This window comes from Bacteroides sp. AM16-13, assembly GCF_003602705.1.
Classification (GTDB): Bacteria; Bacteroidota; Bacteroidia; order Bacteroidales; family Bacteroidaceae; genus Bacteroides; species Bacteroides xylanisolvens.
The window spans coordinates 173,015-288,357 of sequence record NZ_QTLK01000004.1; the positions used below are offsets into that span (position 1 = coordinate 173,015).

General features: G+C 40.4%; 80 protein-coding genes and 2 pseudogenes (1 of these 82 cut by a window edge). 27 read left to right on the forward strand and 55 right to left on the reverse strand.

Annotated elements, in window-relative coordinates; translation table 11 throughout:
• Positions 1–1,284, forward strand: the 3' portion of a protein-coding gene (locus DW173_RS04425) for an O-antigen ligase family protein (RefSeq protein ID WP_008023896.1). Its footprint begins 297 nt before the window's first position; only the last 1,284 of its 1,581 coding nucleotides appear in the window; its start codon lies beyond the left edge, outside the window; the stop codon is at positions 1,282–1,284.
• Positions 1,285–1,422: 138 nt separating this feature from the next.
• Here DW173_RS04425 and DW173_RS04430 read toward each other — a convergent pair whose 3' ends face one another.
• The 5 genes from DW173_RS04430 to DW173_RS04450 all read right to left on the reverse strand — a co-directional run bounded on the left by DW173_RS04430 (position 1,423) and on the right by DW173_RS04450 (position 3,768).
• Positions 1,423–1,746 carry a hypothetical protein gene (locus DW173_RS04430; protein WP_008023898.1) on the reverse strand — a complete coding sequence of 108 codons (324 nt, stop codon included), beginning with the start codon at positions 1,744–1,746 and terminating at the stop codon, positions 1,423–1,425.
• 47 nt (positions 1,747–1,793) lie between these two features.
• Entirely contained in the window at positions 1,794–2,240 is a 447-nt protein-coding gene (locus tag DW173_RS04435) for a hypothetical protein (RefSeq protein ID WP_008023899.1), read from the reverse strand.
• A gap of 163 nt (positions 2,241–2,403) precedes the next feature.
• Complete coding sequence (locus DW173_RS04440) at positions 2,404–2,850, reverse strand: hypothetical protein (protein WP_008023900.1); 447 nt, start codon at positions 2,848–2,850, stop codon at positions 2,404–2,406.
• Positions 2,847–3,305: a hypothetical protein gene (locus tag DW173_RS04445; protein ID WP_008023901.1), complete on the reverse strand. Its 459-nt coding sequence runs from the start codon at positions 3,303–3,305 to the stop codon at positions 2,847–2,849. Before DW173_RS04445 ends, DW173_RS04440 begins: the two co-directional genes overlap by 4 nt.
• Positions 3,306–3,489: 184 nt before the next feature.
• The gene (locus DW173_RS04450) at positions 3,490–3,768 is read right to left on the reverse strand and encodes a hypothetical protein (RefSeq protein ID WP_008023902.1); all 279 of its coding nucleotides are present in this window, start codon (positions 3,766–3,768) and stop codon (positions 3,490–3,492) included.
• A gap of 287 nt (positions 3,769–4,055) precedes the next feature.
• Between DW173_RS04450 and DW173_RS04455 the strand changes: the two genes are divergently transcribed.
• Entirely contained in the window at positions 4,056–4,616 is a 561-nt protein-coding gene (locus DW173_RS04455; RefSeq protein ID WP_032811951.1) for a hypothetical protein, read from the forward strand.
• Positions 4,617–4,698: 82 nt separating this feature from the next.
• Here the strand turns inward: DW173_RS04455 and DW173_RS04460 are convergent, their stop codons facing one another.
• The 5 genes from DW173_RS04460 to DW173_RS04480 are packed head-to-tail and all read right to left on the reverse strand — an operon-like array spanning position 4,699 to position 13,031.
• Positions 4,699–5,214, reverse strand: coding sequence for a DUF1573 domain-containing protein (locus DW173_RS04460; RefSeq protein WP_004324271.1), 516 nt, complete (start codon positions 5,212–5,214; stop codon positions 4,699–4,701).
• Between the two features lie 38 nt (positions 5,215–5,252).
• On the reverse strand, positions 5,253–7,406 hold the full coding sequence (locus tag DW173_RS04465; RefSeq protein ID WP_120143853.1) for a DUF4838 domain-containing protein: 2,154 nt from the start codon (positions 7,404–7,406) through the stop codon (positions 5,253–5,255).
• Complete coding sequence (locus DW173_RS04470) at positions 7,381–10,347, reverse strand: hypothetical protein (protein WP_120143855.1); 2,967 nt, start codon at positions 10,345–10,347, stop codon at positions 7,381–7,383. The genes DW173_RS04465 and DW173_RS04470 overlap by 26 nt, the downstream gene beginning before the upstream one ends.
• Positions 10,348–10,377: 30 nt before the next feature.
• On the reverse strand, positions 10,378–11,853 hold the full coding sequence (locus DW173_RS04475; RefSeq protein WP_004324274.1) for a glycosyltransferase family 2 protein: 1,476 nt from the start codon (positions 11,851–11,853) through the stop codon (positions 10,378–10,380).
• A 5-nt stretch (positions 11,854–11,858) separates the two neighbouring features.
• A complete protein-coding gene (locus tag DW173_RS04480) occupies positions 11,859–13,031 on the reverse strand; it encodes a HEAT repeat domain-containing protein (protein ID WP_004324275.1) in 1,173 nt (390 codons plus the stop codon).
• A gap of 325 nt (positions 13,032–13,356) precedes the next feature.
• Here DW173_RS04480 and DW173_RS04485 point away from each other — a divergent pair, with 325 nt between their 5' ends.
• The 3 genes from DW173_RS04485 (at position 13,357) to DW173_RS04495 (ending at position 18,619) form a co-directional block, all read left to right on the forward strand.
• A complete protein-coding gene (locus DW173_RS04485; RefSeq protein WP_120143856.1) occupies positions 13,357–14,700 on the forward strand; it encodes an LruC domain-containing protein in 1,344 nt (447 codons plus the stop codon).
• A 115-nt stretch (positions 14,701–14,815) separates the two neighbouring features.
• Positions 14,816–15,508 (forward strand): DUF6250 domain-containing protein, encoded by a 693-nt coding sequence (locus DW173_RS04490; RefSeq protein WP_120143858.1) that lies wholly within the window; start codon positions 14,816–14,818, stop codon positions 15,506–15,508.
• 36 nt (positions 15,509–15,544) lie between these two features.
• Positions 15,545–18,619: a chondroitinase family polysaccharide lyase gene (locus tag DW173_RS04495; protein ID WP_120143859.1), complete on the forward strand. Its 3,075-nt coding sequence runs from the start codon at positions 15,545–15,547 to the stop codon at positions 18,617–18,619.
• A gap of 438 nt (positions 18,620–19,057) precedes the next feature.
• Here the strand turns inward: DW173_RS04495 and DW173_RS04500 are convergent, their stop codons facing one another.
• The 8 genes from DW173_RS04500 to DW173_RS24070 form a co-directional block, all read right to left on the reverse strand.
• Entirely contained in the window at positions 19,058–20,317 is a 1,260-nt protein-coding gene (locus tag DW173_RS04500; protein ID WP_120143861.1) for a DcaP family trimeric outer membrane transporter, read from the reverse strand.
• 54 nt (positions 20,318–20,371) lie between these two features.
• A complete protein-coding gene (locus tag DW173_RS04505; RefSeq protein WP_120143863.1) occupies positions 20,372–21,316 on the reverse strand; it encodes a tRNA-dihydrouridine synthase family protein in 945 nt (314 codons plus the stop codon).
• Between the two features lie 227 nt (positions 21,317–21,543).
• A complete protein-coding gene (locus tag DW173_RS04510) occupies positions 21,544–22,656 on the reverse strand; it encodes a DUF5017 domain-containing protein (protein WP_008023918.1) in 1,113 nt (370 codons plus the stop codon).
• A 30-nt stretch (positions 22,657–22,686) separates the two neighbouring features.
• A complete protein-coding gene (locus DW173_RS04515; RefSeq protein WP_120143864.1) occupies positions 22,687–24,459 on the reverse strand; it encodes a RagB/SusD family nutrient uptake outer membrane protein in 1,773 nt (590 codons plus the stop codon).
• Between the two features lie 27 nt (positions 24,460–24,486).
• On the reverse strand, positions 24,487–27,681 hold the full coding sequence (locus tag DW173_RS04520) for a SusC/RagA family TonB-linked outer membrane protein (RefSeq protein ID WP_120143866.1): 3,195 nt from the start codon (positions 27,679–27,681) through the stop codon (positions 24,487–24,489).
• A 123-nt stretch (positions 27,682–27,804) separates the two neighbouring features.
• Positions 27,805–29,340, reverse strand: coding sequence for a sulfatase family protein (locus DW173_RS04525; RefSeq protein ID WP_120143867.1), 1,536 nt, complete (start codon positions 29,338–29,340; stop codon positions 27,805–27,807).
• Between the two features lie 349 nt (positions 29,341–29,689).
• Complete coding sequence (locus DW173_RS04530) at positions 29,690–33,754, reverse strand: two-component regulator propeller domain-containing protein (protein ID WP_120143869.1); 4,065 nt, start codon at positions 33,752–33,754, stop codon at positions 29,690–29,692.
• Between the two features lie 291 nt (positions 33,755–34,045).
• Positions 34,046–34,276 (reverse strand): hypothetical protein, encoded by a 231-nt coding sequence (locus tag DW173_RS24070; protein ID WP_233562093.1) that lies wholly within the window; start codon positions 34,274–34,276, stop codon positions 34,046–34,048.
• Between the two features lie 32 nt (positions 34,277–34,308).
• Here DW173_RS24070 and DW173_RS24075 point away from each other — a divergent pair, with 32 nt between their 5' ends.
• The gene (locus tag DW173_RS24075) at positions 34,309–34,476 is read left to right on the forward strand and encodes a hypothetical protein (protein WP_233562095.1); all 168 of its coding nucleotides are present in this window, start codon (positions 34,309–34,311) and stop codon (positions 34,474–34,476) included.
• Positions 34,477–34,509: 33 nt separating this feature from the next.
• On the opposite strand, the gene DW173_RS04540 is transcribed toward DW173_RS24075, so the two are convergent.
• From DW173_RS04540 to DW173_RS04565, 6 genes are all read right to left on the reverse strand, one after another.
• The gene (locus tag DW173_RS04540; RefSeq protein WP_120143870.1) at positions 34,510–37,629 is read right to left on the reverse strand and encodes a DUF4906 domain-containing protein; all 3,120 of its coding nucleotides are present in this window, start codon (positions 37,627–37,629) and stop codon (positions 34,510–34,512) included.
• A gap of 20 nt (positions 37,630–37,649) precedes the next feature.
• Positions 37,650–38,831: a hypothetical protein gene (locus DW173_RS04545; protein WP_120143872.1), complete on the reverse strand. Its 1,182-nt coding sequence runs from the start codon at positions 38,829–38,831 to the stop codon at positions 37,650–37,652.
• 21 nt (positions 38,832–38,852) lie between these two features.
• Positions 38,853–39,917 carry a FimB/Mfa2 family fimbrial subunit gene (locus tag DW173_RS04550; RefSeq protein WP_120143874.1) on the reverse strand — a complete coding sequence of 355 codons (1,065 nt, stop codon included), beginning with the start codon at positions 39,915–39,917 and terminating at the stop codon, positions 38,853–38,855.
• Between the two features lie 261 nt (positions 39,918–40,178).
• Positions 40,179–41,939, reverse strand: a complete 1,761-nt coding sequence (locus DW173_RS04555) for an Mfa1 family fimbria major subunit (protein ID WP_120143875.1) — start codon at positions 41,937–41,939, stop codon at positions 40,179–40,181.
• 55 nt (positions 41,940–41,994) lie between these two features.
• Positions 41,995–43,422: a DUF3868 domain-containing protein gene (locus DW173_RS04560; RefSeq protein ID WP_120143877.1), complete on the reverse strand. Its 1,428-nt coding sequence runs from the start codon at positions 43,420–43,422 to the stop codon at positions 41,995–41,997.
• A 12-nt stretch (positions 43,423–43,434) separates the two neighbouring features.
• Positions 43,435–44,019: a DUF3575 domain-containing protein gene (locus DW173_RS04565; RefSeq protein ID WP_120143879.1), complete on the reverse strand. Its 585-nt coding sequence runs from the start codon at positions 44,017–44,019 to the stop codon at positions 43,435–43,437.
• 846 nt (positions 44,020–44,865) lie between these two features.
• On the opposite strand from DW173_RS04565, the gene DW173_RS04570 reads away from it, so the two are divergent.
• Positions 44,866–45,711: a helix-turn-helix domain-containing protein gene (locus DW173_RS04570; protein ID WP_120143880.1), complete on the forward strand. Its 846-nt coding sequence runs from the start codon at positions 44,866–44,868 to the stop codon at positions 45,709–45,711.
• Between the two features lie 266 nt (positions 45,712–45,977).
• On the forward strand, positions 45,978–46,619 hold the full coding sequence (locus DW173_RS04575) for a carbohydrate-binding family 9-like protein (protein WP_118407469.1): 642 nt from the start codon (positions 45,978–45,980) through the stop codon (positions 46,617–46,619).
• 165 nt (positions 46,620–46,784) lie between these two features.
• Here the strand turns inward: DW173_RS04575 and lpxA are convergent, their stop codons facing one another.
• The 6 genes from lpxA to DW173_RS04605 all read right to left on the reverse strand — a co-directional run bounded on the left by lpxA (position 46,785) and on the right by DW173_RS04605 (position 57,648).
• Entirely contained in the window at positions 46,785–47,555 is a 771-nt protein-coding gene (gene lpxA / locus DW173_RS04580) for an acyl-ACP--UDP-N-acetylglucosamine O-acyltransferase (protein WP_117811115.1), read from the reverse strand.
• 18 nt (positions 47,556–47,573) lie between these two features.
• Positions 47,574–48,965: a TolC family protein gene (locus DW173_RS04585; RefSeq protein ID WP_120143927.1), complete on the reverse strand. Its 1,392-nt coding sequence runs from the start codon at positions 48,963–48,965 to the stop codon at positions 47,574–47,576.
• An 11-nt stretch (positions 48,966–48,976) separates the two neighbouring features.
• Positions 48,977–52,408, reverse strand: coding sequence for an efflux RND transporter permease subunit (locus DW173_RS04590; protein ID WP_120143882.1), 3,432 nt, complete (start codon positions 52,406–52,408; stop codon positions 48,977–48,979).
• Positions 52,409–52,424: 16 nt separating this feature from the next.
• Positions 52,425–53,600 (reverse strand): efflux RND transporter periplasmic adaptor subunit, encoded by a 1,176-nt coding sequence (locus DW173_RS04595; RefSeq protein WP_004310391.1) that lies wholly within the window; start codon positions 53,598–53,600, stop codon positions 52,425–52,427.
• A gap of 181 nt (positions 53,601–53,781) precedes the next feature.
• Positions 53,782–56,889, reverse strand: a complete 3,108-nt coding sequence (locus DW173_RS04600; RefSeq protein WP_120143883.1) for a glycoside hydrolase family 2 TIM barrel-domain containing protein — start codon at positions 56,887–56,889, stop codon at positions 53,782–53,784.
• Positions 56,890–57,171: 282 nt separating this feature from the next.
• Entirely contained in the window at positions 57,172–57,648 is a 477-nt protein-coding gene (locus tag DW173_RS04605) for an HU family DNA-binding protein (RefSeq protein ID WP_004307476.1), read from the reverse strand.
• A 362-nt stretch (positions 57,649–58,010) separates the two neighbouring features.
• Here DW173_RS04605 and DW173_RS04610 point away from each other — a divergent pair, with 362 nt between their 5' ends.
• Positions 58,011–58,979, forward strand: a complete 969-nt coding sequence (locus DW173_RS04610; RefSeq protein ID WP_049701578.1) for an Rpn family recombination-promoting nuclease/putative transposase — start codon at positions 58,011–58,013, stop codon at positions 58,977–58,979.
• A 125-nt stretch (positions 58,980–59,104) separates the two neighbouring features.
• Here the strand turns inward: DW173_RS04610 and DW173_RS04615 are convergent, their stop codons facing one another.
• Complete coding sequence (locus tag DW173_RS04615) at positions 59,105–59,716, reverse strand: DsbA family protein (RefSeq protein WP_120143885.1); 612 nt, start codon at positions 59,714–59,716, stop codon at positions 59,105–59,107.
• A 338-nt stretch (positions 59,717–60,054) separates the two neighbouring features.
• Between DW173_RS04615 and DW173_RS04620 the strand changes: the two genes are divergently transcribed.
• On the forward strand, positions 60,055–61,971 hold the full coding sequence (locus DW173_RS04620; protein WP_120143887.1) for an Ig-like domain-containing protein: 1,917 nt from the start codon (positions 60,055–60,057) through the stop codon (positions 61,969–61,971).
• Positions 61,916–62,791, forward strand: a complete 876-nt coding sequence (locus DW173_RS04625) for a DUF3108 domain-containing protein (RefSeq protein ID WP_008770449.1) — start codon at positions 61,916–61,918, stop codon at positions 62,789–62,791. The genes DW173_RS04620 and DW173_RS04625 overlap by 56 nt, the downstream gene beginning before the upstream one ends.
• Before the next feature lie 169 nt (positions 62,792–62,960).
• On the opposite strand, the gene DW173_RS04630 is transcribed toward DW173_RS04625, so the two are convergent.
• Positions 62,961–63,371 (reverse strand): PaaI family thioesterase, encoded by a 411-nt coding sequence (locus DW173_RS04630; RefSeq protein WP_120143888.1) that lies wholly within the window; start codon positions 63,369–63,371, stop codon positions 62,961–62,963.
• Between the two features lie 205 nt (positions 63,372–63,576).
• Here DW173_RS04630 and DW173_RS04635 point away from each other — a divergent pair, with 205 nt between their 5' ends.
• The 3 genes from DW173_RS04635 to DW173_RS04645 all read left to right on the forward strand — a co-directional run bounded on the left by DW173_RS04635 (position 63,577) and on the right by DW173_RS04645 (position 69,486).
• Entirely contained in the window at positions 63,577–64,779 is a 1,203-nt protein-coding gene (locus DW173_RS04635; protein WP_120143890.1) for a glycoside hydrolase family 88 protein, read from the forward strand.
• Between the two features lie 164 nt (positions 64,780–64,943).
• The gene (locus DW173_RS04640; protein WP_120143891.1) at positions 64,944–66,494 is read left to right on the forward strand and encodes a sulfatase; all 1,551 of its coding nucleotides are present in this window, start codon (positions 64,944–64,946) and stop codon (positions 66,492–66,494) included.
• A gap of 130 nt (positions 66,495–66,624) precedes the next feature.
• A complete protein-coding gene (locus DW173_RS04645; RefSeq protein ID WP_120143893.1) occupies positions 66,625–69,486 on the forward strand; it encodes a chondroitinase family polysaccharide lyase in 2,862 nt (953 codons plus the stop codon).
• 139 nt (positions 69,487–69,625) lie between these two features.
• On the opposite strand, the gene cysS is transcribed toward DW173_RS04645, so the two are convergent.
• Both cysS and DW173_RS04655 read right to left on the reverse strand, forming a co-directional pair.
• Positions 69,626–71,107 (reverse strand): cysteine--tRNA ligase, encoded by a 1,482-nt coding sequence (gene cysS / locus DW173_RS04650; protein WP_120143895.1) that lies wholly within the window; start codon positions 71,105–71,107, stop codon positions 69,626–69,628.
• 230 nt (positions 71,108–71,337) lie between these two features.
• Positions 71,338–72,150 (reverse strand): Cof-type HAD-IIB family hydrolase, encoded by an 813-nt coding sequence (locus DW173_RS04655; protein ID WP_004315541.1) that lies wholly within the window; start codon positions 72,148–72,150, stop codon positions 71,338–71,340.
• A 166-nt stretch (positions 72,151–72,316) separates the two neighbouring features.
• On the opposite strand from DW173_RS04655, the gene DW173_RS04660 reads away from it, so the two are divergent.
• Positions 72,317–73,486: an ATP-binding protein gene (locus tag DW173_RS04660; protein WP_049701593.1), complete on the forward strand. Its 1,170-nt coding sequence runs from the start codon at positions 72,317–72,319 to the stop codon at positions 73,484–73,486.
• Between the two features lie 74 nt (positions 73,487–73,560).
• Here DW173_RS04660 and DW173_RS04665 read toward each other — a convergent pair whose 3' ends face one another.
• From DW173_RS04665 to DW173_RS04675, 3 genes are all read right to left on the reverse strand, one after another.
• Positions 73,561–75,501 carry a PL29 family lyase N-terminal domain-containing protein gene (locus tag DW173_RS04665; RefSeq protein ID WP_118220059.1) on the reverse strand — a complete coding sequence of 647 codons (1,941 nt, stop codon included), beginning with the start codon at positions 75,499–75,501 and terminating at the stop codon, positions 73,561–73,563.
• A gap of 21 nt (positions 75,502–75,522) precedes the next feature.
• A complete protein-coding gene (locus DW173_RS04670) occupies positions 75,523–78,129 on the reverse strand; it encodes a DUF4955 domain-containing protein (RefSeq protein WP_120143896.1) in 2,607 nt (868 codons plus the stop codon).
• A gap of 145 nt (positions 78,130–78,274) precedes the next feature.
• On the reverse strand, positions 78,275–81,115 hold the full coding sequence (locus DW173_RS04675; RefSeq protein WP_120143898.1) for a DEAD/DEAH box helicase: 2,841 nt from the start codon (positions 81,113–81,115) through the stop codon (positions 78,275–78,277).
• A 53-nt stretch (positions 81,116–81,168) separates the two neighbouring features.
• Here DW173_RS04675 and mnmA point away from each other — a divergent pair, with 53 nt between their 5' ends.
• A complete protein-coding gene (mnmA, locus tag DW173_RS04680; protein WP_120143900.1) occupies positions 81,169–82,308 on the forward strand; it encodes a tRNA 2-thiouridine(34) synthase MnmA in 1,140 nt (379 codons plus the stop codon).
• A 239-nt stretch (positions 82,309–82,547) separates the two neighbouring features.
• Here the strand turns inward: mnmA and DW173_RS04685 are convergent, their stop codons facing one another.
• A complete protein-coding gene (locus DW173_RS04685) occupies positions 82,548–84,074 on the reverse strand; it encodes a GH3 auxin-responsive promoter family protein (RefSeq protein WP_120143902.1) in 1,527 nt (508 codons plus the stop codon).
• A 137-nt stretch (positions 84,075–84,211) separates the two neighbouring features.
• Between DW173_RS04685 and DW173_RS04690 the strand changes: the two genes are divergently transcribed.
• Positions 84,212–85,222, forward strand: coding sequence for an ATP-dependent 6-phosphofructokinase (locus DW173_RS04690; RefSeq protein WP_008024010.1), 1,011 nt, complete (start codon positions 84,212–84,214; stop codon positions 85,220–85,222).
• Here the strand turns inward: DW173_RS04690 and rnc are convergent.
• From rnc to DW173_RS04705, 3 genes are read right to left on the reverse strand one after another with little or no spacing between them, the layout of a single operon-like run.
• On the reverse strand, positions 85,164–86,231 hold the full coding sequence (gene rnc / locus DW173_RS04695) for a ribonuclease III (protein WP_008997624.1): 1,068 nt from the start codon (positions 86,229–86,231) through the stop codon (positions 85,164–85,166). The two genes, DW173_RS04690 and rnc, sit on opposite strands and share 59 nt — an antisense overlap.
• A complete protein-coding gene (gene fabF, locus DW173_RS04700) occupies positions 86,197–87,459 on the reverse strand; it encodes a beta-ketoacyl-ACP synthase II (RefSeq protein WP_008024013.1) in 1,263 nt (420 codons plus the stop codon). Before fabF ends, rnc begins: the two co-directional genes overlap by 35 nt.
• Positions 87,460–87,474: 15 nt before the next feature.
• A complete protein-coding gene (locus DW173_RS04705) occupies positions 87,475–87,711 on the reverse strand; it encodes an acyl carrier protein (RefSeq protein WP_002558672.1) in 237 nt (78 codons plus the stop codon).
• A gap of 98 nt (positions 87,712–87,809) precedes the next feature.
• Between DW173_RS04705 and DW173_RS04710 the strand changes: the two genes are divergently transcribed.
• On the forward strand, positions 87,810–88,436 hold the full coding sequence (locus DW173_RS04710) for a phosphoribosylglycinamide formyltransferase (RefSeq protein WP_120143903.1): 627 nt from the start codon (positions 87,810–87,812) through the stop codon (positions 88,434–88,436).
• Positions 88,437–88,520: 84 nt separating this feature from the next.
• Here the strand turns inward: DW173_RS04710 and pdxB are convergent, their stop codons facing one another.
• Positions 88,521–89,561 (reverse strand): 4-phosphoerythronate dehydrogenase PdxB, encoded by a 1,041-nt coding sequence (gene pdxB, locus DW173_RS04715; RefSeq protein WP_120143905.1) that lies wholly within the window; start codon positions 89,559–89,561, stop codon positions 88,521–88,523.
• A gap of 117 nt (positions 89,562–89,678) precedes the next feature.
• Between pdxB and DW173_RS04720 the strand changes: the two genes are divergently transcribed.
• From DW173_RS04720 to DW173_RS04730, 3 genes are read left to right on the forward strand one after another with little or no spacing between them, the layout of a single operon-like run.
• Positions 89,679–90,284: a DUF4254 domain-containing protein gene (locus tag DW173_RS04720; protein ID WP_004315555.1), complete on the forward strand. Its 606-nt coding sequence runs from the start codon at positions 89,679–89,681 to the stop codon at positions 90,282–90,284.
• A 3-nt stretch (positions 90,285–90,287) separates the two neighbouring features.
• Complete coding sequence (locus DW173_RS04725) at positions 90,288–91,319, forward strand: glycosyltransferase family 9 protein (RefSeq protein WP_120143906.1); 1,032 nt, start codon at positions 90,288–90,290, stop codon at positions 91,317–91,319.
• Between the two features lie 60 nt (positions 91,320–91,379).
• Positions 91,380–92,456 (forward strand): glycosyltransferase family 4 protein, encoded by a 1,077-nt coding sequence (locus DW173_RS04730; RefSeq protein WP_061448425.1) that lies wholly within the window; start codon positions 91,380–91,382, stop codon positions 92,454–92,456.
• Here the strand turns inward: DW173_RS04730 and DW173_RS04735 are convergent.
• The gene (locus tag DW173_RS04735) at positions 92,439–93,497 is read right to left on the reverse strand and encodes a glycosyltransferase family 9 protein (protein ID WP_120143908.1); all 1,059 of its coding nucleotides are present in this window, start codon (positions 93,495–93,497) and stop codon (positions 92,439–92,441) included. The genes DW173_RS04730 and DW173_RS04735 overlap by 18 nt on opposite strands.
• A gap of 231 nt (positions 93,498–93,728) precedes the next feature.
• On the opposite strand from DW173_RS04735, the gene DW173_RS04740 reads away from it, so the two are divergent.
• The gene (locus DW173_RS04740) at positions 93,729–94,640 is read left to right on the forward strand and encodes a lipopolysaccharide kinase InaA family protein (protein WP_009039121.1); all 912 of its coding nucleotides are present in this window, start codon (positions 93,729–93,731) and stop codon (positions 94,638–94,640) included.
• Here DW173_RS04740 and DW173_RS04745 read toward each other — a convergent pair whose 3' ends face one another.
• From DW173_RS04745 to DW173_RS04770, 6 genes are read right to left on the reverse strand one after another with little or no spacing between them, the layout of a single operon-like run.
• Entirely contained in the window at positions 94,641–95,453 is an 813-nt protein-coding gene (locus tag DW173_RS04745; protein WP_009039122.1) for an FkbM family methyltransferase, read from the reverse strand.
• Positions 95,450–96,583, reverse strand: coding sequence for a glycosyltransferase family 4 protein (locus DW173_RS04750; protein ID WP_120143910.1), 1,134 nt, complete (start codon positions 96,581–96,583; stop codon positions 95,450–95,452). The genes DW173_RS04745 and DW173_RS04750 overlap by 4 nt, the downstream gene beginning before the upstream one ends.
• A gap of 29 nt (positions 96,584–96,612) precedes the next feature.
• Positions 96,613–97,425, reverse strand: coding sequence for a phosphorylcholine transferase LicD (locus tag DW173_RS04755; RefSeq protein ID WP_004315562.1), 813 nt, complete (start codon positions 97,423–97,425; stop codon positions 96,613–96,615).
• 16 nt (positions 97,426–97,441) lie between these two features.
• Positions 97,442–98,173 (reverse strand): NTP transferase domain-containing protein, encoded by a 732-nt coding sequence (locus DW173_RS04760; RefSeq protein WP_120143911.1) that lies wholly within the window; start codon positions 98,171–98,173, stop codon positions 97,442–97,444.
• The gene (locus DW173_RS04765) at positions 98,170–99,219 is read right to left on the reverse strand and encodes a pyridoxal phosphate-dependent aminotransferase (RefSeq protein ID WP_120143913.1); all 1,050 of its coding nucleotides are present in this window, start codon (positions 99,217–99,219) and stop codon (positions 98,170–98,172) included. The genes DW173_RS04760 and DW173_RS04765 overlap by 4 nt, the downstream gene beginning before the upstream one ends.
• A 1-nt stretch (position 99,220) precedes the next feature.
• Complete coding sequence (locus tag DW173_RS04770; protein WP_032811956.1) at positions 99,221–100,030, reverse strand: glycosyltransferase family 2 protein; 810 nt, start codon at positions 100,028–100,030, stop codon at positions 99,221–99,223.
• Positions 100,031–100,226: 196 nt separating this feature from the next.
• Here DW173_RS04770 and DW173_RS04775 point away from each other — a divergent pair, with 196 nt between their 5' ends.
• A complete protein-coding gene (locus DW173_RS04775; RefSeq protein ID WP_008024037.1) occupies positions 100,227–101,210 on the forward strand; it encodes a glycosyltransferase family 2 protein in 984 nt (327 codons plus the stop codon).
• 70 nt (positions 101,211–101,280) lie between these two features.
• Here DW173_RS04775 and DW173_RS04780 read toward each other — a convergent pair whose 3' ends face one another.
• The 5 genes and pseudogenes from DW173_RS04780 to DW173_RS24375 form a co-directional block, all read right to left on the reverse strand.
• Positions 101,281–102,321 (reverse strand): hypothetical protein, encoded by a 1,041-nt coding sequence (locus tag DW173_RS04780; protein WP_008024039.1) that lies wholly within the window; start codon positions 102,319–102,321, stop codon positions 101,281–101,283.
• Positions 102,322–102,327: 6 nt separating this feature from the next.
• Positions 102,328–103,756 (reverse strand): annotated as a pseudogene (locus DW173_RS04785) (MBOAT family O-acyltransferase).
• Between the two features lie 84 nt (positions 103,757–103,840).
• Positions 103,841–105,001 (reverse strand): glycosyltransferase family 4 protein, encoded by a 1,161-nt coding sequence (locus DW173_RS04790; RefSeq protein ID WP_120143914.1) that lies wholly within the window; start codon positions 104,999–105,001, stop codon positions 103,841–103,843.
• Between the two features lie 74 nt (positions 105,002–105,075).
• Entirely contained in the window at positions 105,076–107,457 is a 2,382-nt protein-coding gene (locus DW173_RS04795) for a glycosyltransferase (RefSeq protein ID WP_120143916.1), read from the reverse strand.
• 496 nt (positions 107,458–107,953) lie between these two features.
• Positions 107,954–108,362 (reverse strand): annotated as a pseudogene (locus tag DW173_RS24375) (transposase); the annotation flags it as partial.
• Positions 108,363–108,481: 119 nt separating this feature from the next.
• On the opposite strand from DW173_RS24375, the gene DW173_RS04805 reads away from it, so the two are divergent.
• Both DW173_RS04805 and DW173_RS04810 read left to right on the forward strand, forming a co-directional pair.
• Positions 108,482–109,465: a glycosyltransferase family 2 protein gene (locus tag DW173_RS04805; protein WP_015532118.1), complete on the forward strand. Its 984-nt coding sequence runs from the start codon at positions 108,482–108,484 to the stop codon at positions 109,463–109,465.
• Between the two features lie 213 nt (positions 109,466–109,678).
• The gene (locus DW173_RS04810; RefSeq protein ID WP_015532119.1) at positions 109,679–110,662 is read left to right on the forward strand and encodes a glycosyltransferase family 2 protein; all 984 of its coding nucleotides are present in this window, start codon (positions 109,679–109,681) and stop codon (positions 110,660–110,662) included.
• 9 nt (positions 110,663–110,671) lie between these two features.
• Here the strand turns inward: DW173_RS04810 and DW173_RS04815 are convergent, their stop codons facing one another.
• The gene (locus tag DW173_RS04815; protein WP_015532120.1) at positions 110,672–111,538 is read right to left on the reverse strand and encodes a glycosyltransferase family 2 protein; all 867 of its coding nucleotides are present in this window, start codon (positions 111,536–111,538) and stop codon (positions 110,672–110,674) included.
• Between the two features lie 138 nt (positions 111,539–111,676).
• Between DW173_RS04815 and DW173_RS04820 the strand changes: the two genes are divergently transcribed.
• Together DW173_RS04820 and DW173_RS04825 are read left to right on the forward strand one after the other, a co-directional pair.
• A complete protein-coding gene (locus DW173_RS04820; protein ID WP_015532121.1) occupies positions 111,677–112,579 on the forward strand; it encodes an alpha-1,2-fucosyltransferase in 903 nt (300 codons plus the stop codon).
• Positions 112,580–113,292: 713 nt separating this feature from the next.
• A complete protein-coding gene (locus DW173_RS04825) occupies positions 113,293–114,669 on the forward strand; it encodes an MAC/perforin domain-containing protein (protein ID WP_015532122.1) in 1,377 nt (458 codons plus the stop codon).
• The last annotated feature ends 674 nt before the right edge of the window (positions 114,670–115,343 follow it).

Consider the following 115,343-nt stretch of genomic DNA (forward strand, 5'->3'; position numbering starts at 1 on the left):
CCATTAGGTGGTTTTATGGGCGCAACAATAACCATAATACTAGGACTTTATTTAACTAAGAAATGTTTTATTCCTAAATGGGCTTTATTTACCATATTTATCTTATTCTGTTTCATTCTATTGTTAGCAGATTCCCGGGCGGGATTTCTATCTACACTGTTTGGTATGGCGACTCTTTGTTGTTTGTTCAAAAAAATGAAGGTAGAATCATTTGTATTAATAAAAAGTGTCAGTCTTTTTCTATTTATGATCTTATTCATAATTTCTATATATTATTATAAGAAGGACTCTGCTGATGGACGTTTATTGATATGGCGTGTTTCAATCGATATGATAGCAGATGCACCATTGGTTGGACATGGTATTGGTACTTTTGAAAATAAATACATGTATTATCAAGCTCAATATTTTGAATCACACCCTTATTCAAAATATGAAAAGTTGGCTGACAATATAGTTTATCCCTATAATGAGTTTTTACGAATAGGGGTAGAACAAGGTATTATAGGGATTATTTTTATTTTATGTATCATAGCATCAATTTTTAAATACACATCTAAAGAAAAATATAATAAAGTTTATTTAGGAGGATTTGTCTCATTACTCACTTTTTCTATGTTTTCTTATCCATTCAATGTGTTACTATTATGGCTATTAGGATCATTATTGTTAGGTGGAATACAATATCAAAAGAATATATATGCATTAACTAAATATAAGTTCCAATCGAGTTGGATAATCATAGTATGTTTAGTACTAAGCATAAAGGGGGGGCATGATTATTATAATTTAAAACTAAATGTTAGAAAACTTTATTCAGAATCTCTGCAAAAACGTAAGGTTGCTGAAGCATATATTGAGAGATGCCAAGTCTGTTTGCAATCTACCCCACATTTATTAGACGTATATGCTCAATATAGTTTTCTGCAATTACCTGCCACAAAGAGTCTATTAATATTAAAACAAGCTAGTACAATTATTCCAAGTTCCGAATTGTATTGTGATTTAGGAGATGTCTATAAAGAACAAAAACAAATAGATAAAGCTATGGAATGCTATATTTTAGCAAAAAATATGTTACCTAACCGCTTATTACCTAAGTATAAATTGTTTTGTCTTTATCGCGAGCAAAGAGACTCTATTAAAATGTATAAAATAGGTCAGGAAGCATTACTAACTGAAATAAAGATAACAAGTACTAAAGCACTACGAATTAAAAAAGAGATAAAAAGAAGTTTGAGTCAAAGGTGTGATAAAATTTGGCAATGTGCCCTCGAAAAGTAGTGAAGAGACTTTTCTCTTAATTTATCAATTCCATAAAAAGACTTTAGTTATGTCATTTTTATTGATATAATGGATTCTTTCTGTTGGATTACGGGCTTCTACATGTAATCTTACTTCCACCAAATATGCGGAATCTACTCATGCACTTAAATCCAATATGTAACTTTGTTTTTGCAAAGCTCCTATAACAAAATCGCCTTTTCGTGATAAATCTTGATGATATACATATACTTCTCTATTTTTTAGAATCGTACCACTGTTATCTTTTAATGTAATGGTATAATATGTTCCTTTTTCACTCTCATCATCAGATTTGGGATTTAATAGGATAGGAACGTTGTATTTGTTTTCCAATATGAGTTGAATGGCTTTTGTTTCTTTGTTGAATGTAAAATTTGCATCAACTTGGGGAAAAACTATTAATGGTAAACCCAAAAATAAAATAACTAATATTGTTCTCATGATTTATTGTTTGAGTAAGCTGTTTTATTGCATTAATATTTGTCGGTTTATTCTAGTGAATAAATCCGCTTGATTTTATTTAGATAAGATTTTCTTGTTGTATAATTGATTGCTTCTATTTGAATTTCAACTTCTACTGAACAAATCTCTCCACTATACCATTTGGCAAACTCATATTTATATTCGTTATTTTCATGAGGTAATAGATATTGCCCTAGTCTATACTTGGTTAATGGTAATTCATCATATATAAAACGACTCCTTTTATATATTACTTTATCATTTTTATCACGATATAAAAAGGTATAAATACAACCAGTTCCAGGCTCGTATTGATCTATTGATTTGGGTGATAGCCTATATATATCATTACTTGTATTTAGTAATAATAGCATGGCTTCTTTCGCTTCTTTATCAAAAGAAAGTTGAATGCCAATTTGTGCAGCTCCAATTAAAGGTAAAGATGCCAGAATTAATACTAATATTATTTTCATAATATATTGTTTTTAGAATATTCATAAGTTGCTCGTATTTCCATTGCATAAAGTCTATAACTCTGTTTTTGTCTATGCTAATTATCTTTTTCTGTTTTAAATTGATAATAAATTTCATAATTGGCACTAATCTTTATAGAACTGTATCGTATAATAAAACTTCTTAGTTTAGATATAAATTCTTCTCATATCTTTTAGAAGTTAGTTTTCCAGTTTTTTCATCATTAGAATATGTTGAAAGAAACAAATGTGCCCTTGTTAAATTATTGGCTGGGATAGAATCCAAAGGATAGAAGAGTTCCATTCTTCCTTTTGGAGATAATCCCTTGTGTAATATCCATTTTCCGCTTTCAAGAGTAAATAGGCAAATTGTTAAATCTGAACTTTTTCCATTAGAAAATTCTGTTAAAACAATATAGCTCCCACTAAATTCACTTAACCGCCCCTGATTCATAATTAGAATTTCTTTGTCTGTATTATTAGTAAGTATTAGGGTTAAAGAATTATTCGGTTTATCATAAGAAAATTCAATTTTTACTTCTTGGGCGGTGCAAAAAATGGAAATGCCCAAAAGTACAATACTTATAGATAAATGTTTACTTGTTATCATTTAATTTGTTTTATGGGTAAATCATTTTTGTATTTTTTGCTAACTAATTTTCCTGTCTTCCTATCTCTAAAGTATGTGGAGAGGAATAATCTAGCTCTTGTGACATTATTTGCAGGGATAGCTTTAAATGGATAAAAAAGTTCTAGTCTTTCGTTAGGGTTTATTGTTTTAGAACGTATCCACTGTCCATCTTCATAGTCATATAACGAGATGATTAGATCACTCTGTCCATTATCCTGTTTTTCAGTTAAAATAATGCAGCTTCCAGATGATTCATTTAATAGACTTTGATTCAATATCATTATTTCTTTATCCGTATTATTGTAAAGTTTTAGAGTCAAAGCATTGTCTTGTCTATTATAAGTCAAAGCAATTTCTAACTCCTGTGTTTGTCCCTTGCTAAGAATTGACATACACAATAATATACCTATAAAGAAAGATTTAATTATATTCATAATATTGTTTTGGTAAATTGTTCAATCTATTTCCATAAAAAGACTTTGGTTATGTCATTTTTATTAATGTAGTGGATCTTTTCTGTTGGATTACGAGCTTCTACGTGTAATCTTACTTCTACCAAATATGCGGAATCTGCCCAAGTACTTAAATCCAATGTATAGCTTTGTTTTTGCAAAGCTCCTATAACAAAATCGCCTTTTCGTGATGAATCTTGATGATATACATATACTTCTCTTTTTTTATAATCGATCCATTGTTGTCTTTTAATGTAATAGCATAATATGTTCCTTTTTCACTCTCATCATCAGATTTGGGATTTAAAAGGATAGGAGCATTGTACTTGTTTTCCAATGTAAGTTGAATGGCTTTTGTTTCTTTATCAAAAGAAAGTTTTGTATCAACTTGGGAAAAAACTATTAAAGGTAAACCTAAAAATAAAATAACTAATATTGTTTTCATAGTATTATAATATTAAAGGGTACTCTTTTGCTTGTATGTTATTACAAAGGTGAGGAGAAATAAGTATTTAGGTATGAGTAAATAGTACATTAGTAGGATGAGAACGTACATTATTTGACCGTAAACGAATGGAATCGGATATTTCTTTAAAATCTTTCATCTTGAACGTGATAAAGAAGTTTCTTTTGTGGCTTGATTTGGACCAATTTTAATGTATAAAAGTATTGCAAAACCAAACTTGTTACTATCTTTGCGCCGTCAATTAAACTCTTAATTTATATAGTGTTATGAGAGCTAAAAAGTTTGTATGCTGCTTGCTGGCTATGCTGTTGCTCGCCGGTGTTTCGTTTATCTCCTGCGGTAATAGTTCCAAGGCGAAAGCCGATAGTGAACTGACTACGCAAGACGGTGAAGATTTCAAATCGTTTCTGGATAAATTTACTTCCAGTGCAGCCTTCCAGTATACTCGTATCAAGTTCCCATTAAAGACCCCGATTACTTTATTGGCAGATGACGGCGAAACCGAAAAAACATTCCCTTTCACCAAGGAAAAATGGCCGTTGCTGGATAGCGAAACCATGAAAGAAGAACGTATCACTCAGGAAGAAGGGGGAATCTATGTCTCCAAGTTTACGCTGAATGAACCGAAACACAAAATCTTTGAAGCGGGCTATGAAGAGTCCGAGGTGGATTTGCGTGTTGAGTTCGAATTGCAGGCTGACGGGAAATGGTATGTGGTGGATTGCTATACAGGCTGGTATGGATATGACTTGCCGATTGGGGAGTTAAAACAGACTATCCAGAATGTGAAAGAAGAGAATGCTGCTTTCAAAGAAATACATCCGTAGAGATAAGTATCAATATCAAGTATTAAGTATCAAGTATTAGCCAGTCATTTAATACTTAATACTTGATATTTAATACTTATTATTAGGGTTCTCCTACATAATATCCCAACTCCGATTCTTTTCCGTCCACCATCTCCCTGACAATGCCGTTTTTAGTGTTGAAATCCTGATAGAGTTCTTCATAATCACGTGTATAATCTGCGTCGGGGACTACGTTAACATCAAATTTTAGTTCTGCTTTTCCATTTGGGAGCATATTGCCGAAAATCCGGATGCGGTGAACCACTTCGCCTACATTCTTGATGCTGTTGTAGGTTGCTTTGAATTGCCTGATACCGTCTTCTGGAATGATGATATGCGAACTTTTATCCAGAATGATACAGCCACAGGAAGGTTGCATTTCTGAAATGATTAACGGAGCGTCTCCCGTATTGGTGATGGTAAACATGATATCGAGTTGCTGACCTTGCTTGATAGGGTAATAGTGCCTGACGGAATCTTTTATCGTCATGCTGGTGGGACGTACTTCCTTCCTGCACCCTGTAAAGCAGAGCGGAAGTGCCGTCAGTAGTAAAATATAGAATATAGATTTATTCATTGTTGCCATTTATTTTTGTTATATCACTTTTTCAGCATCTAAGGGATGAATGCAATTTCATCGATACCCATTTGCGTTCCCGGTTTCTTTAAACAACTGATTTTTATGCTTAATTGTTCTGTTCCGTTCAGGTCTGCCGGAACAGTGGCTTTCATCATTTCTCCTTTTTCTGGGGAGTCTTCCGGTTTCAAATCTATTGTTTTATAGGCTACTCCGTCTTTCAACAGTTGAATCTGCTGTGGCGCATAGATGCGGTGGCGGGGAAGATTCAGAGAACTGATATAGAATGTTCCTGATGCATTGAGTCCTTTAACCGGCAGGTCGATGGTACATTCTTCTCCCGGAATGATAACCCAACCGCAATGATAGTCTCCGGGTAAACCGTGAGTGCCGTCGGTCAGTTTCTTTGAATCATTTTTATTCAGTTTAGGGGTTGTGGAAGGATTCATTCCCAGAAACAAACTTTTCTTTATGTCGGAAGCAAGTATATATTGTTCCCATTCCTTTATATAATAGTCAATCTCATAAGCTGACTCATTGTAATATTCCATTCCGGCAAATGCTTGATGTTCTTTGAGCTGGGTGATCCATTTACGAGCTTGGGGAAGCGGTTGAATATCCTTTCCATTTCGCTTGGCATATCCGTAAGCGTCGAAACCGTGGTCACGTGCTAATTCCATGCGCGTGAAAGACAAAGCGGTCTGAAGCTCGTGCAGCTTTTTGCGCTCTTTCCCTTTTGCTTCGGATACAAAATCTCCCATTTCATCATAGAATTTGATAAACTTCTCCGGATAGAGGAATCCTTTTTCCGATTCTCTGATACCGGCGTAAAGTCCGAGCCGCTTTCCGGATTGGGCGTTGTTTTCTAGCTCTGTGTAGTAATCGTACAGCCATTTTTTGGATACCGGGTATTCCTGATTAAAATAGCTTTTAATTAATTCATCAACCGGAAGTTCCGGGTTGATAAGAAGGGCTGATAATACAAAAGTCCTCATTTCATCGAAAGAAGAATAGCTGTAACCGCTTCCGTTGAAGAATATGCCGCTGGCTCCGTGTTGTTTGAAAAGTTGGAGTCTTTGCTGGGCTATCTTTAATATGGGGAAAGGAGTGAGGTAGTCGTCGAAGTTGTTGATATAGTCCCATATATAGATGTTGTTCGTTACTTTCTTCCAGTTGTCGAGTTGTTCCGCAAATTTCTTGTCTTGCTCGTCCTTGCCGTCTGTCCGGCGGAGCGGGTAGTCGATAGCGCTGACAATTACCCCGACGTTAGGCAGAAGTTGCTTGTCTGTGACTTGTTGCGTGGTCAGGTAGGAAGTCGTAAAGAACGTGTGTTTGGGAAAACGCTGCGACAGGCGGAGGATCAGTTCCGTAACGGCGGGAGTTGCGTTCTTCTCTGTATTTCCCAATGCGGTGCAGGTGGCACACGTACAGGCGTACGGAGTATCATCCGGTGCGATTACAAAACGGAAATTCCCCTTTTCACCGAAGTTATCTACGATGTAATTTTCTATCTGGCGATACATGTCCTCGGAAGAGAAACACAGTTGTGAGTCATCTGTTTTCCCGTGAATGGTGGCATATACTTTCTCTGCATCTTTTCCCAGTACTTTTCGCAGGTTGTGTCCCCATATTCCCCAGCTGTCGTCAAAGTTGTTCAGGCCGATAACGCCTGTATGATCGGCGTTCAGGCCGTATGGAGAATAAATACTTTGATAGTCAAATGCAAAAGCTCCGCAAGTATCGTTGAGATTGATAAGGGCGGGAGGAAGATCCGAACCGTCTATACGCGGGTCTTCTTTGCTGATCTTCTTTATCAGTTGGTATTGCAGCCATAACATTTGTTTGTCGTCACTTGCGGTCAGTCTGATATCCGAACCTTTGCAGGCTACTTTGAATCCTCTCTGCAATGTCGGGTCTATCTGTATGATGATACGCCACATATCCATCTCGGAGACACCGAAAGCGACCATTTCATCGTCGTTTGCACGTTTCTTGAGGTGCTCGTACAGGTATTTGGCCCATCGGGTATCTCTGTCCGTCGGATCTTCGCCGATTGTGATGAGGTATCCTTCTTTAGATGGGAACATCTCTGTGCGTGCCTGCATGCGGCAGCCGGATAAAAGGCAGCAAATACATATCATTCCTGCCAATATGGGGCAAAGCGTGTCAGAATGAAATATAGACTTGTGCATAGATGTTATATAAGTTTTTATAGCGTGTCGATATGGATTCTATCGGGTTGAGCGGACTGCTCCCTCGCACGGTGTTGGTCTGGTTATAATAGGTATTCCAAGTACCCATCAGACCTATGGTAATATTAGGACTGACCATGTATTGGCCTCCCAGTCCTACCATTGTATTGGTGTGTGAGAAAGAGCCGGGCAGCGCGTAATCCAATACAGCCGTTTCCGGGGCCGATCCGATACTTGCCATGGCGTTGATATTCGTCTTTCCGTCATTAGCCGGGAAGTATTTGGCACCAATCTGTGCATTGTAGTAGAAGTTGGAATTGAAGAAATGCATATCTATCTTCGTGTTGAGGCGAACGACTTCGATCGTTTTGGCTAATTCTCCGCCTACGGTGAGCAGGTTGGTCTTTGACTCATTCCAGCCGGTAAATAGATAACCGTTATCTCCGGTGCCTCCTGCAAAGAATTCGTCGTTCCATTCATAACGTTTCGTATAGGCAGCTACACGTCTGTATCCCACATGTGCTCCTATTTCCCAGTCATTCTTGAGATAATGCCGTATGGCAACATCGGCGGTAATATCCGGGAAGTATTTGGTAGCAAAAGCGGCATTGACCGTAGTGCTCCACTTCGGTGAGAAGTGATGCGTCCATTCTCCCTGTACCTGGATGCCGACCCCTCCCGGTGTCTGTTCTTCAGCCTCCATGCTGTCGCTTGTCGAGCCGCTTCGTCCTGCATAGTTGAGACGTCCCGTGTAGCTGTTCTTCTGGCCTTTTCGGGTGTATTCGGCGGTGGCAACGGAGGTAATGATGTCTTCTTCTCCGTAGCGTGCACGCAGGTAGGTCAAAGCGATCTCATTCTTGAGCATCATGCTTCTAAGGCCCGATAAGTGCCGTTGGAAAGAGCGGTATTCCATGATGGAAGGCTCGTAATACTTTTGATAATAATAGGCTGAATCCGCTTGTCTGTTGGCTTCATATACCACGCCTTTGGTGTATTTTAAAGACTTGTTCTGGCTGTCGTAAAGCAAAGCTGTATCAAGAACAGCGAGAGCTTTTTCGGGTTCTTTCGCCTTTGTCAGTTGCAGGGCACGATATTCGCTGCTTTGTGAGAATGCGCCTATAATCTCTTTGTTGCTCGGGTATTTATTGAGTATCGGTTTCAGGAATTCCAAAGAAGCTTCGTATCTCTTGTCGCGTTCAAGGACAGTAGCCCTCTTTGCCTGATAGAACGGTTCTTCAGGATAGTAATTGATTCCTTGCGCTGTATATTTCTCGAATTCATCGTATTTTCCGAGTAAACCGGACGAGTTAATGGCATACCGTAATCCAAGATCGCTCGATGGATTCAGGCTGACCAGTTTGATGGCTTCTTCGTATGCTTTCTTCGTAGCTCCGGCTTCCATGCACTTTTTGATGTAGGGCACTGCCAGTTCCTCGTATCCGATGACGTAGAAGATACGCATATCCTCGTCGCTCTGCTCGATTGCAGACAAGTATAGTTGCAAAGCCTCTTCGGTTTTGTCCATTTTATCGAGAATAAAGGCCCTTTTCAACGTACCATTCTCGTAATCCGGGAAGTGAAGGGTGATGGTATCCAATGTGGCAAGTGCTTCATTGTAACGTTTCATATTGATATAGCAACTCAAGGCTTTTTCCCATGCGGCACCGTTCACGTCGTTGTCTACATGTTTTTGAGATACAAACAATACGTGCGGCAATGCTTCCGCATACAGACCGAGTTCCATCAGCTTTTCGGCTTTCTTCATGTGCTGTGCGCTCATGGCAAGCGTAATGTCATAATCATCAGGATACATCTCGTACATCTTTTTCAGCGTTGAATAGGCAAGATCATCCTCATTCATCTGGCGATAAAGCATATATTCTTTATAGAGAATTCCTTTGTCATTGTTGCCATATTGTTTCTTAGCCTCTCTGATATAGAAGAGGGCATCGTCGGTATATCCGCGGGTGACGGAAGTGTTCAATAAATAGTCTAATGCTTCCTTGTTCTTGTTGCCTCCTTCGTAGGCCATGCCATATAATACATAAGGGTCCCGCTGTTTCTCTGCACGGGCAGCTTCCATCAATAAGTCGTTGTACATACGCCGTATGGCAGGACTATTGTTTCTCTTCATTTGCTCGCGTATAAATGCCAGTGCTTCCGGATAACGCGCCAATTCACTGAGGATACTTGCCCTTTTGACGATGAGGGCACCACTTCCCGGTATGGCAGCCAAACCGTTGGATGACCAGCCTAGAGCTGCTTCCCGGTTTCCTTCCTGTAAATGCAGGTTGATGATGTCCAGGTAATATTCTTCGTTTTGAGGAGATACTTTGATTAGCTCCGTCAGTCTCTCGATCGCTTCTTTCCGGTTACCGCCTTTTTTCATTTGTTGGTAGCCTACTTCCATGCTGTAGATGTAATCCTTCCTTAGAATGGTATCGTTCGGGTAAATCTGATTGATTCGTTTCAACAGGCGATCCGCTTCCACATCGTTGTTCTGCTTGCGGTATAGTTCAATCTTCCTTCGCCATAAGCCTCTCCAATACGGATTCACTTCCAGCAACTCATTAACGTAGCAAATGGCACTGGAGTAGTTTTCGGTAATATCTTCCACGTCTACCAGCAGGTGTTTGGCATTGACGTTGTTATAATTGTCGTCTATTGCTTTAACAAGATGATAACGCGACTGGTCATAATTCTTTTCGTGAAACCAGTATTTGCCCATGAGCCATTCAAGGTCAGAAACATTCGGGTATTTCTGAAGGCCCTCCTCCAACAGCTCTTTCCCTGCTTCCCATTCCTCGTTCGCAAAATGCTCCTGCACAATCTGGGCATATTGCTCCGGCGTCTGGAATCCATTATCGGTTCCGGAGGAAGAGGTTATCAGCAAAAACAGACAACCTAATAAGGTGATCTTATGGAGAAATTCTCTGTTCATTCTATCTTGTCTTTAATCTTTCTTTCTTGTTTAAATCGTTGCCGGTTCAGGCTTCATAGCCGCTGTTTCAGCATCATCCGTATTTTCTTCTTTCTGCTTGAATCCTTTACGCTCCATATTCTTCCACTTGAAGTCTCTATTGGTCAGATAGCTAAGGTATCCTCTCAATGAACAGAAAGTGATGATGGGATGATAGAAGATGGGCTCCAATATGGACGCTATGATAATCCACAGATATTCGTATCCTCTTTTATAAAGCATCCCGACGTAATAGTCGTAGGTAATAACGACGATGGAAAGGAACTGGCAGAACGTATAGATCGTCAGGTAAATCATCCACGCCGTATTCCAGTTGACCGCTCCTGTAAAGGCCAGATAGATAAATACGATCAAACCGGTAAGCTCGATGATGGGTGCCAGAAACTCAAATACGAACATATAAGGCAGAGTCAGCAATCCCATCTGTTTATATGTTTTTTTGAAGATCATCTTATGGTGGATACTAAGTGTCTGGAACAATCCTCGTGCCCAACGGGTACGTTGACGGTAAAGCATCGCCAAGTTGGGAGGTCCTTCCGTCCAACAGCAAGTATCAGGAATCTGAATAATCTTATAAGGACGGGAGAAGTCGCACATATATCCTACCATGCGGGTAATGAGGTCCATATCTTCTGCAAAGGAAGTACCGTCATATCCTCCGGCTGCAATGGCTACGGAACGGTCGAAAAGACCGAATCCACCGGAAACATTCGGCATACCATTGATTGCAGACCATCCCATTTTACCAATCAGGTAGGAACGCATGTATTCGAGGTTCTGGAAAAGCGGAATCGGAGTACGCGGAGTTCTCACGTCTACTATCTGCCCGTCTTTCACTACGCATCCGTTTGCCATCAACATCGTTCCGCTGACTGCGATTACCTGTTTATCGGAAGATATAATGGGCGATATACAGCGGTAAAGAGCATATTTCTCTAAGATACAGTCTACGTCCGTACAGATGAAATAAGGATATGAAGAAACATTGATACCTGCATTGGATGCATCCGCTTTGGTTCCTCCATTCTCTTTGTCTACAACGATGAGTCGACTGTATTTCGGACTGGTAGATTTGAAGAGTCTTCTGAACGGTTTGGTTTTGATTCGCTCAATATAGGCATAGGGCACTTCTATCAGTTCGTAATGTTCAATCATCTTCTTCAACGTACTGTCCGTGCTTCCGTCATTTACAATCACCACCTCGAAAAGCGGGTATTCCAATGCAAGCATAGAGTTCACGTTATCAATGATTGTCTTTTCTTCATTGAAAGCAGGGGCAATTACCGAAATACCCGGTGTATAGGGAGATTCCTTAATTGTTTTCCGCATATAGCTTTCCACATAGTAATCTTTTCTCCGTTTCAGAGAAATGAAAGAGAGGAAGGCGAATGTGACGAAGAATATCGCCAGCATACTCGTATAAAAGAATACGAAATAATTGAAGAATGTAAATATTATATCTCTCATATTCTCTAAATTAACTGGTTGATTAACGGATGCTTGGTATGGGCAAACAATATAGCTGTGTGGGAATCTGCTTTTCTCTCCAATTGATCGAATGTTTTTCTTCCCATTGAACTGTATTCATAGAGGGCTTTCAGGATGATACGTTTTGTCCCCCAGTTGTCTGCTTCATCATAAGCATTGTAAAGAAATCCTAATGCCTTATCTGTTTTCAGGTCTGCAACAGCCGAAATGATTTGTCGCTTGACTTCTTCCGGTTGCACATGATACATTTCAATCAGCTTGGGCTCGATCTCTTTATATTTTAGCTTTCCTAAAGTTCTGATCGCTTCGCCCCGGATTTCGGTAGAGCGTGCGTTGATTTGTTTAGCCAGAATGGGAGCACTATCGGTTTCATTATATAACCGGATTTCGTTGATAAAGAATATCTTAACATTCTCTTCGGCCGAAGTATTCACCCATTTTATAAAGCTCGGTGTGTTATATCCCACCTTCTTGCGGTGTTCCAAGATGGCATGCAATTCCATCATATCCCATTGTCTCAACTTCATGCCGATGTCTTCGTCGAAGAAACGGAACGGATCTCCCTGGCTTAGCCACATATAAGTGTAGCGTGCAGAGTTCCTCAATTCTATTTCACGATGATAGAGGAAGCGCACCAATACCGCTTCAGAGGCATATCCGTTGATGGATTGAATAAGTTTCAGCGCTTGTATCTTTGCTCTTTTGGAGCCGAATTGAAGTTCGCGTTCAAGGAAACGCGTGATCTGGAATACGGTTTGAATCGTTTGATAGTTTAGTTCGTTAATCTCATCTTCGTGTACACTCTTGATTTCTGTTAATAGTTGAGTGATAATACGTAATTCATTAGGCTTGGGACGTTTTTTCGTATCATACTGTAATCTGTCTGCGATTTCCTCTTCACTCAATGTGTTGGAATCTAGCGAGATAGATTTCATTTCCTCGTAATATTTGTCGAAAGCTTTGTTGTATCTTCGCTTCTCTTTCCGCCTTTTGAATATACCATATATAATATGGAATAGGAGAAACAAGTACGCAATAATACAAAACATTACAGCAATTGAGCATATTCTTATGATTAAAGGATAGCCAATAAACTTGTAATATATCCAATAGAAATAATATTCTATGTAATCTATACCATACAGTACTTGATCCATTTCCCTTGATATTTAATCTATAAAACTTGTATATTCAAAACAAAAGTTCTATATTTGTTGTATTGAATGTTCTGTCTAATGCAAATATAATAAATAACTTGTATATATTATCCATTGTTCATGAACAGGGCTTTTGAGCGATATTTGAGCTCTTGTGATTATTTTCGATGGAAAGGATTGAAATTACAAATAAAGGCAGGTAAAAAGCCATTAAGCGTTAAATATATTTTTGATAAGTTAACATATAGAGCTCGGATATGGGTGCGATAAGGTAGAGCTTTCATAGGAAACTGAAACAAACAATAAATTTAAAAATTAGATTAAAATGAAGATTAAAAGTTTGATGTACGTCCTCATGGGGACGATGTTGGTTGTTGCTTGTACAGACAGTAACAATGAAGAAGGAATAGTGGATAATGGAGGAGGAGATGATTCCCCGCAGTATGTTATTCCGGCAGGGTTTGATTTTGCAACTAGTCGTACTGTCTCTGCTAAAGTTTATTCAAGTAAGCCTGTAGCGGTTGATTTGTATTGGGATTCAGAAAATCAGGAAAGAAGTTTGTTGGTGAGTGGCCTGCTTGTTGATGGAGAGAAAGACTTGGAATTGAATGTGCCTATTCACTGTGCTAATATTTATTTGAAGTATTCTGATGGAACAGATAAAACAGCATCATTTCCGATAAATAGCGTGACTCGGAGTGGCGAGACTGTAGCAATAACTGTACCTGAAGATGCGGTGGCGGTAACTAGTGAAGAAGATGATGGATGGTTTTTCTATCATAATACAGGCGTTGCTATGTTTGAAGACAATTGGCCGATTGAACCAGGTCAAGACAATGATTTGAACGATGTTGTTTTTGAGTACGATTTGAAAGTAACCGAATGTCAGGCTGAAAAATGGCTTGAAGCTGGTCAGGGATATAAAGAAGGATTGAAGTTGACTTTGGATATTCGTGCCAAAGGCGGTCGATATCCTATTAAATTAGGTGTAGTATTAGGCGGCTTGGATAAAAAGTATATAGAGACTGTTGCGACCCGTATTCTTTTGAAAGAAGGACAAGGAAAAGAAACCGAACTTGCTACTGGGGAAATGAAAGCAGAAATGCCTCAACAGCAACTCTTTGGAAAATCGCAATTTTGTAAAGTTACGGTAGACACGGAACACGGTAGCCCGGTTATCATAATGGATGGTTTGAGTGCTTTGGGTGATAATACTAATTTCTTCCAGACTACAAAAGGTTTTATAAATCCGGGACAAGGCATGTTACGTGCAGAAATTATTTTGGGAGCTAAGGTTCGTACTAGTCTTACTGAAGATTTGGATCAATTGAAAGCTTATCGTGCTCTTATTACTGATACTCATAATCAGAACTTCTTTATTGTGACAAATACGAATAAAGAGATTCACATGAAAGGCTATAGACCTTCTTATCTTTATACTAATTACGAAGCTGATTCGGCCGGTGAAATGATGGAAGGTGTTCCATATTGTAATAAGAATGGTTTTGTTTGGGGAATTAAAGTTCCTGTTGGCGTAAAACATGCTTATGAAAAGGTGCTTTTTGATGACGCTTATCCTGAATTCCGTGCTTGGGTGACTAGCAATGGAGTTGATAACAAGGATTGGTATTTGCATCCGGCTGCTGAAAAAGTGGTAGAGGCTTGGTAATACAAATTCCCGGTCAATACATTATTTGAGATATTTTGTACAATTTGAGCCCCTCTTTTTTCGAAAAGAGGGGTTTCTTTGTATCCGGAAGAATTATCTTTAAACTAATACCGTAATGACGAAGCGATTTTTTATTAGCTACAGTTTGATTACTTTATTTCTCTTGGATAGTGTAGTGCTGTTTGCACAATGCGAAAATGCGTTTGCACAACAATGGAAGATAGAAGATGCATCCCATGCCTTGCAGGTGATAGAACGTACAGATACATTAGAATTGATCGTGCCGGATGGATTGACTATGTGGTATCAGCAGCGATTGACGGGGAATTATGAGGTTAGTTACCGCACTTGTATGGTGATGCAAGGAGGGAAGTACGATCGTTTGAGTGACTTGAATTGTTTTTGGGCTGCCAATGACCCTAAATACCCAGATGATCTTTTCACTCGTAGTCAGTGGCGCGACGGCATCTTTAAAAACTACAACACATTAAACCTTTTCTACGTTGGATACGGGGGAAATGATAACTCGACGACTCGTTTCCGTCGTTACAGAGGAGAATATTATGGAGTAGCAGATGACAAGGTGAAACCCTTATTGAAAGAATATACTGATGCCTCTCACTTGCTTGTTCCCAATCAGTGGTATCAGATTCGGATTAGAGTGGAAAAAGGAATCACGACTTATTCTGTGAATGGTGAAGAACTGTTCCGCTATGTTCTTACAGGCGGCGAAGGTGACGGACACTTCGGTCTTCGTCTCTTGCAGAATCATGTCCTGTTTACAGATTTTAAAGTGACTACTCTCTGACTTATATACTGAAAAACCTAATAAGACGATATATCCATGATGAAACAACTTTTTATTAAATTTGGAGTGACAACTCTATTTTCTCTTTTGTGTTCAACATTCCTTCATGCGCAAGTCGTAACAGATGAGCGGATGTTTTCTTTTGAAGAACCACAAATTCCGGATTGTATATCCAGCACTCATTCTCAACTGTCAGTATCCGATGTGCATTATAAAGACGGAAAACATTCGTTGGAATGGACATTTGAACCAGGTGGTGTATTGGAACTTAAAAAAGACTTGAAGTTTGAAAAGAAAGATCCGACTGGCAAGGATTTATACCTTTCAGCTTTTATTGTGTGGGTTTACAATGAAGAACCCCAAGATGCAACCATCGAATTTGAGTTTTTGAAAGACGGTAAAAAATGTACTTCTTTTCCTTTTGGTATCAATTTCACTGGCTGGCGTGCCGCATGGGTCTGCTATGAGAGGGATATGCAAGGCACACCGGAGGAAGGGATGAATGAACTTAGTATTGTAGCTCCAAATTCAAAAGGTCGTCTTTTCATCGACCATTTAATTACATCCACTAAAGTAGACGCACGTCAACAAACAGCCGATTTGCAGGTGCCTTTTGTGAATAAAGGAACGACCAATCATTGGCTGGTGATTTATAAACATTCTCTTTTAAAACCGGATATTGAACTAACTCCTGTAGGCGACAAGCAACGGGAAGAGATGCAACTGTTAGAGAAGCGTTTTCGTGATATGATCTACACGCAAGGCAAGATCACAGATAAAGAGGTTGAGAATATTCGCAAGAAATATGATTTCTATCAGATCACTTACAAAAATGGTCAGGTTTCGGGAATACCTATCTATATGGTACGTGCCGCCGAAGCTTATGAACGAATCATTCCGGATTGGAACAAGGATATGCTCACTAAGATGGGTGTGGAAATGCGTGCTTACTTCGATCTGATGAAAAAAATAGCTGTTGCATATAATAATAGTACGGCGAAACCGGTGATTCGGGAAGAAATGAAGAAGAAGTTTTTAGCAATGTACGATCACATAACCGATCAGGGCGTTGCTTATGGTAGTTGTTGGGGAAATATCCATCATTACGGGTATAGTGTTCGCGGCCTGTACCTGGCATATTTCTTGATGAAAGATGTGCTTAGGGAAGCAGGCAAACTCCAAGAAGCCGAACGGACATTACGCTGGTATGCGATTACTAACGAGGTGTATCCCAAACCGGAAGTTGACGGAATTGATATGGACTCTTTCAATACACAGACCACAGGGCGTATTGCCAGTATTCTAATGATGGAAGATACACCGGAGAAACTGCAATACTTACGGTCTTTCTCTCGTTGGATTGATTATGGTTGCCGTCCTGCACTGGGGCTGTCCGGTTCATTTAAAGTGGACGGAGGTGCTTTCCATCATCGCAATAACTATCCGGCTTATGCCGTAGGCGGACTGGATGGGGCAACAAACATGATTTATCTTCTTAGCCGGACGGAATTTGCTGTTTCCAAGTTGGCTCATGAAACGGTGAAGAATGTATTGCTGACCATGCGCTTTTATTGCAATAAACTGAATTTCCCTCTTTCTATGTCCGGTCGTCATCCGGATGGAAAAGGTAAACTGGTTCCTATGCATTTTGCCATGATGGCTTTAGCCGGTTCTCCCGATGGAAAGGCGGAATATGATAGTGAAATGGCTTCTTCTTATCTTCGTTTGATTTCAAATTCGGGCGTTGAGAATGATGCTCCCGAATATATGCCCAAAGTTTCAAATGCTGAAGAACGCAAAGCGGCAAAGCTTCTGATAGAGAAAGGTTTCCGTCCGGAACCGGACCCACAGGGGAATATAGCAATGGGCTATGGTTGTATCTCTGTTCAACGTCGCAGTAACTGGTCTGCCGTGGCCCGTGGACATTCCCGTTATTTATGGGCGGCTGAACATTATTTGGGAGCGAATTTATATGGTCGCTATCTGGCACACGGCAGTTTGCAGATATTGACTGCTGCACCTGGGCAGACAGTGACTCCGGCCACTAGTGGTTGGCAGCAGGAAGGTTTTGACTGGAACCGTATCCCGGGAGTCACATCTATTCATTTGCCATTGGAACAATTGCAGGCTAAAGTGCTCAATGTAGACCGTTATTCGGGAATGGAAGAAATGCTTTATTCAGATGAAGCTTTTGCAGGAGGATTGTCTCAACAGAAGGTGAATGGTAACTTCGGAATGAAGCTGCACGAGCACGACAAGTATAACGGATCGCACCGGGCACGTAAATCTTACCATTTCATCGATGGAATGATTGTCTGCCTTGGATCGGATATTGAAAATGCAGATACGGAATTCCCCACTGAAACGACTATCTTCCAATTGGCAGTCACAGATAAGGCGGGACATGACTATTGGAAAAATTATCAGGAAGATAAGAAAGTATGGGTAGATCATTTGGGAACAGGTTATTATGTTCCGACAGCCATTCGGTTTGAGAAAAACTTCCCTCAACATTCGCGAATGCAGAATACGGGAAAGGAAACAAAGGGTGATTGGGTTTCTTTGGTAGTAGATCATGGAAAGGCGCCGAAAAACGGAAGGTATGAATATGCTGTTTTGCCTCAAACGAATGAAACCGCGATGAAGAAGTTTGCGAAAAAGCCAACTTATAAAGTATTGCAGCAAGACCGGAAGGCGCATATTGTAGCGTCCGCTTCCGAGCAGATTGTTTCTTATGTATTGTTTGAAACTCCTGAAACAACGTTGCCGGGTGGTCTGTTGCAGCGTGTGGATACTTCCTGCCTGGTTATGACTCATAAAGAATCTGCTGATAAGATTAAACTGACGGTAGCACAACCTGATTTGGCTTTGTATCGCGGTCCAAGTGACGAAGCGTTTGACAAAGACGGGAAGCGGATTGAACGTAGTATCTACTCTCGTCCGTGGGTTAATAATGGAAGTAGTGAAATACCGTTGACTGTGACCATAAAAGGCCGATGGAATGTGGAAGAAACTCCCTATTGTACGGTAGTCTCCTCCAATGAAAAGCAAACAATCTTGCAATTCAGTTGCAAAGATGGTGCTAGCTTTGAAGTGGAACTAAAGAGATAAGAAGTCAGGCAGTCAGAAAATGTTTTGTTTCCCTTTGTATAAGCGTGGTTTCCAAAGCTTTGAAACTGTTGTTTCTAGCCGCAGAAACTTTAGTTTCTACAAAGGGAAACTTTGGTTTCAAGCGTATGAAACTCTAGTTTCAAGTAAGGAAACCAAAAGTTTCAAATAGCGAAACGATTGGTTTCTCGGTGTGAACTAATCGTTTCCCGTAATGAAACAAAGGTTGTATATAAGTGAAGTAAATATGACTGTTGGGGCTCCCGTAATGAATGTCTCCGATTAATGAAATGTAGTTTGCTGTTTTCGGTGACAGCAATATTGTCATCACAATGCTGTCACCGATTGCTGTCACAATGCTAATCGTTTATAATCAAATCATTAGGTAGTAATCGGTGACAGGTGACAGATATATAATCAAAAGAATTGTGTAGAGAGAGATTAGAACATGAACATGGCAACAGCAACAATGCGGTTGTTGCATACGGCATGAGTATCTCTGATTTTTCCGTTGGAGGCATTGAGTGAACCATACCATGCAGAGCTTAAGGTATATTCCAAACCGAATTTCCAGTGGGGAACATTGTAGGTCAGTTCTGCCCCTGCTGTTACTAACTGATCGAGGTTTGTTCCCGTTCCATACACTTGAGCGTCAGTTCCATCTGGAGCATATAGTGCATCGCTTGTTCCCAAATTCTTAGCATAACCTACAAAAATTCCAGGTTTCCATTTCTTTCCGTAGACAACATTCAACCAAGAGCTGGAGAAACGTATGGGAGTATATTTTTGTTCTCCGGTGTGCTCGTCAACTGACTTAATGCCGAATCCGCCTAATCCGGAGGCTTGTGTAAGATTGGAACCTAATACACTTTTTGCGGCAATGAACCAGGCTTTATGAGTATATTTCGCATGGGCCTCGTAAGAAAGGGTAGTTATGCGTTCGTTTATTTTATATTGATCTCCGTTCGCTCCCCAAGCATGTATGCGTGGCTTTAATGATAATAATTCAATGCCGACACCTGCCAATAAGCCGTCTTTCTTGTAGTCAGCTCCTACATATATCTCCGGGATGCAACCATTCTTTAAGTATTCATGACTTTTTTTACTCTCTTTCGGTTTGTCAGGATTGATACCTTGTGAAGTGTATTGTGATTGCCATACTGCTGCTCCGGTAAGTTGGAAATTCTTGTTTGTATAGCGATAACGAATTTGAGGTGCACGACTAAATGGTTGGAACGGTGCTCCTACGGAGAGATTAAGAATCTGTGGAGACACATCTCCAAATAACGGATGCCAAGTCTGCCCGAGCAATACAGCCGATTTTCCCCAATCCAGATTCAAATAAGCATGGCGAAGTCGAATGACCGAATAAGAGGTACCTGTACCACGGAAGTCAACCTCTACTTTGGCAGATGTCTTGGCCGTCCCCAGCTTCGGACCGGCAATGTCTACTCCGAGACGTGAATACAAGGTATAGAAATTGCTGTTGGGCGTTGAGTTCAAATCATTCCCATCCGGATCACGTACCTTATCTTTCGGATACATATAAAACAATCCGTCTACGGTCTCTTCATTAGCACGACTATTATAATAAAAGTCAGTACGGATTTGTCCGTAGAATTTGAACTTGAAATCCTGCATTTGTGCGAAACTGCCCGATACGATTATCAGGCAAAGAAATAAGAGAATGTACTTTTTCATAATGTGCTTGTTTATAAACGGGCGCAAAATTACACAAAATTACTGGCAATTAATCTATCGTTGGTTAAAAAAGGCATGAACTGCTTGAGTATATTTGTGGAGGTTGGTGCTTTTATGAATAGCTTTCAATAATTTCCTGTCTGCATTTGGTAGTAGGTATTCCCAAAAAGCTTTCATCTTGTTCAAAATCTGCAAGTCTCCTCCTTTTAGCTGTTCTATATATTCCTCGTATACGTATGTGTGCATAGATTGTATTTTTTCTTTCATTTCATCGAATTCAAGTGTGCGGTTTTGCTGATACTCCCATGCTAGCGCCGGGTTAGCGAGCAATCCTCGTCCTATCATCATTCCGGCTAATCTGGGAAATTGTTCCTGAATACGGTGAATATCTTCTATATGGTTAATGTCCCCATTATAAATGAGCGGGTGTTTACATACATGCTGAAAAGCCTCGAATGCTTTAAGATCAACTTCTCCTTTATATTGTTGTTTTCCTAGGCGTGGATGCATAACGACTTGTCGTAAAGGTAACTCGTTGATAATCGGAGCCAGTTTGAGACATTCTTCCGGATCTTCCCAACCAAGTCTCATCTTGATGGAGAAGCTTATTTGCGGATATTTCGTAATCAGGCTAAGTAACGCTTGCACTTCTTCGGGATAGGGAAGAATACCGGAGCCATTGTGGCGTTTGGCTAATATGGGAAAAGGACATCCCATATTAATATCGGCTTCCTTATATCCCTTTTCAATGAATAGGGATAAAATCTTTTCTGCCTTTTCAGCAGTAGGGGCTATCAATTGGGGAATCAGATGCGGAACCTGATTATTCCCGGGTTCGATTCCTCGGACGTCTCTATGGCGGAAGGTGCCTTTCTCAAGTCGTACAAATGGAGTGTAATAAGCGTCTATACCTCCAAAGCAGGCCGCATGAGCATTACGGTAAATCACGTCGGTGTAACCTTGTAATGGGGCAAAATGAATAGGAAGAGTCTTTTGCATTGTTTTTATTTTTGTGCAAACTTATATATAAATGTTGATTTATACGCTAGTTGAGTAAAGAAAAATATTTTTTCGGAGGAGAAGAAAGGGAAGAAGGTGAAAAGATATGGTAAAAGTAAAAGAGAGGAACCTCGCGGACCCTCTCTTTTTAATGTTAAATTGATTAAAGTCTGATTTTTATAAACGTTTTCTATGATTGAAGGTTAGAAAAATTGGGGGATATACTATTATTCTACAACGTTTATAGTCAGTTCACGTACTACTTGACCACCTTGATGGACGTAGTTTGCATTGTTGGCTACGAAGGTAGCGGTGTATGTCCCGGCTTCTTCGTAGGTATGTGAGTATATCTCTAATGTTTGCGAGATATTCTTGATGCTTTGTCCTGCATCCGGATAGCAAGTACCCAGCAAGACGGGAGCCGAGATAAGCCAAGTGTCTGCTTTTGTTGTTCCTTTACTTCCTCCTGCGATTTGTATTCTGGTAGGTGTGGTGGTACTCCAGAAGTCAGGGATTTGTCCGTCAACAAGCAAATATGGATATTTTTTTATGTTCTCTTCACTGTTTAGGTCCTCATCCGGCATTTTCTCATTTCCCAATGCCTTCTTAAGAACTTTTTTGTGACTGTCATTTAGCTTCGTTAAATCATATACGAGATTTAGCGGTGAGAAACCGAAATCTTTTGCATTAACCGTATTCCCTTTGCCGTTTGTGAACATCAAGTCAATATTCATATCCATGATGTTGAGCTGTGGCATTGTATTTGAGTTATCAATGGGGTTATAGTGAACCGCTATTGTTATTTCTTTAGCAAGATAAGAAGATAATTCGAATGTAAAAGTTTTGCTGGATTCTGCTGTCTCGCTAGTGCTGTTCGGTTTGGTTGGAAGTTCTTCCTGTGCAAATACCTCTGTCCATTCACAGTTTTCTACAGTTTGTTTATCTTGATCTACATTACTGCCGTTTATGCCATTAAATTGGTCGGAAACGAGTACATGAGTAGAGCCTTTAATTGTGCTTGCGTTTCCATATCTATACCAAATGCGGAAACTAAGTTCACACTTTTCAATATCCTCTACTTTCATTTCTGTACGGTTCCGATGTTTGTATTCATGACCTATTTCTCCACTGAAGAAAGTGATAAAGTCAGGGTCTCCATTAAAGCTGAACGTTACCGGACTGCCTTTTTTGACAGTTACAGTGTTACCGTTAAAGCTGACATTGTTGTCTGTCACCACACCCACTTCCATTGCTGTTTCTTCTTTTAATTCCTTGTCGCATGAAGCGAGACACAGTCCGGCAAAAGCGATAGTCATCAAACTTTTATATATTGTTTTCATATCCTTTTCTTTTTAAAGTTAATAAGCGATTTACCAACCCGGATTATTCGTTTTGATAGCACCGTTTGATCCTATTTCATTCGCAGGAATCGGGAAATAGTTGTAAGACTTCGGAATATTGAAGTAAGTATATACATTGATTCCGAACTTCCAGGATTCATCAGTTTGAGCTTTACTTACTTGTTCCTGCATCAGTTTGTAATAGTCTCCCCAGCGGATCAGATCGAAGCGTCGTGTATATTCGAAACAAAGTTCCATAGCCCGTTCATCTTTGATAGCCTCACGGAAATTGGTTTCATCCAGATTCTCTTGAAGTTTACTGATCCCGGCGCGCTCTCTTACTGCATTGATACATTCATAAGCCAGATCATTAGGACCATGGTTGACTTCATTTTCTGCCTCTGCAATCATTAGCAGAATGTCCGAGTAGCGGAGAAGAGGGAAGTTGATAGAAGTATCGTTCTTGCTTTTCTTATCTGCTTCATATTCTCTACGATATTTGGCAGCAGCCCTGTTGCGGTTCTTATTGGCATCATTCTTCGATTCGCGATCACCGTAAGTAGAACCCGGATTTGTTTTACCATAGCTGAAGGATTTGTCCCAATATTGTTGTTCCACTTCGTCTCTTTTTCCTTTCACAAATTCACGACCATCTACCGGAGTCCCTTCTCCTGCAGATTGGGTATATGTGAATGGAGCGATATTCCAGTTACAACGGTCAATGTCATTATTGGCTTCATATAGTTCCAGAAGTTTAGGAGTACTCCAGATAAAAGCGTATGCGTAACCCGGATCACCTTTACCGGTAATGGATGATTTGGAAGAAAGGTCTTTGCCCGGAATACCGATGATATTACCAATTCTGCCTTCTGCACGTACATCAGTAGAACGATTACCTGCAAATTCTACTTCCCAGATACTTTCATTGGCTTTAGCGCCATCCTTATTGAGAGCAGTGTTATACTTATCAGAGCAAATGTCGATAAAGAAATCCCAATATTTGGCAGTCAGTGAATGACCTTCATTCTTGACTAACTGTGCATAGTAGCTTGCTTTCTTGAAATATTCTGTAATCTCAGCACTAGTCGTATTGTTGGCCAAACCCACTTCTTTGTCACGTTTAGGTTCGCCGGCTCTGAACATATATACACGCGCCAACATTCCCCAAGCTGCCGATTTGGAAACACGTCCCGGCAAATAGTTCAGATCTTGAGCAGATTTGAGATCCTCGGCAGAACCATACATTTCTTTGATGATGAAGTCGTAAATCGTCTGTTTGTCTGTCCGCGGAATGGAGAGGTTAAAAGCATCTTCCGTAGAAGTGGTCTTGAAGGGCACGTCTCCCCAACCTTCTACCAAAGTGAAATAATAAAATGCGCGTAAGAAACGAGCTTCCGCTTTGTACTGTTTACGAGTTTCGTCGTTCATGTCGGGCACAGCATCTATATTCTCCAAGAAAATATTGGCTCTGTTGATTCCGGCATATAGCGTATACCATAATGCTGCGACGGCAGGGTCACTTGTATTGGCATTGTTACAGATCAAACCACTCTTATTAGGACCACGGTTGGCACCACCATAATGTCCCAGATCGTCGCCACCTATAAGGTATAAGTATTCGTTCCCATAAAACGGACTTTGTCCCAAGATAGCATAAGTTCCTGTCAGCCATGAGGCTGCGTCCGCTTCATTCTTGAAGTAGTTTTCAGGAGTAGTGTACGTCGGATCTTTCTCCAGGAAATCGCAGGAAGTCAGGTTAAGTCCGACAAGAAGTGATATGATGATTATCTTTATTGTTTTCATATACGTAATTGTTTGAAGGATGATTGATTAGAAACCTAAGTTTATACCAAAACTGATAGAGTAGGCTCTCGGATAAGCGGAGAAGTCCAGTCCCGGAGTCAGTGCGCCTTCACGGATCGATACTTCCGGGTCATAACCGGAATATCCTGTACATGTCCATAGATTTTGACCGGCAACGAATACACGTGCATTGTCTATCTTCCATTTCTTGGTCAGTTGTTTCGGCAGTGTATATCCTAAAGATACGGTTTTCAGACGAAGGAAAGAGCCATCTTCGATAATGCGTGTAGAAAACACTTTGTTAGAACCGGAGTCGGTAGCTCTCGGAATATTACTATTCGGATTTTCCGGTGTCCAGCGGTCTGCGTAACTTGCATATTGATTCAAGTCGCGTGCCTTATTGCTATTTTCGAAGAATAAGCGGTTGGCATTCAAAACATCGTTTCCGTATGACCATTGGAAGAAAATACTCAAGTCGAATCCTTTGTATTCGAAGTTGTTGGTGAATCCGCCTGTATGCTTCGGCATACCATTACCGATCATAGTGCGGTCGTTGTCGTCGATGATACCGTCGCCATTCAAGTCTGCGTATTTCGGCATACCCGGTTGTGTATTACTCTCGGAAGAGAAATACGGAACATTGCGTTTCAGCGTATATGTATCACCCGCTTTATCGAAATCTTCATATTTGTATGTACCTTCATAAATGAATCCGTACATCATTCCCATCGGATAACCCACCTTGGCGATGTAACTATATTGTGAGTTGTAGTTCTGGTCGAACTTGGCTGCACTCAACAAGGAGGATTGGTTTTCGGCCAATTCTAATACTTTATTCTTGTTAAATGCAATATTGAAGTTAGTAGTCCATGAGAAATTACGGTTTTTGATATTGGTAGTGTTCAATGTGAACTCGATACCCTGGTTGCGTACTTTTCCTACATTTTTCATGGCACTGAAGTAGCCGGAAGAGGTGGGGAGTGCAGTATTCAGCAACAAATCACGAGTTGTCTTGTGATACCAGTCCACAGTCACTCCGATACGTTCGTCAAGGAAGCCCAAGTCCAGCCCCAGGTTCCACTGTTCGGTAGTCTCCCATTTCAGTTTTCTGTTTCTTAAGGAAGTGGGCACTGTACCTACACTTGTCAGACTGTTTTCGAATGGGTATACACCACTCGGAACGCTACCGATTGAGATATAGTCTCCGACTTTTTCTTTCAATATCTGATATAAAGCGTATGTGTCATATTCGCCTACACGGTTGTTACCGGTCAATCCCCAGCTTGCTCTCAATTTACCGGAGGAAACGACAGATTTCAGTGGTTTCATAAAATCTTCCTCCATGAATCCCCAAGCTAATGAACCAGAAGGGAAGTAACCGAAGCGGTTATCACCGCGGAACTTGGAAGAACCGTCGGAGCGGAAAGAAACCGTTGCATAATACAATGATTTATAGTTATAATTCAAACGTCCCAGGAAAGAAAGCATTGACCAGGAGCTCTTTAACGATTTGGTTGTGCTGGGGGTTCCTTCACTCATTCCTGCCATGCCGAGTGCTTCATTGGGAATCTGTACAGTCTTGTATGAATAGTATTCATAGTCGGAGTTTTGCAAGGTCACACCTACCATGCTGTTAAAGAAATGTTTCCGTTTGATATTTGTCTGATAGGTAAGAATGTTTTCATTCAACCATGTTGCACGTTGAGAGTGGTAGATTTCAGCATTTACCTTATCGGCCGATTTGGGATTACCATAACGGGTCTTTGAATTATTGAATGTTTCTCCTTTACGGGTGTCGAACGTGTAACCGCCGGAAATCTTCAACTTCAATCCTTTGATGAATTCATATTCTGCAAATCCGTTGAACTGGATATAGTTGGCATACGTCTTGCGATACTCGTTTTTCAAGGACATGATAGGATTGAAACGATAGTCGTTGGTATTGTTGATCGCATCGTCCATGATGTTATCCATCAACGAACTTAATGGTCTGTCCGGTTCAGTCACAGGACGATATCCCCATACACTATAGAATAGGTTATTCATACCACTGTATGAGTTTTGGGAAGGAGAACCACCGGTAGTTGTGGTACTTGAATAGTTGGTAGTCAGATATATCTTCAGTTTTTTCTTTTGGATGGTAGTACCCATACGGCCTTGTATACGTTTATAGTTTGATTCCAATAGGATACCATCCTGGTCATAATAAGATAAGGAAGCGTTATAGCGTACTCCTTCCGAACCACCTGTCAGGCTGACATTATGGCTTTGCATCCATGCGCTGCGGAAGATTTCATCCTGCCAGTTATATTGCGGGATATTCCTATAATCTTCCAGTCCCCATTTCTTACCGTCATAATTCATGAAGTAGGTAGTTTCCATATCTTTGGGACTACGTTCTGCCTGTAATGCAACGAATTCGTATGCATCCATCATTGGAATAGTCTTGGTGATATGCTGAATACCGAAACTTCCGTCATATTTAATTTTAGGTTGGCCGATTGTTCCTTTCTTGGTTGTAATCATTACGACACCATTAGCGCCACGAGCACCGTATATCGCGGTAGCGGAGGCATCTTTCAGAAAGTCGAGTGACTCGATGTCGTTTTGGTTAATGGCTGCAGCTACTGAAGGGTCCTCCACCGGGAAACCATCAATAACATAAAGAGGAGAGTTGTCTTGCGTCAATGAGTTGTTACCACGGATGACGATGTTCATCTGTCCGCCCGGCATACCTTCGCCCGAACTTACATTGACACCGGCAATACGTCCGCCCAATGTCTCACCGAAAGAGGCGGTCGGAGTGCTAAGCAGTTCTGCCATACTGGCTTTGGCAACAGAACCCGTCAGATCCTTTTTGCGTATTTCCTGATAGCCGACCACTACTACTTCGTCCAACGTCTTTGTGTCTTCCTTTAATGTGATGACCATTGGCTTTTGAGTGTCCACCTTCATTTCTACAGTGACATAACCAATGAAAGAAATAACCAATATTGAATTCTTATTGGGTACGTTAAAAGCAAATTTACCATCAAGGTCAGTGATTGTTCCTTGCGAAGTACCTTTTACCTGAACACTGGCTCCCGGCACTCCTTCTCCTAAGTTATCCTTCACTGTACCTTTAACAAGTACTTGTGCAAGTACAAAAGAAACAGAAAATAAGATCAGTCCGATAGAGGAAAGAAGCCTTTTTCTAGTTTGAGTGGATAAATGTTTTTTCATATATTAAAAATTAAGTGATTTATTGAATCTACGTTTGCAAAGATAGACGGATTGAATCTTCTTATATGGATAGAATTATTCAAGATTGGTGCAAAATCATACAATTTTTCTGTTCTCATATATCTATTTCTCTTTTACGGATTTCAGTAATTCGGATAACTCTTTCACTATGTCGAAATGTTGCTTTGCGACATTGGTTTTCTCCGATGGATCGGAGGATAAATCGTAAAGTTGAGGCTGTTTGTCGTTGCCTAACTCCATTCCTGTCCAGTATTCGATAGCAGGGCTGTCACTCGGCTCGATGTATTTCCATTGACCTTTAATAATGGCAAGTGTATTATTGAGATTCTGTTGAACGACATACTCACGGTTTGTATTATTTTTGCCGAGGAGAACGTTCAGATGCTCCTGACTGTCGGGGGCAGCTCCCTTGCGTAAAGGCTGGTTCAGAAGCGAAGCGAGTGATGCGTACACATCTATCTGGGAAAAAAGTGCTTGCTGTTTGTTCGGCTTTATCTGGGCTGGCCAGCGAACGATAAACGGGACACGTGTACCAGCTTCATAAGCACTGTATTTTCCACCACGGTAAATACCCATCGGCGTATGTCCGTTGAGAAGTTCGTAAGCTTGGTCTTGATAACCGTCGTCTATGACAGGACCGTTGTCGCTGGTAAAAATCAAGATGGTATTGTCTGCAATATGGAGACTGTCCAGCGTATGCATGATTTCACCGATGGTCCAGTCCAGTTGCAGGATGACATCACCACGGGTGCCTAGTCCGCTTTTACCTGCAAAACGTGGATGGGGGATGCGTGGTACGTGTACGTCTTGCGTGCCCATATATAAAAAGAAGGGTTCTTCCTGATGGGATGCGATAAAGTTCTTTGCTTTATTAGTAATGATGTCGGCTATGTCTTCATCCTTCCAAAGGGCGGACTTCCCGCCAGTCATCCATCCGATGCGGGGGATGCCGTTGATAATTGTATTGTTGTGTCCTTGGCTGGGTTTCAAGGTTACGAGTTCCGGATTCTCTTCCCCCGTAGGCCAATTGCCGACTTTATGGTCGTAGCTTACGGTGATAGGATCATTAGCGTCAAGTCCTACGACGTGTCCGTTCTCTACAAATACACATGGCACACGGTCTACAGTGGCGGGAATAATAAATTCGTAGTCAAAGCCGATACTCTGTGCGTTGGGAGTAATTCGGTTATTGAAATCAGTACCACCTTTCGGACCGAGTCCCAGATGCCATTTACCCACTGCACCGGTTGCATATCCTGCATCTTTCAGCATATCCGCCATAGTGACACAGGCTGTATCAATGATGAGTTCAGAGTTACCGGGGGCGATTCCTGTGTTTTCCTGCCTCCAGGGATACATACCTGTCAGAAGTCCGAAACGGGAAGGAGTACTGGTGGCGGAAGTTGCATAAGCATTGGTGAATTGTATTCCTTGTCCTGCCAGTCGGTCAATGTTGGGGGTGCTCACTTTTGTTGCTCCGTAACAACTCAAGTCACCGATGCCGAGATCGTCTGCGAATATATAAATAATGTTAGGCTTTTGGTTATTCTGTCCATTACTTTTTGGGGGTACATGATTGCATCCTGACAACATGACGATGCCGGACAATAGGGGAAGTAGACGCGAAACGTTTTTCATACTGCTGAATGTTTTAGGAAATAATGTAATGAACACAAAGATAAGCGATTGGAAGAAAAAGAGTGAGTAGGAATGTACAAGTGAAGTACAAAATAGTACACTTTAGAGATCCCTTGCTTTGTTCGGGTTAAGAAACCATAACACCTTCGATTGGGGCTGTGTATGGCTGGTGTTGTGCCACCCTGTTGTCACAGTTGTGCCAGTACGATGGCACAACTGTGACAACAAGGTGACACTATGGTGGTATTGGAGTGTTTGTTTAAGCCGGATCCTTCAATCATTTTCAATTACTGACTTTCATTCATAAGAGATTATTTTGCAAGGGGTGCTTAATATGGTTGACTATCGGCTAATCTGTTTCTTCCTTATCTCCTTCTTCTTCGTTTTCTTCTCCTTTACGATAAGCCAGCGGACTGACGTGATAAATCTCCTTGAAGCATTTACTGAAATAGCGTGAGGAGGAGAATCCGATCCGGTCAGAAATTTCCGTAATATTCAGTTCCGGGTTATTCCGTAGCATGATAGCACCTTTTTTGAGACGTATACTTAGGATGAAGTCATTCGGAGTCTGGCCTGTGACTGCTTTCAGTTTGGTGAACAGGTTCGTACGTGCCATACCCATTTCACGGGCGAAAATGTTGACATTGAAATCTGTATTGTCCAGATGACGTTCGATAATAGCCATTGCACGGTCGAGCATTTCCTTGTCCATCGGGTTGGTAGCCAGCATTTGGGCAAAAGCCTGCGGTTGCTTGCTGAACTTCTCTTGCAATAGCCGTCGGGAATTAACCAGATTATTGCAACGGGAAATCAGTAGGTTCGTATTAAACGGTTTCGTGATATAATCGTCCGCACCGATCTTCAATCCTTCGATGTTGTGTTCTATGGCAGTCCGTGCGGTTAGTAACACCACCGGGATGTGGCAGGTATTAAAGTCTGTCTTGATTTGTTTGCAAAGCTCCGTACCCGACATGCGTGGCATCACGACATCACTTAAAATGATGCTCGGCATATCTTTCTGTATCATCTCTAATGCTTCTACCCCGTCGGAAGCGGTGCTGACCTGATAGAATGTTTCGAAAATGCCGGCCAGCATTTGCTTGATAGACTCATTGTCTTCCACTATCAGCATTTTAGCGTCTTCAATGCGTTTATTGTCTTCCTCTTTCCATTCTGAATCAGGGATCATTTCTACTGAAGGAACAATTGTCTCTGTTTGCTGGATGGTTGCTTCTGTATCATCCTTCACAATCTGTTCTTCTGTGAACTGCTCTTTGCCAAGTTTGAGGGTGATAATAAAACTGCTTCCTTTGCCCGGCTCGCTTTCCACCCGGATTGTTCCGTGATGGAGTTCCACAATACCTTTCGTCAATGCCAGTCCGATGCCTGTGCCGGCTCCGGTATTTAGCGAGTTGAGATGCTCGGTCTGATAGAAACGGTCGAAGATTTTATCAATTTCGGCAGCGGCGATACCCGTGCCGGTATCTTTTATTTCAATAATAGCGTGATCTTTTTCCTGCGATACGTTAATCGAAATTGTATCTTCGGCTTTTGTATGTTTTACCGCATTTGATAACAGGTTGTTTATCACTTTTTGCATTTGCTTCTGATCGTACCATACTTCAATATCATCTTTCTGTTTGTTGAATTTGAAGTTGATTTGCTTGCTGCTGGCATATTCGAGGAATAGCAGATAGTTTTCATACAGGAAGCTTACCAGATTGTGCTGGCTTACTTTAATCTTCATGTGTCCCTGTTCCTGTTTCCGGAAGTCGAGTAGTTCTGTAATCAGTTCACGTAATTGGAGGCTGTTTTTGTAAATTCCCAGTACCTTGCTATATATATTGGGAGTAAATGTTTGCACTTGCAACAATGTTTCTACCTGTCCCACGATCAGTGTTAACGGCGTGCGGAATTCGTGAGAGATGTTAGTGAAGAAACGGAGTTTCGATTGATTCAGTGCTTCAATATCTTCAATATGTTTCTTTTCGTATTTTAGAGATTCACGAAGTTTGATTCGCGAGTTATAGTTCTGAATGAGATACCACAACAGACTGATAGTGACAATGGTGTAAATCAAGTAAGCCCACCATGTCTCATACCAGGAAGGGAGCACGATGATTAGCAACCTTGCCTCTTTGATTCCTTCCCGTTGTGATTTGATGACGAGCGTATATTTGCCTGGATTCAGGTTTGTATAAGTGATAATCGTTTGTTTTCGGTAAGTATGGTTCCATTCATCCGAGAAACCTTCCAGTCGATAGAGAATCTCGTCTCTGTTGGCAGGGATGAAGTTGGAGGTGGCATACTCAAGGCTGAACATGGACTGGTTTGCTTTCAGGCTGATTTCCGGTGTATGGCAGATCGACTGTTTCAGGATTCCGGTTTCATCTCCCGGAATTACCTCTTTCCCATTGACAAACAGACGGGAAAGAATAATATTATAAGATTTAGGGGTGAAGTGTAGTTTCTTCTCCCAGAAAGAAATCATTCCTTGAATACCACCAAGGAATATTTCTCCGTCATGCGTCACAAATAGTGCGTTTTCATTGACAGCAGTCAACGGGAATCCATTCTCCGTACCATAATTATAGAACGTCTTGCCTGGATAATCGAACTGTGAGAATCCTTGATTGGTAATTAACAATAAGTCTCCTTTCTGTATAGATGATTCGCATACTTCGTAGATGCAGTCACTGGATAAACCGTCTTTCTGTACGTCAAAGTTCTCGAAATCATCACTTTCCTTGCGGTAACGGTCGAGACCGCTTCCGGAAGTGCAGAACCACAAATTGTCATTGCTGTCCTGCATGATGCTGTTGATATTGTTGTTGCTAAGACTGTTCGGATTGGCAGGGTCATGCAGGTATTTAGTTAGTTTACCGCTATCGAACCGATAAGAGTAAACCCCTTCTCCAGTGGCTGCAATCCATAGTGTGCTGTCTTTATCAATGCAAAGACTAGCTACCATACCAATACCTCTTCCTTCTTTTGTTTCCTTAAAAAGTTGTTGGCAAGTGCCTGTTATTGGATCGAAAAGGCAGATACCATTCTGTGTAGCAATAACCAGCTTGTCCTTATATGGTACAATGTCCCGGACAATATCTGAAGGTAGCGATGCTGGATCCCCTGCTTTCATTCGGTAGGCAGTGAAACGATTCGTGCGCAGGTCAAGCTTATTCAGACCACCCAAGTGGGTGCCTATCCACATAATTTCATGATTTCGGTCATAATAGATTGCTTTTACATTATTATGGGAAATACTGTTCTTGCCTTCTTCATGGCGATACCACCGATAGGTGTTATTCTTTCGGTCGTACACATTCACACCACCGCCTTCGGTACAAATCCATAGGTTCCCGCTCTTATCTTCTGTCATTCTGCCAACGATCGGACTACTTAGACCTTCTTTCTCTGTATCTCCGGTTTTGTAACGGGTATAAATTTCATATTCCGGGTTGAAATAATTAACACCTCCGAAGTAAGTACCCAACCAGATTGTTCCTTGCTCATCTTTTACGATACACCAGATGGAAGAGTGGGTGAGTCCGTCGGGGCTGTCATTATTGGCAGTATATAGATAGAATTTGCCTGTGCTTTTGTCATACCGGTTCAGACCGTGAAATGTTCCAATCCACAGGTTGCCTGTGTTGTCTTCACAACAGCTTCTTACAAAATCAGAGCAGAGACTATTCGCGTTTTTCGAGTCGTGGCGAAAGTTCTCGATATTTCCGTCTCTCTTTATATGGTAGAGTCCTTCTTCCCAACTGCCTATCCATAACTCTTTGGCAGAATCTTCATATATACTGGCAATATTACCTCTTGTGACAGGTTGTGAGATTTTTGTTTTATCTTCCGACAAGCAGTAAAGGCCACTACTGGTAGTTCCCATCCAAAGGTTTTTCTTTTCGTCCAAGTGTAGGCAGGAGAGGGTGATGTCTTTTCCGGCAAGATGATAGTAGAGATCGAAGTTACCCGTGCTTTCGTTATATACAAAAACTTCTTCTCTTTTGCCGATATATAATTTTTCATTGAAGTAAATAGCATCCACATTCCCTTGCAGCAATGTTTTGAATTTTTGCGTAGTCAGATCGAACTCTGCTACTCCATCAGTGCAAAGCAAGTATACTTTCCCGTTTTTGTTTCCGGTGATGCGCAGCACTGTATTGCTGAACAGACTGTTCGGATCATTTTTCTTAAGTTTGAAACTTTTGATATCGTTACCGTTATATCGGTTAAGTCCTTCACGCGTGCCGATCCATATAATTCCCCGTTCGTCAATATAAAGGCTGTTGACAGAGAACTGGGAAAGCCCGTCGTCCGTGGTCAAATGGCTGAAAGTGATGTTTTGACCTTGTGTGCGGACTGCGGCTACGCTTAAAAATAGCAGAAATAAAAGGATTGCTTTTCTCACTAATTTGTATTTTAAGGTGTTTACATCTATGCAAATATATTGTTTTTATTCGAAAGAGGCAATATTAGTCAGAAGTTTTATGAAGGGCACTGGATATCAGTATGCTATTTGAGAAAAGAACAGTTTTATACTGAAAATATTCAAATTATCCATCTCTTTGTTTCATGAACAAGGAGATGGATAATCTCACTGCTGGAAGAGCAGCTGTTATTTACCAGAGCCAAGAACACTCAATTACTTGAGCAAAACAATAAGTTTGCGGAGCAGACTCAAAGCCAGGCATTGCAACCGTTACCATGCCCACTCCCGAAATTCCAGTACTTCGGGATAATGTGTGTGTAACTGTCTGCCGAGATTCGTACCAGTCAATCCAGATTCACGGGCAATTTGAGATACATTGTACTCTATATAGTCCATGCTGTCACACGCCACGATAACCTCCTTGTATTTGGCATAGGTTTCGAGATGTTGCCCACACACCGCTGGTTCATCTTGATATTGCCTGCTTCCTCCGGAATGCACTTGATGTCGTTGCGTTTCAGCATCAAATGACGATGGTAGATACCGATATAACGGGAGAATCCGCTTATGGAAATTTCGCACTGCCTACAAATCTCGACATTGGAGAGACGGGTTGTGTTGTACAGTTCCAACGCCGGGTGGTATTTAGCTTCCGTCTTCGGCTTGAGGCCTCTTATCCGGTTACATTTGTTCTCTTTTAAGGATATATTAAAAGTAAGATTTTTCTCCCATGATTATGGATTTACTACGCAACGCACAAAGCAGGCATCAGACCCACTAGGTCTTATCATGTTACTTGTACTGATAAAATTGAAATCGAATGAGAAATAGTTTATATCCCATCCCAGACTTGGACCATCTGTCGGAGTAAGTTGGTTTTGGGGAATCTCCGCATTTAACCAATAGATGGCTCCTGGTCGTTTGTATATGTCGTAAAACAACGGACGTTCTTTAGGATCGGGATATAATTTTGTTCGGCCGGCAGCATATCTTAATACTCCATTGAGGGTTTCATTATCTCCCCAACCAGGGTATGGGTAGCTTTGTTTTCTGTGTCCGTAGCCGGAGGCACCTATAGGAAAGAACACACTTTTGCCCGTTTCGCTATTATATGCGAAACACCCTCTCATTCCACGTCCCTGAGTATTATTTTCATAGTCATAGCCATAAACCTCTACGATATCATCAGCCGTTTTCGTGGCATCATCTCCGTACAATACACCGTATCCCTGCTCAACATTACTACCTTCCTTCCTCAATTCCCAAAAATCCGCGGCTGTAGCCACCCGCGCGTTTGCCATCTGCGGGTTACCAAACGTTTCGGTTTTGCCATGAGAAGTTATGGTCGTCCACTCCATTTTGGCTCCGGTTTCTGCATTGGTCAAACCATCTTCCGGATATACTTTGAAAGCTTCAGCTGTAACATTTATCCATGGCTCGAATGGATTTTTATTACTCAATGCGTCTATCGGCTGGAGCCAATTTCCGAATTTGAACAGCGATCCTTCGTCCAATGGAGTAGAAGCCAGTTCCGTTGAAGTCCTCATGTTTTTGGCATACCACTTCACGCCGCCTGTAACCAAATCGTCAGGTTTGTCTCCTTGCCGTACGAAAATCAGATGCTGGCAGGTATAATTGTGATATTCCACGCGGATAATAGCGTAACGGTTCTCCGACGAACTCCCGGAGAAATCCACACTGAAGTCAATCACGCTACCGGTTCTACCATATATGGTTTTCCCATGTTCCGGATCATCCTTTAACTCTGTTTTGTCCGATGTTACCGACAGGGTGATTCCGTCCCCATTATGTTTCTTGACGACATAGGCTTTCCAGGGACCTTCAGATTGGAATGTTGTGAACATTTGTTGATCCTCTCCCGGTAATCGCTTCAACACGACATGAAACGACTTATTATTTCCGAAAGACCGGTAGATGCCCTTAGGATTCACAACACGGCGTACCTGGTATATCGGAACTTCATTGACAAAGCATTCATCCAATCCTTCCAACTTAGTTGTAAACTTGACTCTCGCCTTTCTCTGATATGCCACGTATGGATTGTTTCCTGTGTATCCGGTCGTTGATATCATCTGCTTGGCGCGCGTGTACATAGGAATATATATGTTGTATGTATTTGCTTCTGTAGGATGTTTTTCTATACGGTATTTATCGTCCTTTTCAGAACCGTCAGTCGTAAATTCTTCGAATGTCTTACCCACAGGTAAAGTAAAGTTTTTGTATTCACGTTCACCACGTTTAGGAGCAGTTTTGTAGTATGCCTCATTTGATCCGATTTTCTCTACGTATAGAACCGTTTCCGTTGTTTTATGTAATGACAGGAAACCGTTCCACGGTGCTGCAACACCATTCGGAGCACCCGTATAATAAATATCGCCACCAGCATTATGGGGTGCCCAGTTGTTTTCCTCGATTTCCGCTTTTATGTATTCTATCTTTCGACCGCCAGTATTCACCTTAATGGGATACATCATGGAATGTTTATACAGATAAGAAATGTAATAAGGTTCGGGAGTCATCACGCCAGGCTCCGGTTCCTCATACTCTATATGCCAGTCTGCTTCATTGGCGAAATTTTTGAATTTCAACGTCAGCTTGTAGTGGCAGTTACGTTTGGCGTTATAGTCCTTTTTCACGTCCTGTCCTAGCATGAAACGATAGATGATGTGCCCGTTGCCCAATCGCTCGGAATTGTTGGAGATGTAGTGCGCATGTACCTCGATATATGTCCCGTAAAGTACGTCATCTTTTAGGCGGTAATCTGGGTATTTATCCGGTTTGTTCGGCAATCCGGGAAAATCTAATATCCCATTATTGTCTGAATCCTGTCTTTTATCGGGCATACTACTATCCGCCCCCTGCATGTTCTCGTAAAAGTACAGTGCGGGAGCTGTTTCTTCGTGAGAACCGAAATGGGGACTACCTACCGTGACACGATGGTCTGCACAACCTTCTCCGTATTCAAAATTATCCGATATATCTCCTTTGTGATAAGTGATGATTTCTCCATCAATCATATCAGGTCCGGTCGTCGGCACATCCAAGGTGTATCCTTCTTTTCCCACGTTATTTTCCTTTCCCAAATAACATTGTGAAGGGATATCTTTGATCTGCACGGATTGGAGATAAATAAACACTCCTTCTTTCAATGCGCTACCGTCGTATGCGATGGTCACTTTAGAGGCCGCACGGCGCAGCCAAGCGTGAAGTTTTACATTTTTGCTGTTTATTACAAGAGACTCATCACCCGAGTAATTGGATGATGTAGAGTTTGTGAAACAGCCTAACATCTGAGCGTTGTTGACCACATTATATTCGCCGGTTTCTTCGTTTTTTGTATTGTCCCATGTGAGAGGAATGCTTTTGAGATCGTCCACTGTCTTTATGTTTTCGGCATAATCTGTCAGCAGGTCAGGTATGTTTGCCACGGCATAGATATAATATTTGCCGTATTCAATTTCTCCCGGTAACGTGAATGTGACGCGTGCCGTAGTTGATTCAGCCTTATGTCCGTTTTCCGCATCCGTATCCGCACGATTTTCAAAAGTCACATTATAATTTCTCAAGTCCTTCTGAACTTCATTCTGTGTCCAACTTCGCCGCAAATTCCCATCCTCATTATACAACAATATATGCAGGGACTTTATCTCTTTCAGGGCACCGCCGGCAGCACGCGTCTGTGACAGTGCCGAAGACATAGGAGTGAAGTCCAACGTCGCCGATACTGCTGCATTGCCTTTACCTATACGTTCTTCGCTCAGGAAATTATTTTGGCAACCTGTAACGGCAAAGGCTATCAGAGAAATAACTATATATTGTACAAAACGCTTCATATATTTTTTTGTTTATTGTTTTACAATCCAAATTCCGGTTCAAGTACTACTTCGCTGTATGGAATCACATCCACCACAACTTTCCTGTCATACATAATTATATCTATTACAGCATTCGTGTTACGGAAAAGAGCTTTCAGATTATCAAAAGCAAAATTGAATGACTTCTGTTCATCGTGTTCATCAGTCAAACCGAGTGTCATCTTATACCGCTGTTCTCCGTAAGTCTCGGTCGGTTCTATCAGGTCCTTGCTTTCGGGAAGATAGAATGTGTACAAGGTACCTTGTTCCTGATTTACATCCGTGTTATTAGCTTTTGGTACAGACAATTTCAGGTTCGTTTGACCGGTAGGGACTTGAACAGCGCTTTCTGGAATGTCGTAATCCATAATCCAGCCTCTTTTGTCAGCCAATGTCTTGTCTTCGGGATGCTCTTGCGACTCATCAGACACCTTTTTCAGCCAGTCTATCCAGAAAAGTTCACTTATGCTGTTATCCTCTTCAGTGAACTTCATTGTCGGATTTTGCTTGTGTGCCATCAGGTAAGAGTCATTGGCAATGTCTGACACCGATATGCTGTTCACCGTGACAGCATCGCTACGAAAATTCTTGAAACGGCAGGTGAACTTGGTGGCGATACGTACGATGTAGAACGTCCCGTCAAAATTTCCTTTTTCAGGAAAATCTATCTTGTATATGGAGGACATCGGGATGGGGTTCCCGTTCGAATAGTCTGGAGCGAAGTAGAGGTTGTTCACCGCGGCTTCAAAGCCGGACATTCCTTCTGTATAACAGTTGAAGAAAGCGGTCAGCGTTTGATTTTCACTCTCTACTGTTACACCTTCTATCGTGGACACACTCTCTTCGTTAGCAAAAAGGAATATCTTCTTCTTTTCGTTGGGTCTTACTTTGAGTAAGATGGTTTTCTGTGCCTGTGCACCTTCCAGCGAAAAGTGACGGTTATGTTCCACCGTTCCGTCAGCCGCATGTAGTATAACCACACGCACGCTTTTCATCTTTTCGTTGTCGGGCAGTTCTACCGTATTTGCCCTTGTTTGTTCTATGGTGGCGATATTCAGGTACAAGGCAGCTTCCGTAACGTTGTCCGGCAAGGATTCTTCCCGACTGCTGCACGCCACCATAAACGGCAGTGTGAATGCCGCCAGGCAGACCACAATGCTATGTATAATGCTCGGTTTCATCAGTCCAATCCTTCTTCCTGATTATTCAACTTCAACGTTACTCAGCACCACACGCCATGATAGAATTTGAATGACGCTGCTTACCCATTTGTGATCCTCGTCAAGAAAGAGGGTCATAACGCACTCGTCCAGACGGTCGAGGAACTCCCGCTCATCCATCGGATAACGGTATTCCTTCTCGTAGTACTCTTTTCCCATCAATGCGTAGTCTATCACCGGGATGCGGGCCACCGTCTTGCCTTCCTTGGTGGTGATGGTGAGTATCATTTTCTCGCGATGTGTTTCTATCAGGCGACCTACAGTAAAGTCGGCAACGAGTCCTTTTACATTGTTGACAGCACGGTTATCGTCCTTGCCAATGCCGGCCTCGACACCCTGTATATCCCAGGGGTGATAGTTGATATTCTCGTCGACCATCAACTCGTTGTCGTGTGCCATAAGACCGTTCTCATCATCAATACGGAAGATGAAGTCAGCCTCATTTACATCCTCTCCCGACAAGTGCTGCAGGATGATGCGGATATGGTTGGTGTTCTTGGTCAGGGGCATGGTGTATTCGTAGCTACCGCCGTCATCGTTAACAGGCAGTGATACATCCAGCGTACCGTGAAAGAGACGGTACAAATGTTCTTCGCTGTATGCGCCTGACTCGTCACGCTTGCGGTTCAACGTGCACTGTAACTGCTCGACGCGGGTCTCGCTGACACGGGCTTCGGGTACAGAGAAGGATTCGTCGTGCTCACCGTCGTTTTGAAGTCCGCACCAAGCAAGCAACTTGTAGTCGCCGGCAGGAAGATCGAGCAACATCGAGTAGTTCTCTGCCGTGCTCGGGTTCATCTGTTCCTCTTGCTGCCATACTAGTACGCCCGATTTGTCGAAGGCATACAGGTGAACTGATGAAACCTCGTTTGTGAAAGCATCAGCCCACTTTAAGTTCTTGTCATAGCAGAACTTGAGCCGATAATACACCGAACAATCGCCTTCTTCCTCGTAGAGCCAGCTGTCGCAGGACGACATAGCCAACAGGCAAACTGACGCCATGCAGACCTTGGCTGCCACATTCCTTATCAATGCCCGTATATTCATATCGTTTACTCTTTCTTGAATGTATAAGTTTATACCTGTGTTACTTGTTCTATATATGGTGTGCGGAATTTCCGCATCCGAATTTTCTCGTCAAGTGGGATACCTGTCTTCTGTATTCAGGTCTCCAAGGCCACACCTCCCTTGTGTACCGGTGGGCGGGTACTGTATTTGTTATTTTGTTTTACTAATATGTGTGGGAGACGGGAGCCGCCTCCCACACTTTGTATGTATCAGAAACGCTTTTGAGCGTTCGGGGTTATATTACCACTCCAACTCATAGCTATTCTGGACAAGACGCCAAGAGAGAATGTTGATTTCAGCCGCGATGTAGTGGTCGTTTTTCGATGGCTTCTCGGGATAAATCTTCTCAGCAGGATCGTATACAGGGGTACCGAGACCGAGTATCTTTGTCACGGTTGTCTCATATACGTGGTTGCGTACTACACCTGTCATCAATTGATTTTGGTCGTTATGAAGATGCTTGATCTCGTAGTAATAGTAGGTCATGCCGGACTGCCATACCAAAGCTTTGTCAACTTTTTCTGAAAGACTGGTGTTGATTTCAGAGTATTGGATTGGCTGAACTGGGTTTTCGATAGTACCTTCATCCAAGGTGTTGTACCATATCTTGCTTTGTGCAGCATCTGTCAGCTGGGCATATACATAGCAATTGTTATCGCTTTCCTCTTTTGGGTCTTGGGGTGCAATTACAATCTTAAGGTCAGCGGCTCCGATCTGTTTACGCTCCTTTTCTGCATTTTCTCCCTCACCCGTTGTTTCTTCATAATAGTAATGCAAGTCATTGGTTGACAGTTGGGAAAGGATATTGTCCTTCAGTGCGGGAAGATTGCTACTTTCAGTTGTGGAATATACATCGGGAAATAATGCTCCCAAGTGTCTTACAATAGTGAAGGGGGTGCCGTCATCCTTACAAAGGGTGCCTTTAATGATAACCTTGGTGTTGACCTGGTCGGCTTTAGTGCCATCAATATCATCCTTTCCTGCATTCTCGTTGGTGTACAATGCGTCGGAAAGACTGGCTGTTAAGTTGTTATAGGTATGATACCGGTTCGTGGCATGCATATCATTGATGGCCCAGAAAGTGCGGTGGGTACCTCTCCACCATTGAGTTGTCCAGCTGGGATTAATCTTCTTGACCAGTCGGCCTTGATTGGTATCGGCTGTCAGGCCCCAGCCATTGAGCTGCAAGTAAACCTGCTTTCCTCCAACTGTGATAGGGGTCTCAACGTCCTTCCCGCTATCATCCTTGGTTTTATTTTTCAGTGCCAGTCGATTGTTCGTATCGAAACCTATACCAGAGTCTAAATTAACCTTGACTTTGGCCACACTACGCTCTACGTAGATGGTAACGGGATTCTTCAGGGCTTCACTTTCCTCTTTCTTGAGGTTATTAGTAGTAATGGGAACTGCAATGACTTCCGTACCGTTAGTTGTATTATAGTATACGGAGTTGAACATTACGAATTTGTTCTCTCGGGTCAGGGCAGTGACCGCGTAATCGTCAACTACGGCCTGCAGCTGAGTAAGGGACTTCGAGTCATCACCCCATTTGACTTTATTATCCGTATCTAAAGGAGGGTTCAACACTGCTACCACCATCTTGGGAAGTTTGTCGCCATCTTTGGTACTGATGACAATAGTGGCTTTGAGTTTTTTTTCTACATCACCGGGCTGGTTACCTTCAACATTGCTACCGGGCACCCAGTCATAGTAGTTCACATAACCGTTACCTTTAACCTTAACGTTGGCAATACCACCATTTCCGTTAAAGAAGTAAAAACGGACACTGGAAACTGCGTTCTCGGTCGTAGTTCCATCTACATAATTCCCTCCAGTGGCACGCGTACCCATTACATCAGAGGACATCAGGTTTACGGCCATGTAGCTGGTATTGGTCTCACCGTTACCTTCGTTCTCGCTGTTAGGAGTAATCTCCTCTTGTGAGCATCCTGCCAAGAACAAGGATGCCAGCACAGTCATGAATAATAAATTTCTTTTCATTATGGATAAATTAAAATGTTTGAAAATGTTTTTTTTCTATATGATTGATTGGATGTCATTTCTGCCTTTCGTCCAGCTCTTTCAGCGTGAGTGTCGCTTTTTCCAGCCCCATCTCTTTCGCCTTACCCAAGTACCGGCGCGCCGTGTCATAATCCTTTTCCCGTATGGCAAGCGCTCCACGTGCATAGACAGCCTCGGCGGAATCGCCCGCCTTGTCAAGGTAGCGGCGTGCCGTTGCAAAATCATCTCGCCGGATGGCGGCATTGGCAGCATTGAGGTTGGCAATCTCATCGTTCGGGAACATACGTACGGCAGTTTCAAAGACATCTGTAAACTCATCCGTGCCGGGTTCATACTTCCCGGCAACGAGGTAGAACTCGTTAAGACTTAGTTTCTGCGGCTGTTCTGCCATGATGCGCTTTATCTCCTCCACTTTATTGAACTTGCGGATGTTGTAGTCTATGCGGTAGTCGGTATGGCGCAAGGCAGGATAGAAATTCTGCAGCATGAAGCGGTACTCGTTGGGATAAGTGCGTTTGATTTTCGCCTCCTTGGCATCGGGTTCCATGTCGCTGTCTATCAAAGTCAGAATCTCCGCACGGTAGTTAATGTTCGATTGTTCCACATAGCGGCGCAAGCCCGCCCAGTCTTCCGGCTCGTAGTCGGTTTGGATAATGCTATCCGCAAAGTGGTACAACTGTCCTATGTGTTTTTTAAGTGCGGCAGTACGCCCGATGGCAAGCTCCGTGTTGTGTTTATAGGGACTCTCCGGCGAAGCGAAACCTTTCAGCCACACAGAAGTGATGGTGACATCCTTGTCATTACGCACGGAGTCGATAGTCGCTTGTATTTTGCCCAATTCGGTAGTATTGCGACGATAATCGGGATAAATCACTGTCTGGTCAACCGGGAAGTCGATATATGCCGAACCGGATAATGAACGGCTTTTCATGATTTCCGCCTTAGGTTGCACGAATATCAATTCCGGGAAGAATGCCTCGCGATGACGTCCCAATATGCCTTCGTATTCCGCCACTATCTCGTGGCAACAACCCCAATCACTACGGTGGAACTTGAGCATTGCCCCGTCCATCCACTTTTCGTACTCCGCGAGGTTGTTGTATGCCACGCTGTCCGGTTTGCTCGAAGCGCGATAAATTGTTTCACTTTCCCCCGAGATACTTCCTATGCCGTTTCGTACATAATAGTAATATCGCCTGCGCCCGTAAATTCCCACCGCGGGTAGGTCGAGCGAATCCGTCCCGTTGACCAGACGTGGTGTGAGTAGTACGGCACGATTTGCATCTACATCAAGTTTGTTTAGATCCAAATTCATCTTCACGGTAAGGTATTTTCCTTCACGATTTATGTTGAAACTTTTAATGGAAACACCGAGTGTGATGTCTTTAGTGTTTTGCGCCACAGTTTTCAACACATTTCCTATGCCCAGTAGGGTTGCCAGTATGAATATCGTCCTTTTCATGTTCGTTGCAATTTAGAATAGATAAACCAAGTTAATGGCCGCTTTCGTAGGTCCCACGTAATGATGTGGCTTGTTCGTTTCTACCTTTTTCCCACATCCTGCACATCGGAACTTATCATAACGGGTATAGGAATAACCGAAACCGATTTCCGTCTCCAAGTTCCAATGGTGACCGAGGAGCCATGCATAGCCGTATGCCACGCCCCCACCTATAAACCATCCCTGATAACGGGTATTTTTCAGTTTCCGTGCGTCAGTGCCAAGAATTTTAACACGTCCGTCAAATCCTCCGATGTTATACTGTCCGCCATGTAAATGGGCGCCAAAAAAGTGTGCACCAAAACGATCACACAACCAATAGCGGACTTCGGGCTGTACAGCCCAATGTTTCCAACGCCGGTCATGTGACATTGTCCAACCATTATAATTACCAGAAATATCAAGTGTCCAGTGAGGAGAAAGCCCCAACTCTATGCCAGCATTTATACTTGATGTTAAATCATACAACAAATTACTTTTAACAGCAATTGTCTGACTTTTCATTTCCAAGCAGAAACATAGAGTAAAAAGTAAAATTATATGGTATTTAAATTTCATATTACTACAACTTTATTAAATTCATAAAACAAATGTAATAATTATCTCAATTGAAATAGTTGATATCTTTTCAAGCAAGATTCCGCAATGGTTTTGTATGGAAACTTGTATGAAAAATATATATAAGTAAGTGAGGAAACAATGCTTTTAACTGGACAACAGAATGTTTATAAACTACAAAACAGCCTCTAACGAAAGAAATACAAATGTCGCTTACATTTGTCCTCTCTAATATCTTTATATAATTCATCATTATTACCGTGTTCATTACTTTTTGTTTTTTTATTATCATTCTAAGACTAAAAAGCTCACATATTTTCATATATAATATCTATGAAACAGGTAAAAATACTCAATAGCTATTTTAGCATATATTTTAGATCATATTCTTATTCTCCAATGTTTATTTTGAAATCCTTACAAGGATAAGAAATGAACAAAATAGCTATAATATAGCCTCCCCAATAATACAGCTTTATATTATAATATTTTTTGTATATTTTGATGCAAAGTTAAATGGCATTAATGTTAATGTCAATATCTATTTTTTATTTTTTTGTCCTATTTTTAATTTTCAGTGTGAAATGTAATATTAAATTATTATATAACAAAGTGATTTTAACAAAAAAATATACGCATTTATCATAGTAACTTATGCGTATTACTTAAAAATCAACCCCAATATCATTCATACAGTCATTAGCAATTATCAGTTGCTATTTATTCTTTATTCTATTTTGTAACATGCTAAAACGAATTAAGAATATACAATAAGATGTATACAAAAATGACTCAAAATATCATTTTTTATTTTTAATGTTTATATTTGTACCAAAAGTCTGAAACATGAAGAATGAAATTCTAAAAATAGATTTATCTAATGACTGGATTGTACGCACCAACATTAATCGGGAGGTATTAAAAAAATATTTAAACTATCCAGTACGTTTAAAATGCGAAATGCTGCTTCTATGCATGGAAGGGGAAATAGAAGCCACAATTAATACAAATTTAATAACAGCAAGACCTAATGATTTGGTAATACTTACCCCGGGAAGCGTATTGCAAATCCATAGAATAGAAACGAATTCGGAATTCCATATTCTGGGATTCTCTCAACAATACATGGAACATCATAACTCGGACAATATAATACCTGAAACGTTATATGCAGCATTGGGAAAAGCCAAACTGACTTTAAAACAAGCAGAAGCAAAAATGATAAAAAATCATTTCATTTTCTTGCAACAGCTATATTCGTCCATGGATGAAGAAACCAGAAGAAGGGTTACATACAATATTTATCTGAATGCACATACTGGTATATCCATATTATACAAACACAGGGAAGCTGACACTTTTTCTCTTTCGAAAAATGAACAGCTATGCCGAACTTTCGCACAGCTGGTATTTTACCATTACACACAAAATAAAAGAGTGGCCTGGTACGCTGAGAAATTGGGAGTTACTCAAGTGTATTTGTGTACAATAGTGAAACAAGTTACAGGAAAAACATGCACAGATTTCATCTCATACATGGTAATTATGGATGCGAAATCCCAACTAAAGCTCTCAAAGCTTTCCATACAACAAATTTCCGATTCACTGAACTTTCCTAATATTTCTTTTTTCAGTAGATACTTTAAACGATACACAGGAATGACTCCGTTAGAGTATCGGAATAAAGGATAAAAAGGAGAAATGTTAACATTATATCACATTAACAAACAAAAAGAGGTGATTTCATCATTAGAAAACGGGCAGAAGTCTTGACTAGGAGGAGATATCTGTTATCAAAGCTGTCACAATAGTTAAAGAACTGCTCACATTATCTTTATCTTAGTGTTTTCTGAATGTTTGATAATCAGAAGTTGCGCTAAATGTGCTGTTTTTATTCGGTTTCAGTGAACCTTATTAGAAGAAAGTAACTATATTTGTATCATTCAAACGAAAGATATATGAAAGTAAAGAAAATTAGTGCGGCTAACGTGGAGGCTTGTTCGCTTCCTAAATTATTCGATGAAGAAAAAATAGATTTTCAGTCGGTTCAGTGTGTCAATTGGACTGAATATCCATACAAACCTAAAGTGAACTTTCGCATTGCTCACACGCGGGACTCAATCTTGTTACATTTTAAAGTGAAAGAGGAGAGTGTGCGTGCCAAGTACGGTGAAGATAACGGTTCTGTATGGACTGACTCCTGTGTAGAATTCTTTTCTATACCTGCAGGCGACGGGATCTATTATAATATAGAATGTAATTGCATCGGAACTATTCTGGTGGGTGCCGGCCCTGTTCGTAACAGCCGGGAACATGCGCCGAAAGAAGTGACTGCTCTTGTGCAACGTTGGTCTAGTTTGGGTAATCAGCCTTTTGCAGAACGTGTTGAGGAGACAGACTGGGAAGTTGCTCTCATCATTCCGTATGCTGTATTCTTTAAGCATCAGATCGATTCACTCGATGGAAAGGAAATAAAAGCTAATTTCTATAAGTGTGGTGATGAGTTGCAGACTCCTCATTTCCTTTCATGGAATCCGATAGAGATTGCCCAACCGGATTTCCATCGCCCCGATTTCTTCGGTACCTTGGATTTTGAATAAAGAATTGTATTTCCAGGTTTGAAGATGAATCACTAGCGTGGCTGAATTCTAGGAGTATCGTCTATTTATGAAAATTTTATCTATAAAAGCGTCATCCATCTATAAGAAGAAAGGGTGACGCTTTTCTTCAAGCATCACCCTTTCTTCTTATAGATATTACATTGTTTATTTCACAATACCTCTTTCCGAGTTCTTCACGAAATTTACAATATTCTCGATTTCTTCACTCATAGGAACCTGATCGATAATTTTCTGTACGGCATCCTGAACACTGAAATTACCCTGATAAATCAAACGGTATGCATTAGCGATGTGACGAAGGATTCTTTCTGATGTATTGCGATGTTGAGAAAGAACTACGGCGTTTACGCCATGATATGCTACCGGATTTCCTGACATGATAACGTACGGAGGTACATCTTTAGATATACGGCAGCCGCTTTGTACTAATGTCCAGCTACCTATGTGGCAATACTGATGCAGGGTAACGTTTCCACTTAGAATAGCACTGTCATCCAACGTACATTCACCAGCGATAGTAGTGCCGATGCCTACTACACAGTTATTGTTGATTTGTACATCATGGCAAAGATGTACTTTGTCCATCAGGTAGTTTCCGTTTCCGATTTTGGTAGCGTTGCCGCCAAATGTAGCGCGGCTGATTACTACATTCTCACGAATATCGTTATTATCTCCGATAATTAGACTGCTTTCTTCTCCAGTATAGTGGAAATCTTGTGGTTCCGCTCCGAGGACAGCATTCTGATGTACCTTGTTTCCTTTTCCCATTTTAGTACCTTGCAGGATACTAGCGTAAGACATGATGACACAGTCATCCCCGATCTCTACATTCTTTTCAATGTAGGCAAAAGGCAGAACAGTTACATTCTTGCCCAGCTTTGCTTCGGGATCTACGTAAGCTAACGGACTAATCATAATAGTATATGTTTAAAGTTATTCTTCTCTTCCACCACCCAGTGCCTGGTAAAGGCTTACTACGGCCTGCATCCGGTCAAAGCAATCAGAAACCTGTGAGATTTGTGCGCTCAAGTAAGCCTGCTGTGCAGACAATACTTCCAGGTAGGTTGAAGTCCCTAAGTTAAACAATTCTTTTGTATCTTCCGAAGCTTTTTTGGCAGATTCTACTTGCATTTGACGAGATTCTACCTTTTCACTCGTCTTTTGGTATAAACTTAGCGCATTGCTGACTTCACTACCGGCATTCAACAAGGCCTGCTGGAAAGATAACTTCGCAGATTCTTCCTGGGCTTTGGCAGCTTTCAGACGAGCAATGTTTTGTCCCCGGTAGAACAATGGCTGTGTCAGCGAACCGACAACAGAAGCCAGTAATTTACCAGGATTAACGATGCCGGCTCCGGAATTATTAGTCCATCCTGCCGAACCGCTAAGCGTGATTTGCGGATAGAAAGCGGCACGTGCGGAGTTGGTGTCATAATAGCAGCCTGCCAATGACATTTCTGCTGCTTTTACGTCCGGACGATTGGATAACAACTGGATGGGTACACCAGCCGAAAGTTCGGTCGGAAGCACTTGTGCTTCCAATACACCACGTTTGATGGCGTGGGGAGCTTCGCCTAAAAGAGTAGACAATGCGTTTTCCGTTTCGCGGATGCTCTGTTCGATATCAGGGATGCTGGCGAGTACCTGCGCATAAGCAGCTTTGCTTTGTTCCACGCCGGCAGAATTGATGTTGTACATGGCAGCGTCCTTCATGGCTTCCATTGTTTCGGCATTCTTTTTCAGGATTTCTGCCGTAGCTTTGGTTATTTCCAACTGGCGGTCCAACATCATTAATGTATAATACATATTGGCGATGTTAGAGATCACCTGTGTCTGTACTGCCTGGCGATAAGCCTTTGTTTGCTTCAGAGCAACTTGGGCACCTCGTTTGGCGTTCAGCAACTGACCGAATAAATCGACTTGCCAACTGGCTGTGACAGGTAATGAATAAGTTTTTGTAGCTGCATTCTTGTCAAAGCTGCTGATCGTTCCTTGCGGAGACAATCCTAATGACGGCGCATAAGCCAGGCGTGCCGACATGAGGGATGCTTCTGCTGCTTTCACATTTTGAGCGGCGGACAAGAGGTCTGTATTTTGTTTCAGTCCCGTTTCGATGAGAGACTGGAGTTGCGGGTCGGTGAAGACTTCTCTCCACGGCAGATTACCGAAGTTGGCTGTATCCGAAACCAGTGTATCATTATCCGCTACCGGATCGCGATACAGGCCGGAAGTAGTGATGTCTTCGGGTCTGTCATACGACTTATAGATGTGGCAGCTGCTCAAGAGAGCAGTTGCGCACAACATATATAGAATCTGTTTCTTCATATCGAATTTCATTATTTAGCGTATTGTTCAATCTCTGTTACGGCATCTGTATTGTCGATATCTTCCCATTCCATCGGCTTAACCTTCTCTTGTAAGTACTGGAAGACTACAAACAGTGCAGGAACGATAAAAATCTGGCAAATCATACCGATTAACATACCACCGATAGAAGCTGTACCCAGTGTACGGTTACCGTGAGCACCTACACCGAAGGCAAACATCAACGGAAGCAAACCGACTACCATAGCCAATGATGTCATCAAAATCGGGCGGAGACGGGCACCGGCACCCAATACGGCTGCCCAAGTGATACTCATACCCATCTTACGACGGTCGAGGGCGAACTCTACAATCAAGATGGCATTCTTTGCCAATAGACCCATCAACATGATTAACGCGATCTGCATATAGATATTGTTGGACATCGTACCCAGAATCATCTTCAATGCCGAAATATTACCGATAGCACTTACACCGTTTACAAACAGGAAGCTGCCTAACAGACCGAACGGAACGGATAACAATACAGCCAGCGGAAGAATGTAACTTTCGTACTGTGCACTCAACAATAAGTAAACGAATACGAAACAGAGTACAAAAATCAGTCCGGTAGCACTTCCGCTACTTTGAGCCTCTTCACGCGCCATACCTCCTAATTCATACGTATAACCGGTAGGCAGGTTTTCTTGGGCAACCTCGGCGAGGGCAGTCAATGCCTGACCGGATGTATAACCGCTTGCCGGAGCTACCATTACTTTCATAGAGGTATAAAGGTTGAAACGGCTGATAATATCCGGACCATATACTTTCTCCACAGAGATGAACTGGGCAATCGGGGCCATCTCACCTGCACTATTACGCACCTTGATATTCTTCAAAGATTCCAAGTTTTTACGTGACAATGGATCTGACTGAATCATAACACGATACATCTTACCGAAACGGTTGAAGTTGGATGCATACAAACCTCCGTAATATCCTTGCATGGTAGTGAGGATATCGCTCGGGCTGATACCTGCTTTTTTACAAGCTGCTGCATCGATGTCGATCATGTATTGCGGGAAATTCGGGTTGAAGGAAGTCTTTGCCGAATTGATTTCCGGACGTGCTTCCAGTGCTGCCGTATAATCATTAACCACATCGAAGAATTTGTTCAGGTCACCACCGGTCTTATCTTGCATATTTACCTCAATATCCGTAGATGCCGAGTAACCCGGGATCATAGGAGGAGCGAAGAACAATACCTGTGCTTCTTTGATAATCTTTTGTGCACGCATATATAAGGAACCGACTACAACGTCTGAATTCTGTATCATGGAACGTTCGTCCCAGTCTTTCAGTTTGATGATGAAAGAGCCGTATGACGGTCCCTGGCCACCGATAAAGCTGAATCCGGAAATCATGGTACGTGACAATACCGCAGGATCGGAAGCGATCAGACTGTCTACACGTGCCAGGATTTTTTCAGAACGGTCTTGGGAAGTACCCGGAGGCAATGTCACTGCTCCCATCAGCGTTCCGGTATCTTCATTAGGCACCATACCTGTCGGAGTGGTGTTCATGAAGAATACAAGTATCGCAATGGAAGCGACAACTAATCCCATAGACAACCATTTCTTCTGGATAAAGAACAATACTCGTTTCTTATAACGTTTCAGGATTGATTCGTATGTATCGTTGAATCTGTTTTTAAACTTCTTCGTACTCATTCCGATCAGTGCCAGAATACTAAGCACTACGAAAATTGCAGTAACTATCGGATTGATACTGAACAAACCAAAGATCATGCCGAGAATGGCAATAAGCGTGAAAGTAAGTGTAATTCCCGGATGCAACATCTTTCCGATAGCCTCGGTATATCTGTTAATCATGGTTGTATGGGCTGCCGTATAGGCTACTTTCATACGTTCTTTCAATGTGGAGTCTTCCGTTGTTCCGTCTTCTTTTTTGTGAGGTTTCAGAAGAACAGCGCACAAAGCCGGACTCAAAGTCAATGCGTTCAATGCGGACAGACCGATAGCGATAGCCATAGTCATACCGAACTGACGATAGAATGTTCCTGCTGTACCTCCCATGAAACTTACCGGAACGAATACGGCCATCATGACCAGCGTAATAGATACGATAGCACCACCCAATTCATTCATAGCATCGATAGAAGCCAGACGCGCAGATGTATAACCTTGGTCAAGCTTGGCATGCACACCCTCGACGACCACAATCGCATCGTCGACCACAATCGCGATAGCAAGCACGAGCGCACATAACGTCAACAAGTTCAAACTGAATCCTACCAGGGACAAGATGAAGAAAGTACCGATCAGAGCTACCGGAATGGCGATAGTCGGAATCAATGTGGAACGTAAATCCTGCAAGAAGATATACACTACGATAAACACCAGGATAAATGCTTCGATCAACGTCTTCAATACTTCATGGATAGAAGCGAAAAGGAAGTCGTTGGCATTCATGGAGATGTTCAGTTTCAATCCGGTAGGCAACGTTTTTGATGCTTCATCCAACAATGCCTCAATATCACTGATAGTCTGTGTCGCGTTGGTTCCTGCCATCTGGTATACGATACAAGTCACAGACTTGTGTCCGTCTACCCGGTTGGTAAAGTTATATCCCAAGCGGTCCAGCTGAATTTCTGCTATATCTTTCAGACGGAGTACTTCACCGTCAGGAAGAGATTTGATAACGATATTTTCAAACTCTTCAGGCTGTTGCAAGCGTCCTTTATAACGGATGGTGTATTGGAAAGTCTGGTTACTGCGTTCACCGAACTGTCCTGGAGCAGCTTCGACATTCTGTTCTGCCAGAGCAGCGGAAACATCACCGGGAACGAGCTTGTATTGTGCCATGACGTCCGGTCGTAACCAGATACGCATAGAATAATCCTGACCCAAAACGTTGGCGTCACCCACACCCGGTACACGTTGTACTTGAGGAATCAAGTTGATCTTAGCATAGTTTTCAATAAACGATTCGCTATATGTATCTGTCTCGTCATAGAGAGAGAATACTACCAGCATGGAAGTCTGGCGTTTTTGAGTGGTTACACCGACTTTAGTTACTTCGGCTGGCAACAGACCTTGTGCCATAGAAACACGGTTTTGTACATTGACGGCGGCCATGTCCGGGTTTGTTCCTTGTTTGAAATATATGGATATCTCACCGGAACCCGTGTTTGACGCAGTTGAGGTCATATACATCATGTTTTCTACACCGTTGATTTGTTCCTCCAACGGAGCAATCACGGAATTCAATACGGTCGATGCACTGGCTCCCGTATAGGTGGCTCTTACCGAAACGGTAGGAGGCGCGATGTCCGGATACTGCGTGATAGGCAGTGTCGCCAATCCGATAGCCCCCAGGATGACTATCAGGATAGAAATAACGGTTGATAGTACCGGACGGTTAATAAATCTATCTAATTTCATAATGATTATCTGATTATTAGTTGAAGGCTGTGGCTAAATTACCGTCGTGTTGGTCTTTCAAATGTTGTTGATAGTTTGCTTCTTTTTGCGCCGGTGTGATAGGCTGAACCTTCTGGCCATCTTTCAGGTTTTGTACTCCTTCGATTACGATTTTATCTCCTGAATTCAAACCGGAAGTAACCAAGTAGTCTTTTCCGTTATCCAGATTGAAGATTTTGATTTCTGTATATTTTACCGTGTTGTCCGGTTGCAAAACATAAACGAACTTCTTATCCTGGATTTCTACTGTTGCAGACTGCGGTATAGTGATTACATTCTCCATGGTATAAGGAATCAGCACGTTTGCAGTACCTCCGCTACGCAATACATGTTCCTTATTCGGGAAGATAGCACGGATGCTTACCGAACCGGTAGATTGGTCGATAACACCTGTGATAGCATCTACTTTACCCTCTATATCGTATGTGGAACCATCAATTAATTGCAGTTTGATAGTCGGTATTTTGCTGATTTCTTCTTTGATAGTGCTACCGGACTTGGTCATTGCCAGCAATTCCTTTTCTGTCATTGAGAAGTATACATATACTTCGTCAATCTCGGAAACAGTAGTCATCGGTGTAGCGATAGAAGGACTTACCAATGCTCCTACACGATAAGGGATATTGTTGATAACGCCATCTGACGGACTTTTAACCTGTGTGAATGACAAGTTCTGTTGAGCAGTGGTCAGTTGTGCTTTTGCTTGTGCCAGCTGGGCTTTGGTCTGTGCCAGGGAATTTTCTGCCATTGCCAGGTCATAGTCACTGATGATTTGCTTTTTGTTCAATTCTTTCTTATTGTCATACGTCATCTGTTGAGTACTCACTGCTGCTTCTGCTGTAGCCACTGCTGCTTTGGCAGTGCGTACAGCTGCTTCGTATTGAGTCGGATCAACAATGAACAACACTTGTCCTTTACGGACAGCTGCTCCTTCGTCTACACAGAGTTTCGTGATGAAGCCCGATACTTGGGGGCGGATTTCTACATCTTGTTTTCCTTTAATTGTAGCCGGATAGGCAGTTGTTAAATTAGCAGTCGTTTTTTGTAACTCTTGTACTGCATATTCAGGAACCTTTCCTGTGTCATTGCCCTTATTGCCACAACTAGACAAGAGGGCTACGCAAAATGCAAATAAAACAATTCTACTTTTCATACTTATAAATATCTGTTTTTTAATTTAATGCGTTTGTTGCCAGTGTGCTGTTCATCCATATAGATAAGGGGGTTAAGGAAGAAAAACCGGAAACTAAATTAAGGAATTTAGTTTCCGGTTGCAAAAGTACTTTAAATTCGGTATTCTTGTTCTCTGATACCGTGTTTTTTAACTATGTTTTTTACTTTATTTTATGATATACAGGAGTCATAATAAAACTTAACTCATAATCCTGATAAGGAAGACGATATTTTTCCAGTGCAATAGCTCCCCAACTGTTGACACAGGCAAGTCCGGTTTGTGCCTTGTCGATACAGAAGTTGGTGAAGTCTGCCTTTTCTACTTCCGGTGAGTGACGCTGGTCTTTGCCGTCGCCGTCATCCAATGACTCGATGGTGTAATTCAGGGCAGAAGCGGAGAAAGGAGCACTCGATACGAATTGCAGTCCGTTGCCACTGATATTTAGAAGTCTCCACCAGCGGATATCCGTTTTTGTTCCGGTTTCCTGCGGGCGGATGTAAGGATAGAATTGTTCTTCCACTGTCTGGCGATATTTTCCTAACATGGCCGCGTGGTTGCGGTCGGCGTAGTTTTCACCCGGACCACGGCCGTAATATTCTATCTCGTTGAAGTTGACCGGCATACGCATTTGCATACCGAAACGGAACATGTCAGAAACTTTCTTGCTTTTGTCTGCCGCCATCTTTTGGGTAACTTTCACTGCTCCCTTGTTGTTAATGGTGTAAGTCAGCGATAATGTTCCGCCAATCGACTTCATATCATATTCGGCACGAACTACTGCCTGATCGTTTTCAATAGCATGTTTCAGAGAAGTCAGTTTTAGTTCAGGATTCTTCCAGGCGGCATATTTGCGTTGCAGTCCGGCTCCGAAGTCATTGTCGGTCGGTGCACGCCAGAAGTTAGGAGTCAGTGCGCTGCCATCTTCCATCAGTTGCATGCCGTTGACGTCGTAACGGCAGAGATAACCGTTGTGTTTGTTGAAATCCATAGAGAAGTTTTCACCTTTCACAATCAGGAAGTTGCGGTCGTTGTCCAAAATGGTGGGCACGATGACCGGAAGGTTAGATGCCTGTTGGTTTTCCAGTTTCAGTTCCGGTGCTTTGTAGTCACGGATGCTTAGTTGGTCGTAAGCGATGGTGGTTCCGGCCGGCAGCAGTGTCTCGGCGGCTTTCAGTTTGTAGCTCACGTTGAGTAGCAGTTCTTTGCAAGGACAGATGTTCTTTGTGTCAAATGGAATTTGCACTTTCACAGTCTGCTGGGGCGCTACTTTCAGGTCGGATACGATGCCTGTTTGCACTACTTCTCCGTTTGCCAGTAATTGCCATTCCATGTAATAAGCAGATAAGTCGCGGAAGAAATACTCGTTGAAGATGTTGATTTCGCCTTTGGCAAGATCAGCAGGAGTCGTCCATATATCCTGATAGAAATAAGCTACTTCGTATGCATGCGGATTGGGTACGCGGTCGGGGCTAATCAAACCGTTGTCGTTGAAGTTATTATCCGAAGCGTCGTATTTGTTGAAGTCGCCGCCATAGCCGTAGATGCTTACTCCGTCTTTGTTTTTCCAGTGGCAGGACTGGTCTACGAAGTCCCAGATAAATCCGCCCTGATATTTCGGATATTTGCGGATGATGTCCCAGTATTCTTTGAATCCTCCCTGTGAGTTACCCATTGCGTGTGCATATTCACATTGGATTAACGGCTTTTGGATATTGCCTTCGCTATATTTGATACAAGCGTTGTAGTCATAGTACATCGGGCAGAAAATATCGGTGAATTCGCTGGTTCCTGCTTGTTCGTACTGTACGGCACGTGTCTTGTCTTCATTCTTAATCCAAGTGTAGCATTTCTCAAAGTTTGGTCCCATGCCGGCTTCATTACCCAATGACCAGAAGATGATGGACGGATGGTTGTATCCACGTTGTACGTTGCGTTGGTTACGTTCCATGTGGGCTTTGGCGTAGATTGGGTTCTTGGCCAGTGTCTGGTCGCCGTAGCCCATTCCGTGAGATTCTACGTTTGCCTCGGCTACTACATATAGACCGTATTGGTCGCACAGGTCATACCAACGGTTGTCGTCCGGGTAATGGCAGGTACGCACGGCGTTGATATTGAGTTCTTTCATCACTTTGATATCTTGCAGCATACGTTCGGTAGAAACCACATAACCGCCGTCCGGATCCATTTCGTGACGGTCGGCTCCTTTGAAGAGTACCGGTTGTCCGTTTACGAGTATCTGTCCGCCTTTCAATTCAATCTTGCGGAAACCTACTTTAACAGGGATTACTTCTACTACGTTGTTGCCGTTTTTCAGTGTAGCGGTCAGCGTGTAGAGATTAGGCGTTTCAGCAGTCCATTTCGCCGGATTGGAGACGGTCAGGGTCGTGTTTAATTTGCCCGAACCTTTCAGGTCGGCAGTCGCTATGCTGTTGCCTTGAGCATCTGTCAAGTCTAAAGCTACTGTGCCGCTTCCTTTCAGGTCAACGGCTATATTCAATGTACCGTCTTTATATTGGCTGTCCAAATCGGGAGTAATGCGAATGTCCTGGATGTATTTCTTGTCGCGTGCGTAAAGATAACAGTCGCGTCCTACGCCGGAGTAGCGGAAGAAGTCCTGATCTTCCAGGTAACTACCGTCGCACCAGCGGAAAACTTGAAAGGCGATGACGTTCTTACCCGGTTTCAGGTAGTTAGTCAGATTGAATTCAGCTTCCAGTTTGCTGTCTTCGCTATATCCTACATAACGTCCGTTCACCCAAAGGTACATATTGGAAGTTACCGAGCCGAAATGTGCGAAAATTTCTTTGCCTTTCCAGTCGGCAGGAAGGATGATTTCTTTGCGGTAAGAGCCTACGTGGTTGTTTTCTGTCGGCACTAGCGGAGGGTTGTTTTTGAATTGGCTTCTCCAGGCATATCCCACGTTGACATAGATGGGGTCACCGTAGCCGTTCAACTCCCAAACACCGGGAACTTGAAGGTCATCCCAACCTTTGTCGTTGAAATTAGTCTGATAAAAGTCAGTCGGGCGCGCGTCTGCGTGTCTTACCCAGTTGAATTTCCAAAGACCGTTCAAGGTCATGAAATTTGTGGAATTTTCTTTAATGCCGGCTTTAGCTTCATCAGCCGATGCGAAAGCAAAGTAATTAGTGTGCATAGCGGAGCGGTTTACGGAATTCACTTCCGGGTCTTTCCACTCGTTGAAGCTTTGCGCTTGAATTGCTGTCAGTCCCAATGCAGCCAAGCAGCAAGAGAGTAGTTGTTTCTTCATGGGTTTTTTGTATTAGGTTTGAATTTCGGGAGTCAAAGATAGGGAATATTTTATTCAGTGAAGGGCACAAATCATTCAATTAAGGCTAGTTTTTAATAAATTAGCTAGAAAATAGAGTATTTTACTTACTCTAATCAGTAAAAACGTGAGATACAGCTTTCCTCCGCGGTGGAAAAGGTATCTCACGTTAATAAAAATTGGCTGTTACATTAGTCAGCTCTTATACGCTGTTTATACGTAGACTTGCGTATAACTAATACATATATAGATATGATTCATACGTTATGCTGCAGGATCCGGGGCCTCACCGCTACCGCCTTCGTCCGGATTTTCCGGTTTATTTCCCCCTCCATTTCCGGAAGAGGTGCCGCCGTTTCCTTCCGTCTTGTAAATACTTACATTATCCAGCATATCCTTAAATTTATATCCCGGCGTAAATACAATTTTCACTCGACGAACGGTATCGGCATCTACATCTTTTTCCTCATTCTGACTTTTACAGTTCATGCCCGGACGGAAACATCCGAAGTCACCTAATTGCACAGACAATCCTTTGTTGAGGTTCGTGTTCAACGCATCAATCAGTGCGTCAATCACGTGTTTCACTGCGCCTTCGGGAATCATACCGAACATGGATACTTCCTTGCATAAATCTCTGAAATTTACCGTATTGGTAATTACATTCTGTGCTACATACTTTTCAGTCTTTGTTTTGTCAAAGCCGAAAACTCTTTTCTTGACAACATACTTTAATGCCATAGTCTTTCTTTTTTAATAGTTAGTTAATCTGTTTTATTGTTGTTTTGTGATCACGACGCAAAGATATGGTTTCCGAAATTCATGACCAAGCTGAAAAAGAATTGTGCGTTAATAAATTAGTTAATAAGTAGAATGCTGCTGTATTGGGGAATTTTATGTAAAAAAGATTTGGCGGAAAGATAGAAAAAGAGGATGCCGATCAAGATATTGGGGTATCAAGTGTGGGAAGGCATCCTCTTCGAAGATAGAACGAAAGGACTACTTGCACAAGCAATCTTTTTTTGCTGTGTTATATAATACTTTTGACTGAAATTTATCCCTTTTACCAATATAATGCTTACCTTTGCTAAAAACGTATTCTTATGGAACAGAAAGACAAATATATTCGTTTTGACTGGGCAATCAAGCGCCTTTTACGTAATAAGGCTAACTTTGGCGTGCTTGAAGGTTTCCTCACAGTATTATTAGGTGAGGAGATTCATATTCTTGAAATTTTAGAAAGTGAAGGTAATCAGCAACGGGAAGATGATAAATTTAATCGTGTTGATATTAAAGCCCGTAATAGTAAAGATGAAATAGTTCTTGTCGAAGTTCAAAATACTCGTGAACTCTATTATCTGGAACGAATCCTGTATGGAGTAGCTAAGACTATTACCGAACATATCGATTTGGGTGAAATCTACTCTAACGTAAAGAAAGTATATTCTATCAGTATTCTTTATTTTGACATTGGACAAGGAAGTGATTACCTTTATCATGGACAGAATACATTTTTAGGTGTACACACGGGCGATCATCTGAAAGTTACTACCAAAGAACAGGGAGCTATTGTTCGTAAGTTGCCTGCTGAAATCTTTCCAGAATATTTCCTTATCCGTGTGAATGAGTTTAATAAAGTAGCTGTTACTCCTCTGGAAGAATGGATCGAATATCTGAAGACAGGGTGCATACGTCCCGATACAAAGGCACCCGGACTTGAAGAGGCTCGTAAGAAACTGGTTTATTATAATATGGATAAGGCTGAAAAGCTGGCATACGATCGCCATATAGATGCGGTAATGATACAGAATGATGTGTTGAGTACTGCTAAATTAGAAGGGCATGAAGAAGGACACCAGCTTGGACTTGAAGAAGGACGACAACGAGGACTTGAGGAAGGCATTGAAAAAGGTATTGAGCAAGGTATTGAGCAAGGCATTGAGCGAGGTATAGAAAAAGGAATCGAAAAAGAAAAAACAATCACTGCCCGTAAGTTGAAATCTCTCAATATCTCTGTTGATACTATTATGCAGGTTACAGGATTCTCTGCTGAAGAAATAGAGAAACTCTAATTGTTTTTTGCTATTTTTTAATTTAGGAACTCCTCTTTCTATGAATATATTAAAAGAATTCTGCACTGAACAATTGTTTTTTGTCCAGTACGGAATTTTTGGTCATTCCGCTAAATAATTCTAATTTATTCTTCAGCTTTCTTTGCGTAAACCACCAGTTTGCCTGCTCCATAACGGATCAATAATCCACGTTCGATAAAGATATTTAACTCATTGATCGCCCGTTGTTTGTCATGTCCTGTCATTCGGCAATAATCTGCACGGGTTAGGCAGGGAAATCGTTGGAGGTGTTCATTGATTAGCTTCAGACATTCTTCTTCACTGCGTCCTTTCCCGTGAGGGCGGGTGAACGATGCTCCGCGCTCCGGTCTCATTTGTTGGCCCACTTCTTTCTTGAACTGTTTGCCTGCCCTGAAATTGATATTTTTCAAGCTGATGGATTGTGCATGTACATCTTTCTTTTTCATTACGGGAGGTCCTTGTAGAGATACGGAAAAATATCCGATGTCACCCAGTTCTACAATCCATCCGTTTGCAAGCAAATCTCGCAATTCATTTTGGAAAGACTGCATGGCACCTACCAGTAGGCTACGGCTTATTCCGGTGAATTTGTGAACACGATCCAGAAATTCTTCCTGATCGATCGTCCCGTTGAAAACAACACGGGGATGAAGCGGTTGTTCTTCGCCTTTCTTCTGAATGTCGGGCGTGTCGTAAAGGTCGTAATGTATACTCATAATCAGAATTGTTTTATATCGGCACTTTTATCTATCCGATTGCCTGCGCGGATTTGTTTCATTCGTTATTCTTACTTCGTTTGACTATAGTTTCCCTTTCGTATGACTATAGTTATACGCAAGGGAGACTATAGTTATCTTTGCGTATAACTATAGTTAAACGAAAAAAGATTAGGCAACAAAGGTAATCTCTTTAGGCAATAAAACTAATTATATTAGCAGGAAAAAAAATAAAAACGTCGCAAATATTGTTTATTACCTTAAGTCACCCTTTCCTTTTTTAATAAATTAGCTAGAAAGTGTGGTGTTTATTGAATAAGAACGCTTATTTTTGCAGCATGTTACAATTTGAGAATCAAAAGATAAAACAAATAGTTCGCAAGGTGCTTCCGGTAGTAACGCTGGGGGCGATGTTATATTCCTGCGCCAGTATTGGACGACCGAACGGTGGGCCTGAAGATGTGACGCCGCCCCGTTTCATCGGTAGCACTCCGGAGGCGGGGGCTTTGAATAATAAAAGGACTAAAGTCTCTTTGATGTTCGACGAGTTTATTAAGCTGGAGAAAGCGACCGAGAAAGTCGTTGTTTCCCCTCCCCAGATACAGCAACCGGAAATCAAGGCTTCCGGCAAGAGAATACAAGTCAACCTGCTCGACTCTCTGAAACCTAACACGACCTACACGATTGACTTCTCGGATGCAATTGTCGACAATAATGAAGGTAATCCGTTGGGTAACTTTGCATTTACGTTCTCTACCGGTACGGAAATCGATACGATGGAAGTAGCAGGAACGATGCTCGATGCCTCTAACCTGGAGCCTATTAAAGGTATGCTTGTCGGACTACATTCCAACCTGAACGATTCGGCTTTCAACAAATTGCCTTTCGACCGTGTGGCACGTACAGACAGCCGTGGACGTTTCTCCATCCGTGGTGTAGCTCCCGGCAAATATCGTATCTATGGATTGATGGATGCCGACCAGAATTTTACCTTCAACCAGAAGAGTGAGATGATCGCTTTCCACGATTCGTTGATTATCCCCCGCATGGAAGAACGCATCCGCATGGATACGGCTTGGGTGGACTCATTGACTTACGACACGATTGTTGAGAAGAAATATATGCATTATTTGCCGGATGATGTCATTCTCCGTGCTTTTAAAGAGCTCAACTATTCGCAATATCTTATCAAGTCGGAAAGACTGGTTCCTCAAAAGTTCACTTTCTATTTTGCCGGTAAGGCGGACACTTTGCCTGTCTTGAAAGGTTTGAACTTCGATGAAAAGGATGCTTTTGTCATCGAAAAGAATCAGCGGAACGATACGATCCATTATTGGGTGAAAGATTCTCTGCTCTTCAAGCAGGATACGCTGGCCATGAGTCTGACTTATCTTTATACAGATACTTTGAATCAGCTAGTGCCCCGTACAGATACGCTGAACCTCGTTTCGAAACAGAAATATAAGAAAGAGGAGCCGGATAAGGACAAAAAGAAAAAGAAGAAAAAGAAAGGGGAAGAGGATGAACCCGAACCGACGAAATTCTTGCCGGTGAATGTCAATGCCCCTTCGTCAATGGATGTATATGGATCTATTTCTTTGAATTTTGAAGAACCGATAGCCAGTTATGACACTGCTGCCATACATCTGCGGCAAAAAGTAGATACGCTCTGGAAAGATATACCATTCGAATTTGAGCAGGATTCAGTGAATCTGAAGAAGTTTAATCTGTATTATGACTGGGAACCGACATTGGAATATGAATTCTCGGTAGACTCGACTGCCTTCCACGGAATATACGGATTATTTACCGATAAGATAAAACAAGGATTCAAGGTGCGTAGTGAAGATGAATATTTCACGCTTCATTTCAATGTGACGGGAGCGGATTCACTGGCCTTTGTCGAATTGCTTGACGCCCAGGACAAGGTGGTCCGTAAGCGGAGAGTGGAAGAGGACGGAATGGTCGATTTCTACTTCCTGAATCCAGGAAAATATGCAGCCCGACTAATCAATGACACAAATGGAAATGGTGAATGGGACACGGGAGACTTTGCTAAAGGCATCCAGCCGGAGGCTGTTTACTACTATCCGACGATATTGGAATATAAAGCGTTGTGGGATGTGACCCAACCGTGGGATATTCATGCGACTCCTGTGGATAAGCAGAAACCGGACGAACTTAAAAAACAAAAACCAGATGAAGACAAGAAAAAGAAAGATAGGGATCGAAATAATCAGAACCGCCGTCGTTGACGCTCGACGTAACCTTATTATTGGATTGGTGGCATTACTGACGGGAATCTTCGCCCTCCCTGCCAGTGCCCAATGTGAAGCGAAGAATGATGCGTTTCAATCCGGCGAACATGTAATGTATGATTTATACTTCAACTGGAAGTTTGTCTGGGTGAAAGCCGGACTCGCCAGTCTGACAACGAATGCGACTACTTATCATTCGCAACCAGCCTATCGGATCAACCTGCTTGCTTTAGGTAGCAAACGGGCAGACTTCTTTTTCAAGATGCGCGATACGCTGACTTGTGTGATCGGTGAAAAACTGGAACCGCGCTATTTCCGCAAAGGTGCCGAAGAGGGAAAACGTTACACGGTCGATGAGGCTTGGTTTTCTTATAAGGACGGTCTTTGCCTCGTAAACCAGAAGCGTACCTATCGGGATGGGGCGTTTGATGAATCTGAAGCTAGCGATAGCCGTTGTATATACGATATGTTGAGTATTCTGGCACAGGCACGTTCTTACGACCCTGCAGATTATAAGGTGGGAGACAAAATTAAGTTCCCGATGGCTACGGGCCGTAAAGTGGAAGAGCAAACGCTTATCTACCGTGGAAAAGAAAATGTGAAAGCGGAGAATGGAGTTACTTACCGTTGCCTGATCTTCTCATTGGTAGAATATGATAAGAAAGGAAAAGAAAAGGAGGTGATTACTTTCTTCGTAACGGACGACTTGAACCATCTTCCTGTCCGCCTGGATTTATTCTTGAACTTCGGTTCGGCAAAAGCATTCCTGAATAATGTGACCGGTAACCGGCATCCGCTGACTTCTATCGTTAAATAGAGATATAGAAAAACGAAGGCATATCAGAAGTAAATTGACCTGCCAACCTGTTATTTTTTAGACGCGGATAACGCGGATGACACGGATTTATTATCTTCTTATCCGTGTTGTCCGCGTTATTTGTGTCTAAAAGGTATACTTTTAAAAGTGTTGATGCACCTTCCTGTTTTTATTCCTGAACTTCGAAAGGCACTTTTTGATCCTTTCGGAACACGCTGGATTCAAAAGTAGCAATCAGCTCTCCGTCTTGGTTTGTTATATCTACTTGATAACAACCTGTGCTTCGGCCGATATAGCGTTCGCGTGCTTCGGCAAAGAGAGTATCTCCCGGACCGCTGGCACGCAGAAAAGTAATAGTGGACGAGAGAGAGAAAGCTAGTGTGCCGTGCGAGTTGGCAGCTGCGGCAAGTGCCAGATCTGCTAATGTGAAGATCGCTCCTCCTTGTGTGCGGGCTCCTGCATTAAGATGTTCGGGTTTTATTTTTAATTTGGCTTTACTGTAACCTTTGCGTGCTTCCAGCAGTACTACGCCTGCATTTTCGGCAAACAGATCATTCTTGAAGAATTCTTGTGGTGTCATGATGATTTATAATTTATGATTTATGGGGTGGATTCTGATTTATGAAAATGTCATTCAGGCATAAATCATAATTCATAAATCCAAAATCTTTTGCAAATGTACCAAAATAGTTCCTCATTTGGATTATTTAGGTCGGTCAATTCTATTTAAATGCACTACTTTTGCCATCAAGAAAATTAATCACTTAATAAACAATCCATGTATTATGAAAACAATTCTTAGCGCATTAGGACTTTCCCTTTTGATCTTAACGGGTTGCGGTGGACAAAAAAAGGTTGAAGTAGACTTTATTCAGGACAACATCGACAACGCAGTTGCACAAAACACGATTCAAACGGACATTATTGAAAAATCCGGTAAGATCCTGAATCCAAGAACTATCAACGAAGATGGTAGTATTTCTTATATACCTATCGATGATTGGTGTTCTGGCTTTTTCCCCGGTAGTATGTGGCTCACGTATAATTTAACTGGAGATCAGAAATGGTTACCATTGGCCGAAAAATATACGGAAGCTCTTGATTCGGTAAAACATCTGAAATGGCATCATGACGTAGGTTTTATGATCGGTTGCAGTTATCTGAACGGATACCGTTTGGCGGACAAGAAAGAATATAAAGATGTAATTATTGAAACAGCTAAGTCACTTTCTACCCGTTTTCGTCCGAATGCAGGCGTTATCCAGTCATGGGATGCCGATAAAGGTTGGCAGGGAACACGGGGATGGAAATGTCCGGTGATTATTGATAATATGATGAATCTCGAACTCTTATTTGAAGCAACAGCTCTTTCCGGAGATTCTACTTTCTACAATATTGCAGTGAAACATGCTGATACAACAATGGCTCATCATTTCCGTTCGGACAACAGCTGCTACCATGTGGTAGATTACGATCCGGAGACAGGAGAAGTGCGTAAGAGACAAACTGCACAGGGATATGCTGACGAATCGGCTTGGGCTCGCGGACAAGCATGGGCTCTGTATGGATATACTACCTGCTATCGCTATACCAAAGATAAGAAATATCTCGACCAGGCACAAAAAGTATATAATTTTATATTTAATAATAAGAATATGCCGGAAGATCTCGTTCCTTACTGGGATTACGATGCTCCGAATATTCCGAACGAACCGCGTGATGCTTCTGCTGCCGCTTGTACAGCTTCTGCCCTTTACGAACTGGATGGCTACCTGCCGGATAATCACTACAAAGAAACCGCTGATAAGATTATGGAGAGTTTAGGCTCGCCTGCTTATCGTGCGAAGGTTGGAACAAATGGAAACTTTATCCTGATGCATTCAGTAGGTAGTATTCCTCACGGTCAGGAAATCGATGTCCCTCTGAACTATGCTGACTATTACTTCCTGGAAGGACTGATGCGTAAAAGAGATTTGGAAAAGAAATAAGGTATAAGAAATAATAAAAAATAATGAACGGTAAGCAGTGAACGATGAATACTCTACAGATTCTAACGTAACATGTTTACCGTTTATCATTCAGCATTGATTGTTTATTATTCCTCTCTTATTATTTATTACTAACCTGTTTAAATCATTTATCGTAAACTATCATGAATAAACCTATTAACCTTCTTGTAGGAGGCTTGACGCTGTTTGCCGCACAGGGTTGCAAGGCTCCGAAGCAAGTGCCCCAACAAGCAGAACATCCCAATATAATTTATGTATTTCCCGATCAATACCGTAATCAGGCGATGGGCTTTTGGAATCAGGACGGATTTCGGGATAAAGTAAATTTTAAAGGAGACCCCGTGCATACTCCTAATTTGGATGCGTTTGCGCGTGAATCGATGGTACTGTCGTCTGCACAGAGTAACTGTCCGTTGAGTAGCCCTCATCGTGGAATGTTATTGACCGGTATGTACCCGAATAAAAGCGGTGTACCATTGAATTGTAACTCTTCACGTCCGATCAGCTCCTTACGCGAAGATGCGGAATGTATTGGCGATGTATTTAGTAAAGCAGGTTACGACTGTGCCTATTTCGGCAAACTTCATGCCGACTTCCCAACTCCGAACGATCCCGAACATCCGGGACAATATGTGGAAGAGAAACGTCCGGCATGGGATGCTTATACTCCGAAAGAACGTCGTCATGGTTTTAATTACTGGTATTCTTACGGTACATTTGATGAACATAAGAACCCGCATTATTGGGATACGGATGGCAAGAGACATGATCCGAAAGAATGGTCGCCCCTGCATGAAGCAGGCAAGGTTGTTTCTTATCTGAAAAATGACGGTAACGTACGCGATACCAAGAAACCTTTCTTTATTATGGTAGGTATGAATCCTCCTCACAGCCCGTACCGTTCTTTGAATGACTGCGAGGAACAAGATTTCAATCTTTATAAAGACCGGCCTTTGGATAGTCTGTTGATTCGCCCGAATGTAGACTTGAAGATGAAGAAGGCAGCATCCGCCCGCTATTATTTCGCCTCCGTAACCGGTGTGGACCGTGCTTTCGGTCAGATTCTGGAAACATTGAAAGAGATGGGATTAGATAAGAATACAGTTGTCATCTTTGCTTCCGATCATGGTGAAACGATGTGCAGCCAGCGTACCGATGATCCGAAGAATTCCCCTTATTCCGAATCTATGAATATTCCGTTCTTGGTTCGTTTCCCCGGTAAGATTCAGCCGAGGGTGGATGATTTATTGCTTTCCGCTCCTGATATTATGCCTACGGTGCTTGGCCTGTGCGGGCTGGGTGATTCTATCCCGGCAGAAGTGCAGGGACGTAATTTTGCTCCTCTTTTCTTCGATGAAAAGGCGGAAATTGTTCGTCCTACCGGTGCGCTGTATATTCAGAATGTAGATGGCGATAAAGATGAGAATGGATTGGTGCAGACTTACTTCCCTTCTTCAAGAGGTATCAAGACGGCTCAATATACGTTGGCTTTATATATCGACCGTGATACGAAGCAATTGAAGAAAAGCCTCTTATTCGATGATGTAAAAGATCCATATCAACTGCATAACTTGCCTTTGGAAGAAAATAAGGAAATTGTGGCACAACTTTGCGGTGAAATGGGAGCTATGCTAAAGGAGATTAATGATCCTTGGTATACGGAAAAGATTCTGTCGGATCGGATTCCTTATTAACGATTTATGTATTCTTATATAATCATTTAGGCACTGATCACGCGGATTCAGGGTCTTTAGTGTTGTCATTGTTGCAAAGTAACCGCGTTCATCCGTGTAATCCGTGCCTAAAAAAGATAACAATTCAGTAATGAAAAGCAGTTGTTTTATAATATTATTCCTTTTGGGAATTATTCCTTCAACTTTCGCCCAACTCATCGGATTTGAAGAGAAAGTGCCCGAAGCATTTACAGTTTCCGGAAAGGGAGAAGTGAAAATCTCTTCTCTTTTTTACAAGGAGGGTGAAAGTAGTCTGGAATGGGACTTTCAGCCTGGTTCTACGCTGGACATTCAAATTGCTCCTTTATCGTTGAATGCGAGAAATGAGAAGCAATTCGGCATTACCTTGTGGATTTATAATGAGAAACCGCAGCAGGATTCTATTCGTTTTGAGTTTCTGAATAAGGCAGGAGAAGTCTCTTATTGGTTCTCTTATCGTTTACAGGCAGCAGGCTGGCGGGCTTGCTGGATCTCTTTTGAGTATATGCAGGGCGACAAGAAAGATAAGAAGATCGTAGCCTATCGGCTGGTTGCCCCGCAACGGAAGGGACGTATCTTTCTTGACCGTCTGATTTTTCCGGAAAAGAAAATGAATCTTCGTACCACTCCCGACCAACAGTTGCCTACCAATAATGGGCTGTCTAATCGTGACCTGTGGCATTGGTGTCTCGTGTGGAAATGGGAACAACAGTCGTATGATATTCCTCTGCCTTCTAAATTGACAAGCGAACAAAAGAAGGAGCTGAAGACTATCGAACAACGTTTGACTGACTTTCTGGAAGTGAAAAAGGCTCCGCAAGGACCGATTAATGCTGCCTATAAAACATTTGAGAAAGCGGCTATCAGTCCATCCATCGCTGGGACGGGATTTATAGGAACTCCTATTGTTGCTCCTGATGAACAGGACAAGAAGAAAGGAGAAATGTCATGGAACGATATTGAAACGATGCTTTCCGGCTTTGCCTATGATGCTTATTATAACCAGAACGAAACATCAAAGAAAAACTACTTTACCGTATTCGACTATGCTATCGATCAGGGATTTGCATACGGTAGCGGTATGGGTACCAATCATCATTATGGTTATCAGGTACGTAAGATATATACAACTGCCTGGCTGATGCGTGATGCTATCTATAAACATCCTCATCGGGATGCTTATCTCTCCACATTGCGTTTTTGGGCGGCTCTGCAAGAAACTCGTCAGCCATGTTCTCCAACACGTGATGAATTGTTGGATTCCTGGCATACGTTATTGATGGCGAAATTTATTTCCGCTATGATGTTTCCCGATGCAAGGGAACAGGCGCAAGCTTTGAGCGGCTTGTCACGTTGGCTATCTTCTTCTTTGCGTTATACTCCGGGAACGATCGGTGGTATAAAGGTAGACGGTACGACTTTCCATCATGGCGGTTTCTATCCGGGATATACCACTGGAGTACTTGCGACTGTAGGAGAATATATTGCATTTACCAATGGTACAAGTTTTGAACTGACCGAAGATGCGCGCAAACACATGAAATCAGCCTTTATTGCTATGCGCAATTATTGCAATTTCTATGAATGGGGCATCGGAATCAGTGGCCGTCATCCTTTTGGAGGGAAGATGGGAAGCGATGATATCGAAGCATTTGCCAATATCGCTTTATCCGGCGATTTGTCCGGTCAGGGAAATACGTTTGATCGTGGTCTGGCTGCCGACTATTTACGTCTGATACGCAATAGTGATACTCCGAATGCGCGTTTCTTCAAGAAGGAAGGTATTCAACCGGCACAGGCTCCACAGGGATTCTTCGTTTACAACTATGGTTCGGCAGGCATTTTCCGTCGTGCGGACTGGATGGTGACATTGAAAGGGTATACCACTGACGTATGGGGCTCTGAAATTTATACGAAAGATAACCGTTACGGACGTTATCAGAGTTATGGCTCCGTGCAGATTATGGGGAAAGGAAATCCCGTGTCACGTGCCGGAAGCGGTTTTGTGCAGGAGGGATGGGACTGGAACCGTTTGCCGGGCACAACTACCATTCATTTGCCTTTCAACTTGCTTGATAGCCCATTGAAAGGAACGACTATGGCACGCTCCAAAGAGAATTTCTCCGGAAGCAGTTCTTTAGATGGTAAAAATGGAATGTTCGCTATGAAATTGGCAGAACGGGATTATGAGAACTTCACACCAGACTTTGTGGCCCGTAAATCCGTTTTCTGTTTTGATAACCGGATGGTTTGCCTGGGAACAGGTATTGCGAACTCCAATGCGGATTATCCTACGGAAACGACTCTTTTCCAGACAAAATATAATGGTAAGGAGCCCAAAGTAGGAGAGGATAACTATTGGCTTCATGATGGTTATGACAATTATTATCATGTAGTGGACGGAACCGTTCGCGCACAGGTGGCAGAACAGGAATCACGGCATGAAAAGACGCGTGAAATAACCAAAGGAAAATTTTCTTCTGCCTGGATAGAACATGGCAAGGCGCCGAAAGAGGGGACTTATGAATATATGGTATTGATACAGCCTTCTGCTTCCGATCTCGACGAACTGCGCAAAACTCCTGCATACGAGGTGTTGCAACGCGATCAGACTGCTCACGTTGTTTATGATAAAAAGACAGGTATCACGGCGTATGCTGCTTTTGAAGCTTATCAGCCTGCCGCTGATAAAGTGTTCGTGGCTATTCCTGCGGAAACAATGGTGATGTATGCAAAGGAATCTGATAAGGGTATCCGTTTAAGCGTCTGTGATCCGAATCTGAATATAGAAGAGAAGACGTATACAACGAAAGAGCCCAGTCGTCCTATTACTAAGGAGATACGGCTTAAAGGACATTGGAGATTGACAAGCCCGATGGAAAATGTCCGGTTGGAACAGCAGGGAGACCAGACCGTACTGACGGTAACCTGTCAGCATGGACAGCCGGTTGAAATGCTCATGGAAAATAAATAATTAGTGAATAAGATAAGAGAAAACAAGAATTTAAAGAGAGGTATTAGTTATCATGTTTCTATGAAAAAAGAGAAGACCGGTTCGTGGTGAGCCGGTCTTCTTTGTATTTGCACGGTGCGTTGAGCACTTTCTTTTCTTATTACTTATTCAGCCTCCATTCGAAACCGTCTTTAGTATCTTTGATTTCAAATCCGAGTGCTGTCAGGGTGTTGCGGATTTCGTCGGAAGTAGCCCAGTCTTTGTTGGCTTTCGCTTTCATACGTTGTTCCAGTAGCATATCTACTACCTTGCCGTAAGCTGCTTCACGACCATCTGAAGAGCCTTTTTCTTCTTTCAATCCCATGATGTCGAAACTGAACAGATGGAATGTTTCTTTCAGGTCTTTCAGGTCTTCGGCTGAGATGGTAGCATTACCGGCAATGATATTGTTTATAATGCGGGCGCCTTCGAAAAGCTGTGCGATGACAATCGGTGTATTTAAGTCGTCATTCATTGCTTCGTAGCATTTAGCGCGCAGTTCTTTCACGTTGATTCCCTCTGAAGTTGCCGATGCGGGAGTAATTTTATCCAATGCGTCAATGGCTTCCATCAGACGCTGCAGGCCTTTTTCGGATGCTTGCAGTGCTTCATTGCTGAAATCTACCGTGCTGCGGTAATGAGCTTGCAGGATGAAGAAACGGATTGTCATTGGTGTGTAGGCTTGTGCCAGTAGCTTATGAGTACCGGTGAAGAATTCGTCCAGCGTGATGAAGTTGCCAAGTGATTTACCCATCTTGGTTCCGTTGATGGTAATCATGTTGTTGTGCATCCAGTAGTGAACCATGTCATCACCTTGTGAGGCTACCGATTGTGCGATTTCACATTCGTGGTGAGGGAAAATCAAGTCCATTCCTCCTCCGTGAATATCGAAGTGTTCGCCTAGGTATTTGCGTCCCATAGCGGTACATTCGGCGTGCCATCCGGGGAAACCGTCGCTCCATGGAGACGGCCAGCGCATGATATGTTCAGGTTGTGCCTTTTTCCAAAGGGCGAAATCGGCGGGATTGCGTTTTTCGCTTTGTCCGTCGAGGTCACGGGTGGTATTCAATACGTCGTCCAGATTACGTCCGGAAAGTTTTCCGTAATGGTGATCTTTGTTGTATTTGGCTACATCAAAATAAACGGAGCCTTCGCTTTCATAGGCGTATCCGGCATCCAAAATCTTCTGTACCAGTTGGATTTGTTCAATGATATGTCCTGAAGCATGTGGTTCGATGCTCGGAGAAAGTACATTCAGTGCTTCCATTGCTTTATGATAGCGGTTCAGGAAATATTGAACAACCTCCATTGGTTCCAACTCTTCCAGACGTGCTTTCTTGGCAATCTTGTCTTCTCCGTCATCGGCATCATGTTCCAGATGACCTACATCGGTAATATTTCGTACGTAGCGTACTTTATATCCTAGGTGGGTGAGATAGCGGAATAATACATCGAAGGTTATAGACGGGCGGGCGTGTCCTAAATGGGCATCTCCGTAAACAGTCGGTCCGCACACATACATGCCTACATGAGGTGCATGAAGCGGTACGAACAACTCTTTCTTTCTATCTAAGGTGTTGTAAATGGTAAGTTGATGTTCCATAACATTTTATATTTGTTTTATTGGAACTGCAAAGTTAGTATAAAATCTGAATATGCGCTCTATCTTTGATGAGTTGATTTTAGCTCTTGAGTTGTTTTACTGATAATATTATTAGTTTCCCGGTATAAAACTAAAAGTTTCACACCGAGGAACCAATGGTTTCATTACGGGAAACCAAAGGTTTCTCACCGAGAAACTAAAATTTTGTCAGCATGAAAATAAATGTTTGGTTATTGTTGACTGCAAAACTTATCAATAGCTTCTGCTACACCGTCTTCTTCGTTGCTTAGAGTGATGTAATTTGCTGCTTTTTTTACAGGTTCTTGTGCATTTCCCATAGCAATTCCCAGTCCTGCAAACTTAATCATGGATAAGTCATTATAGCCATCTCCCATTGCTATGACTTCTTCTCGTGCTACTCCTATTTCTTTTAATAAGACAGCAAGAGAAAGAGCTTTGTCAATTCCTTGCGGAACTAATTCGAGGAAATAGGGTTCTGAACGGAAAACGTTAATATGTCCTTGTAGCCGGAGACTAAGTTCTGCTTCAAGCGGAATGAGTTTATCTGCGTCTCCCACGATGAGGCATTTGGCTACAGGAAGCGTGATCTCTGTGAGGAAGTCGTTTGTTTCCCGTACTGCCATTTTATTGAGAAAGGCCTCTTTTTGTACGTATGGGTCTTGAGAGTTTTCTGTTATTATATCTGCTCCGTCATAGGTTAATATACTTAGTTGGTGGGTACGGGCACATTCATAGAGCATCGGAACAACTTCATTAGGTAACACATTTTCATATACCATCTCTTTTGTTTCCCAATTGATAATTTCACCTCCGTTATAGGAAAGGATGAAACCTCCGAATTCATTCATCCGTAATTCGTTGGCTAATGGTACAATACCATAAGTAGGTCGTCCGGAAGCTAATACGAGTCGTATTCCTTGCTCTTGTATACGTATTAGAGTTTCCCTGTTGCGGGGAGTGATTTCTTTTTTAGAATTGGTGAGTGTGCCGTCAAGGTCGAGCACGATAAGTTTGTATTTCATGTAGCGTTGTTTTGGGTGCAAAGATAGATTAAAAAAGTTTTTCCGCAAGGTGGTGGGGGAAAAGATGTGGTTTTAGATGAAATTGCACTATGATAGTGCAATTTGTTTTGCTATTTGCACTGTCATAGTGCAAATAATCGTATCTTTGCCTATAAATCAATGATATATGGATAAGTTATTTGAGTATTTCAACAAGATGATACGGGAAACTAATATAGAGTTTCACCGGTATATTTATGCCAAGATAAATTGGAATAGTCGCATGATAGGGCTTACGGGACCTAGAGGAGTAGGGAAGACTACTCTTGTATTGCAACATATTAAAGAAAGTCTGAATTTGAATGATTCTTTGTATGTGACAGCCGAGGATTTTTATTTTGCGAGCCATCGTTTGCTGGATTTAGCGGATGCTTTTGTCAAGATGGGTGGTAGGCATTTATTTATTGATGAAATTCATAAATATAAAGACTGGTCGAAAGAGCTTAAATTGATTTACGATTATCATCCAGAATTGAATATAGTCTTTACAGGTTCATCTGTATTGGATATTAATAAAGGAGCTTCAGATTTGAGTCGTCGGGCTGTCATGTATCAGATGCAGGGACTTTCTTTTCGTGAGTATTTGTATTTATTTCATCGTATTCCTTCTGAAATATATAGTTTGCAGGATATTGTAGCACATAAAGTGGAAATTCCGGGTTTGGAGCATCCGCTTCCACTCTTTCATGACTATTTGCAGAAAGGCTACTATCCTTTTGCATTGGAGGAAGATTTTGATATACGTTTGCGACAGATCATCAATTTGACTTTGGAGTCGGACATACCCCAATTTGCTGATATGAATGTTTCCACTGGGCGTAAACTTAAGCAACTTCTTGCTATCATTGCCAAGAGTGTGCCGTTCAAGCCTAATTTTAGCAATATAGCTAAAATTCTTGAAGTGAGCCGTAATAATATATCCGATTATTGTCTTTATATTGAAGAGGCAGGATTGATTGCGCAGTTGAGAGATGCTACCGGCGGAATACGCGGGTTAGGGAAAGTAGATAAAATTTATCTGGATAATACTAATTTGATATATAGTCTGGCTCAAGATAGTTCTAATATTGGAAATATCAGGGAGACTTTCTTCTTGAACCAGACCCGTATTTTTTCGGATGTAGTAGCTTCTCCTGTTTCTGATTTCTTGATTGATGATATGACATTTGAGGTGGGAGGAAAGAAAAAGGGACAAAAGCAGATTCAGGAGGTACAGAAAGGATTTGTGGTGAAGGATGATATTGAAAGAGGCTTTATGAATGTGGTGCCGTTGTGGCAGTTTGGAATGGGATATTAGGCTCTCACATTTAGATAAATAAAAGCCGTATAACGAAAGTTATACGGCTTTATTATTAAACTGGTAAAAGAGTTTTATTCAATTGTTGCTCCATTGTTTATATAAGCAGGATCTTTAGTGAAAACCCCGTTGATACAATCAATTTCTGTAAAAGGAATAGTGCTTTCTTTCGACAATGTATTATTTGCAGGTTTACATACATCACTATTTGCATAATTCCAGTTCACCTTTGCATCATACAAAATGTTATCGGTTGTATTTACTGTAGAACCTGCATCCTTTAATTCATATAGATATGAAGTTAAGGTGCTTTCAGAAGATACACAGAAAATATTATTTGTGTAGTTGATGTTGGCTTTATTTGCTTTGATAAATATATAACTGCCTTTGATATTAATAAAACTATTGTTCTTAATATTAACAGTCATAGTACCTTCATCTGTAGTGCTGGTTTCTATAGCCCAGTTGAATATCTGTATAGGATTTACACTTGTCTTATGATATATGATATTGTTTTCGAGAACTAATTTACCAAAAATGCTGGGTTTAGCAGTTTTTGTAGTATTAAAGAAAGCTATGTTGCCGGTATTCACAAATTCGAATAAAGAATTCTTAAATGTGATGTTACCAATACCCACAGTAGTAGCACTTACGTAATACATAGCTTTTGTTATATTGGTCATTTTACAGTCTTCAATAGTCAGATTGGTAAATGTGGCATCACCATTAGCCGGACTATTAAATAAGTAGTTTGCGGCCCGTGCTTTAATGTTGATGTTCTTCAACAGAAGTTTACCACTCTTTAAACTTAGATAAGCTGTTTCTCCAAATTCCAGGTTGGGTCGTTCGTCAGGATATTGTCCAACAATGATGATAGGAGCACTAATCGCTTTATTGGAACTGATAGTGAACGTACCTGTTCCTGTTAGGAACAAAATTGTTCCTTCGGATGCACCTAACTCACTACTTATATCACTTGTTGTATTACTGTCTATTACCTTACTTGTATAATTTTCAGGATTTAGAGTCTCTTCACCGATCTGAAGTTCTCCGGCTTCAAACATAGCCTTATAATCCGTACGATTCTTAATACTAACCTGAATCTTTGCAATCATAGCATACTTTCCACTTGTTGCCAATATCGCAACATCAGTACTGTTATCAGCTGTTGCACGAGTCATCATCTTTGCGCTTGATGCAGGGGCAGTAACAATCAATACATTTTCTTTTCCAGCTTCCTTAGAGAATTTAGCACTCCATCCTTCTGGAGCAGTAATCATTGTATTTTCTACTCCTCTCATGGTCATGGTAAATTCTTTCGTTTCACCTGCAGAAAACTCTTGTATTTGTTCTAAATCTTCAGCCGCAAAACTACATTCAAAGTCGCTGATGATAGGGATACGTATGGTTGGAGCATCCTCACCCGCAAGTACTAAGACCAGTTCGTTGTTTTCTACTGTTACACTCTTGAAGTTTTTGTCTTCTGCCGGAGCGGAACCGTCACCAGTTGCGCTGACTTTGTCAGTAGTTCCTTCTTTGTATATATATTCATAGTTTTTTCCTTCATCATAGCTAACCTGCCAGTAGCCTTCACTATCTACATTAAATGTAGGAGTCTTGCCACTCTCTCCATTAGCTTTCACAGGTTGTCCGTTTACAGTCAGACGCTCCGGAGTTTCATTTTTGTTGTAAAGAACAGTCCAGTAGCCTTCTGAATCGATACCGATAATAGGGCATAACAGGTTATTATCGTTTTTCATATATAGATTTACTGTTTTTCCATTGCTCAAAGTGAGTGTGTAGGAATCAGACTTTTCCTCTATATTAGTAATAAATGTTCCTTCATTATAAAGTTCGCGAAGAGCTTCTGTGTTACTATTTATATCACGTACTTGTGTCTCGAGTGCGGTAACGCGCTTTTTCAGTGCGTCTACATCATCTTCCAAATCGTCAATGTTGGTACATGCTACCAGGCATACAGCCAATAACATGAACATACTCCATACTTTTTTCATGATTATATTGTTTTAAAGTTATTATTTTAAAGAGGATAGCCAGGAAGGAACATATCCCAAACGTTTACGTAATTGAGCCTCATAGAGTGAATATGGTTCCACAGCAGTTCCGTTACTTTCGAGTCGCTTCATTTGAGTAGCATCAAAATCTAAAGGACTTCCGTGGAAACCGACAATGATAGGAGGCATAAATTTCCACCAAAAGCCGTTACTATCCCACCAGGTAAATTTACCTTCTGTATCGATGTCCTGATCTGTTTGTACATTTGTTGCATAGAAATTCCATATTGTCAGATTCTCCATGTGATTTGGCATTTGAGCAGAGTCTCCTCCTTGTCTCCAATGCATGAAACCGCCAGTACAGCAGTCAATTAATGTTGCACGTGGCTGTGTGGCATGTGATTCAAAGCAAGAATCATCTCCCCATTTCACATTCCATATTACAGCACCCATGCTTTGCTTTGAAACACCGCAAGCGTGATATTGACCAACGTTTGTTTTATATTCCATCAATGTGCTTTCACCTTCTCCTTTTCTAAGTGTGTAGCCATTGCTGCTTTCAGTTACTTTTCCAATAAAGATACGGGAAGAAGCTTGCGAGCGGATAGAAGCATGTCCACGATTACCACCAATAGTGATGTCATAAGCAGAACAATTGGCAGAACTTGTGATTGACATGGCTTCACTAACACTTTCAAAATTAACCCGGCGCATCCATGAATTGGTCAGACGTACAAAATCGATAAGCTTAAAACCACCGTCATCTATGTCAGAGCCGTGATGAATAAACTTCTCTTTGGCATGTCCTTTAAATGTAAGGTCTTCTACGCCAACATTGGCATAATTGGCGAATTTATGTACATTCCATCCCCAATCTTTATTAATAGCATGCATGATGGGTTCTTTAAAGGTAATACTGTTACCACTAATCTTTTCAATCTGATGGTATTCGAATATTTGAATACCATTTGTTTTGATATTGGGAGTAATGCCTTGTTGTACCTTAATATCTTGCCATTGATAAGGCGATAGTTCGGAATTAATAACATCATTATCCGTGTTTCCCAACTTGGGGGTTCCCAGTACGAGACATACCCAACTGCCCGCACTTACTCCTGTTAAACTGGCCGTTATGGTTTTGCTGCCTATGGGAGCGTCTTCAGTGATAGCACCAATTGATTCTCCTAATCCTGTATTATGTTTGAACTCCATCATAACAGGAGCATTCCACATTTCCTCAGTAGGTTTGGGAGAATTATTTGCAGCAGTCATTTCGAGTGTTGTTTTGTTTCTTCCGGCTCCTTTTAAAACAATATCACTCATCGATATACGAATCCTGCGATCCTTAGAATCCTCATCTTGTAGAATATAATTCCCTTCTGGGAAGTAGATAATAGCTTTAGCGTTTTCCTTAATATATCGATCTGTCATATTATTGAGATCTTCTTGCTTTGTTTCTCTTGCTATTTCTTCCAGTACCTTCATGAAAGCTGCTCTGTCAGATTTGCCGTCGTTGGGGATAGCCCCATATTGGGGATCTGTAACATCGTATACTTTATATCCTTGTGCTATTAATGTTTCTATTTCAGGAGGAGCTATTTCACCATGTTTATATCCGGCGTATGAAAAGTCCAATAATACATTTTGTTGATCTGCGTTTACAAATTGTTGCCAGGCTTTTGCTCCGGTTTCATTGGAAAGTTGTTTCACTTCAATAGAAACAATACGGATATAATTCTTTGATGAAGTAAGTACAATCTTAATTGTTTCTTCTACGTCTTTTACAACAGTTGCTTGTGGTGTGATAGTTAATAAGTTCTCGGATAAAAGAACATCCCATCCTTTAGGAGCTTGTATTGCAGCTTGTTGCACGTCATTCTGTTCTACTTTATACTCTTTATGGCTCTCATTGGGGGCAAAAACTTGCACAGCTTGTTCACTGTCAGCATCATTGAGACCATAAATGATCAGTCCGAAGCTGTCGTCTACTGGGAAAGTATATGTTTTTTCACCATCGGCCAGGGTGAATGAGAAAGTATGGTTTGCTTCATTATATTCTACCTTACTGAATATGCTGGTTCCTCCCTGACTTCCACCTTCGGCCTTAGTTCCTAAGCTTGTATATGTTTGTCCATTATCGTAGCTCACTTGCCAATATCCACTGGAAGATACGCTGATTAATGGAGTTGCCACCACATTGCCTTCTCCATCACGGGGCCATGCTGATACTTTCTCTCCATCGGCTCCTGGCAGGTATTTGAAATCTGTATCATTACTTGTTTTATATATCCAGTAGCCTTCTTCGTCTACGGAAAATTCAGGGACAGACGCTTGTACAGCTTCACTCTCCATGACTTTAATGCTTGTTCCGTCACTAAGTTCCAGCAAATATCCTAAGCCATCTTTAGTCGGAGTAATTCCGATAATGATTTTGTTTTTTTGCATAAGGGCTTGCAGACTGGCAAATGAAGTATTCAGTCCTTCCGTTGCTTTTTCCAAAGCAGCGACACGGTCTTTCAGAGAATTGATGTCTGCTTCCAGGTCGTCTGTTTTTTGGCATGATTGCATGATTGCCAACATGCTGCAAATACCAAATAGTAATAGGTAGGTAATGCTCCTGTTTTTCATACATTTATTATTTCGGGTTATTTATAATTTTCACAGTGGCAAAGATAACCGGATAAAATAAGAGTATATGGATAAAAAAATTCAGGAATACGATGAAATAATACATTTTACACACCTCTGTGATAGATTGAGGCTTTATGTATTATTAGAGCAGGTCTACCCATTGCTCATTGCTTAATATAGGCAATGACTCACTGTCGGCAACAAATGTTTCCGCCAGTTTTCGTTTCTCATCTTGCAGATGCAGAATCTTTTCCTCAATGCTGTTTTGTGTAATGAAGCGATAGGCAATCACCTGCTTATCCTGACCGATACGATGGGCACGGGCGATGGCTTGCGATTCGGCGGCAGGATTCCACCAGGGATCTATGATAAATACATAGTCGGCTTGTGTAAGATTGAGTCCCACACCCCCTGCTTTTAGTGAAATAAGGAATGCCTGAACATCTTTTTGCTCGGTGAAATGGGCGATTTCGGAAGGCCGGTTGTTGGTTGCTCCTGTTAATAGGGCATATTTCCAGCCTCGTTCTCGGAAAGCTTCAGCCAAGACCTCCAGATGTTTGACGAATGAAGAGAAAATTAGGACTTTGTGTCCTTCGCTTTGTAATGTATCGAATGTTTCGATTATCTGTGCGGTTTTTCCGGATGTTCCGGTATAATCAGGAAGAATGAGTTGCGGATGACAAGAGAGTTGTCGTAAACGCAAAATGCCATTTAGTACACTGAATGAATGGAGCCTGTTCGTACTTTGAGGGTGCTGGAGAAGTATGTTTCGCAGGCTGTTTTTCTCCTGTTCGTAACACGTGTTCTGCTCTTCAGTCATGTCGCAGTAGATTGTTTCTTCCGTAAGTTCAGGAAGTTCCGGAGCTACCTCTTTCTTGCTTCTGCGGAGGATGAATGGGGCAGTCAGTTGTTGCAACTGCACTCGTACGCGTTCGTTTCCCTGGCGAATCGGCATTATGAACTGCTTTTGGAAAGCACTTTCCGTGCCCAGTAAGTCCGGTTGTATAAAATGAAATTGAGCCCACAGGTCCTTTAATGAGTTTTCGATAGGAGTACCTGTTAGTGCGAGTCGGTGTTTGCTTTGCAGTTGAATTGCCGACCGGAAGGTGAGCGATTCGCTATTCTTGATATTCTGGCTTTCATCGAGCACAACGTATTCGAAACGGTAAGAAGAGAGTATATCAATGTTGTTTCTCATCATGCCATACGTAGTAAAGATCAAGTGAAAATGACCGAAGAATTTTTCCGGACGTTTCTTGTCTATAGCCACGGTGTTGTTGTATTCCATCATTGAGAGCCCTGTAAAGCGCTTGGCTTCCCGTCGCCAGTTGTGAAGTAGCGATGTGGGGACTACAATTAGGGTAGCGGGTTGTTTGGGAGCGGATGGCTTATATATGTACTGTAGCAGGGTAAGAGTCTGAAGCGTCTTCCCGAGTCCCATGTCATCTGCCAGGCATCCGCCAAATCCTTGTTTATGGAGGTGTACCATCCACGAGAATCCTTTCTGCTGATAGGGGCGTAACGTTGCTTTAAGTGTTCTTGGTACGGCAACGTTATGTATTTGCTGCTTCGCGGGGAATTTTTTCACTCCATCCTCACCCAAAGCTGTCTGTACGGCACCTATAAATGCATGTTTCAACCGAATTCCTTTTTCTGTTTGTACTCCCATCTCCAGTAAGTTCGCATATTTGCTGAACCACTCTTCAGGCAGGAGAATCATACGCCCGTCAGGTAGCAGATATTCCCGCTTTTCTTCGAGGATATGTTTGCGGAAACGTGAAAAAGGAATGCGCAGATTACCGATAACAACAGTGATGTGCAGTTCAAACCAGTCAACCTCATCATCGCAGCTTTGCTCGATGCGTATCTCATCCAGACAATACAATGCATTCCCTACATTACTGGTAAGGTGAAAGGATTGCTGCAACATCTCCCGATGATTGTTGACCCATTCGACAATTGTCTTTTCCGGAGCTTTGGCAGATAGTTGGAAGTGTGTGGCATTGAGTTGTTGCAGACCGGCATTCGTTAAGAGTTGGACTGCTTGTCCTTCCACTGTAATATTACGCCGGAAAAAGCCGATTTTATCGGATGTTTTCCGATAAATGATTTTCTTCATTTCATTAGCACTATCTGGTGCAAATGTCTGGTCTCCATAGCGGAAGACAAGTTGCAATGCTTGTCCGTTGTATGTGGCATCTTCGAATGAGAGAACAGCCTCACAGGCACATTCTTCTTCAGTAATATTCAAACCGTGAGTCTCGATATCGTGATAACGCGCAATTGGAATAACGATGTTGTCTATGTATTTTTCAATCTGTAAAGCGTTTACGCTAATCGATCTTTTCTTTGTGAAAGGTAAGATACGTGCGCTTTCAATGTGCGGAAAGAAATATAACTCCATTCCCAATAATAGAGTGGTCGGCGAGGAGGTCAGTACAACTACCGGTTTTAACTCACTCAAAGAGAACGGTTGCCCTTCATAATAACACTGCAACTGATAACGGAACGTTTTACTGTCAACATGAAACGTTACGCGAATTTCTACGTCGTGAGGGTTGATATGATAAATATGATGGGCGTATAAGATTTTGCTACCGGCTTGTTTCTGATAAAAAGGCAGTCCGTTTTCCCGTATCAACGCCAGCATCTCCAACAGCTTCTTTTCGATAAACGGGCGAATATTATTTTTAATTCGTTCCGGATCTTCGGATAGCTTATGTAGAAAGCGTGATACTGTTTTTTCACGGGAGTAGAGGCCCATCAGATACTTTTCTGTATAGTATGAAGCGATATCGATAGCTTGTCTTTCCGCTTCGCTCATTATGCTCATAGCTTCCGGAGAGGCGTGAAACGCTTGCTCCACTAATTGCAAGGTGCCATCGTTCAGCCTTTTCGCAATATACGGAATCAGTAATATGCCGAGTATCGGATGCTCTGTGAAAACGATTATAACTTGTCCGTTAGTTGGTCTCTCTTTCATTCTCTTTTAGGCTTTAACTGACAAAGATACGGGAAAATACTTAATTTTGCAGCATGATAGAGGAAAACAAACGTGTATTGCTTGGAATGAGTGGTGGTACAGATAGCTCTGTTGCTGCTATGCGACTGCTGGAAGCCGGTTATGAAGTAATCGGGGTAACCTTCCGTTTTTATGAATTGAATGGTTCGACAGAATACCTGGAAGATGCCCGTAATTTGGCAGAACGTTTAGGAATACGGCATATAACATACGATGCCCGTGAAATATTTGCCCGGCAGATTATTGAATATTTTGTGCAGGAATACCTGGCAGGACGTACTCCGGTCCCCTGTACCTTGTGCAATAATTACCTGAAATGGCCTTTGCTTGCTAAGATTGCCGATGAAATGGGAGTTTTTTATATTGCTACCGGACACTATGCACAGAATATACAACTAAATGAAACCTTTTATATAACATACGCCGCCGATTCGGATAAGGATCAAACCTTCTTCTTATGGGGATTGAAACAGGATATTCTTAATAGGATGCTGTTGCCGATGGGCGATATTACGAAAGCTGAAGCCCGTGCCTGGGCTGCTGAACATGGCTTTCGAAAGGTGGCAACCAAAAAGGATAGTATTGGTGTCTGTTTTTGCCCGATGGACTATCGGACCTTTTTAAAAGACTGGTTGGTCAGAAATGGTCAGATGTCGGTCAGTAATAGTGAGGCATCAATCAACAATAGTCAGACATCGGGCAGCGATAAACAGACCTGGTCTGACAGGATCAGAAGAGGAAGATTTATCGATGAAAAGGGAAATTTTATTGCTTGGCATGAAGGCTATCCCTTTTATACTATTGGGCAGAGACGTGGTTTGGGCATTCATCTGAATCGTCCTGTATTTGTGAAAGAGATTGATCCTGAAAAGAATGAAGTGGTATTGGCTTCTCTTTCATCGTTGGAAAAAACAGAAATGTGGTTGAAAGATTGGAATCTTGTAAATCAGGAGCGTACTTTAGGACGCTCTGACATAATTGTGAAGATACGCTATCGCAAGCAGGAAAACCATGGCACGATTACCGTCACATCGGATCATTTACTGCACGTGCAGCTTCATGAACCATTAACAGCCATTGCTCCCGGGCAGGCTGCTGCATTCTATGGAGACGGATTACTATTAGGAGGAGGAATCATAGTCAGCGCCCGGTAATCTTATATATTGGGAAGATGAACGCTCTGACGCAAGTTTTTTAAAACAAAACTTAGCTTGCTAATCGATATAACTAAGGCACGGATTACACGAATAAACAAGGAAAGAGAATAAACTTATCCATGTAATTCGTGTAATCCGTGCCTGGAAGAAATCGGAGAGTTGTTTTGACGCTCTCTCCTTATACAAGTAACCTCTGTAATGGAAAAAACTTGTAGTGGTTATGTTTTGGTTTTTGGTTATTCTTCCGGATGAGCGCTATTATTCAGCACCAGCATTGCTTCTATATATTCACGTGTATTGCTTAATCTGGGTACTTTGTGTTGTCCTCCCAGTTTTCCTTTCTGTGCCAGCCAGTCATGGAACAATCCCTGACGCGCAACGATCACTTCCAATGGTTGCAAAGCAATATCTTTCCATCGTTTGGCTTCATAGTCAGAGTTAACCTCTTTCAGCGTAGCGTCAAGTATCGCGGCGAACTTTTCTACGGAATCCGGCATTTGAGCAAATTCTATTAGCCACTGGTGCCTGCATTTTGCGTTCTCATCCATAAACACCGGCGCCGCAGAGTATTCGCAAATTTGTGCTCCGGTCTCGGCGCAAGCTTTTGCCAATCCTTTTTCAGCATTATCGACAATCAGCTCTTCACCAAATGCATTGATGAAATGCTTCGTTCTTCCCGTGATGACAAACTTATAGGGATTCTTGCTGGTAAACTTCACTGTATCACCAATCATGTATCTCCACAAACCACAGGAAGTAGAAATAACCATTGCATAGTTCTTGTTGAGCTCGACTTCTTCAAGACAATAAGCCCGTGGATTTTCTTTTCCAACTTCCTCCAATGGAACAAATTCGTAGAAAATTCCATAGTCGATCATTAATAACATGGCTGGATCGGAAAGGTCGTTCTGGGTTCCGAAATATCCTTCCGAAGCATTGTAGGTCTCTACATAATGCATTTTAGGTGTTGTAATCACCTGTTTATATTGCTCACGATACGGTGTGAAAGCCACTCCACCGTGGAAGAAGACTTCCAGGTTAGGCCATACTTCTTCCAGTGCCTGCTTTCCTGTCTTTTCAAGAACACGTTTGATAAGTACCAACATCCACGACGGTACACCGGACAGACTTGTCACATTTACCGGAATAGTGCTGTTGGCGATTGCTTCTATCTTGGTTTCCCATTCGCTCATCAACGCAATTTTCTTGCTTGGTACGCGAATGAAATTAATAAGCGGATTTACGTTTTGAATCAGAATAGCGGATAAATCTCCTACTAAACTATGATTGGAATTGAGGTTCGGGCTATGGCTCCCTCCTAGAATCAGTCCCTTGCCGGAGAAAAAATGGCTATCCGGATTGATGCGGAAATAAAGAGCTGCCGCGTCTTTTCCTCCTCTGTAATGAATATCTTCCAGCGCTTCCTTGCTGACAGGAAGGAATTTACTTTTATCATTAGTCGTTCCGGAGGATTTTGCAAACCAGCGTATCTCCGATGGCCAAAGCAGATTCTGTTCCCCAGCTCGCAAACGTTCTACATAAGGCTTAATTTCTTCGTATGTCTGGATAGGAACACGTTTACGGAAATCTTCATAGTTACGGATAGAGGAATAATCGTACTTTCTTCCCCATTCAGTTTGAGCGGCCTGGCGTGTTAAGCGGCTTAACACACGATGCTGTATCTCACTAGCCTGACTAGCATATAGGTCTATCTGTTTTAAACGGGAATCGAAAGTCTTACTAATAATTTTTGTAATATTCATTTCTGCTTTAACATAATAATGTTTAGTCGTGCAAAAGTAACTTATTTATCTTTTTTTTCTATCTTTACGACGGAAATAATCGTTAAAAATAGACGACTTTCATATAAATCCCGAGTTTTAGACTAAAAAATGCGACAATGAGAATTGGAATCTTAACATCCGGCGGGGACTGTCCCGGTATTAATGCCACGATTCGTGGCGTGTGCAAAACTGCCATCAATTATTACGGGATGGAAGTAGTAGGTATTCACAGCGGTTTTCAGGGCTTGCTGACTAAAGATGTCGAATCTATTACAGACAAGTCGCTCTCCGGTTTGCTCAATCTGGGTGGAACGATGTTAGGAACCTCTCGTGAGAAGCCTTTCAAAAAAGGAGGCGTTGTCTCTGATGTTGACAAACCGTCTTTAATCCTTCAGAATATCCGGGAAATGGAACTCGACTGTGTCGTTTGTATCGGCGGAAATGGAACACAGAAGACAGCGGCGAAGTTTGCTGCGATGGGAGTGAATATTGTATCTGTTCCTAAAACCATTGATAATGATATTTGGGGCACAGATATTTCTTTCGGTTTCGACTCGGCAGTAAGTATTGCTACCGATGCCATCGACCGTTTACATTCCACCGCAAGTTCTCACAAAAGGGTGATGGTGATTGAAGTGATGGGGCACAAAGCGGGTTGGATTGCTTTGTATTCCGGTATGGCAGGAGGAGGGGATGTGATTCTTGTCCCCGAAATTGCTTATGACATTAAAAATATTGGTAATACGATTCTGGAAAGACTGAAAAAAGGCAAGCCTTATTCTATTGTAGTGGTAGCAGAAGGTATTAGGACAGACGGGCGCAAACGGGCTGCTGAATATATTGCGCAGGAGATTGAATATGAAACTGGTATAGAAACTCGCGAAACAGTTCTGGGGTATATTCAGCGTGGTGGTTCGCCTACTCCTTTCGACCGCAATCTTTCTACCCGTATGGGCGGCCACGCGACAGAATTGATCGCCAAGGGTGAATTCGGGCGTATGGTAGCTTTAAAAGGGGACGATATTGCATCTATCCCTCTTGAAGAAGTTGCAGGAAAACTGAAATTAGTTACTGAAGATCACGATTTGGTGATTCAGGGGCGTCGCATGGGGATTTGCTTTGGCTAGTCTCCTCGGCTTCCATAGTAGGTTGTACCGTAGAAATTTCATTATCGGAGGTGTTTTCTTCTAAAACATTCTCCGGTTTTGTCTCGGGAATTACATTCAGTTCGGCTTCAAGTTCATTCTCAAATTCATTCTCAAGTTCAGTTGCCAATTCTGTTTCAGAGTTAGTTGCAAGTTCAACCTCCGGTTCTGTTGTAGTTGCTGAATGTTGTGCTTTGATCTCTTCGACAGTTGACATAAATACGGGTTCCTTTACTTTCTTTATAGCCATTTGGGCAGCATTCTGTTGAGACTCCTTCTTGGAATATCCCGTACCTGTTCCTGCCGGAAGTCCTTCAATGCGTACTTCGGTTTGGAAAACAGGGTTGCTGTCGTGATCGAGAAATTGCTCGATTAACTCAAAGGAAACCTCCATCTTATTTTTTTGGCTCCACTCAATAAGTTTGGATTTGAAATTAACCTCTTTTCGGGATATTTTATCCAGGTCGATATAACGGTTGATGATCCGTTGCTCCATAAACTGTTTGCAGCGTTCATACCCCTGATCCAGATAAATAGCTCCGATAAATGCCTCAAAAGCATTTCCGTACATATAACTGTTGTGAGAAGAAGAGCGGGTGGAATACTTTATGAGTTTATCCAAACCGATTTCAACGGCCAACTTATTCAAAGTCTCCCGTTGTACGATCTTAGAACGTGTGTTAGTTAGGAAACCTTCCCGTTTCCCTTCAAAACGTTTATAGACAATATCTCCTACGATGGCGTCGAGGATGGCGTCACCTAAAAACTCCAGCCGTTCATTATTGAGGGGACGTCCTTTGTCGGAGCGGACAGAAGTCGATTTGTGCAGGAGAGCCTGCTCATAAAGTTGGATATTGCGCGGGTAGAACCCGAGTATCCGATAAAAACAAAGATAAGACTCTCTATCCTTGCGGAACAAGAGCCTTATCTTATCTATTTCGTTACGTAACACGATATTACTCTGCGTATTTCTTGAAGATAACGCACGCATTGTGACCACCAAATCCAAATGTATTGGACAAGGCAACATTAACTTCGCGTTTCTGTGCTTTATTGAACGTGAAATTAAGGTTATAGTCGATATTCTCGTCGTTGTCACCTTCTTCGTGGTTGATAGTCGGAGGAACAATGCCGTTCTTGATAGCAAGGATACTTGCAATAGATTCTACCGCACCGGCAGCTCCCAGCAAGTGACCTGTCATTGATTTTGTTGAACTGATGTTCAACTCGAACGCATGATCACCGAATACTTCCTTGATTGCTTTTGCTTCTGAAATATCACCAACCGGAGTAGATGTACCGTGTACATTGATATAATCTACTTCTTTCGGATCCATTTCCGCATCTTCCAGTGCATTTTTCATCACCAACTTCGCTCCCAGACCTTCCGGATGAGAAGCTGTCAGGTGATGTGCATCTGCAGACATACCTACACCGGCAACTTCTGCATAGATTTTTGCACCGCGAGCTTTAGCGTGTTCCAGTTCTTCCAGGATCAGGCAACCGCCACCTTCGCCCATAACGAAACCATCACGGCTTGCGCTAAACGGACGTGAAGCTTTAGAAGCTTCGTCGTTGCGTGTTGACAGTGCGTGCATAGCGTTGAAACCGCCCACACCTGCCGGGAAGATAGCTGCTTCCGAACCACCGGATACAATTACGTTTGCTTTACCCAGACGAATCAGGTTGAAGGCATCTGCAATAGCGTTGGTTGAAGTAGCACATGCTGAACAAGTCGCGTAGTTAGGACCATGGAAACCATACATGATAGAAATCTGTCCGGCTGCAATATCCGAAATCATCTTTGGAATGAAGAACGGATTAAACTTCGGACCCATTTCCTGACGAGTGTAGTAGTTGCCTACCTCTTCTTCAAATGTATGTATACCACCAATACCGGCGCCGAAAATAACACCGATTTTGTTCAAGTCTTCTTTCTCGACATCAAGACCGGAATCACTCACCGCTTCTTTGGCAACAGCGATGGCATATTGAGTATACAGGTCCATCTTTCTTGCTTCTTTGCGGTCTATGTATTTCGTTGCATCGAAGTCTTTCACTTCGCATGCGAATTGTGTCTTGAATAACGACGCATCAAAATGAGTAATAGGCCCTGCTCCACTAACCCCGTTCACAAGGTTTTCCCAAAACTCGGGAACGCTATTGCCAACGGGAGTAATGGCGCCAAGGCCTGTTACTACCACTCTTTTTAATTCCATATTGATGAAATCGAATTACTTAGCGTGTTCTTCGATATAAGATACAGCATCACCTACAGTACCAATCTTTTCTGCTTGGTCATCAGGAATAGAGATACCGAATTCTTTTTCGAATTCCATGATAAGTTCTACAGTGTCAAGAGAATCTGCTCCCAGGTCGTTAGTGAAGCTTGCTTCGGTTGTAACTTCTGATTCTTCTACGCCTAATTTATCAACGATAATCGCTTTTACTCTTGATGCAATTTCAGACATAACTTTAAGTTTTTAATTAATAATTAGTTTTATTTCTTTAAATTTGCGGTGCAAAGGAATGAATATTTATCGTTTTGCGCAAATATTTGACTAAATAAATGCAAAGTTTTGCACATTTTTCACTGTTTTGTGCATCGAAATTGAGGGTTATGAAGAAAAACATCGCAATTTTTGCTTCCGGTTCCGGTTCAAATGCCGAGAATATTATCCGGTATTTCCAAAAAAACGATTCCGTTCAGGTTTCGTTGGTACTTTCTAATAAAAGTGATGCATACGTTTTGGAACGTGCGCATCGTTTGGGAGTGGCCTGTAACGTGTTTCCAAAGGAGGACTGGATAGCCGGAGATGAAATTTTGGCTATTTTGCAGGAGTACCGCATCGACTTTGTCGTACTGGCTGGCTTTCTGGTTCGTGTGCCTGACTTGCTTTTGCATGCTTATCCCGATAAAATTATAAATATACATCCTGCTCTTCTGCCGAAGTTCGGAGGCAAAGGAATGTATGGTGACCGGATTCATGAAGCGGTAGTGGCTGCCGGTGAAAAGGAAAGCGGTATCACTATACATTATATAAATGAACATTATGACGAAGGAAATGCAATCTTCCAGGCTACCTGTCCTGTTCTTCCGACAGATTCTCCGGATGATGTAGCCAAGAAAGTGCATGCCTTGGAATATGAACACTTCCCGCAAGTCATAGAACAAGTATTAAGAAATAGGTATTAATTAAGTATTACTCCATGCAGATAATCGTTTGACGGAATTTCATGAAGTTCTCGGTCGCTACGGTTAATACTTAATACTTATTTTTTAAGACTTGATTAAATAAGCTGTCTCTTCTCGTCGCAAAGGATAATCCCCGCGTAAGGTTTCGAATTGTTCCGGTTGATTTTTCAATCGGGTGCTATCTTCGACTGGATTATATATTTGGAGGATTGCTTCTTCATGGTTTTTGGCATGTATAATAGGAGAGGCGGGTGCCGGTGCGTTTATTTTATAATCAGCTTCTATTTGGAAGAATTTGCAAATGGCATCCAGTGACATGCGTGTGGCGTTTGCTTTTCCATCGGCAGAGTAACCCGCAATGTGGGGTGTACCGATGAATGCTTTTTCCAGTAGTTCACGGTTAATTCCCGGCTCATGCTCCCACACATCAATGATGGCATCCGAAATGATCCGGCTGTCCAAGGCTTTTAAAAGAGCAGCAGTGTCAATGACCTCTCCTCGGGAGGTATTAATGACAACCGGTTTTCGTTTGAGTGACTGGAAGAAGTTCTCATCTGCCAGATGGAAGGTTTTATATTTCCCTTCCTTATATAAAGGTACGTGAAAGGTAATGATATCACATTCTTCTGCGATTTTATTTAGTGAGGCAAATAACTCTGTTCCTTCTTTTTCCTCCCGTGGCAAATCATTCAGTAAAACGCGCATGCCAAAATCCCGGGCAACTTTAGCTACCTTACTCCCTACGTTTCCCACTCCTATGATTCCAATCGTCAGTTCGTTTAACTTTTTGTTTCTGCAAGATTTCCACACCAGAAGCGATGACTGTATATATTGGGCGACAGAAGCAGAATTGCATCCCGGCGCATTTGTCCATTCTATGCCTGCCTGTTTGCAATACTCTGTATCAATGTGATCGAAACCTATGGTTGCCGTTGCTATGAATTTCACTCGACTATCTTCCAACAAATCCCGGTTGCAATGTGTGCGGGTACGGACAATGAGTGCGTCTGCCTCCCGTACGAGCTCCGGAGTAAAATCTTTCCCCGGTACATAAACCACCTCATCGGCTATTCTCTGAACCGCTTCTTTTATAAATGGTATTTTATTGTCGATAATAATTTTCATATACAATTCATCTTTTATACCCACAAAGGTAACAAATAAAAAAGTAAGAAACGGTTGCTTGTCTGAAAAATATTACATAGATTTGCCCTATTATATATCTATTAGCTAGTTAAGATTATGACATTTAGTAACCTTTGCAACGAGATTTTTTGGAAATCGACAACAGATTACCATGTAACGGATAGTGTGGATGCTCCGATGAACAATCCTTACGAGTTGAAAACTATTGAGTATTATTTATATCTAAAGAACTGGATTGATGCTGTGCAATGGCATTTTGAGGATATTATCCGTGACCCGCAGATTGATCCGGTAGAAGCATTGGCTTTGAAAAGAAGAATTGATAAATCAAATCAGGATCGTACAGACTTGGTGGAATTAATCGATAGTTACTTTTTAGACAAATACAAAGAAGTAAAACCTCTCTCTGACGCAACGATCAATACAGAAAGTCCTGCATGGGCTATTGACCGCTTGTCAATTCTTGCATTGAAAATTTACCACATGCAGCAGGAAGTGGAACGTACGGATACTACAGAAGAACACCGTCTTCAATGTCAGACTAAGCTGAATATCCTGCTGGAACAACGTAAAGACCTCTCTGCGGCTATTGAGCAGTTATTGGCTGATATCGAAGCCGGAAGAAAATATATGAAAGTATATAAACAGATGAAAATGTATAATGACCCGGCATTGAATCCGGTGCTTTATGCTAAAAAATAACGAATGGCGCGTATTCTCATTATTCGTTTTTCAGCTCTTGGCGATGTAGCCATGACAATACCGGTAATACATTCGCTGGCTGTGCAATACCCGCAGCACGAAATAACAGTGTTAAGTCGTGCTGTATGGCAGCCGCTCTTTCAGGGGCTGCCTACGAATGTAGGTTTTGTCGGAGCTGACTTAACAGGCAAACACAAGGGGCTTTGGGGCTTGAATAGCCTCTATTCGGAGTTGAAAGCGATGCATTTTGATTACATTGCTGATTTTCATCATGTGCTTCGTTCCAAATATTTATGTCTGCGATTCCGTCTTGCCAATAAACCGGTAGCTTCCATATGTAAGGGAAGGGCCGGTAAAAAGAAACTGGTTCGTCGTCACGATAAGGTGATGGAGAATCAGAAGAGTTCTTTTCGCCGTTATGCCGATGTGCTTGAGAAGCTCGGTTTGCCGGTTTTATTAAATTTTTCTTCTATTTATGGCGAAGGAAAAGGCAACTTTGCGGAGATAGAGCCAGTCACAGGACCTAAAGAAGATCAAAAATGGATTGGTATAGCTCCTTTTGCCAAACACAGAGGTAAAATTTATCCGTTAGAGTTACAGGAGCAAGTTATAGCACATTTTGCAGCTAATCCGCAAGTGAAAGTTTTTCTTTTTGGAGGTGGTAAAAGCGAGCAGGAAGTGTTTGACGCATGGATTGCTAAATATCCTTCTGTTGTTTCAATGATCGGTAAACTGAATATGCGTACCGAGCTGAATCTGATGAGCCATTTAGATGTGATGCTTTCAATGGATTCTGCCAATATGCATTTGGCGTCCTTGGTCAATATTCCGGTTGTTTCTATTTGGGGGGCCACTCATCCTTATGCCGGTTTTATGGGTTGGAAGCAATTGCCGGTTAATACCGTGCAGCTTGATTTGTCATGCCGTCCCTGCTCTGTATATGGACAGAAGCCTTGTTGGCGTGGTGATTATGCCTGTTTAAGAGATATAAAGCCGGAACAGGTTATTGCAAAAATAGAAGGGATTGTAGGTTGATATTTGCAGGAATTCAATTTAGTTGTTTTTTGAACCGAAAGAGCGTAGAATCAAATAATGATGGAAAAAGAGATACAACGAAAGAAAAAGGTACTGATAGATCTTACGAATTATGGTAGTCTAACAGCTGGTTTCGGACAGATTGCGGCCAACTATGCGGCCGCTTTTTCGTCTATGCCGGTAGAGGATCTTCATTTTGTATATTTGTTGAGACAGAAATATATGCAGGAATTTGGCCCGAATGTGACCTCTGTTCCGGTACGTCGTATCAATAAGTTTTTCCCTTTTACTCTTCCTAAAGTAGATGTATGGCATGCGGTGAATCAGCAGCGGAAGTTGTTACGTATTGCCGGTGGTACAAAGTTTATCTTTACTATACATGACTTTAATTTCTTAACGGAGAAAAAGCCTTGGAAGGCTAAAATGTATCTTCGTCGGATGCAGAATAAGGTCAATAAGGCATCAGTAGTCACAACGATTTCTCATTATGTAGCAGATGTCATTCGCCAACATATAGATTTGAAGGGGAAAGAGATCCGGGTCATCTATAATGGGGTGGAGAGGATCGATATGTTGGAAGGAACCCAGCCGTCTTTTGCGACGGGACGTCCTTTCTTTTTTACGATTGGACAGATCCGTAGGAAAAAGAATTTCCATCTCCTGGTTGACGTAATGCGCCATTTCCCGGAATATGATTTGTATATTTGTGGAGATGCCCATTTCGCTTATGCTGAAGAAGTGCGTAATCTGATTCGTGAGAAGCAAGTCACTAATGTGTTTTTGACAGATGTAATCACTCAAAGTGAAAAGATTTGGTTGTATCGGAACTGTGAAGCGTTCCTGTTTCCTAGTGAAGGAGAAGGTTTTGGGCTGCCTGTGGTAGAAGCTATGCAGTTTGGAAAAGCTGTATTTGCTGCTAATCGCACTAGTTTGCCGGAAGTTTGTAATGGACATGCCATCATGTGGGAACATTTGGATACAGAATCTATGGTGCAAAGTATCCGGGAACATTTGCCTGATTTCTATAAAGATGAGGAACGCTTGACCAGAATGAAAGAACATGCAGCTTCATTCAGTTACGAGAAGCATATACAAGCTTATCTTGATTTATATCGCGAGTTAGCTCAATTGTCTTAATGTCGAAGTTAATTGATCGTATACCTTTTCCGGGGTAATTAATGCGAAACGTTCTTCATAAGTTAATGTTGCTTGTTGTTCCGGCGGAAGAATATCGTCGGGACTAATACCTCGGGCAACTACGGAATTTGTAGGTAACCACATTGATTTAGAGGCGCTTGGCGAATAAATAGCGAATGAAGGAATTTCGAGGGCTTGCGCAATGTGTCGGGCTCCTCCTTCGTTTCCGAAATAAAACGAGCAGTTGGCGCAAAGTGCTGCCAGTTGTCGTAATGAAGAGGCTTGTATATCAATCTTGATGCGTTCCGGACATCCCAATTCCTTGTAGATATTTCTTGCATCTTCTTCTTCATACCCCGGTGCATAGTTGAAGATCATTTGTATGTCCTTGTATTCTTCCAATATTCTTTTAAGTGTGGTTATCATAAACTCCGTATTCCATTTTTTATGGAGGAGCTTGGTGGTGACTCCTATTAGGAATACAGGGCGCGCGAAATCTATCCCCTCCTTTTCCATATAATATCGAAAGTCTTTTTTCTCCTGGTCAGTGAGGTATAACCTGAATTCTTTTGTATATTGAATAGGCTTGATTTTCTCTAATGGCGCTGCAAGCAATAGGTTGCGTTCTACCATATCAGTTGTTAGACTATTGCTGTAAGTGTCTGTCCGATAATTTAATAGAAAACGTGTGTATCCCTTGATACGCCCTATCCGGAAAGGGGTTTTTAATGAAAAAAGAGAGAAAAAAAGAGTCCGGATCGTAGAACGCATATCGATGATGACATCGTATTTGTTTTGGTGCGTCACTTGCCATACTTTTTTTATATAAGCAGTGAATGGCTTATTCTCATTCTTGTCAAATGTAATAACCTTATCTATGTCCGGGTGACCCTCATAGAGCGATGCTATATTTTTATTCAGCACAAAGTGTATTTCTGCATCGGGAAAACTTTTTTTCAGCGTACTGCACAATGCAACAGCCAGAATAGAGTCCCCTATTTGTCTAAATCGAATAATCAGAATTTTTTTGATTGGTTTCATGCTTGACTTCTTTATGCTTTTTATCGTGCAAACATAGCTAAAAAAAAGCATTTATGTCTAAATATAAATGAAAAGAAAAAAGAAAAAACGACTAAAGTTGTTCGCAACAGTACTTATATGTATAGAGAGTTAGCCAATCTTTGTGAGAAAAGAAAAAAATATAGTCGGAATATGCCTTAATTTCTTTATCTTTGCTCCATCTTTGTAATTAGTATTATATAGGAGAGTGTAATGAGAGTGATTGTAAATCCCAAGTACGCGCATCTGCAGAAGGAGATAGAAGAAATTCCAAGGTCCTTCCAGGAAAAAGGAGATGTGGTGTACGATGGGCGTAATGTTTTAAAACGAATTGGCTTAGGCAGCATTGATGTTGTGGTGAAGAGCTTTAAGAAGCCTCACATCATCAATCGTGTTGTATATTCGTTTTTCCGGCAATCAAAAGCAGAGCGTTCCTATATTTACTCTATGGAAATTCAACAACATGGCTTTGACACTCCGGAGCCAGTTGCTATGATCGAACAATTCCAGAGTGGCCTTCTTTCACATAGCTATTACATTTGTTGTTATGATGGTGGCGAAACAGTCCGTTCCCTGATGGATGGGAAAGTGGAAGGAAATGAAGATAAACTTTCTGCTTTTGCGCGCTACACGGCTGCTTTGCATCAGGCAGGTATCCTGCATTTGGACTATTCGCCCGGCAATATATTGATCCATCAGAATGATGCGAATGAATATAGTTTTTCCCTGGTCGACGTGAATCGCATGCAGTTACTATCGGATATTGATTGTGATACTGTGTGCCGTAATATGTGTCGTTTATGCATCTCTCGTGAAGTGCTGACTTATATAATGACAGAATACGCTTCTTTGAGGGGATGGGATGTAGAATCTACTGTCAGTCTGGCTCTTCGTTATAGCGATCAGTTCTTTACTCATTATATTTATCGTCGTGCGGCGCGAAAAGAACAAGAAAGGCATATCGTATCCCTGATTTTATTCTTCCGTTTGTACCGTTCCGTACGTAAGTTCTTTTCCTGGGAACCGCATATCTCACGTTTCTTATTGAAAAAAGAAAAGCGCATTTATGATACATACTTGTGTAAGTATGACTATTGCGAATTGCTTTCTGCTGATTATCAATGATTAACTCTTACTTCCGCGCATGACTACACTGCGGATTTTATGCCTGAAAAAACCTTTCTGATTGGTATATGTGCAGTTATGCTTATCCAAAAATGCAGAAATGACTGCTTCGTCATCATGTAGATGGTATGTGCAAATTGCAAAATCCAACTTCTGGCAATTCTGAAATAAGTTCTTGCATCCGGCCAATGCATGCCGTTCAGCTCCTTCGATATCCATTTTTAGAAATAGATGCTCATCCGTTTGATTGTTGAAGAAGTCATCCAGGGTTTGTTCTCTTGAAGAGTTATGGTCGCTTACATACTTTTGGACAATCGTAACTTTATCTTGCCATGGCTCAAAGGTCGCTCTGATGGCCTCCAACCATTGTTCGTCCTGTTCAAACAGGTAAACATGTTTAGCTTCTTCGATGATTTCCAATGAAGAATATCCTTCGGCGCAACCAACATCCACAAATACCTTTCCTGTCACTTCTTTAACGCTGTTGAAGTAATGGTGCGGTGAACGCCTGTCTTGTTCCATGCTCAAAGCCCTGTAATATTTTTGAATTTTCCTGGCCGGAGTGCTCTTTCTGAAATAGAGCCGTTTCTCTTCTTTTTGAACATAGTATAAACCTTTCTCCTCGTCTTTCTGTACGTCAACGGGCATATTTGCATATTCATCTTTGAATTCATACAGGTGTCTTGAATATCCATGTTCTTTAATATATTCATAGTATTTCAGATAAGGAGAGCCGGGCTTATATCCTTTCATGAAATAATATGGGAGAGTGCCATATATAAATTTCTTTATTGTGTGTTTAAGTATGTTCATCTCATTAATTTCTTGTAGATGTTTAAGATCTCTTCCGCTTGCTTTTCTTCAGAGAATCTTTTGGCAAATATTTGCCCTTTTTCAATCATTACTTTCTTTCTTTCAGGGTCAGAGTATATCTGTTTGAAAGCATTGGCCATTCCTTTGATATCGTCGGGATGTATATAGATTGAGTCGGGACCTCCGGCTTCTTCCAGGCAAGAACCTGTTGCGGCTACTACCGGAATTCCGGAGTATAAAGCTTCTATGATGGGGATGCCAAAGCCTTCAAAGCGTGAAGGATATACAAAAATTTCAGCTAGTTGATAAAAAGTCGGCAGATCATCAAAAGGAACATTGCTGATGATGTGCACTCTTTCTTCCAGCTTATTCTCCTTAATAAAATGTTCAATCTTATCAGTGTATTCTGTATGGCGGCCTACAATGACAAGATGAATTTGTTCAGGAAGCATCGTCAGTGCTTGTACCGCCGAAAGGGCATTCTTTCGTTCTTCAATACTTCCTACGTTGAGGATATAGTGTTCCGGTAGCTGATATTTAGCTCGGACTTCTCTTTTTTTCTCTTCTGTTACAGGGTGCGTGAATGAAGTATCACATCCCTGATAAACAACTTCTATCTTATCGGCAGGAATCCCGAAATACTCAATAATATCACGTTTGGTACATTCGCTGATAGCAATGATTCTATCCGCATTTTCGCAGGCTTTGCGGAATTTGTATGTATATATATTCCTGTCGATCGAATGATAGTATTGTGGGTATCGCAGAAATATCAAATCGTGGATTGTTACGATACTTCTTACCTTACTTTTATGGATATTCAGGGGCAATTCATTGCTAAGTCCATGAAAAATATCAATTCTTTCTCTTTCCAATTGGCGGGTGACTCCCAACACTCGCCATAACGAACTTAACTTTTTCCAGAAAGAAGTAGTGGGGTAAGAAAGCTGTAGTTGCCGATATTGCTTCGTTAATTTGTTCAGCCTTTTATTTTCCCGTTTCTTGGGGGCATACAATACATATTCATTCTCCGGATAGAATTGGCATAGAATATCCACTATATAGCGGCTATAATTACCCAAACCGGTGAAATTCTGTACTGCACGTTTTCCGTCAAAACCTATTCTCATTTCTACTTCTTACCTTTATGTGATTATAGTTAGACTTCAAATTCCCGATAAGGTTTATTCAGGTCTAAATAATGGAAATTGTGTTGTCTTTGCCCACTTTGTTTAGGTATGGTCATGTAATCTCCGTATTTCTGTGACAGATAGGCATCATATTTCTGTACTCCCCATACTTCTTCATCTTCAAATAAGACTGGAGTAGGGATGCCCAGAATATCTTTAGACATGATTCCTTTCATTCCGTCATCATAATCACAGACCAATGCGGATTGGTCGAAATCATACTTTTTCATTACTTTCCTGATACTTTCCTGTGCTCCGGTAAGGGTAAAAAGCTTTCTGCATAATAGCGGTATCCATGAACTGGGACCTTTTCCATGCTTGTATGGATCGCGATGAATCAGATAAAGTACACGTTTGTAGAATTCGTACTTTGCAAAATGCATTCTTTGCGCCATGCGGCTCTCCGGAACTCCGTCCAGTGGGAATATATCAATATATACGCCTCCCAAATATTTGAGATGCATACGTTCAATTAGAGTGGTGTCGGCATCCTGTACTTTTGCGAATGGAAGAGGATATTCCTTGTCGTTTTCAGCACATACAGCTTCGTATGGTTTCGGCAACCATTCTTTGGCATTAGCCATTAATAAATCATAATCGGCTCTTGGCATACCGATATCCAGATCATCATCCCAAGGGATAAATCCTTTGTGGCGGACGGCTCCCAGCATGGTGCCTGCCATGATGTAATATCGCAGATTATGTTCTTTGCAAACTTTGTCAACAGCTAATAAATTCTTTAATATGCGAAGCTGTAGAGGGCGGATATCGTAATTTGCCATTTCTATCTGAATTTGATTAATAAAGACTGGCTGGAATCAGTTTCTGTGCCTGTTGAAAGTCCTCTACGGTGTCCAGTTCGGCCGAGAAGAACTCGGTGGTATCCATGACGTAAAAGCTATATCCTTGCGGAATCAGTCGTTCAAAAGCCCGTTCGTAGAATATATTGTCCAGTCCTTCAGTGGTAATCATAATGTCCAGTTCCCGGAATAGAGCTTTGGTGTATTCAGCTGACATCTTTTCGATACCGATAGACTCTCCGATAGCATCGGATATAGAACAGACTTTGCTGATTTCAACAACCTTTTGTGCATCGTCTACGATAACTTTTATTTCTTCCGCTCCAAGCTCATGGCGATTCAGTGCCAATATGTCGTTTTTATCCGAATGAAGCAGTTTTTCTACAATTTGAGGATCAAAAACAATATCACTGTCTAATAACAATATTTCTTCCCCGTCTGTATACGGTCGGGTAAGCCATAATGAATAGATATTGTTGGTTGATTCATATCTGTCATTATAGATGAAAGTAATATTTTGGACAGGATAACGTGCCTGCAGAAAATCAACGATTTGCTGCTGGCGATACCCCGTGACGATAATGAATTCGTCGAATCCATTTTGTATCAGAGCATCAAAAGCTCTTTCCAGTAGACATCGTTCTCCTATCTTGAGGAGGCATTTGGGCGTTGTATCGGTCAGCGGGCGTAAGCGTGAGGCTATTCCTGCGGCTAATATTACTGCTTTCATTTGGATGCGATTTCTTTAATTGTGTCTATAACGATCCGGTTCTGCTCTGGGCGTCCCAATGTGATACGCAAATGAGTGTTGATATCCGGTTCATTCATAAACTTCACTTTATAACTTTGTTCGGCAAAAGCCTTTTGTAAAGCCTCTTTTAGCTCTATCGGGTATTTGATTAAAATGAAATTGGCAACCGATTCATATACTTTGAATCCGGGTAACACGCCGATTTCCTTTTCGTAACGCTCACGGTCTTCGTTCATCAGTTTGGCGATGTTGCGGTAGTGTGCATCCGATTTAAGAGCTGCAATGGCAATATCTTCGGATATTCGGTTGTATCCCAGATATTTATTGCTGTATCTGCTGAAATTTTCCAGTTCCTTACTCATAAATCCGAATCCCATACGTAAACCGGGCAATCCATAAAACTTGGATAAAGTACGGGAAATAATCAAATTCGGATATTTATTAACCAGCTTTTTGATATAACTGGTATCAGTTGAAACAAAAGAAGCGTATGCTTCGTCTATCAGTACCACTGTTTGGCTGGGTACTTCTGCAAGCAGTTCATCCAGTTCTTTCGGAGTTAAACCGTTGCCGGTAGGGTTATTGGGAGAAGCCAGTAAAAGAATCTTCGGATTCTCTTTCTGAATCATATCTTTCAGCGTATCAAAGTCATATTTAAAGGTGTTTCCGTCTTCGTAAAGAGGATATTGCAAAGTATGGCCATTCACCTCATCTGCAATTGACTTATAATACCACCATGAGAACTTGGGAATCAACATCGTTTTGTTTCCATCTTCTTGAGTCAGGAAGTAATGAACGGCTTGCTTCAGGATATCTTCTCCACCGTAGCCTAGCAGGACTTGTGTTTCATCTATATCATATAATTCGGATAAGAAAACAGATAATATGCTTTTCTTTCCTTCATCATAAATGCGGGTATAAAAACAAAGTTTATTTATATCGAAGTTTTTTAAAGCTTCTACTACTTCTTTCGATGGACTGTAGTTAAATTCGTTTCGATCTAAAAAGTTCAAATTCTTTTCCATATTAGTTTTGTATGATTCCTTTATCGCACCAGGTTAGTTTCCTGACTTTTGTTTCGTTCAAAATACTGCGGTTGTTGTTTAGATTATCTGTTCCGTGTAGTTCATGATGAAGATGGAACACGATTCCCGCAAATTTGATGGTACGCTTGCGTACACCGCTGTTGATAAGACGGCATACTAATTCATGATCTTCACTTCCCCATCCGGTAATAGCTTCATTGTACCCATTGACTTTTAACAAATCCTCTTTCCAAAAAGCCATATTGCATCCTCTCGAGTAAGAAACATCCCATTGACGATAATGTTGAAGTAGTGGACTCAACCAAGGTAAATGTACTCCGTTGATTGTATTTTTAGTACCTTTGTCGTGAATGGAAATGATGCAGTTTTTTTCTGCTAACATTTTTCTCGTTAAGCCTTCCCGGATTAATACACGGCTACCAGTTACGAAACTACCTCTTTTGGCAAAACGTACATGATCTTTGACGAAATCTTTGTGTAAGACGATATCTCCGTCAATTTGTATTATATATTCTTTAGATGCTTTCGCAATAGCTTTGTTGCGGATGGAGGCCAGTCTGAAGCCTAAATCCTCATGCCAAACATGAATAATGGGAACTTCAGAGGAAGTTGCCAATTGATGAATTAGTTCTCCTGTGTCTTCTTTAGAACCATCATCGGCAATGATAATTTCATCAGGAAGGAGAGATTGACGTAGCACGCTTTTAACGCATAATTCTAATGCGTCGCTTCTATTATAGGTGGATATAATTAGCGATGTACTTATGTTGCTCGCCATTGGTTTATTCATATAATTATTACTATGTTAGTTAAATAGTTAAGGGGGCTTGCACTAAAATTCTACAAATGTATACATTTTATTTGGTTGTGACAAGTGTTAAAGGCTTTTTTGCTAAACATTAGAGGGTTAGCGTCTTTTTTAAGAATAATATCTGTATCTTTGCTATCAGTTTGTTATTATAACTAAGATTAATAGTGTATTTGTAATGGAAAATCATTCGGTGGAAGTTAGTGTAATCATTCCTAATTATAACTATGCTCGTTTTTTGCGGCAACGTATCGAATCGGTATTGGCCCAAACATATACAGATTATGAGATTATATTATTGGATGATGCGTCAACGGATGATAGTACATCTATTTTAAAACATTATAGTGCTAATCCTCATGTCAGTCATTTGGAGATTAACTCAGTCAATACAGGAAGTCCTTTTGCTCAATGGCAGAAAGGCATTAGTTTGTCTCGTGGAAAGTACATTTGGATTGCCGAAAGTGACGATGCGGCTGAACCCTCTTTTTTGAAAAAGGCAGTCTCTGTTTTGAAACAATATCCGGATGCTTCTTTTTGCTTTCTGGGTTCACATTGTATAGATGGGGAAGGTAATCAGTTAACTACTGATTTTGATCGTTGGACTTCAAAACAGTTGAGTCGTTCTCATAATATGGGTGTTTTTGATGGTGAAGATTATATAAAACATAATCTTTATTGGCGTAATTATATTTACAATGCTAGTGGTGTTGTCTTTCGTAAACAATGTTTTGAACAAATAAAAGACTTGTCTTGCTTTTCAATGCGCTATAGTGGCGATTGGCTTTTCTGGATAGAAATGGCCAAGCAAGGAATGGTAGTCGAAGTTTATGAAAAATTGAATAATTTTCGTTTGCATAATGTAAGCACTACCAAGAAGGGGCAAAAGACAGGAGATGGGGTTCGGGAAGACATATATATAGTAAATAGAATAGAGCATTCTCTCGTTAATATAGGGAGGCAAAGAAAGACTGTGCGTCATGGGAGCTTTTATAAAGAGATAAAAAGACTTAAGGTTCCTACTGAAATCAAGGAGGAACTTACATTGCATTTAGTATCTTCTTTAAAAGCAAATTCTAGTGATTATTATGTAGAACGCTTTAATAAAAGTTTTAGTTGGCTGATGCCTTGGTTGATTACTCGTGATAAAGATCGTCTGTGATTACTGGATGTTTTTATTGGAAATTGATAATGTTTATGACATACTTGCTAATAATCACTTAAAAGTAAATTTAGTCGGTGGATTTTTCTATCTTATCTGCAATAATATTACCAACAGTTTCACTAGCTATAGTTGCCCAATGCGTATCATCTATATGATAAACGTCTTTGACTCCGCTGGCAATCATTTCTCTAAAATTATCTCTAGGATTAATAAACCATTTTAGTTGGTTAATTCCATTTTCTTCTAGTTGATCAATTACTTTCTTAGGCGGGTATGGATTATTTATTATATATGGTTGGTATACATCATATTTATCGGGAGCTATCATATAATAGAGGTCAATGCCTTTTTCTTGAAAGCGTTTATGAAGGTAGTTTAGTTTGTCTAAAATGGCGTTGTATTCTTCTTCTGTGATTGATAATTTCCATAAATCGTCATTGTAAAAATAGAAGGTGTTGTATGGTGGAACAGAGAAACAATCAGTGTTTAACTGTACTTCTTTTACTGGCCTTTTTGATTTGTATAAATGATATTTGATATATTTAAACGTTTCCATTAAATAATCTTTCTTCTTTTTTTCTGTAAAATTATTTTCTGGCTTATTGTCTTCTTTCTCAAGAGTATAATTGATGTCTTTAATATCTCTAAAGCTAAGTATATGCTGTACAAATTCTCTTTCGACCGTTTCAATAATAACAGTCTTACATCCTAGGCTAGCATATATATCGTTATTCAATAAATACAATGCAATATCTTCAGAGCTATATCCTCTTCCTCTTGGATCAGGATAGTTGAGGATTCTTTCTCCTAATTTGGCTGCTAAATAATTTTGATAACCACTGAAACCTTGTTGGCTAAAGGAGTCTCCTATGGTCATAACTTTGTAATTTCTTTGTATGTTGTCATAATATGTATCTACCTTGTTCTCTGATAATGGTGTACCTAAATTGGTTTGGGTTTTGTCTATGTAAAAGTAGCCAAGTTTCCCTAAATCACCGGCTTTGGTTAGACGATCTATCAAATAGAAATTCACATAAAAACCATATGCGTATATTAATACCATGACAGGGAATATGGTGAATAAGCATTTTAATATAAATTTTCTCATAAAGTTCTAGAATTGAAAATAGATAAATGTTTGAATATCATTAGAGTAATAAAATATATAATAGAATATGGCACAGTAGATTCCCCATCTGATTATAGGGTATTTTATATTTATTTCTAGTCCGTGCATTTTGCGTCTGTTAATCCATTCTATGATAATCAAAATAGCAATGTATTGGATGCATTTAACTCCATATTCAAGCGATGAAGGTTGCCATTTAGTAAACATATAAATGATATATTGATAGGCCTCCTTTATATTTTCGGCGCGGAAGATAACCCAACCAATCATTACAAGAATGAAAGTACTAATAATCTGTCCAAGTTCTTTGAGGGATGGTAGGTATTTGTTTTCAGCTACTATGTCTTTATACTTTCTGTTTCTTCCCATGAGTAATAATGGTAGAAATAGTAGAGCATGAAATGCACCCCAACAAATAAACGTCCAATTGGCTCCATGCCAGAGACCGCTAACTAAGAAAATTATCATAGTGTTACGGAAAGATTTCCATTTGCTACATCGACTTCCTCCTAATGGGATATAAATATAATCTCTGAACCAAGTGGTGAGTGAAATATGCCAACGTCTCCAAAATTCGGCAATATCTCTAGAAAAATATGGAAAGTTGAAGTTCTGTAGTAAGTTAATGCCAAATAACTTTGCTGTACCTATAGCGATGTCCGAGTATCCAGAAAAGTCTCCATAAATTTGGAAAGTAAATAAGAAAGCTCCCCAAACCAGATTCAAACTATCAAGTGTTTGATAATTTGCAAAGATTTGATTGACTGCGACAGCGCATGTGTCTGCTACAACAATCTTTTTGAATAATCCCCATAAAATTTGCCTCATACCATCTACTGCCGCTGTGTAATCGAAAGCTCGTTGTCTTTCGAACTGCGGTAGTAAATTGGTCGCTCTTTCGATAGGACCTGCAACAAGTTGAGGAAAAAAAACTGATAAAAGCAAAGAATGCTACAATATCATGTGTGGGTTTCATCTTGTGACGGTAGATATCGATTGTATAACTAAGTGCTTGAAATGTATAGAAGCTAATTCCTACTGGAAGTAAAATATCTAATGTGACCCAATCCAATTCAAATCCAAACCACTGAAACAGGTGTTGTAAATTTTCCGAGAAGAAGTTGAAATACTTGAATATTCCTAATATGGTTAGGTTTAATACAATGTTGGCAATACTTATTAAACGTTGGATGTGTCTATGTCCTTCTTGCCGTTCAAGTAGGATTCCGCTTGCATAACTACATAAAGTAGTAAACGCTATTAAGATAAGAAAGCGCCAATCCCACCAACCATAAAATAGATAACTAGCTACAACAACAAATAAGTTTTGTGCTCTTAATTTTTTGAAAGCAAACCAATATAATAAGAATACTATTGGTAGAAAGACTAAGAATTCGAATGAGTTAAATAGCACGGCCTAATTTTTTTTGCAAAGATAAATATAAAATAATTATTGATATTGTAAATGCATGTAATTTTGTTTACGTCTTATAAATAATTATGTTCTAAGAATAGATGTATATAGACACTCTATCTGTTTGGCATTGTTCTCAATAGAGTATAATGACGAAACATAATTATATGCTCGTTCGATGATTTCAGTGTATTGTTGTATCTGTTTTTGTTCTATATCTGTTAAATGGGTGGTTAATTGCTGTTCGTTGGTAAAACGAAGAGCAATTTCTTTATTGTATTTTCTTTGACCATTGTCAAATTGTTCTTTTGTTCCGGCAGTATCTTTTCCAATAACTAAGCATTTGTTAAACATAGCTTCTGCTGTAATTAGGCCAAATGCTTCAAAAGGTGATGGGACGATTAAAGCTGTTGCGCGATTCATTAGATCATATATTTGATTGGTGGGTAGTATTCCTTTAAGCATAATATTATTTTGTATATTGTATTTTTCTATTAGTCTATCAATTTTTTGTTTTGTCTTTGAGGAATAGTTCCCGGCAAGTATTAATTTGAAGGTACCTCCTCTTAGTAGATAGTCTTTATAGCTATTTAGTAGTGAAAAGATGCCTTTTTCTTTCACGATGCGTCCTACAAATAGAAAATACTCTTCTTTAGGAAGCTCTTTAGGTTTATAACTTTGCCTCAAAACGCCGTCGTAAATAATAGTCGAGTTTTCCTCCTTTAGTTGGTAGAAATTATATATACCTTTTGTTATTGCTATATTGAAATTGCCGGATTTGTGTAGTTGTTTTTTTAAATATGGAAGTGAGTAAGCGTGTGAATGTCCAAAATCTAAAGATTGATACTCTCTTAGGTGCCATATGTGTGGAATCTTTAGTGATTGAGCTGCAGTAGCCCCAAACTGATATGCAGAAGAATTGGTATGAATAATATCAATCTTATATTGTTTGGATAATTCTATGATTTGTTTGGTAAAGAATTTCTTTTTATTTTTTAATTTAAAGGCATATATGGGACGAGTAATATAATTCCATAAATTTTTTTTTGAGGGATACCAGAAGAAGTCGTAGTTAAGAATACTATATGGTATATTTTCCGATTTCAATTTATCAATGGTTGATTGGCTAGCTAATTTCCCTAATATGATATAAGGCCTTATTTTGCATTTAAGTTCTTTAATTAAAGTGATTAATGCTTGGTCAGAGCCTCCTTCACCTACTGCTATGTATAAGACGTTAATCATTTTGATGGAACTTTATTGAATTTGGTTTATGACTTCTTTTGTTATGTGTATGGCATCTTTTTACGATGAACTATCTAATAATATTTTTTGGTAAAAGTACTACAAGTATTAAGACATATAATTCTATACCATATAAATTTGAAAAGGATTTTATTTCGCCACTTGCTATTTTTATAGGTCTCACGATAGAGCTTCATTTCTCTAAAAGCGCGTTTAAAGGGTGCCGATCCTTTAATGATATTTTTTATGCGTTTATATTCTTTCTTTTCTTGTATCGACTTTATACTTGATGGATTGAGTTCTCTGCTTTTTTTGTAGAATTCAATCTTTGATTGTGTGTCATTGGTATCATAAGCTAAAACAGGGAATGTATTGATGGTTTTATTGTATATTCTTGCATATTCATCAGTCATTTCTTTTACAGACTTCATTTCTTTTAAATAATGCCTGATATTCTCTTTTTTCTTTTGATATTCTCCTGCGATGTTTGATTTGACTGTTAAAATGAACTTAAAAATATCTTTTGCAGTACTGTGTATGGGGAAAATCCATCCTGCATCAATTGCTTTCACTCGTTCAGCTATAGCTCCTAAATCGAATGTGATTACAGGAATTTCAGCAATAAGGCTTTCTGATAAAGTATAGGAATAAGTTTCTGGCCACATGGACATTAAACATACTAGTTTAATGTCGTTCTCAAGTAGTAGATTAGGTAGGTCTTTCTGTAAATATTCACCATGATAGATATAATTTTGTTTATTGGTGTTATATTTTTTATTTTCTGCCATTCCAAAGAGATGGATTGTTATCTCGGATTTTCTAGCTTCAGCTATTAACCCTTTTAAATATCTTAAACCTTTTTCTTCTGAAATCCCACCAATAAAAGCGATATTAAACTTTTCTTTTTTGTTTTTCTTTATGTTAGAATAATTCGATTCTTTGTTTACTTGATTGTAGCCATGTTCTATTACGTCGATTGTTAGGTCTTTGTATATATCTAAAACAATATTCTTAGTATTGGAAGAAGGGACGATTATTTTCTTTGCTAATTTAAGATTCGAATAAAATTCTTTTCTCCATAATGGTATAAAATTAATATTCTGTTTAAACTTTTTTGATATGCATGAACTACATCCATTTTGGTTGTTATAACTACAAAGAAAAGTTTCCTCGTCGAAGAGTTTTACCGAAGGACATATTGAATAAAAATCATGCATTGTATATATAAAGGGAACGTTCTTCTCTTGTGCCACTTTGAAAATATCCAAATACATGTTTCTTAAGTGATGGATATGGATTAAATCTATTCTTAGGGCCGTTATCAATCTCTCAATATCTTTCTTGAAAACATCATTATAAAGATTTAAAGCTGTATATTGAGAATACATGCCTAGAGAAACAGTAATTTCGTCAGATGAAAAATAAGAGGTTAGATAGTATCTGAAATCATCCACAGAATAATAGATTACATGAAAATTAAATTCCTTTCGCATGTTTCTAATTAAATCATGTACATGCAATGTTGTTCCGCCGATGTTCCTTTCGTTGATCGCTTTGAACTCATGTATTACAATCAGTACATTCTTTTTAGAATACATATCTGTGTTATAACGCACATTCAGTTGTATCTCTGAGATCGGATTTTGTTGAACAAAAGCTTCAGTGTTTGCAAAGCATACCGGGTATCTCTCTTTTAATATTTGTAGATGAGAGTTTATCAAATTGGTCTTTTCTTGAGTGAAAGATTGGGTTCCTTTATGATAAATATATGTGTTATCACATAATAAATGTCTATATCCAGCTTGTAAACATCTATATGAGAAATCATTTTCTTCTCCATATCCTTTTCCAAAAGTTTCTTCGTCGAATAGACCTAGATCGTCTATTGCCTCTCTTTTAATATACATACAGAATCCGTGCGCAGTAGGAATCTCAGGAAATAAATTCATGCTGCATTTTTCGACAATGTCAGCATATTCTTCTACACTTAAACCTGGAGGAATGGTGTTTTCTGCCAAAAAAACAGGGACAGATGCTAAAGTCGCGTTATTGGATAGGGGAGTAACAGTAGCTACTGCAGGTTTACTATATGCGCAATTTTGTATTTTGGAAAGCCAATTTCTGGTTACTTCAGTGTCACTATTTAATAAGACTACATCATGGTGTGAATATTGCATGCCAATATTCACAGTTCGGACAAATCCTTGATTATCTTTGTTATCTATTAATATGATATTTAGCGATTGATTTTCTTTTATAAAAGAATTCAATAAGGGCAATATTCTTTCGTCTGTGCTTTTATCATTGACTAACAATAATGTGTGTTGGGTAAGATCTGTATGCTCAATTACTGTTTCAATGCACTTTTTGACAAAATCAAAAGCATTATAGATGGGGATTATGATGTCAATATTCGTCATAGTAGATTGGGGATTCATTAATTTTCTCTCTTTCATTAAAGTCTGAATTCTTTTATTGCTAATACAAATGATGTATAGATAGTGTGGCAAAGGTATAAAGAAAAAACAGAAATGCCAAAGGGACTTGTCTTTAATCTTCGAGTGAACCGCTTGTATGTGAAAATGTTATGATGTTGCCTATTTTTGTTTTTACATTGATACGAGTCTAATAATTGCGTAGATGTGTTTTTATGTTTGGCTATTTTTGAATATTGAAGAAAAAATATAATAAATATCATTTAAAGAGGTGGCCATAAACGTAAATAAATGCAATGAACTGTTTGATTTCTACAGAAGATTATATTTTTAGGTATAGTTCTAATAGAATTTCTTATCTTTGTTATCAATTCCAAACTTGTATTGGCCCGAAATGCTTTAATAGGGTTTTAAATGTTGTTTATTGTTGAATAAAATTTCACTTTTTTGAAGTTGAATGTGCAGAATTGGAATTAATAATTTATGCGAATCAGTAGTTGAACTCTGATTCATTGTTTTAGAAAACTAGATAAATGAATGCGATGGCTATTTTCCCCGTCGTATGTACCAAAAGTCCGGATGTAGATCTGACTTTCATCGCTCTTTGAATATTTGTTTTCTCATTCAGCCAGTTGAAAAAAGATTCTATCGGTTGTCTGACCTTTGACACGGCAGTAGAAAACAGGTCTCTACCAGCTTGCTCTCTTTGAGTAATACTAAGAACTTTTCCTTTATGGCTTTAACAGGAGTCAGTATGGCCAGATCATTCTCCTCTCTGATGATAAGATAATCATTTCGGGGGATGGAATGGCTCCTTTCCTGTGGAAAGCTAAGGTGTGGAGTTTGAGTCCGAAATAATACATGTTCTTTGTAGAACAGTATCCTTTAGTCGCAATTTTAGTAGTTACTTTCCCTTTTTTATTTTTATTTTCAGAAGGGTTGCGAAATGGTGATGAGATGTTTAATTGAATAATAACAATTTAACTAACTGAATCAGCAAGTGATTTCAACTACTGATTCGCATAATATATAAAATATATTTAGAATGAAAAAGACAGAATGCCAATATCGTGTGAGTGTTATCATTCCTGTTCATAATACAGCTCCATATTTAAAGCGTTGTATTGAATCTGTACGTAGTCAATTATTGAAAGATATTGAAATAATCTTAGTTGATAATAAGTCGGAGGATACATCATCTGATATATGTGATGAATATGGCAGGATTGATAATCGTATAAAGGTTATTCATCTTCTGGAGGCTGGTGCCTCTATTGCGAGGAATGCTGGTCTTAAAATAGCATCTGCTCCATATATTGGTTTTGTTGATAGCGATGATTGTATAAATGAAAGAATGTATATGGATTTGCTATGCGCTATTGAAACTTATCATGCGGATATAGCATATTGCAACTTTTGTTATGAATATGAAGATGGTCGGATAGAACATCTTTATACGAATTCAGGATTGGTGGTAGAACGAATGTCAAAAGAAGTGGTAGAAGATATTATATGTGAGAAAGTAAGCAGCTCTCCATGTACTAAATTATTTAAAAGGGATTTATTTAATATCATCTTGTTTCCTGAAGGAGTGTTTTTTGAGGATCATGCGGTAGTATATCAATGGGTAGCTTTGAGCAAAAAAGTAGTATGGATTGATCGTGAATATTATAATTATCTTCAAAGAGAAGGGAGTACATGTCATTCTATTGATTCAACCAAGCAATATCATTTTTTTTTGGCAGAATATCCGAGAATTGAGTTTGTAAAAAGAAACAAACTGTTTTCTGAACATCAAAGAGCAGAGGTCATATTTCAAATTGTATTGACTTGTTTTCGTCGTTTTGATGATTTTATGAAAGGAGCTCAGCTTATAAGAGATAGAAAACAAATAAAAGATATGAGGCATAAAATGAAAAAATGGCTTTATTTATCTCCAGATGAAATAGATGGTTGGATATATAAACGCGTTAGGAAAATAACGTATCGTTGGTTGCTTTGTTACTGGAAGTATTATCGTAAACACTAATTTAAATGTGATATTTTATGTTTGGTGTATAAATCTCTTTGCTTATTGTAGTATTCGTTGGTTATTCCTTAGTTATTGGTCTTTTCAAGATACATAACTTTGATATATTTTATAGTTTAATTTACATGCTCTTCTTTAATTTTGTATTACTTTTGTGAAGTGATTGAATTTGTGTCTCAAAAAGATATGGTAGTTTTCTAAAAGGTGAAATTTATGATTCAGTTATTTCCATTGGTTTCTGTGATAATCCCTGTATACAATAGTGAAGAATACATCGCATTTACTATAGATAGTGTAATTAGTCAAACGTATAAGGAGCTTGAAATTATTCTTATTGATGATGGAAGTACTGATAAAAGTGCGGAGATTATAGCTCGGTATGCAGATGGTGATAATCGTATTTTCTACAAAAGAAAACAAAATCAAGGTCCTTCTTTAGCTAGGAAGATGGGGATAGATATTGCAAAAGGTAAATATATTCAATTTCTAGATAGCGATGATATCTTGATTAATGACGCGATAGAATTATTAGTTGAAAAAGCAGAGAGTTGGGAGGCTGATATTGTTGCTTTCCCTTTTTGTTTTTGTGCACAAAATGGTGTAAAAAGAGAATCGGGAAAACTTCAATTTGAACAGATAACTGGTGTCGGCTATTTAAATGAGATATTACTAGGGAAGGCTTATTGGAGTTTGTGGTCTAAATTTCAAAAACGTAGTTTGCTTCAAGAAAATCTTATAGATATAATGCCGCATATTTCCTTTGGTGAGGATGTGATATGGACAACTCAGATTGTGTTAGCGGCAAAAAAAATTGTTTCCTTGAATAAGGCAATCTTAAATTATAATGAACGTCCATCTTCTTTGTCTTGTATTCCTGTGTTTAGTGATGAAAAATTTGAAGAATTTAAAACCTATTCTCGATGGATTGAGGATACTATAAAACAGAAAGGCTTGGTAAAAGAATTGGGCGAATCTTTGGCCTTTTTCCATTTGAAGAATACATTTATGATGATTTTGTGGAGACGATTTGATAATATAGGTGAGGAAATGAAAAGAATAATTCAGGATTTGTGCTTTTATCCTAATTTGGGGTGTTCATTACAATACTATGAACGTAAAGTAATAGATGCTTATAGATTTTCTACTTGGTTTGGAAATTTTAAATTGATGCGTTATGTGAGGAAAGGAAAGATTTAAGAATACTTTTCAAAAAGGCTCCCATATTTTAGATATCATTTTCTCTTTTCTTTTATTAGAAGAGAATAAGTTGTTAATTTTCAAAAGTAGAAGAACGATTTTTCTTATTCTTTTTTTGAATTTTTTGGTTTGGGATATTGTTGGAATAAGTGAACCTAATTCAGAATATTTGTATTCGTACAATTCAGACAAGGCGTCTAGTATGGCTTGTGGAAACTGTTCTTTGATCCATTTTATTCGTTCTTCCATTAACTTCTCTTGATTTGAACTAATTCCAGTGCCATCAACTTCTGCTATTGTTATGTCTATGTGTTTATAACTACATCCTTCAAAAATGATACTTTTCATTGTGTGTATCCAATCTGATATGATTTTATATTTCGTATTGTATAATTGTGTCTGGAATAATGAATGGTGGATGAAGCAGGCCTGATGAGGTAATGCTGTTTTGAGAAGATAAATAATATCTAATGTTGCCGCAGGGCTGATATTTCTATAAGAGCTTGTTGATAATACGTATTTTATGTTACCGTAAATATATTTGCTTCCGTCTAATGGCAGTTTCTGAAGTATTGTGCTATCCATAAGAACATCCCCTGAATTTAGAAAGTATAGATACTCTCCGTGGGCTTGTTTTATACCCTTATTCATACCATCATAGATGCCTTTGTCGGGTTCTGAAGTCCAATAAAGTGGATATGTTACTTCTTTTTCATATTGTTTTATAATGTCTGTACTTTCATCTGTTGAATTAGCATCAATAATAATATGCTCAAATGAATTACACTTTTGGCTTTTAATACTATTCAAAGTTTTGATAAGTCCATGCTTATTATTGAAATTTACAGTAATAATACTTATAAGTAATCTGCTCATATTCCTCAGGTATGTAAAATTGATGTATTATATATATTGCAAATGTATATAAAATACTTGTGATTTTATACTAATGCAATGGTAAAGATGTATATCTTTGCACAGTATAAATAGTGCAAAGTTAATGAACTGGAATAAATGTTGAAGGATCTGAAAAGAAATATCTATCGATATTTAATTGATTGGAAAATTATCCGTCCAAAAATTATTGTGATGATGGATGGTGGGATTTGCTCTCAAATGCATCAGTATTTGTTGGGATACTTGTATGTAAAAGCTGGATTCTCCGTTTGCTATGATCTAGCTTTTTATAAAGAGTGGGGGGCGGATATAAATAATGAATATGTTAGAAATTTTGATATTTTAAAAGCTTTCCCTTATTTGGACTTTGCAGTGGCGTCTGATTATGAAATTAATATTTATAAGAGGAAATATTTTTATGGCGGCAATGACGGCGCTATTCGTACTAATGATTTTTCTTTTCTAGATTTTGTGCCTCCGGTTTATTTGGGAGGCTATTATCATTTTCCATCATTGAAGTGGCTTGAAGCTTTTCAATCTTTGTATAAATTGTCTGATGGTGTTTTGGATGATGTAAATAGGGAAAAGAGTGATGAAATAGCTGCACATCCCAATTCTGTGGCTGTACATGTTAGGAGAGGGGATTTAAGGGAGGAGGTTTCTTCATATGGAGCACCGGCATCTTTAGATTATTTTATGAAAGCAATTCTTTTTTTGAAGAAGAAATTACATGAACCTTATTTTTATTTCTTTTCCGATGAACCCGAATGGGTGAGGGTTGAATTGTTACCAAAACTTTCTATAGCAGATTCTGCAGAAGTTGTTGATATTAATGGCTCTGATAAGGGATATATGGATTTGTATTTGATCGCTCATTGTAAACATCAAGTTACAACAAAGGGGACTTTGGGTAAGTTTGGAGCTTTGTTGGCGGATACTCCTGATAAATATGTCATATTGTGTAACGACATGACTCAGCAATATTGGAAAATATTATTTCAGAATCCGATTTTTCTATAGTATATATGGACAATAGTTCGTTAAACATTTCATTAACACTTATGTCACAATTACCGTAAACCTAAGACCTTGGTCATTCTTGTTTTTTAGGCATATACTTCGGATATGGACGAAGTTTGATTACCAAATAAATAGAAACAAGTAAGGTCATAACTGGGCAGGCCTCAGATGGAGAATATGGTTTACTAGGGGTTAGTTACGGTCAATAGTTTATTGAATTTTAATTAACACTTATGCTGTAATTGCTACCAATTTAACCCTTTCTTCCCATAGTCTTTTGTTTATCTTCTCGTTAGGTTGAATTTCTAACACAGAAATAAATCGTTTTATGAGAAAAATTGTGGTATAATACCTTTGCTGACACCATTGATAGGGTTCTAAGGTTTTCACTTAAATATTGGGGCTTATGGGAACTATTAATGAATTATTTCTATGCGGAAAGTTGCTAACTTTTCGAGAACGGGAGACAATACGTTATTTATTTCATTAAGAATGAGCCCCGACTAAGTGCAGTCGGGGCTTTTGTGTTTACAAACATTTATTTTAACTCGTGTTTTATGATAATATTTTTTATCTTGTACGATTATTAACTCTAAAATTAATGTTATGAAAAAGATTTATTGGTTTTTGGCTTTATATTAGCCATTTGTTATTCTTGCTCGGAACTTGAAGACTTCTTAATCGATTCAACTTCAGTGGTTTCATGGACTACAATGACTAGAGCTGCTGGTGATGAAAAGTTTGATGTAGTAGGGTATGGTTACGATGTGACGAATGAGTATTTACATCCTTTATCAGTCAAAGGTCCTGTCTTGAATGTAGAGAAGTATAAGCAAGACCATTCTGGAAGATTGGAGTCTGGTACTGCTTCTTATGGACATGACCGAATGTATTATGGCTATTCATCAGCTGATTATGTGAAGAATATTACGACAGAAACAAAGGCAACATATACAATGAGTTATGGCAATGAAAAAGATACAGTATTCTTCTCAAATACAATAACTAATAATGCTTATTTGAAAACAGAATATTCTTATTCAAGTAAGTATTCATTTGCTAGTTTGGATTTAGTTAGAAATCTAAAACATATTTATTTTAATGATGAAATCAGTCGCTTATCTCAATATTTATCAGATAGTTTCAAGGAAGACTTAGAGCGACTTTCTCCCAATCGGATCGTAGAAAGATATGGTACGCATGTTCTAACGGATATCATAATTGGTGGACGTTATAAATTAATTTTTCGTTCCGTTATCACTAAAGCAAGAGATGCTTCAACAAAAAGGAGAACTGTGAGTTCGGGATTTAAATCAACTTTAGATGGAATCGGAGTAAGTTATAATTTGGAACATATAGATACTGTGGATGAGAGTTTAGTAAAAGATAATCAACATAAAGAATTATATGTTATGTTTTATGGTGGTAGTGGTACAAATTTGAAATATGATTTAGAAAAGGGTATGCCAACAAGTGTTGATGTACTGAGTTGGGAAAAATCATTATCTTTAGCAAATTCCTGTTTGACTGAGATTAATTGGAAGGAAACTTATCCAATTTATGAGTTTATATCTGACCCTGTAAAGAAGCAGGTAATAAAAGCAGCTGTGATTAAGCATATAGAGAAATCGAAAATAGATATGTTAGAGTTGTTGCCATTGCATATATATGTATATGACAATCCCAATGAGGTAAATCAAAAGCGCATGGATCATTATACTACCACACAAGTTGATATAGAGAAAAAATATTCAGGTTGGAAATATGGTGGCGTTGAAGGGTATGTCGTTAAAAAAAGATATGATGGAACAGTTCCTTTTTATGAGTATTATAGTGATAACAGTTTTGATCATTACACCACAACCATTTCAACTATAAACCAAGATTTCCCAGGATGGAAATTATTGCCAGAATCTATATCTGGATATATATATAAAGATATAGGAGATAATTTGATACCTTTATATGAATACTATAATGATGATTTAATTAATCATTATACATCAACAGATCCGACCGTTAGTCAAATCTATGATGGCTGGCATTTTCTTCCTAAATCTATATCTGGATATGTCTATCCTGCAAATTAAAGTTTTACTAATTTGAGAATTCGGGGAATGCTTTAAATAGTTACACGTAAATAGTGCCAATAATAAACTTTTGCTATTGGTCATTTTTTCTCACGATTATCTATACCTATAAGCTCAATTTCTACTTGACGACCAATTGTATTTTGAATATTTTGTATAATCATATTCAAACGTTTTGGGAGTATTGAACAAATTATGATTGACGACATTACTGATGAACTTTAATTATTATAAATGTAGTTACTGATTTTGTATTATTTGTTGATGGAGTTGATTAATTATAAGAATCATGCTTAAATGTATGTGTTATTGTAGACAGAGGTTAATTGCCGAATGAAACCTGCAGCTTTTCTAAAAAATGCTAGTTTTATTCGGCAATTTACTTCGTATTCCTTTTGCCATCTAATCTTAGGGGTGTACTTTATGCGTCTGCTCTGTCTTAATAAGGTGAAGAAAACAAGTAATAAAACAGCTGTTAGCATGAGAATAATAGCTCAATATTGCAACAGTAAAGCTGATCAATGAGTGCGGGATAGTTAGTATTAACTATAAAAACACCTTTGAAAGCTATAGTTAATACTATAAAATTGATATTTTGCTATTGTTTTATTATTCAATAAGAGAATTATTGTCATTATATCGAATTCACGTTAAATTATTGACAAACAGTTTGC

What these genes read in the sequence shown, in the direction of transcription:
- DW173_RS04515 (WP_120143864.1), bottom strand. Translation starts at nt 24,459, where the DNA reads ATGAAAACAATAAAGATAATCATCATATCACTTCTTGTCGGACTTAAC.
- DW173_RS04445 (WP_008023901.1), bottom strand. Translation starts at nt 3,305, where the DNA reads ATGAATATAATTAAATCTTTCTTTATAGGTATATTATTGTGTATGTCA.
- DW173_RS04595 (WP_004310391.1), bottom strand. Translation starts at nt 53,600, where the DNA reads ATGAAAAGTAGAATTGTTTTATTTGCATTTTGCGTAGCCCTCTTGTCT.
- DW173_RS04665 (WP_118220059.1), bottom strand. Translation starts at nt 75,501, where the DNA reads ATGAAAAAAGTATGGAGTATGTTCATGTTATTGGCTGTATGCCTGGTA.
- pdxB (WP_120143905.1), bottom strand. Translation starts at nt 89,561, where the DNA reads ATGAAAATTATTATCGACAATAAAATACCATTTATAAAAGAAGCGGTT.
- DW173_RS04670 (WP_120143896.1), bottom strand. Translation starts at nt 78,129, where the DNA reads ATGAAAAACAGGAGCATTACCTACCTATTACTATTTGGTATTTGCAGC.
- DW173_RS04490 (WP_120143858.1), top strand. Translation starts at nt 14,816, where the DNA reads ATGACGAAGCGATTTTTTATTAGCTACAGTTTGATTACTTTATTTCTC.
- DW173_RS04750 (WP_120143910.1), bottom strand. Translation starts at nt 96,583, where the DNA reads ATGAGAATAGGTTTTGACGGAAAACGTGCAGTACAGAATTTCACCGGT.
- DW173_RS04500 (WP_120143861.1), bottom strand. Translation starts at nt 20,317, where the DNA reads ATGAAAAAGTACATTCTCTTATTTCTTTGCCTGATAATCGTATCGGGC.
- DW173_RS04690 (WP_008024010.1), top strand. Translation starts at nt 84,212, where the DNA reads ATGAGAATTGGAATCTTAACATCCGGCGGGGACTGTCCCGGTATTAAT.
- DW173_RS04820 (WP_015532121.1), top strand. Translation starts at nt 111,677, where the DNA reads ATGTTGAAGGATCTGAAAAGAAATATCTATCGATATTTAATTGATTGG.
- DW173_RS04790 (WP_120143914.1), bottom strand. Translation starts at nt 105,001, where the DNA reads ATGATTAACGTCTTATACATAGCAGTAGGTGAAGGAGGCTCTGACCAA.
- DW173_RS04520 (WP_120143866.1), bottom strand. Translation starts at nt 27,681, where the DNA reads ATGAAAAAACATTTATCCACTCAAACTAGAAAAAGGCTTCTTTCCTCT.
- DW173_RS04565 (WP_120143879.1), bottom strand. Translation starts at nt 44,019, where the DNA reads ATGAAATTTAAATACCATATAATTTTACTTTTTACTCTATGTTTCTGC.
- DW173_RS04810 (WP_015532119.1), top strand. Translation starts at nt 109,679, where the DNA reads ATGATTCAGTTATTTCCATTGGTTTCTGTGATAATCCCTGTATACAAT.
- DW173_RS04630 (WP_120143888.1), bottom strand. Translation starts at nt 63,371, where the DNA reads ATGACACCACAAGAATTCTTCAAGAATGATCTGTTTGCCGAAAATGCA.
- DW173_RS04640 (WP_120143891.1), top strand. Translation starts at nt 64,944, where the DNA reads ATGAATAAACCTATTAACCTTCTTGTAGGAGGCTTGACGCTGTTTGCC.
- DW173_RS04485 (WP_120143856.1), top strand. Translation starts at nt 13,357, where the DNA reads ATGAAGATTAAAAGTTTGATGTACGTCCTCATGGGGACGATGTTGGTT.
- DW173_RS04745 (WP_009039122.1), bottom strand. Translation starts at nt 95,453, where the DNA reads ATGAACATACTTAAACACACAATAAAGAAATTTATATATGGCACTCTC.
- DW173_RS04740 (WP_009039121.1), top strand. Translation starts at nt 93,729, where the DNA reads ATGAGAGTGATTGTAAATCCCAAGTACGCGCATCTGCAGAAGGAGATA.
- DW173_RS04555 (WP_120143875.1), bottom strand. Translation starts at nt 41,939, where the DNA reads ATGAAAAGAAATTTATTATTCATGACTGTGCTGGCATCCTTGTTCTTG.
- DW173_RS04620 (WP_120143887.1), top strand. Translation starts at nt 60,055, where the DNA reads ATGTTACAATTTGAGAATCAAAAGATAAAACAAATAGTTCGCAAGGTG.
- DW173_RS04545 (WP_120143872.1), bottom strand. Translation starts at nt 38,831, where the DNA reads ATGAAACCGAGCATTATACATAGCATTGTGGTCTGCCTGGCGGCATTC.
- cysS (WP_120143895.1), bottom strand. Translation starts at nt 71,107, where the DNA reads ATGGAACATCAACTTACCATTTACAACACCTTAGATAGAAAGAAAGAG.
- DW173_RS04655 (WP_004315541.1), bottom strand. Translation starts at nt 72,150, where the DNA reads ATGAAATACAAACTTATCGTGCTCGACCTTGACGGCACACTCACCAAT.
- DW173_RS04590 (WP_120143882.1), bottom strand. Translation starts at nt 52,408, where the DNA reads ATGAAATTAGATAGATTTATTAACCGTCCGGTACTATCAACCGTTATT.
- DW173_RS04585 (WP_120143927.1), bottom strand. Translation starts at nt 48,965, where the DNA reads ATGAAGAAACAGATTCTATATATGTTGTGCGCAACTGCTCTCTTGAGC.
- DW173_RS04795 (WP_120143916.1), bottom strand. Translation starts at nt 107,457, where the DNA reads ATGAAAGAGAGAAAATTAATGAATCCCCAATCTACTATGACGAATATT.
- DW173_RS04645 (WP_120143893.1), top strand. Translation starts at nt 66,625, where the DNA reads ATGAAAAGCAGTTGTTTTATAATATTATTCCTTTTGGGAATTATTCCT.
- mnmA (WP_120143900.1), top strand. Translation starts at nt 81,169, where the DNA reads ATGATAGAGGAAAACAAACGTGTATTGCTTGGAATGAGTGGTGGTACA.
- DW173_RS04675 (WP_120143898.1), bottom strand. Translation starts at nt 81,115, where the DNA reads ATGAAAGAGAGACCAACTAACGGACAAGTTATAATCGTTTTCACAGAG.
- DW173_RS04765 (WP_120143913.1), bottom strand. Translation starts at nt 99,219, where the DNA reads ATGGAAAAGAATTTGAACTTTTTAGATCGAAACGAATTTAACTACAGT.
- DW173_RS04570 (WP_120143880.1), top strand. Translation starts at nt 44,866, where the DNA reads ATGAAGAATGAAATTCTAAAAATAGATTTATCTAATGACTGGATTGTA.
- fabF (WP_008024013.1), bottom strand. Translation starts at nt 87,459, where the DNA reads ATGGAATTAAAAAGAGTGGTAGTAACAGGCCTTGGCGCCATTACTCCC.
- DW173_RS04625 (WP_008770449.1), top strand. Translation starts at nt 61,916, where the DNA reads ATGAAGACAAGAAAAAGAAAGATAGGGATCGAAATAATCAGAACCGCC.
- DW173_RS04720 (WP_004315555.1), top strand. Translation starts at nt 89,679, where the DNA reads ATGACATTTAGTAACCTTTGCAACGAGATTTTTTGGAAATCGACAACA.
- DW173_RS04805 (WP_015532118.1), top strand. Translation starts at nt 108,482, where the DNA reads ATGAAAAAGACAGAATGCCAATATCGTGTGAGTGTTATCATTCCTGTT.
- DW173_RS04525 (WP_120143867.1), bottom strand. Translation starts at nt 29,340, where the DNA reads ATGAAAAACGTTTCGCGTCTACTTCCCCTATTGTCCGGCATCGTCATG.
- DW173_RS04775 (WP_008024037.1), top strand. Translation starts at nt 100,227, where the DNA reads ATGGAAAATCATTCGGTGGAAGTTAGTGTAATCATTCCTAATTATAAC.
- DW173_RS04770 (WP_032811956.1), bottom strand. Translation starts at nt 100,030, where the DNA reads ATGAATAAACCAATGGCGAGCAACATAAGTACATCGCTAATTATATCC.
- DW173_RS04705 (WP_002558672.1), bottom strand. Translation starts at nt 87,711, where the DNA reads ATGTCTGAAATTGCATCAAGAGTAAAAGCGATTATCGTTGATAAATTA.
- DW173_RS04465 (WP_120143853.1), bottom strand. Translation starts at nt 7,406, where the DNA reads ATGCACAAGTCTATATTTCATTCTGACACGCTTTGCCCCATATTGGCA.
- DW173_RS24075 (WP_233562095.1), top strand. Translation starts at nt 34,309, where the DNA reads ATGGTAGATACCGATATAACGGGAGAATCCGCTTATGGAAATTTCGCA.
- DW173_RS04600 (WP_120143883.1), bottom strand. Translation starts at nt 56,889, where the DNA reads ATGAAGAAACAACTACTCTCTTGCTGCTTGGCTGCATTGGGACTGACA.
- DW173_RS04685 (WP_120143902.1), bottom strand. Translation starts at nt 84,074, where the DNA reads ATGAATATTACAAAAATTATTAGTAAGACTTTCGATTCCCGTTTAAAA.
- DW173_RS04730 (WP_061448425.1), top strand. Translation starts at nt 91,380, where the DNA reads ATGGAAAAAGAGATACAACGAAAGAAAAAGGTACTGATAGATCTTACG.
- DW173_RS04605 (WP_004307476.1), bottom strand. Translation starts at nt 57,648, where the DNA reads ATGGCATTAAAGTATGTTGTCAAGAAAAGAGTTTTCGGCTTTGACAAA.
- DW173_RS04455 (WP_032811951.1), top strand. Translation starts at nt 4,056, where the DNA reads ATGAGAGCTAAAAAGTTTGTATGCTGCTTGCTGGCTATGCTGTTGCTC.
- rnc (WP_008997624.1), bottom strand. Translation starts at nt 86,231, where the DNA reads ATGCGTGCGTTATCTTCAAGAAATACGCAGAGTAATATCGTGTTACGT.
- DW173_RS04755 (WP_004315562.1), bottom strand. Translation starts at nt 97,425, where the DNA reads ATGGCAAATTACGATATCCGCCCTCTACAGCTTCGCATATTAAAGAAT.
- DW173_RS04460 (WP_004324271.1), bottom strand. Translation starts at nt 5,214, where the DNA reads ATGAATAAATCTATATTCTATATTTTACTACTGACGGCACTTCCGCTC.
- DW173_RS04480 (WP_004324275.1), bottom strand. Translation starts at nt 13,031, where the DNA reads ATGGATCAAGTACTGTATGGTATAGATTACATAGAATATTATTTCTAT.
- DW173_RS04495 (WP_120143859.1), top strand. Translation starts at nt 15,545, where the DNA reads ATGATGAAACAACTTTTTATTAAATTTGGAGTGACAACTCTATTTTCT.
- DW173_RS04815 (WP_015532120.1), bottom strand. Translation starts at nt 111,538, where the DNA reads ATGAGCAGATTACTTATAAGTATTATTACTGTAAATTTCAATAATAAG.
- DW173_RS04430 (WP_008023898.1), bottom strand. Translation starts at nt 1,746, where the DNA reads ATGAGAACAATATTAGTTATTTTATTTTTGGGTTTACCATTAATAGTT.
- DW173_RS04510 (WP_008023918.1), bottom strand. Translation starts at nt 22,656, where the DNA reads ATGAAAACAATATATAAAAGTTTGATGACTATCGCTTTTGCCGGACTG.
- DW173_RS04440 (WP_008023900.1), bottom strand. Translation starts at nt 2,850, where the DNA reads ATGATAACAAGTAAACATTTATCTATAAGTATTGTACTTTTGGGCATT.
- DW173_RS04610 (WP_049701578.1), top strand. Translation starts at nt 58,011, where the DNA reads ATGGAACAGAAAGACAAATATATTCGTTTTGACTGGGCAATCAAGCGC.
- DW173_RS04615 (WP_120143885.1), bottom strand. Translation starts at nt 59,716, where the DNA reads ATGAGTATACATTACGACCTTTACGACACGCCCGACATTCAGAAGAAA.
- DW173_RS04540 (WP_120143870.1), bottom strand. Translation starts at nt 37,629, where the DNA reads ATGAAGCGTTTTGTACAATATATAGTTATTTCTCTGATAGCCTTTGCC.
- DW173_RS04575 (WP_118407469.1), top strand. Translation starts at nt 45,978, where the DNA reads ATGAAAGTAAAGAAAATTAGTGCGGCTAACGTGGAGGCTTGTTCGCTT.
- DW173_RS04710 (WP_120143903.1), top strand. Translation starts at nt 87,810, where the DNA reads ATGCAAAGTTTTGCACATTTTTCACTGTTTTGTGCATCGAAATTGAGG.
- DW173_RS04735 (WP_120143908.1), bottom strand. Translation starts at nt 93,497, where the DNA reads ATGAAACCAATCAAAAAAATTCTGATTATTCGATTTAGACAAATAGGG.
- DW173_RS04505 (WP_120143863.1), bottom strand. Translation starts at nt 21,316, where the DNA reads ATGCAAAAGACTCTTCCTATTCATTTTGCCCCATTACAAGGTTACACC.
- DW173_RS04450 (WP_008023902.1), bottom strand. Translation starts at nt 3,768, where the DNA reads ATGAAAACAATATTAGTTATTTTATTTTTAGGTTTACCTTTAATAGTT.
- DW173_RS04660 (WP_049701593.1), top strand. Translation starts at nt 72,317, where the DNA reads ATGGATAAGTTATTTGAGTATTTCAACAAGATGATACGGGAAACTAAT.
- DW173_RS04550 (WP_120143874.1), bottom strand. Translation starts at nt 39,917, where the DNA reads ATGAATATACGGGCATTGATAAGGAATGTGGCAGCCAAGGTCTGCATG.
- DW173_RS04725 (WP_120143906.1), top strand. Translation starts at nt 90,288, where the DNA reads ATGGCGCGTATTCTCATTATTCGTTTTTCAGCTCTTGGCGATGTAGCC.
- DW173_RS04635 (WP_120143890.1), top strand. Translation starts at nt 63,577, where the DNA reads ATGAAAACAATTCTTAGCGCATTAGGACTTTCCCTTTTGATCTTAACG.
- lpxA (WP_117811115.1), bottom strand. Translation starts at nt 47,555, where the DNA reads ATGATTAGTCCGTTAGCTTACGTAGATCCCGAAGCAAAGCTGGGCAAG.
- DW173_RS04470 (WP_120143855.1), bottom strand. Translation starts at nt 10,347, where the DNA reads ATGAACAGAGAATTTCTCCATAAGATCACCTTATTAGGTTGTCTGTTT.
- DW173_RS04560 (WP_120143877.1), bottom strand. Translation starts at nt 43,422, where the DNA reads ATGAAAAGGACGATATTCATACTGGCAACCCTACTGGGCATAGGAAAT.
- DW173_RS04780 (WP_008024039.1), bottom strand. Translation starts at nt 102,321, where the DNA reads ATGAGAAAATTTATATTAAAATGCTTATTCACCATATTCCCTGTCATG.
- DW173_RS04825 (WP_015532122.1), top strand. Translation starts at nt 113,293, where the DNA reads ATGACTAGAGCTGCTGGTGATGAAAAGTTTGATGTAGTAGGGTATGGT.
- DW173_RS04435 (WP_008023899.1), bottom strand. Translation starts at nt 2,240, where the DNA reads ATGAAAATAATATTAGTATTAATTCTGGCATCTTTACCTTTAATTGGA.
- DW173_RS04760 (WP_120143911.1), bottom strand. Translation starts at nt 98,173, where the DNA reads ATGAAAGCAGTAATATTAGCCGCAGGAATAGCCTCACGCTTACGCCCG.
- DW173_RS04475 (WP_004324274.1), bottom strand. Translation starts at nt 11,853, where the DNA reads ATGAGAGATATAATATTTACATTCTTCAATTATTTCGTATTCTTTTAT.